Here is a 96,213-nt window from a genome sequence, read left to right on the forward strand (position 1 = left end):
GCGGTGTCGATCGGGTAGCTTTCATAGGGCTCGCCGTAGTTCCAGGGATCTTTCACCGAGGACAGGTTGACGATCCGGGGCGATCCGATCAGCTCCATCAGCATGTCCTTCTGGTCGCGGCCCGTCGCATGCGCGATCTCCGCGGCCATCGATTGCACCGCGAAGGCGCGCGGGATGTTGGACACCGAGCGGAACCAGCCGATCCGCGTGAACGCGGCCGCTTCCGGATTCTCGCACTGCAGGTTGGCGATCTCGAACGGGTTGTCGATCAGGCCCATGCCGAGCTCGAACGGTGCTTCGTGATTGGCACCGGCGGCGAAGGTCGAGGCGATGGTCGGCGCCACGCTGCGGTGCCGCCACGCGATCACCTTGCCGCTCTTGTCGAGGCCGGCCTCGATCCGCTCCACCGAGACGGTGTGCAGGAAGTCGTGATGGACGTCGTCCTCACGGGTCCATTGCACCTTGACCGGCGCGCCGAGTTCCTTCGACAGCAATGCCGCCTCCAGCGCGAAGTCGCATTTCGACTTGCGGCCGAAGCCGCCGCCGAGCAGCGTCACGTTGATGGTGACATTGTCCTCGGGGATCCCGAGCGTCTTGGCGACATCCTCGCGGGTGCCGCCGGGGCTCTGCACGGGGGCCCAGATCTCGGCCTTGTCGCCCGTCACATTGGCAACCGCGACCGGCGGCTCCATGCTGACATGGGCGAGATGCGGCAGGTAATATTCGCCGGTGATCACCTTGTCGGCGGTCTTCAACGCCGCATCGACATCGCCTTCCTTGCGCACCACGAGGCCGGGTTTGCGCGCGGCCTCTTCCAGGGACGCACGGTAGGTGACGGAGTCGTATTTGGCGTTGGCGCCGTCATCCCAGACGATCTTGAGCTGGTCGCGGCCCTTGATCGCAGCGCCCGTGTTGCGCGCGATCACGGCGACGCCGCCGAGCGGCTGGAACTTGGACGGCCAGGGCCAGCCCTTGACCTCCATCACCTTCTCGACGCCCGGCACCTTCATCGCAGCAGCGTCGTCGAACGACTTCACCTTGCCACCGGTGACCGGCGGACGCGCAATCACCGCGTATTTCAGGCCGGGCAGCCGGATATCGGCGCCGTAATGCGCCTTGCCGGTCGTGATGTCGTGCAGATCGACGATCGAGACCTGGCCCTTGCCGAGATAGCGGAAGTCCTTCGGATCCTTCAGCTTGAGGCCCTTGATGTCGGGCACGCTCTCCTTGGCGGCATCGGCGGCGAGATCGCCGAAGCCTATCTTGCGTCCGCTCGCGCTATGGACCACTTCGTGGTTCTGCGCCTTCACTTCAGTGACCGGCACGCCCCACTTCTTGGCGGCGGCGGCTTCCAGCATCGCGCGCGCCGAGGCGCCGATCTGGCGCATCGGGATCAGGTAGTGCCGCGTTGAGCGCGAGCCGTCGGTGTCCTGGTTGCCGAACTTGACCTCGTCGCCATGCGCCTGCTGGACATGGACGCGCGACCAGTCGGCCTCCATTTCCTCGGCGACGATCAGCGGCAGGCTGGTACGCACGCCGGTGCCCATCTCGGAACGATGTGCCAGGATGGTGACGACGCCGTCGGGCGCGATCGCGACGAACACGCGCGGATCGACCACGACGCCGTGCGGCATTTTGCCGGCACCGGTCTCATAGGCGAACGCCTGGCGCGTCATCACCGGCGCGGCGAGCACGAAGCTGCCTGCGATGCCGAGCCCCTTGAGGATGCTGCGGCGCGACAGGTTCTCGACCTTCACATGCTTCTCGAAGCCGCGAAGTTTGCTGGGATTGGTGCGGATATTCATGTCACACCCCCGTCGATGCGAGATGCACGGCATTCTCGATCCGCTGATAGCAGCCGCAGCGGCAGATATTGCCCGACATGGCTTCGCGGATCTGGTCGTGATTGGGCTTCGGGTTCTGGTCCAAAAGCGCCGCGGCCTGCATGATCTGGCCGGCCTGGCAATAGCCGCACTGCGGAACATTGACCTGGCGCCACGCCTTCTGCACCGGATGGTCGCCGGTCGGGTGCAGCCCCTCGATGGTGGTGACTTCGCGGCCGGCCACGTCGGAGACCGAGGTGATGCAGGCGCGCACCGCCTCCTTGTCGATGATCACGGTGCAGGCGCCGCACAGCGCCTGGCCGCAGCCGAACTTGGTGCCGGTGAGGCCGGCTTCGTCACGCAGATACCAGAGCAGCGAAAGATCCGGGTCGCCGTCCCAATTCTGTTCCTGGCCGTTGATTTTTAGTTTGATCATGGTCTGTCCTCGCTCTGCCTAAGCTATTGACCGGTTGCGGCGCGAGGTGCGGAACGTCTTCCATCGCCTGCGGCCGCGCTGATGTTTGTTTTTGCCAAGATGTTTGTGAAGATGTTGGTGAGCCAAATTGTCGTGCGCCAAGGTTCTGCGCTTTGTTCCAAGCACTCCTCTCGCTTCTCGAGCGCCTTGCCCGGCGCAGCATGGTGAAGGGCTGCGATGTTAGCAGAGCAAGGCGTCGCGTGACTTCACAGGCAGGTGTTCTAGAGGCAGCTGTTTTGCATTTGCGGTTTGTCAAAAGCAGGGCCGTGTGCGACGCAGACATGACATCCGGAGGTGGCCGTCATGCAATCGACGCGGCCGCATCGCTGTATCCGTGCGGATGCGACGCGCTGAGGCACCCGGGCTTGGCCCGTTTGGGACCCCGTCCACGCCGAAACCGCCGGCCCGGTCTGTAAAGCATGGATGACAAAATCCCCGCCGCAATGCACAAGCCATCTTGCGGCGGGGGGATTTCAAGGCTATTGCCTGTCCCTCAACGCTCCCTTCGTCTAGCGGTTAGGACGCGGCCCTCTCAAGGCTGAAACAGGGGTTCGATTCCCCTAGGGAGCGCCAAAGCCGCGCCATTCCATAGCCTTGAGCCTTGTCCGAAGCGGCTTCGTCGCGGGAGCGTGATTTCGCGCGGGCTGTTTTGCACTCCGTGGAATCCCGGTCCCAATCAGGCGGGCAGACGCCCCTGCTTTCCGCTATGATTGCAGCCATGACGATCGGGATTACCGGACCCGAACGGAAGGCACCACGACAAAGTGGCGTGGTCAGGCTGATCCTTGCGACCATTGCCATTGTGATCTGCTTGATCCTGCTCGCGCTCGCGAGCGATTTCCTGGTCGACTGGCTGTGGTTTTCGTCGGTCGGCTATTTGCAAATCTTCTGGACAACCATCGGCGCCAAGGTTGCCACCTTTGCTGCGGCCTGGACGGGAACGGCCCTCATCCTCGGGGTGAACGGGTGTCTCGCGCTGCGTTTGGCCGGCAAGCGGTCGACACAGGTTGCCGCGGCGCCCGTCTGGCAGGTCGCGGGCAGCGCGCCGCCGGATCCGTTTGCGCAGTTGTTGGATCGACTGCCGTGGTCCGCGATCGTCGCAGGCGGGGCGGCCTTGCTCGCGCTGCTCGTCGCGGCGGCCGAAGTCGGCTATTGGGGCATCTTCCTGAGGTATCTCTATCAGGCGCCCTATGGCGCAGACGATCCGCTCTTCAACAAGGACCTCGGCTTCTACCTGTTCTCGCTGCCCGCCTATGTCCTGATCAAGAACTGGATCCTGCTCACCCTGGTCCTGGGCGCGGTGTTCGCCGCAGCGATCTATTGGGCTCGCGGCGATATCGAATACGACGTTCGTCACCGGTCGATGTCGCCCATGGCGATCGCCCACGGTTCGGCATTGCTCGGCCTTCTCTTCGCGGTGAAGGCCTGGTCCTACGCTCTCGACCGCTATCTGCTGCTCTACGGCGACAACGGCGTTGTGGTCGGCGCAAGCTACACCGATGTGCATGTGGGGTTGCCGGCTTTGTGGCTCATGATCGCCCTCTCGATCACCGCGGCGCTCGTCGTGTGGGCAAACCTGCGGGCGCGCGGCTACCGGCTTCCGGCGGCGGCAGTCGCGCTCGTTGCCATCGGCACCCTGGCATTGTCCGGCGTCGTCCCCGCGCTGTTCCGGCAATTCTTCGTCAAGCCAAGCGAGCTGGAGCTGGAGAAGCCCTACATCGAACGCAATATCGCGCTCACCCGGCAGGCGTACGATCTCGACAAGATCGTAGCCAAGCCCTTTGCCGCCGAACAGAAGCTTACCCTCAAGACGCTCGACGCCAACAAGGCGACAATCGATAATATCAGGCTGTGGGACTGGCTGCCCTTGTCGGATACCTACGCGCAGTTGCAGGAGATCCGCACCTACTACAGATTCCACGATCTCGACGTTGACCGCTACTGGCTCGACGATTCCTACCAGAGTGTAATGCTCTCGGCGCGCGAGCTGCGCGCCTCGCTCCTGCCGCCAAATGCGCAGACATGGGTCAACCGCCACGTGCTGTTCACCCACGGCAATGGCGCGGTGATGAGCCCGGTCACCCGCAAGAGCACCGAGGGTCTGCCGCTGTTCTATTTGCGGGACATTCCGCCGGTTGCGGACGGAGGCCCCAGGATCGTCGAGCCGCGCATCTATTTCGGCGAGGAGAGCGACGACTACGTCATCGTCAAGGGAGGTGCGCCGGAGTTTGATTATCCGAAAGGCAAAGACAACGTCTATGCGGAGTATGAGGGTGCTGGCGGCATTCCGATCGGCTCAGTGGCGTGGCGAATGCTGTTCGCGTACTACTTCAACGATCCGAACCTTTTGCTCTCGAACTACATCACGCCGGAGAGCCGGATCATGATCTGGCGCAATATTCGGGAGCGGGTACCCGCGATCGCGCCGTTCCTCATGCTCGATCATGATCCCTATCTGGTTATCAGCGGCGGGCGGATGTTCTGGATACAGGACGCATATACGACGAGTTCCTATTTTCCGTCGGCGCCGCCCGTGCAGGATTTCGATCTCAACTACATCAGGAATTCGGTGAAGGTCATCATCGATGCCTATCACGGGACCGTCGATTTCTATTTGATGGATCCCAAGGACCCGATTGCGGCGACCTACGCGCGCATCTTTCCGCACTTGTTCAAGCCGTTCGCGGCGATGCCCGCGGACTTGCAGAAGCACATTCGATATCCGGAGGACCTGTTCCTGATTCAGGCGCGGCTGTTCCAGACCTACCACATGGAGGCCGCCGAAGTGTTCTACAATCGCGAGGATCTCTGGCAATTCCCGCGCCAGCCGGGCAGCGGCGGCGGCACCTCGGTGATGAGCCCATATTACATCATCATGCGGCTGCCCGGCGAGGCGCGGGCCGAGTTCTTCCTCATGGTTCCCATGGTGCCGAGCCGCCGCGACAACATGATCGCGTGGCTGGCGGCGCGTTGCGATGCGCCCGACTACGGCAAGCTGATCGTGTACGAATTCCCGAAGGACAAGCTCGTCTACGGGCCGTTCCAGATCGAGGCGCGGATCAATCAGAACACGGAGATATCGCAACAGCTGACTCTGTGGAATCAGATGGGCTCGCGGGTGATACGTGGGGCGAACCTGCTGGCTATACCGATCGAGAACTCGATCCTTTACGTATCGCCGCTCTATTTGCGCGCGGAGTACGGGCATTTGCCGGAGCTGAAACGGGTGATCGCGGCCTATGGCGAACATGTGGTGATGAAGGAGACGCTCGGCGAGGCCTTGTCGGCTCTGTTCGTCGAGCCCGGCGCGGCGCGGCCGGTCCCGGGTGCGAATGAGGACATGCCTCTCACAGGCCCGTCGACGAGCCAGGCGAGGGAGGCGCTCGATCGCTACAATCGGGCCGTTGAACGATTGCGGTCCGGCGACTGGAAGGGCTTTGGCACGCAGTTCGATGCAATGCGCGAGCTTTTGGAGGACATGAACCGACGTTCCTCCGGCCATTAGTGCTCCCGGCTCCTCAAGCCTGGTGCTGCCTCCGATTCGGAAAGGACGATCGCGGCGCCATCATCCTGGCGAGCCGCTGGTTCCGGGCCGAACTCCCGATTCAAGCAGGCGCCGCCAGCGGGTGGGAGCAGCCCCGCTCCAGCGCTCGAAGGCCCGGCTGAAGTGGGCGGGGTCGTCATAACCGAGCATTGACGCAATTTCGCCGATCGAGCGGTCCTTCTGGCCCAGCAACCTCATTGCGCGTCGCTGCAGCGCGTTTCGCAGCAGGTCACGGTAGCTCAGTCCGGCTTCGCCGAGCCTGCGCTGCAATGTTCGCGGTGTGAGGCCCGAGCGGCTTCCGATGCTCGACAGGGTCGGACGGCGGCCGAGCAGCTCCAATTCGATCAGCACGGAGAGACGGCCCGGCAGGTCTTCCGGATCCGGCAGGTCGAAGATGCGTCCGAGCTCACTGGCGCGCAGCCCATCGCCCTCGCCGAGATTTGGATTGACGGCCGCCAGCAGCCGCCGATCGAACACGATCGCGCTGGCGGCGTTGCCACTAACCGTGTCGGTACACGTCAACGCGCCGATCGGACATCGCAGCCGGTTCGGCAGGTCGGCGAAGATGATCCGGCTCGGCAGCCAGCAGGCGCCGGCAAAATGCCTGACGACAGCGATCATGTACCAGATGGCGAGCATCTCGTTCTGCAGGCGCCCGTCGCGCGCAGGCTCGCTCAATTCATACGACCAATGAATTTCGCTGCCATGGCGGCGGACGACCAGCCGGGTGGCGTTCTGCAGCATGTGCGGCAGGCTCGTTCCGGCGCGGTGGATCGCCTCGAGCAAGGTCGGGGCCTGGGCCACCCACCGGCCGAAAATTCCGAGCCCCGCCATCGACGTCTGGCGGCCGAGCCGGACTGCAAAGACTTCGTCGTGCAATTCCCGCGAAGTCACCATCAACAGCCGGAAATGATCGCGCAGCGGCAGCAGCGCATCAGGCGCGTCGAGCAAACCGAGCGGAAGATCGGCGCGGCGAAACACTCGCGCGATCGATCCACCGGCCGCGGTCACGACCTCCGCGATCGGACCAAGCGTGCTCGCACGTGTGTAACCAGTCTGGTGCATCTGCCCTCACGCGCCAAATTGGCCGCCACATCGGCACATCATGGCAGGCTGAATTCGCGGCGAAAGCATAGCATTCGAAATCCCAGCGATGAACACGGCCGAACGCCGGCGACGAGCGGGACCAGGGAGGAATGCATGTGCTTCGATTGTCTTGGTTTTGGCGTGTCGTCGCCGGCCGGCCGCATCGGGAAAATTTCCCGACGTGATGCGATGTTGCGCGCATCGGCGCTCGGTCTGGTGCTGCCTTTTGCCGGACCTGCGTTGCGCCCGGCGCAAGCGGCCGAGCAGGGCGGTCCGGCTGCAGCGGACCTGGTGAGCGGGATCAAGGATATCATCGCCAGGGCGAGTTCGCCGGAGGTTCTGGCCTCTAGGGTTTTCGAGATCAACGGCGCCGATCTGCCGTGGACCGATCTCGGTCTCGACGCGGCGCAGGGCCAACAGATGACGTTCCTCCTGGGCGGTCGCATGTGGCTGTCGCGCGAACACGATCTCTGGTTCGGTCCGGGCCTCGTCTTCCACGCGCGCACGCGCGGGCAGCTGCCGATCTACAATCCGATGCTCGATACAGGGACCATGACGGCCTCCCACGATGGACGGATCGAGGTCGCGCGCTCGGCCGCGGAATGGGCCAATGAAGACGGCGTGCTGGCAACGCCGCAAGATATCTACAGGAAGGCGGATGTCAGGATCACCGGGATCGCTCTGCTGTGGCGCGGCGATGCCGCTGCGGGCGTCAGGAGCCTGCTGGCGCATGGCGACGTCGGCGGTGTGCTCAAGTCCGAACTCGCGCGTCTTCAGCGTGGCGGCAAGCTGCCGGCAGGCTGGTCGAACCTGCTCGGGTTCGGAGGTGGACAGGAGGTCTTCAGCCAGGGCGCCGACGGCGAGATCATCTGCGACACCGCGGGCCATGTCAGCATCATAGAGCGGCCGCTGTCGCTTGCGTTGGCCTCCGGTCCGCGGCTCGCATGGCGCTGGAAAATCGACCAACTGCCAAGCGTCGTCGCGGAGGACCAGGCTGCGACCCACGACTATCTTTCGATCGGCGTGAAGTTCGAGGATGGCCAGGACCTGACTTACATCTGGAGCGAGCATTTGCCGGAAGGCAAGGTCTTCCGCTGCCCGTTGCCCGCCTGGAAAGCGATCGAGACCCACATGATCGTCCGTTCCGGGAAGGCGGACCTCGGAACCTGGCAAGCGCAGGAGCGCGACATCGCGGCAGACTACGCCGCCCATATCGGTGGCTCGGCGCAGGCGATCTCGAAGATCTGGCTGCTGGCCGTGGCGCCGTTTCAGCGCCGCCACGGCGCCTGTCGCTATGCCGATATCAAGGTCACCACCGGCGACAACGCCGTGCACAGGGTTTAGCGTGAGGAGGGAGCCTCACGCCGCGGCCAGCACCGGTTGCGCCGGCCGCCGCGTGATCAAGAGCGACAGCACGGCCGCGATGATGCCGGTCAGGCCCGCGATCATGAAGGCCTGCAGATAATCGCCCTGGCTTGAGCGCATGAAGCCGGCGAAGAACGCGGCGCAGGCGGCACCGAGCTGATGGCCGGCGACCACCCAGCCGAACACCAAGGGCGCGTTCTTGTCGCCGAAGGCTTCATTGGCGATGCGCACGGTCGGCGGCACGGTCGCGATCCAGTCGAGACCATAGAACACCGCGAACACCGACAGGCTGACCAGCGAGAAATCCGAATAGGGCAGGTAGATCAGCGACAGGCCGCGCAGCCCGTAATAGAAGAACAAGAGCTTGCGCGGATCGAACCGATCGGTGAGCCAGCCCGACAGCGTGGTGCCGAACAGGTCGAAGAACCCCATCAGCGCGAGCAGGCCCGCCGCCTGCACCTCGACGATCCCGTGATCGCCGCAGAACGCGATCAGATGGGTGCCGACCAGGCCGTTGGTGGTGAAGCCGCAGATGAAGAAGGTGGCGAACAGGAACCAGAACGCCCGTGTCTGCGCGGCGCGCACGAGGTTGCTGATCGCGGCGACGAACGGATTGCCTTGCGCCGGCGGCGCGACATGATCGTCATGTCGGCTTCCGAACGAGCGCAGGCCGATGGATGCGGGCCGCTCCGGCACCAGAAAATACACCAGCGGGATCAGCGCGGCGCAGCAGGCGGCGACCGTCAGCACCACCGGCTTCCAGCCGCCCCACGCCACCAGCGCCGCAAGACCCGGCATGAAGATCAGCGTGCCGGTCGCGGTCGACGCGGTCAGAAGCCCCATGACGAGGCCGCGATTGGTGGTGAACCAGCGATTGACGATGGTGGCGCCGAGCACGTTGGCGACCGCGCCCGAGCCGATGCCGGACAATAGCCCCCAGGTCAGGAACAGCTGCCATGGCGCGGTCATGAAATAGCTCGCGCCTGTCGATGCCGACATCAGCAGCAGCGCGCCCAGCACCGTGCGGCGGATGCCGAAGCGCTGCATCACCGCCGCGGCGAACGGCCCCGCGAGGCCGTAGAGGAAGATGCCGACCGCGGCGGACGAGGAGATTACGCCGACATCCCAGCCGAACGCGCCTTGCAGCGGCAGCATCAGGACGCCCGGCGTCGCGCGCAAGCCTGCGGAGGCGAGCAGCGCCAGGAAGATCACGGCGACGACGACGAATGCGTAATTCTGGCCGAACGGGCGCCGGCGGACCGGAGCTTCTTGAAGGGCAGCGCTGGACATGTTACTTACCGGTACGTGTTGCGATGCCGGTGTGTATACGTACCGGTCAGTAACATTGTCAAGAGGGTCGCGGGAAGGATCCGAAAGGAGCGTCATGAAGAAAGCCGTCGAACCGTCAGCGGAGCGCCCCTTGCGCGCCGCCGACCGGATCCGCGCCTCCGCCAGCGAGCTGTTCTATCGCGAGGGCATCCGCGCCGTCGGCGTCGACGAGGTGGTCGAGCGCGCCGGCGTCACCAAGCCGAGCCTCTATCGCAGCTTCGCCTCCAAGGACGATCTCGCCGCCGCCTATATGCGCGACTATGACCTCGATTTCTGGGAGAAGTTCGAGAATCCCGGCGGCAAATCCTACAGCGATCCGCGCGAGCACGTGCTGGCCTATATCCGCGTGCTCTCGACGCGCGCGGTGCGCGAGGGTTATCGCGGCTGCGGCCTCAGCAACGCAACGATCGAATATCCGGCGCGCGACAATCCAGCGCGGCAGGTCGCCGAAGCGCACAAGAAGCTGTTCCGCAAGCGCCTGCGCGAGCTCGCAAGCAACATGGGCGCGCGTCACCCCGCCGTGCTCGGCGACGCGCTGCTGCTGCTGATCGAAGGCATCTACAGCACCGGTCAGCAGTCCGAAGACGGGCCGGCGCAATCCGCGCTCACGGTGGCGAAGATGTTGATCGATGCGAGCGTTGCGAAGGGGTGATGCTCGTAGCGAGCGGCAAATGCTCGTAAGCGAGCCGCTTGAGGCAGTTTATTCCGAGTGGCGTTTGAGCTGCTGCTGTTTGTACTCGGCTTGTATCGCCGGGTCGTCGTTGCTTCCGCGAATGGCGTCCGTCTCGCCCCTGCCTCCATCGAGTCCCTTGGCTGCCACGATGTGTTCTTTGAGATCGCTCACCGCCGGGCGGGCGTAGGGTTCGAGGTAATTGTCGAGGATGCCTTGGCCGGGGTCGTCGAGCTCTTTTGTGAGCGCTTGAAGGTAGGCGGTCTTGTCTGTGGCGGCCCAGTCGATGCTGAAGCCGGCGCGTTGAGCGAGGGTGGAGTGAACGACCATGATCGTGCGGCCATTGCCATCCAGAAAGGGATGGCCGTAAGCCAGATAGCCCATGACCTCACCGGGCTTCTCGCGCATGGTCTTGGAATCGTTGCCGAGCTTCAGAGCGTATTCGATTGCGTTCTGGATGGAGTTGGGATGCGCGAACAAGACCCCGCCGCGACTGACGGCGATGTCCGGTGCCGTTTGAAGGCGGTCCTGCCCAGCCCACGGATACATGGCTTCGAAGAGCGTCTTATGCGTGGTCAGTACGTCAGCGTAGGTCAGGGCCTTCTTTTTCTGGAGCGCCGCGAATGCATCGTCTATCCCGGTCGTGAAGGAGGCATGTTCGAGCCTCCTTACAATCGCAGGATCTTTCTCTTGGGCAAGATTGCGTAGGTATCCGCGCGCGTCGAAGTCGCCGAACGGATCAAACGTCACGGCCTGGCTTCACGCAGATAGCGGGCCTGAAGAAGGATCATTTCCTGGCGTGTAATCCGCTCCGCGCGTACCAGGCCAATGAGTAGCCGCTCGATCTCGTCCAGCTCGACCGTATCCCCGGCCAGGCGCGAAATGTGATGGGCCAGGCGGTCGTTTGGACCCTCGGAATAAGACACATGGAATGTCCGGGCGAGGGTCCGGATGTGTTCTGCAGTCGAGGAGGCGGTTACCTTATCCATATCAATAATATAGCACTTTCTGACTGAGATTCCATTAACGAAAGGCGCCTGAAATCAGTGAGTTGAGGAATGCTTCTTGGACGATCGAGCCGCATTGCGATGAGAGATTAACGCCCCGCAAGCGTAGCCCGGATGAGCGTAGCGATATCCGGGGAATGGTCTGTCCCCGCATGTCGCTGCGCTCATGCGGGCTACTTGCGGAGCCGCGTCGGAGGTCCACCTCTCCCTTGGGAGAGGTCGGCGCGCAGCGCCGGGTGAGGGGTTACGCTCTCTCGTGAGACCTGCAGCCCTCACCCGATTTGCTTCGCAAATCGACCTCTCCCCGCCGGGGAGAGGTGAACCGCCCGCCGCGCCGCCGGCCGCTTCAAGCCCAGCGTCGAAACACGAGGCTGGCGTTGACGCCGCCGAATCCAAAGCCGTTCGAGATCGCGTGCTCGATCGGCATCCGCCGCGCAACGTTCGCTACGAGGTCGATACCCCCAGCGGCGGAATCGGCGTTCTCCAGGTTGAGCGTCGGCGGTGCCACCTGATCGCGCAGCGCCAGGATCGTGAAGATCGCCTCGATGCCGCCGGCAGCTCCCAGCAGATGGCCGGTCGCCGATTTGGTCGCGCTGACGGCAATTCCGCCGTCGCGCCCGAACACGCGCTTGATGGCTTCCAGTTCTGAGAGATCGCCGACCGGCGTCGACGTCGAATGCGCGTTGAGATGCTGGATCTCGCTCGCGCGCAAGCCGGCCTGCGCCAGCGCCATCTTCATGGCGCGGCGGGCGCCGTCGCCGTCTTCGGGACCTGCGGTGATGTGATAGGCATCCGCCGTCGTGCCGTAGCCGACGATCTCGGCGATCGGCTGCGCGCCGCGCCGCAGCGCATGTTCGAGCTCCTCGATCACGAGGACACCCGCGCCTTCGCCCATCACAAAACCGTCCCGGTCGCGGTCGAACGGCCGCGACGCACGGGCCGGCTCCTCATTGAACGACGTCGAAAGCGCCCGCGCGGCCGCAAAGCCGCCAAGGCTCACCGGATCGATGCAGGCCTCCGCGCCGCCGCAGATCGCAACATCGGCCTCATTGGACCTGATCAACCGCGCCGCATCGCCGATCGCCTGAACGCTCGCCGCGCACGCGGTCACCGGCGCGCCGATCGCACCCTTGTACCCATAGCGGATGCTGATGTGCCCGGCCGCGAGATTGGCCAGGAAGGCGGGCACGGTGAACGGCGACAGCCGGCGCGTGCCGTTCTTCTCCACCGTGCGCACCGCGTCCGCGATCGCGGGAAACCCGCCGATCCCGGTTGCGATCACCGTGGCGGTGCGCACCTCGGCCCGCGCCTCGGCCGGCATCCAGCCGGCCTGCGCCACCGCCTCCGCCGCCGCCAGCAGCGCGAACAGGATGAACCGGTCCATCTTCTTCTGGTCCTTGCGCGGCGCCGCCAGATCAGGATCGAACCCGCCTTCGGCATCCCCGGCCTTGTCAGGCACCTGGCCTGCGACGCGCGCCGGCAGCGTCATCGCCCAGTCCGGCAATGCCCGGAGCCCCGATTGCCCCGACAGCAACCGCGACCAGACCAGTTCGGTGCCACAGCCCAGCGGGGACACCGTCCCCAGGCCTGTTACGACAATTCGACGCATGGTGCTCCTGTCGTGGTCTTGCCGGCGTGGCTGGACTCGACCCTGCCCGGGGTTTCAATTTATATGATAGTCATCATCTATTATCTCGACCGGCCGCGCGTCAAGGCCAGCGTCAGGCCGTTCGCCGAGGCCGGAAGGCATCTACAGTACCGGCCAGCAGCCGGAAGACGGGCTGGCGCAGTCGGCGCTCAAGGTTGCGGAGCTCCTGTTCGATGCGAGCGTTGCAAAGGGGTGAGGGGGAGCAGAGACGAAGCGCGAGTGAGGTCGCTTGACTTTGCATTGTGATTTCAACGGAATAAGAGCTGGCGCGTGGTACGGCCGGCGCCTCCAGAAGCGAGACGTGATGCTTCGAGGCGAGAGGACGTGAAGTCCCAATCGTCCATATAGGATTTATACTAGGCCGAATTCGGAATCCTTGCGATTCCGTTTTGCATGGGTCCGCCGCCGTGGGGGATCAAAAGGACTTTCCCGCGCAAGCGTTCTCGCCGAGTTCAAGTGCCTACATCCGGAGACCCGTGGTGTCCCGGTGGTAACCCGCGGTTCCTTCGTCCATAATCCCACCGCGAACGGGATAGCGTGCCCATGGCTGAAGCGCATCCAGGCACTAGAGTTGGACGCAGGTTGGCGGCCATAGTCGCGGCTGACGTGGCAGGCTACTCGCGGCTCATGGGACTCGACGAGGTGGGCACCGCCCGCACACTCCGCGAACATCGCAAGGTTACCGACGCCGTCGTGGCGGAACACGGCGGTCGGCTCGTGAAGACCACGGGGGACGGCGTACTGCTTGAGTTTCCCTCTGTGGTCGATGCCGTCGAGTGTGCCGTGGCTGTACAGGCGGTGATGGTCCAACGGAACGACGGTATCCCGCAGGAGACGCGTATGCTGTTTCGGATCGGGATCAACCTCGGCGACATCCTGATCGAAGGCGATGACATTCTCGGCGATGGAGTCAACGTCGCGGCTCGGCTTGAAGGGATCGCTGAGCCAGGTGGAATCTGCATCTCGTCATCCGCTTACGAACAGGTTCGCGGCAAGGTCCCGGTCGATTTCACTGATTTAGGTGAGCAGACCCTCAAGAACATCGCCCGGCCAATCCGTGCCTATGCGGTTGGCCCGGGCGAAAATGCTCGTCTAACCGGCCCGCCGCCATCTTCTGCGCCGCATCTATCCATTGTGGTTCTACCGTTCGTAAACATCGGCGGCGATCCCGAACAAGAGTATTTCGTGGATGGGGTGACGGAGAGCCTGACCACGGACTTATCGCGCATCGGTGGCGCGTTTGTGATTGCGCGCAACACCGCGTTCACATTCAAAGGAAAAGCGATAGACGTGAAGAAGCTCGGACGTGAGCTAAACATCCGCTACGTGCTCGAGGGCTCGGTGCAACGGGGCGGCAATCGTATGCGGGTCAATGTGCAATTGATTGATGCCGAAAGCGGCAATCATGTTTGGGCAGAGCGGTTTGACGAGCAGATTGCTGATCTTTTTGAAATGCAGGACGAAATTGTATCAAGGCTCGCCAATACGTTGAACGCCGAGTTGATCGCCGCTGAGGCGAGACGAGGGGAGCGGGCACCCCGTCCAGACGCGACTGACTTGTGTTTCCAAGCGGCTGCTTGGGTCAACAGGGGCCGAACGCCCGAACACATGGCACGAGCGAGCGGCTTTATCGAGCGGGCATTAGTTCTCGATCCAGGAAACGTTGAGGCGCTGGTCGGTTCGGCAATGATTAATTTTGCGATTGGCGCGAGTTTTTTGACCGACGAGCGGATAGAACATCTCGCCGCAGCTGAGGCGGCCGTATCAGAGGCTCTATCCTTCGCGCCTAACCATCCTCTGGCCCATTTTGTACTGGGCCTTGTGCAAAGTTTTACGAACCGCGCGGCTCAAGGCATCGCCAATTATGAGCGCGCGTTGATACTGGATCGGAATATGGCACAAGCCCACGCTAACATTGGGATTGCCAAGTTTTTTCTCGGTCGCGGCGAGGAAATCGAAGCTGGTGTGGATCAGGCGCTCCGGCTCTCCCCCCGTGATACCCACATGTATATCTGGATAATGTTCGTGGGCGAGGCCAAACTTTGGCAAGGCAATGATACCGAAGCGATAGTTTGGTTGCGCCGGAGCGTTCAAGCGAACCCGAATTACCATCTTGCGCATCTCTATTTGGCGGCTGCGTTGGCGCAAGTCGGTGAACTGGATGAGGCGCGAGTTGCAGCGAAGGCAGGTCTTGCGCTCAATCCGAGTTTCAGTGTCCGCCGTTTTCGTACTAACTCTCCAAGCAACCATCCTGTGTATCTCTTCGGACGCGAGCGCGTCTGTGAGGGGCTGCGGGTGGCCGGGGTGCCGGAAGGATGAGGGCTTAGGAATTGGGACACACATAATCAGACCCAACGAAAGTCAGCCGGCGCCTCGTCGCAGTCTTCGCAGCAGTCGCCTCATGGGCTCACAAGGCTGGTTTCGTTTCGCTTGGACCCGAGAAGAATACGGTGCGCAGGAGCGTCGTGCGATCCACGAAACTTGGATATTGTCCAAGGCCTTTCAGGATCTCATGCGAGCGTGCAGGCCGTTACTGTAACGGATCACCTCATCCCCTCCAACATCTTCCGCGCCTCCCCCCAGCAACGCTCGTATCTCCCTCCGCTCGGCGATCTCATCCTTAGTGAACCGCCCGTGCTTGCGCGCATTCCGGTTGGCCCTCGGAGCGCCGGATCCCTTCGCGCCGCCGTGCATGCGGCAGCGCCTCTTGCCGCGCACCGCCGGCGCGCGGCACGCGCCACTGCTGCGAGTTTTGGCGCCGCAGCGCGGGCTCGCCGGCATCGGACCGGTCGTTCCGGTATGACGCTCATGCCTGCGCGTCCCGCCTTGGCATCGGCGGCATCATGCGCTCGCCTGCCGCGCGCGGCCTTCGGCGCCCGCGCCGCGGATGCCGGTGGCTTTGGTGGATCGGCTGTCGAGGCGAAGACGACGCGACTATTTGTGCTCGCCCAGAGCGAAGTCGTCACGCCGAATATCGTGGCGCGACGACTTCGCCATGGTGGATCCGGATGGAGGGCAATATCCGGTACGCTGATGTTTGATCGGTGACCGCGTCAAAGCAAACGAACTCGCGCGTTAAGCTTGATGCTGCGCAATCGGGTTAAATCGGGAACTCGGGCCGCCGACCTATCCATTTTAGTTCAGGCTAACTCCGCTGCGTGATTGATCCCGGTCGGAGTGCTTGATCCATTGCGTCAATTGTTGAGCGGCAATGACGAAATTTTGACGGGCGGTTAACCGACCTCGCCGACACTTCGAGAGCCAGACCGGAGACGTGGAAGTGTCCTTCCAACTGACCGTCTTGAAAGTGCTGGCCGGCCAGTCCGCCGGGCGTGCCTCTGTTGCCGAAATCCGGCACGCCGTCGAAATCCTGATGAACAGCGGCAAGGACTGGACCGATCGCATGAAGCGCTTGGCTCAGCATGCACCGGATCTGAATATCTTCTCGGCCAGATACGTTCTCTGCAATCATCAAGGCTGGGAAATCACCGATGAGGGACGGCAATTCCTCGCCGCGCTCGACGCGGCGGTCGCCAATCGGATAGAGCCACCGCATCGATCAGTCGCCGATCTGCAATCCAGCAAGCCCGCAGCAAAGCCAGTGGCGGAGGTCGCAAGATCGCTTGATCCTCCCCAACGACGTCGTGACAGGCCGCGACGCCGGCGGGGGAAGGATCGATCCAATCGGCGCAGGGCCTGAATTGGTTTGTCGGGCTTGGCGCGCGGCGCCGCATCAGGCCTTCGTTAGTGGAAACGCAATCTTTCTGACGGAGCATCGATCAGATTTGCATCATCTATTGATTGGCCACGGAATGGTTATCCTTCCCGACAGACGAAAGTCTGCGCGCAATCCGTCTTTGGATGATGCCCTGATCAGGTTTGACGACCTGTCGCTGTGCTGTACCGTGCGGGACATCACGGAGGATGGCGCCGCTGTGTGGGCAGACCAGCATTCCGAGTTGCCCGATCAGTTCACCCTCATCATTCCGCCGAGCAAGACCTGGTTGTGCCATGTGGTCTGGCGCAAAGGCGGATGGGTCGGCGTCAAGTTCCGCACTGAGTGAAACGCCTGCTCACGTCACGCTGAACGCGACGCCCACGGCCGTATGTCGTGGGCATGCGCAGGATCTGGCAATCGACGCGCGCTGACTGCACCGGGAAGGTACGGGACATGATCCCGCCGCGGCAACAGGCCCATGCTCGTCGTGGCCGTGCCGCGCCGGCGTCGTAGCCGGCTGTTCGATAGGGATTGCTCGCTCAGCCCTGAGGGAAGTGTGTCGCCCTCGCAACGTTGCAATTGTTCCGCTGGGGGCCGGGCGTGTTTGCTCTTCACCGGACCGCCGATTCATTCTCTAATGATAACGGACCTTCGGCGGCGATTGTATTTCGAAAATGTTCATTTGAGAACAGGTCCAGGAGGTCGCTGTCAGCGCCAGCGACCTCTTCGTTTTGCTTCATTTCGTTTTGCTTCACTTCGTTTTGCTTCATTGAATTTGCGGAGGGATCCTCCAATGCCGATACAGATGTGGGCCATTGCAGCTTCGATCGGCTGGACAGCCGTTGTGGGGACGATGCTGCTCTACATGATTTTTGGACCCAGCTAGGTCGATGTCGCGATAGTCACCACCAGGTGGACGACGCGGTCATGGTCTAAATCTCATTCCCTTCAGCAACTGCCGCGCTTCCCCCAACAACGCTCGAACCTGCTTCCGCTCGGCGATCGCATCCCCAGTGAACAGCCCGTGCTTGCGCGCGTTCCGGTTTGCTCTCGGCGCGCCGGATCCCTTTGCGCCGCCGTGCATGCGGCAGCGCCTCTTGCCGCGCACCGCCGGCGCACGGCACGCGCCGCCGGCGCGCGTCTTGGCGCCGCAGCGCGGGCTCGCCAGCATCGGGCCGGTCGTGCTGATTTGACCACTCATGCCGGTGCGCCCTGCCTGGCATCGGCGGCATCGTGCGCTCGCCTGGCGCACGCGGCCTTCGGCGCCCGCGTCGCGGAGGCCGCGGTCTTGTCGGAGACGATCACGCTCGCATGCTGGGTGACGTTGCCGACGATGGCGTTGCCGCCGTCCTCCACCTTCACGTTCTGCACGGTGACGGCGGGCTCGCCATGGCTGCGGTAGCGGTTCAGCGCCTCGATCTGGGCGGGAAAGGTGCGGGCGAGCCGGCCGAGGGCGCGCGCCGCGCTGTCGTGCTGGGCGAGGTCGTCGGCATGCGCGAGGTGCTGGGCACAGCGCATCGCCATCACATGAACCGAAACCATCTGCGCCACCAGCATGGCCTCGACGGCATCGCGCGGGCGAATGCTCTGCACCATCGAGATCATGAAAGCGAGGTTGACCTCGCTGGGCTTGCCGCCGCTGACGCTGGCCCTGACCAATTGCCTGACGATGCCGTCCATCGCGTCGCGATCAGCGACCCCGAGCGCGTTCGCCATCAGCTGCTCGCCGAGCCTCGGGTCAGGGTGGTCGATCGCATATCCGCGCCGCGAGAGTTTGATCCGGGGGAGCATGGCTGCTTGCGGCCCGCCGGGTGCGGTGGCCATCGTCGGCACGGTGAGGTCGGGGGCAGTGGTCATGTTGATGTTCCCTGGAATGCGCGGCGCGCGCAGGCGATCGCTCGCTGCGGGCGGCGGTAGCGATGTCGATGTGGGTTAAGGATGTTCGACCGCGATCGCAGCCGGTGAGCCCGCTGTTGCGGGAGAGGGGACGCCTGTAGGGGGCGTTTGCACGATTTCGGAATATTGGAAATATGCCCCTGATTTGCCCGACGTGTCAAGCCGCCGTATCAGGCGCCGGCAGTGCGCCTGCTGCTTTGCATGGGGTTGTTTTCGCGTTTTTGGCGGCGCGCATCTTTTGCGGCGAGTTCCGCCACCGTCGTCAGAGGCCGGCGAGACACGATGCGACATCTGCGGTCGCGGATGCCCTGCGCGTGGCCGCCTGCGCGTCCCGCAACCCTCAATCCGAAGACATCGGGACGCGGATCGCTATACTGGCGACATCTTTGCGACAGGGCTGAAGACCCGCATCTGAGGACGCTGCTGAATGAGCGAGACCATTGGCTACCCCGATCCGGGCCTCGACCTGTCCGATGGTTTCAAGCCGCACACCTCGCATTGGGGCGTGTTCTCGGCGCGGCTCGGCAAGGCCGGTCTCGAAGTGCGGCCCTATGGCGGCGATCCCGATCCGAACGGCATCATCAACAACTTTCCCGGCGCGCTGCGCCACCAGGCGCGCATCGGCCAGCCCGCGATCCGCCGCGGCTGGCTCGAGCGCGGCCCCGGGCCCGACGAGCGCCGCGGCCGCGACGAGTTCGTCTCGGTGAGCTGGGAGCAGGCGCTCGATCTGCTCGGCGGCGAGCTGTCGCGCATTCGCGACACGATCGGCCCCGGCGCGGTGTTCGGCGGCTCCTATGGCTGGTCGAGCGCGGGCCGCTTCCATCACGCGCAGAGCCAGGTGCATCGCTTCCTCAACATCGCACTCGGCGGCTATGTCCGCTCGGTGAACACCTATTCCTCCGGCGCGTCCTCGGTGCTGCTGCCGCAGATCCTCACCGGCTATGAGGACATCACCAAGCGCAACGTCACCTGGGAGCAGATATCAGCCGAAACCGACATCGTGCTGGCGTTCGGCGGCATGGCGCTGAAGAACTCGATGGTCGCCGGCGGCTCGATCAGCAAGCATGTCGAGCGCGGTGCGATGCAGGCGGCGCAGCGCCGCGGCTGCGAGTTCATCCTGGTCAGCCCGCTGCGCGACGATCTCCCCGTCGAGGCCGGCGCCGAGTGGCTGACGGCGACGCCCGGCACCGACACCGCGCTGATGCTCGGCATCGTCCACACCCTGGTCAGCGAAGGCCTGCACGATCAGGCCTTCCTCGATCGCTACACCGAGGGCTGGCCGGTGTTCTTGCGCTATCTCACCGGCGAGGCCGATGGCGTGCCGAAGAGCGCCGAATGGGCCGCCGCGATCTGCGGCATCGATGCCGGGACCATCAAGGCGCTGGCGCGGCGGCTCGCCGGGCGGCGTGCATTGATCACCGTGTCGCATTCGTTGCAGCGCGCCGAGCACGGCGAGCAGCCGGTGTGGATGGGCATGGTGCTGGCGGCGGCGCTCGGCCAGATCGGCCTGCCCGGCGGCGGCTACGCCTATTCGCTCGGCGCGATCGGTTATTACGGGCGGCGTGTCAACGCGGTGCCCGGACCGACGCTCGGCCAGGGCCGCAACGGCGTCGCCGACTTCATTCCGGTGGCGCGTATCGCCGACATGCTGCTCAATCCCGGCACCACCTATCGCTACAATGGCGAGACGCGGACCTATCCGGATATCCGCCTGGTCTATTGGGCGGGCGGCAATCCGTTCCACCATCACCAGGACCTCAACCGCCTGCGCAAGGCGTTTGCGCGGCTCGACACGCTGGTCGTGCACGAGCTCGCCTGGACCGCGACCGCGCGCCACGCCGACATCGTGCTGCCCGCGACCATGACGCTCGAGCGCGAGGACATCGGCTATTCCAGCAACGATCCCTTGATGGTCGCGATGCACCGGATCGCCGAGCCGTTCGGCCTCGCCCGCGACGACTACGAGATCTTCGCCGACCTCGCCGAGCGGCTAGGGGCCCGCGAGCCCTTCACCGAAGGCCGCACGTCGCGCGAGTGGCTGGAACATCTCTACGAGCCGACCCGCAAGGCGCTCGCCGCGCGCGGGCTCGAATCGCCCAGTTTCGACGAGTTCTGGGCGCGCGGCAGCCTGGTGGTGCCGCAGCATCTCGACGACGGCGGCTCGCTGCGCCGCTTCCGCGAGGACCCGGTCGCGCGGCCGCTGCCGACGCCGAGCGGCCGCATCGAGATATTCTCGCAGAAGATCGCGGATCACGGCGATGCCGATTGTCCGGGCCATCCGGTCTGGCTCGAGAAGACCGATACGCCGACGCCGGGCGCGCCGTGCTTCCTCGTCGCCAACCAGCCGGTGACGCGCCTGCACAGCCAGCTCGATTTCGGCGGCCATTCGGTTGAGGCCAAGCATCGCGGCCGCGAGGTCGCGCGCATGAACCCGCGCGATGCTGCGGCGCGCGGCATCGCCGACGGCGACATCATCCGCATCTTCAATGCGCGCGGCGCCTGCCTTGCCGCGGTGCGCGTCACCGACGGCATCGCGCCCGGCGTGGTTCAGCTGCCGACCGGCGCCTGGTACGACCCGATGGACCCGGAGGAGGAAGCTACGCTCTGTGTTCACGGCAATCCGAACGTGCTGACGCGCGACATCGGCACGTCATCCTTCGCGCAGGGCTGCACCGGCCAGCTGACGACCGTCGAGGTCGAGCGCTTCAACGGCAATCTGCCGCCGATCCGCGCGTTCGATCCGGCGTAATTTTACGAGCGATCACGAACAAATCATCTGATGGCGCTGGATGGCGCCCGGCCGTTCGGCTACGGCATCGCGAGATCGCCCCTGATTGTCGGATAGTCTGAGATGCACCTGAAAACCCTGTCTTATCTTGCCATCGCCGCGACCGTCGCGTTCGGTGCCTCGAATGCATTGGCGCAATCGGCCGCCGAGCCGGCCTATGGGCCGGAGTTGCAGGGTTTCGAATATCCCTATCCGGTGCAGCATTATCGCTTCAGCTCGCAGGGGCAGGAGCTCGACATGGCCTATCTCGACGTCAAGCCGGCGACGCCGAACGGCCAGACCGCGGTGCTGCTGCACGGCAAGAATTTCTGTGCTGCGACCTGGGACGGCACCATCAAGGCGCTCAGCGGCGCCGGCTATCGCGTGATCGCGCTGGACCAGATCGGCTTCTGCAAATCCAGTAAGCCGGACCGCTACCAGTTCACCTTCCAGCAGCTCGCCGGCAACAGCCGCGCGCTGCTCGCCTCGCTCGGGATCGAGCACTCGATCATGGTCGGCCATTCGACCGGCGGCATGCTGGCGATGCGCTATGCGCTGATGTACCCGGACGCCACCGACCGCCTGGTGCTGGTCGATCCGATCGGGCTCGAGGACTGGAAGGCCAAGGGCGTGCCGTGGCTCAGCCTCGACAACTGGATGCAGCGCGAGACCCGCGTCACCGCCGACAGCATCCGCGCCTATGAGCGCGCCACTTATTACGCCGACACCTGGGATCCGTCCTACGAGACCTGGGTGCAGATGCTGGCCGGCATGTATCGCGGCGAGGGCCGCGCCGCCGTGGCGTCGAGCTCGGCGCGGCTCTACGACATGATCGCGACCCAGCCGGTGTTCTACGAGTTCGAGCAGATCAAGCCGCCGACGCTGCTGTTCGTCGGCGACAAGGACACCACCGCGATCGCCAAGGACACCGCGCCGCCCGAAATTCGCAAGACGCTCGGCAATTATCCGGTGCTGGGCAAGGAGGCCGCCAGGCGGATCCCGCATATCCAGCTGATCGAATTCCCCGACCTCGGCCATTCGCCGCAGATCCAGGCGCCGGCGCGCTTCCACGAGGCGCTGCTCGGCTGGCTGCAGCATCCGGAGACCGGCGCGACGCTGGTCAAATAGAGACCTCGACCCGCCGCGCGAAGCACCGGCCCTGCAGAGAATGTCTAGGCCTGCTCAGCGTTCTTCTTGGTGCGCTCCCGCGCGCTGGCGTGCAGCGGTGACGATCGCCGGACGCCGGGGCCCGGATGCACATGGACGTGCTTGGCGCTCAGCGGCTCGCCGCATTCCGAGCAGACCATCACGGGATCGAACATCTTCCCGCAGCTCTTGTGCTCGTGCAGCAACGGCCGGCCGCGTGCGTCGACCATGTGGATGTTGCCCCAGTGCACGATCGACATGATGATCGGATAGAGATCGAGCCCCTTCTGCGTCAGGATGTATTCGTAGCGCTTCGGCGCCTCCTGATATGGAATCTTGCGCAGCACGCCGAAGCGCACCAGCTTCTTCAGCCGGTCGGCGAGCAGATGCCGGGTGATGCCAAGCGATGCCTGGAAGTCATCGAACCTGCGGATGCGCAGGAAACATTCGCGCAGGATCAACAGGCTCCAGCGATCGCCGATCACGGCCACGGTGCGGGCCAGCGAGCACGGCTCCTCCTCGAGGGCATCCCATTTCATCAGCGTCTCCTGCGGGCTGCGACGATATCGCAAATCAAATTCTAAAACAGAACTAACGTCATTTCAATAGGATGCCTCCGTTGCAGCCGTCATCCGTGCATTGGATGACAAATATCATATTGACAGTTCCAAAATAGAACTTATGGTCCGGACCACGATCAACCGGCAGCGACAGGCGATTGCTGCCACTCGAAGGGAAGGGCGTTCCATGGCTGCTCCGCTCAAGGTCGAATTCCACTTCGATTTCGGAAGCCCCAACGCCTATCTCGCAGAGCTCGCGCTGCCGGGGATCGAGAAGCGCACCGGCGTGAAGTTCGACTACGTCCCGGTTCTGCTCGGCGGCGTCTACAAGGCCACCGGCAACATGTCGCCCGGCGAGTCGCTGCGCGGCATCAAGAACAAGCCCGAATACAACGCGCTCGAGACCGAGCGCTTCCTGCGCCGCCACAACATCACGACCTTCAAGTCGAACCCGTTCTTTCCGGTCAACACGCTGATGCTGATGCGCGGCGTCGTCGCCGCCGATTTCGAGGGGCTGTTCGAGCCGTATTTCCGCGCCGCCTATCACCACATGTGGTCCGAGCCCAAGAAGATGGATGATCCGCAGGTGTTCCGCGAGGCGTTCCTGTCCTCCGGCCTCGATATCGATCGCATCATCGCCCGCGCCCAGCAGGACGAGGTGAAGAAGAAGCTGATCGACAATACCAGCAATGCCGTGGCGCGCGGCTCGTTCGGCTCGCCGACCTTCTTCGTCGGCGACGAGATCTTCTTCGGCAAGGACCGACTGCGCGAAGTCGAGGACGAGATTGTCGCACAGCTGGCTGCCGGGCAGCGCAAGACTGCCTGAGCCAAAGATTCCTCAAGCCAACACATCAAGCCCGAAGGGCTGCGACAGGGAGGTTTCAGTGCAGGCGTTGACCCAGTTTGCCGAAGGAAGTGTGGAAGGCTTGCCCAACCGTATCCACGAGGTGATCAATCACCACGTCGTGGCGACGCCAAATCATCCGGCGCTGATCGACGACACGATGCGGCTGACCTATCGCGAGCTCGATCAGGCGGTCGATCGCGTTGCAGGCGCGTTGCAGGCGCTCGGCATCCGCGCCGGCGACCGCATGATGATCGTGAGCGAGAATTCGATTCCGCTGGCCTGCCTGCTGCTGGCGGCAAGCCGCCTCGATGTCTGGTCAATCGTGGTCAATCCGCGGCTGTCGCCGCGCGAGCTGGATCAGATCAGAGATCACAGCGGCGCTCGCCGCGTGTTGTTGACGGCCGAGGTGTCGCAAGAGGCGGCCGCGCACGCAGCGCGTTACGAAGCCACCATTCAGGATGTCGGCCCGCTCCGCGGCGTCGCCGTCACCAGCTTGAATCTGGCGACCATGGCCGAGCCGGTCGAAGCCGACGGCGCCGACCAGGTCGCAGTCCTGATCTACACGTCCGGCACCACCGGCACGCCAAAGGGCGTGATGCTGACCCATCGCAATCTGTTGTTCAGCGCCCGAGCCACCGCAAGCTTCCGCAAGATGGCGGCCGACGATGTGCAGTATTGCGTGCTGCCGATCTCGCATATCGTCGGCATCTCGCTGCTGACGATGACCTTGATGGTCGGCGCCACCGTGCGCCTCGTCGCAAAATACGATCCGGCCGCGCTGGTCAAGGCGATGGCCGAGGAGGGCATCACGATCCTGAACGGCGTGCCCGCCACCTACCAGCGCTTGCTTGAATACCGCCGCAATGCCGGCTTGCCGAAGCTCGGTCGCGGCCGGTTGCGCGTGATCTCGGTGGCCGGCGCGCCGCTCGACCTCGATCTCAAGAACCGGGTCGAGCAGGAGCTTGGCCTGCCGTTGCTCAACGGCTACGGCATCACCGAATGCTCGCCGGGCATCTCGGGTGTCCGGCCCGACAATCCGCGGGCCGATCACGCGGTCGGCGCCGTCATGGCTGGCATCGAAGCCAGGCTGGTCGGCCGTGATCTCAAGCCGGTTGCCGCAGGCGAGGTCGGCGAGCTCCATGTCCGCGGCCCGAACGTGATGCGCGGTTACTACCGCGCGCCCGATCTGACCGCCAAGGCGATCGATCCCGACGGCTGGTTTAACACCGGCGATCTGGCCCGCTTCGAGAACGATGTCCTCTACATCGTCGGCCGCACCAAGGAGATGATCATCCGTTCCGGGTTCAACGTCTATCCGGCCGAGATCGAGGCGGTGCTGAGCACGCATGACGCAGTTGTGCAGTGCGCTGTGGTCGGCCGGCCGGTCGAGGGCAATGAGGAAGTCGTGGCCTTCGTGCAGCTGATCAAGGGCTCGACTGCCACCGTGCAGGACCTGATGGCCCATGTTGCTCCGCAACTCACCTCGTACAAGCGCCCGACGGAGATTATCCTGATGGACGCGCTGCCCGCCACATCGACGGGCAAGCTGTTGAAGCACAAGCTGGCGGAGTCGCTGCGCAGCTGAGGCTGAGCCGTCAGACAGTTCACTCAAACAAGACCGGAGTACACCATGCAGAAGAGAAACAGGACGGTCGCCGTCATTGGTGCCGGTGATTTCATCGGCGGCGAGATCGCCAAGAAGTTCGCCTCCGAGGGCTTCACGATCTTCGCCGGCCGCCGCAACGGCGACAAGCTCGCGCCGCTGGTCAAGGAGATCGAGGCCGCCGGCGGCGAGATCCACGCGCGCTCGCTCGACGCGCGCAAGGAGGAGGAGATCACCGCCTTCCTCAACGACGCCGACAAGCATGCGCCGCTCGAGGTCTGCATCTTCAACATCGGCGCCAACGTCAATTTCCCGATCCTCGAGACCACCGAGCGCGTATTCCGCAAAGTCTGGGAGATGGCCTGCTACTCGGGCTTCCTGGCCGGACGCGAGGCGGCACGACTGATGACGGCGCGCGGCCAAGGCAACATCTTCTTCACCGGCGCCACCGCGTCGCTGCGCGGCGGCAGCGGCTATGCCGCGTTTGCCAGCGCCAAATTCGGCCTGCGCGCCGTGGCGCAGGCGATGGCCCGCGAGCTCGGACCGAAGAACATCCACGTCGCGCATCTGATCATCGATTCCGGCGTCGACACCGAATGGGTGCGGCAGCGCCGCATCGAGGCGCTCGGCCCGAACGCGCTCGACAATCCCGATCTCTTGATGCCGCCGGCCTCGGTTGCCGCGTCCTACTGGCAGCTCTACCAGCAGCCGAAGAGCGCCTGGACCTTCGAGCTGGAAATCCGCCCCTTCGGCGAGAAGTGGTAGGGAGCACGGCAGATGGAGCTCGCGCTATCCCCTGAAGACACGGCCTTCCGCGACGAAGTCCGCGCCTTCATCAAAGACAATTATCCGGCGGAGATGCGCGTCGCCAATCCGGAGACCGATCTCTCCAAAGAGCAGATGCTGCTGTGGCATCGCATCCTGCACGACAAGGGCTGGATCGCGCCGCTCTGGCCCAAGGAATATGGCGGCCCGGGCTGGTCGATCACCCGTCGCTTCATCTTCGAGCAGGAGACGACGCGCGCCGGCACCATGCCGCCGCTGGCGTTCAGCGTCACCATGGTCGGTCCCGTCATCTATACCTTCGGCAACGGTGCTCAGAAGGCAAAATTCTTGCCGCGGATTCTCTCCGGTGAGGATTGGTGGTGCCAGGGCTATTCGGAGCCGGGCTCCGGCTCCGACCTCGCCACGGTTCGCACCAAGGCGGTGCGCGACGGCGACCACTATATCGTCAACGGCCACAAGACCTGGACCACGCTGGCGCAGCACGCCGACTGGATCTTCTGCCTGGTCCGCACTGATCCCACGGCGAAGCCGCAGTCCGGCATCTCGTTCCTCTTGATCGACATGAAATCGCCGGGCGTCACGGTCCGCCCGATCATCACCATCGACGGCTCGCACGAGGTCAATGACGTCTTCCTGGAGAACGTCCGCGTCCCCGCCGAGAATTTGATCGGCGAGGAGAACAAGGGCTGGACCTACGCCAAATTCCTGCTCGGCAATGAGCGCACCAGCATGGCCGGTATCGGCCGCTCGACGCGCTATCTCAGCCGGCTGAAGAAGATCGTGAAAGCCGAGATCCCGGAAGATGATCCGGCGCATCTCGAATTCATCCGGGACATCGCCCGCGTCGAGCTCGACGTGCTGGCACTGGAGGCGACCGAGCTTCGCGTCGTCGCCCAGATGGCGCGCGGCATCGATCCGGGACCGGCCGCATCGCTGTTCAAGATCCGCGGCACGGAGATATTTCAGGACATCACCGAGCTGACGCATCGGGCGATCGGCAATTACGGGCTTGCGATCCGCGAGCATCCGGTCAGCGCCAATCACTTCATGCCGGGCCCCGACTACGGCCATACCGCATCGGAGAAATACCTCAACTCGCGCAAGCTCTCGATCTACGGCGGGTCGAACGAGATCCAGCGCAACATCATCGCCAAGGCGGTGCTTGGTCTCTAGCTACAAAGCAACGAGGATCGAATGGATATCCAGTTCACGGAAGAGCAGGAATTGTTGCGGTCCAGCGTGCAGCGGCTGCTGCGCGACCAATATGATTTCGACGCCCGCCGCAAGATCGTCGCGAGCGAAGAGGGGCTTGGCCGCAGGCAATGGGATGAATTCGCCGAGCTTGGCCTGCTCGCCGCGCCGTTCTCGGAAGCCGTCGGCGGCTTCGGCGGCGGGCCGCTGTCGACCATGATCATCATGCACGAGTTCGGCCGTCATCTCGTGGTCGAGCCGTTCGTCGAGACAGTCGTGGTGGCCGGCGGCCTGATCGAGCAGGCGGGTTCCGAGGCGCAGAAGCAGGCCTACATCGCCGACATCATCGCGGGATCGAAGCTCTGGGCGCTGGCCTGGACCGAGCAGGGCTCGCGGTTCGATCTCGCCACCGTCACCACCACCGCGCGCCGCGACGGCGACGGCTATCTGCTCACCGGGGAGAAGACCGCGGTGCTCGCTGCGCCCTGGGCGGACTATCTCATCGTCTCGGCGCGCACCTCGGGCCATCGCCACGATCGCGGCGGCGTCAGCCTGTTCGTGGTCGATCGCCGCGCAGCGAACCTCGATCTGCAAAGCTTCAGGACGATCGACGGCCGCCGTGCGGCGGAGATCAGCCTGCGCGGCGTGCGCGGAGAGCTGTTGGGCCGGGAAGGCGAGGGCGTCGCCGCGCTGGAGGCCTGCCGCAACCGCGCCATTGGCGCGCTCTGTGCCGAGGCGGTCGGCGCGATCGGCGAGCTGAATGACGCGACACTGGACTATTCCAAGACGCGCAAGCAGTTCGGTGTGACGATCGGCAGCTTCCAGGTGCTGCAGCACCGGATGGTCGACATGTTCATCGCGCATCAGGAGGCGCTGTCCCTGATGCAGCATCTGTCGCTCAGCCTCAGCGAGGGGGAGGCCGGCCTCTCCCGGCTGGCGTCGGGTGCAAAATCCAAGATCGGCTATGCCGGCAAGTTCGTGGCCGACCAGGCGGTGCAGCTGCATGGCGGCATGGGCATGACCGACGAGCTCAATGTCGGCCACTACTTCAAGCGGATTTCCTCCATCAACATCCAGTTCGGCGATCCCGCCTATCACGTGCTGCGCTATGCGCAGCTCGATGCGGTCGCCTAAAGCAAGAGAGGCAAGCATGTCAAAGGATGCAGTCATCGTTTCCACCGCGCGCACCGGCGTCGGCAAGGCGTATCGCGGCGCGCTCAACAACACCGACGGCCCGACCCTGGCCGGCCATGTGATGGCGGAAGCGGTGAAGCGCGCCGGCATCGCGCCCGGCGAGGTCGAGGACGTGGTGATGGGCTGCGCGATGCAGCAGGGCACCATGGTGATGAATGTCGCGCGCAAGGGCGCGATCCGCGCCGGACTTCCTGTCACCGTTGCCGGCACCACCATCGACCGGCAATGCGCCTCCGGCTTGCAGGCGATCGCGGTCGCCGCGCGCTCGGTGATGCTTGACGGCGTCGAGATCGCGATCGGCGGCGGCATCGAGTCGATCAGCCTGGTGCAGAATGAGCACATGAACCGGTTCCATGCGGTCGACGACGATCTGATGGCGATGAAGCCCGAGATGTACATGTCGATGCTGGAGACGGCCGAGGTCGTCGCCGAGCGCTACGGGATCGGCCGTGACCAGCAGGACGAGTACAGCCTCGAGTGCCAGCGCCGCGTCGGTGCCGCATTGCAGGGCGGCCGCTTCAACGACGAGATCGTGCCGTTCACGACCAAGATGGCCGTGGTCAACAAGGACACCAAGGAAGTCAGCTTCCAGCAGGTGACCTTGGCCAAGGATGAAGGCCCGCGGCCGGACACCACGGCAGAGGGGCTCGCCAAGATCAAGCCGGTGTTCGAGGGCAAGACCATCAGCGCCGGCAATGCCAGCCAGCTCTCGGACGGCGCCTCGGCCTGCGTGATCATGAGCGACAAGGTCGCCGCGCAGAAAGGGCTGAAGCCGCTCGGCATCTTCCGCGGATTCGTCGCTGCCGGCGTCGAGCCGGACGAGATGGGCGTCGGTCCGGTCGCGGCGATCCCGCGGCTGTTGAAGCGGCATAATCTCAAGATCGACGACATCGATCTCTGGGAGCTCAACGAAGCCTACGCGGTGCAGGTGATCTATTGCCGCGACAAGCTCGGCATCGATCCCGACAAGCTCAACGTCAACGGCGGCTCGATCGCGATCGGCCATCCCTATGGCATGACCGGCGCGCGGCTCACCGGCCACCTCTTGATCGAGGGCCGGCGGCGCAAGGCGAAATATGGCGTGGTCACCATGTGCATCGGCGGCGGCATGGGCGCGGCCGGCCTGTTTGAAATCATCCACTGACCGGAAGCGCGGGAGAGACTTGTGAAGACAGCAATCACCGAATTGTTCGGCATCCAGCATCCGATCATCCAGGGCGGCATGCATTATGTCGGCTTCGCCGAGATGGCGGCCGCGGTGTCCAACGCCGGCGGCCTCGGCATCATCACCGGCCTGACCCAGCGGACGCCCGAGCTGCTGGCCAAGGAGATCGCGCGCTGCCGCGACATGACCGACAAGCCGATCGGCGTGAACCTGACCTTCCTGCCGAGCTTCACCGCGCCGCCTTATCCGGAATATATCGCCGCGATCCGCGAGGGCGGCGTCAAGGCGGTGGAGACCGCGGGCCGCAGCCCGGAGCAGTACATGCCGGCGCTGAAGGCCGCCGGCATCAAGGTGATCCACAAATGCACCTCGGTGCGGCATTCGCTGAAGGCCGAGAAGATCGGCTGCGATGCGGTCAGCGTCGACGGCTTCGAATGCGGCGGCCATCCCGGCGAGGACGACATCCCGAACATGATCCTGCTGCCGCGCGCGGCGGACGAATTGACGATTCCGTTCGTCGCCTCGGGCGGCATGGCGGATGCGCGCAGCCTGGTCGCCGCGCTGTCGATGGGCGCCGCCGGCATGAACATGGGCACGCGCTTCATTGCGACCAAGGAAGCGCCGGTTCATGCCAATGTGAAGCAGGCGCTGCTCGATGCCGACGAGCTCGATACGCGCCTCGTGATGCGCGCGCTGCGCAACACCGAGCGCGTGCTGAAGAACAAGGGCGTCGATGAGTTGCTCGAGATCGAACGCGAGAAGGGCGCCAGGCTGAAGATCGAGGACATCCACGAGCAGGTCGCCGGCGTCTACCCGAGGGTGATGATCGAAGGCGAGATGAATGCCGGCGCCTGGAGCTGCGGCATGGTGGTCGGCCTGATCCACGACATCCCGACCGTCAAGGAGCTGATCGACCGCATCATGGCCGAGGCCGAAGCGATCATCCGGCAACGGCTGACCGGCTTCCTCGACGGCAAGTTTGAAATCACCGCGGCCCGCGCGGTGGCCTGAACGGGAGAGTGCCATGACCGAGCATGTCAAAGTCGAAATCGCCGCCGGCGTCATGACGCTGACGTTGCAGCGGCCGGAGAAGAAGAACGCTCTCACCGGCGCCATGTATGACGCGATGTCGGGTGCCCTGAAGCAGGCCGAGGCGGATCCGTCCGTCCGCGTGATTCTGTTCCAGGGCGACGGCGACAGCTTCACTGCGGGAAACGACCTGGCCGATTTCGCGAGCCAGGCGCGCGGCGAAAGCGCGGTCGATAGCCCGGCGCATCGCTTCATCGAGACCATCAGCAAGGTCGGCAAGCCGCTGGTCGCGGCCGTGCAGGGCAATGCGGTCGGCGTCGGCACCACCATGCTGCTGCATTGTGACCTGGTCTATCTCGCCGAGACCGCACGGCTGATCACGCCGTTCGTCAATCTCGCTCTGGTGCCGGAGGCGGCGTCGAGCTGGCTGCTTCCCTTGCGGATCGGGCACGCGCGCGCCTATGCGATGTTCGCGCTCGGTGAGCCGATGGATGCGCAGGGCGCGCTGGCATCGGGCCTCGCCAATGCCGTGGTGCCGCAAGCTGATCTGCGCAAGAAGGCGCATGACGCGGCGATTGCGCTGACCAAGCGGCCGGCCGGCTCGCTCAGCATGACCAAGGCGCTGATGCGCGAGCAGCAGCGGATCGCGGCGCAGATCGCCGAGGAAGGCGTGCTGTTCAAGCAGCGGCTGACGACGCCCGAAGCCCGCGAGGCCTTTGCCGCCTTCGCCGAGCGGCGTCAGCCTGACTTCACCAAGCTGTCGGCCTGAACCGGCAGCGAAATCCACGGAACCATCGAGGGAGTGACAAGCATGCACGTCGTCGGCAGCCATCAATATCCCGCCATGGAAACCGTGATCTACGGCAAGCCGGCCGCCGAAGCCTTGCGCGAGGAGGCCGAGCGGCTCGGCGCAAAACGCGTCTACCTGATCGCCAGCCGGACGTTGAACACCACGACCGACGAGATCGAGAAGATCCGCAAGGCGCTCGGCGACCGCCATGCGGCGACCTTCGATGGCGTGCCGCAGCACACGACGCGGGACGTGGTAACGCAGATCGCGCGGCAGGCCAGCGAAGCCGGAGCCGACCTCGTGGTCGCGATCGGCGGCGGCTCGGTGGTCGATGCCGCGAAGATCGTGCTGATGTGCATCGAGCACGAGATCTTTGAGCCGGCGGGGCTCGATGGCTTCGAGACCACGCCGGATCGCCGGTTCGGGCCGTTCCGCAACCCTAAGGTCCGGATGATCGCGATCCCCAGCACGCTGTCGGGCGGCGAGTACAATTCCGGCGCGCTGGTCACCGACACCAGCCGCAAGCTGAAGCAGATCTTCAACCATCCGATGATGATGCCGCGCAGCATCATCCTCGACCCGGCGATGACGAGATACACGCCGGAGAAGCTCTGGCTCGGCTCCGGCACGCGCGCGATGGATCACGGCATCGAGGCGATCTGCTCCAGTCGCCCCAACGTGCTCGTGGATGCGGTGTGCCAGCAGGGGCTACGCTATCTGCACGACGGCCTGCTGCGCACCAAGGCCAATCCCGGCGACGAGGCGGCGCGGCTGAGCTGCCAACTGGGTTCCTGGCTGTCGGCATTCGGATTGCAGTCGCGGGTACCGATGGGCGCCAGCCACGCCATCGGCCATGTGCTCGGCGGCACTTGCGACGTCCCGCATTACTTCTGCACGGCGGTGATGATGCCGAGCGTGCTGCGCTACAACCGCCCGGCGACGGAGAAGGCCCAGCAATCGATCGCCGCCGCCCTCGGCGCGCCGGGGCGTGACGCCGGCGAGGCATTCGCAGGCTTCATCGCGGAGCTCGGCCTGCCGCGGCGCCTCGCCGATGTCGGTGTCGGTGAAGACCGCTTCGAGCTGATCGGCAGGAACGCAATGCTGTCGATCTTCACCCGGGCCAACCCGCAACCGATCCGTGAGCCCGCCGACGTCGTCAAGATCCTGAAGCTCGCCGCCTGAGGCAACAGCATTTGGAACAGCCGCCATGACCGCCTTGCGCATCTTCTCCTATCTACCGAACCCGCGGGTCTGGAAGGCGACCATCGCGGCCCGGTTCTGCGGCGTCGAGGTCGAGGTCCGAGGCGCCTCGGGCAAGGAGTTGCGGGATTGGCTGTGGGATTACGATGCCCATCCACTGTCGGAGCAGGAGCGCGGGGAGCTCGCCTCGCTGGCGCGGACCGGGAAGGTCGGCCTGACCGGTGCGCAGCTATACAAGACCGATGCGTTCATGGCAGCGCATCCGTTCGGCAATGTGCCCGCCGCGTTCGGCGCCGGCGGCAAGGTCGGGATCTTCGAATCCAACAGCATCATGCGCGCGGTGGCGCGGCTCGGCGAAGCGGCGTTCCCGCTCTACGGGCGCGACGTCTACGAGGCGTCAAGGATCGACAGCTTTCTCGATGTCAGCCTGGTCTTTGCGCGGGATTCGCAGATCTATCTGCTCGCGCTGTCGGGCGGCACGGTCGACGCGGCCATTCATGACCGCGCCAGGGATGCGTTCGCGATCTATGCGTCCGGAATCGAGCAGGCACTGTCGCGACGGCGCGAGACGCTGGTCGGGGATGGCATCTCGATTGCCGACATCTGCTTTGCCGCCGAGCTCGCGCTGTTCATGAACGAGTACGGGCGGAGCGAGCAATTGGACAAGCAGGGATTGACCAGGATCCTGCATCCCGGGGTGCAGGATGAGTATCCGCTGATGTTCGCTCATTTTGCCCGGCTGGTCGCGCACGCGCATTTTGCGCCGGACCTCAAGCCTTATGTCGAGAAGCTGCGATCGAAGGCAGCGGCCTGACCATGACACCTGTTGGCTCTAACGCGGAGGGTTGATCGCATGTCCGCACCCGTCTGTCTGATATCCGGCGTTGGGCCCGGCACCGGCTCGGCGCTTGCCAGAAGGTTCGCCGAGGGCGGCTACCGCGTCGCGCTGCTGGCCAGGAACGAGGAGCGGCTCGCCGCGCTCGAGAAGCAGCTGCCGGGCGCAAAGGCCTATCGATGCGACGTCTCCGATCCCGCGCAGGTCGAGACGGTGGCCTCGGCCGTGGAGCGAGATCTCGGCAGCCCCGGCGTCGTGATCCATAACGCCGTCGGTGGGGCGTTCGGCACCTTCCGCGAGATCGATCCGCAGATCCTCAATCGCAACTTCCAGGTCAACACGATGGGCTTGCTGTATCTGGCAAGGCGGTTTGCCCCGGCGATGATCAGCGCCGGCAAGGGCGCCATCGTTGCGAGCGGGAATACCTCGGCGTTGCGCGGCAAAGCCGGGTTCGCAGGGTTCGCGCCGACCAAGGCGGCGCAGCGGATCCTCGCCGAAGCGATGGCGCGCGATCTCGGGCCGCAAGGCGTTCACGTTGCCTATGTCGTGATCGATGCGGTGATCGATCTGGAGTGGACGCGGAAGCGCTGGCCTGAGCGGCCGGACGACTTCTTCATCAAGCCGAAAGCGATCGCGGACGAGATCTGGCACGTCACCCACCAGGATCGCAGCGCGTGGTCGTTCAATGTCGAGATCAGACCGTTCGGAGAAGTCTGGTAGGCGCTGCGCGGCGGTGGTGAGAGCCGATCAATTCATAAAGGCCAAGGGGAAATTCGATGTCGTTGAAAAAGCTTGCGGTATCCATTGCAATGCTCGCCGCGTTTGCTGCGGCTCCAGTCCGCGCCGAAACACCTGGTATCTCGGAATCGGAGATCAAGGTCGGTGCGACGTTCCCGTTCAGCGGCCCGGCATCCCCGCTCAGCAACACCGGCAAGGGCCTGATCGCCTATGTCCATTCCGTCAATGACCGCGGCGGCGTCAACGGCCGGAAGATCAACCTCATCACCTATGACGATGCCTATACTCCGCCCAAGGCGGTGGAGCAGACCCGGAAGCTGATCGAGAGCGACGAGGTGGCGTTCCTGTTCAGCCCGCTCGGGACGCCCGGGATCGGCGCAACCATCAAATACGTGACCGCGAAAAAGGTGCCGCATCTCTTCGTCGTCAGCGGCGTGACCAAGTTCACGAACTTCAACGAGTTTCCGCTGACCACCACGGGACTGCCGAGCTACAACACCGAAGGAAAGATCTACGCCAAATACATTACGCAGACGGCGCCCGATGCGAAGATCGCGATCCTCTACCAGAATGACGACCTCGGCCGGGACTTCGTGGCCGCCTTCAAGGAAACCTTGAAGTCCGACTTCGACAAGAAGGTCGTGACGTCTCCCTATGAGGTCACCGAGCCCACCATCGAATCGCATGTGGTGACGCTGAAGGCGTCGGGCGCCCAGGCATTCCTGGTCGCCGGCACGCCGAAATTCGCCGCGCAGGCGATCAAGAAGGCGAGCGAGATCGGCTGGACGCCGCTCACCGTCGTCAACTACGTGTCGAGCTCGGTCTCTGCCACCATCGTGCCCGCGGGAGCCGACAAGGCGGCGGGCGTGGTGGTCGCGACCATCACCAAGGATCCGAACGACAAGAAGTGGGCCGACGATCCCGGCATGAAGTGGTATCGCGCCCACTTCGAAAAATATCTTCCCGGCGCCGATATCGGCGACAACAACTATCTGTTCGGCACCCAGCAGGGCCAGATCCTGGAACAGGTGCTCAAGCAGTGCGGCGACGACCTGTCGCGCGAGAACATTGTGAAGCAGGCGCGCAACATCAAGGGACTGGTGCTGCCGACCCTGATGCCGGGGATTACGATCAACACCGGCCCCGGCAACAGCATGGCCTACACCCAGCTCCAGCTGCAGCGCTGGACCGGAAGCTCTTGGGAGCAGTTCGGCGGCGTGCTGAGTGCCGACACGAACTGAGCTGTCGTATCGATTGGCTGCGTACTAGTGAAGCCGTCGTGCGATCGGCTTCGCCAGCGCGCTATGCCAATCCCATTGCGATGATCGGCCGCTCGACCGCAGGCTCGTCAGAAACGCCGTGGTCTTCGGCTGCACCCGCGAGCCGTCGATCACCTCGAGCTGGCCACAGCGGTTGAGCGTGTGCAGCTTGCGCCCGGTCCATAGCGGCCCGGGCTGGAGCAGATGCCGAACCGCCTGCCTGTACGTCGTCGGCGACAGTTCGAGCACTTCCGCAAGCCCGAGCGCTGCGCCGTATCCGTTGGTGCAGTCCTGCACCGGCCGCCACAGCTTGCCATTGACGGTCACGAAGTTGCCGGCCGGCCGCGTGGTGGCGCGATCCATCAGGATCGGATTGGCCGCATGCGGTTGCCAGGGGCCGAGCAATTGCTCGGCGTAATAGATCGCCAGCGTGTCGGAATATCCGCCGGTGCCGTCGCGCCAGGCCCCGAACATGTAGTGGAGGCCGTTGTGCTGCGTGATCGTCACGTCGGCAAGCTCAAGCCCGGACAGCAGCGTCGAGTGCCGCTCCCACTTGTCCGGAAAGCGGATGCATTTGTAGATGGGAACGTCCCGATGCGCGGTGCTTTCCGGGATCATCCAGAGCTCGCCATTGTGCTCGATCATGAACGGGTAGGAGAGATGCCAGGGCTCTTCCAGCACCGGCATGACCGGGCCGATCGGCCCGTTGCCGTCGAATTCGATCGCGGAGATGATGCCCTTGTTGGTCCGGTGGTCGAGGTCTTCGAAGAACACGAAGGTCCGGCCCTGCCATTTCACCGGCACAGGATCGGCATAGAAGTGGTTGCCGGGATCGGCGAGCACGTTCCAGGCCGGTCCCGAGAGGTCGCCGGTGCGCCAGATATCCGTATCTCCTGCATAGCGCCAACCGATGTGCCAGTGCGGCGCGTAGCAGCACAGGCGATAGATTTCCTTTGCGATCGACGTCGCCAGGCCGCGCAGGACAAACGGCGCCGGGTTGGGCGCTGCGCTGCTGAGTGCCGGAACTGTCAATTGCGGCACCAGGCGCGGAGCCCCTGACAGGATCGGCGGCAGCATCGACAGCGTGCGCGCCATCACCGTGTCGAGCCCGCCGCTCAGGCCGGCTGCGATTTCCGCCGAGGGGTGGCCGCGGTCCATCACGGCGCCGTCGAGCTCATTGACGATTTCGATCACCGGCAGATCACCGGCGAGAATGGCCGCGAGTGCTGCGTCTTCGCCCGCGTGCCCGTTGAACCGTGGACGGAGATACAGTTTCGCGGAGCAGCTCGGATCCCGCTCGGCGGCGGTGAAGTCGACCACCACGTCGGGGCTGCCCGCGCGCGGCCGCTCCGGGATCGGTTTCACCCTGTCGGCGCCGCCGGCCTTGCCCTTGCGCAGGACGATGCGTTCGAGCTCGAACAGCATGTCGAGGCCGGCGGGTCGCGGTGCCGACGTCGTAATCCAGGCGATTTGAACGGGAATATCCTGATCGTTGACGCGCAGCGACTCACGGCACATCCAGAGCCGCGGCTGCTCGCGATCGCAGCGAAACTCGATAATCATGGCCAGCCCAACTTCCTAGTACGCGTCCGCCCCCACAGCGTCGCCGAGAATGCGGACGTATTCCTCTATCATGGCATCCAACGAATAGCGCGATTTCAGGCCCACGGCGCTTTGCCGCAGCTGATCACTCAACACACGATCGGTCAGGACCTGCGACACGGCGGCCGAGAATTCGGCTTCGTTCGCAGCGTCGACGAACACCGCTGCGGGCTGCCCCTGGTAGGACAGCACCTCGCGCAGCACGGGGAGATCGTTGACGACGCAGGGAATGCCGGCGCTCGCGGCCTCGACCGCGGCGAGGCCGAAGGTTTCGGCCTGCGAGGGGAAGACGAAGACATCGAGGCAGGCCAGAAAATCGGCCATCTGGCGCGGCGGAATCTCGCCGATGAAGTGCAGCCGGTCCGATACTTTCAGCTCGTCCGCCAGGGTGCGGAGCCGTCCCTCATCCGCGCCCTGGCCCGCGAGGGCAAGGTGCCAGGATGGGTCGGCCGCCAGCAGGCGAATTGCCGCATCGAGCCGCTTGTGCGGGTGCAGCCGCGCTGCGCAGCCGAGCAGAGTGCGGTCCGGCGGCAGCTTGAACTGCTGCCGCGCGAGGTCCTTCGGCAGGCTGTGTGACTTGTCGTCGAAGCCGTGCGGGACGTGCTTCATCCGCGACCGGTAGGGCGCAGGATAGCGTGCGTATTCGCGCTCCATGTCACGCGAGTTCAGCGTGATGCACTGGAAGAAGCCGGTCGAGCCCATGATGATGTCGGCGGCCCGCACCGGCATGCTCATCGACAGCGCAGAGGATACCTGGTTGGCGATCACCGGGGCGCGGCTGACGAGGCGCGACACGCCTGCGCCGATCACGTTCCCGAAATGCTGGAAGGTCAGTACGGCATCGGGATTGATGGTCCTGAGATGACCGCCGAGCGTCCACAGCATGCGCAGCAGCGCCAGTGGATTTCCGGGCCGGGTCTGCGCGCAATAGAACGTGCTGGGCGGTTCGTCGAAGGACTCCGATTTGCGGAAGAAGAACAGGTTGGCGACGTCATAGCCGCGCGCGGTGAGGCCGGCGCCGAGCAGCCGCGAGATCTCCTGCGCGCCAGCGTTCTCGGCCTGGGTCTGCACCAGGACGACACGCAGCTTTCGCTCGTTCGGTCGACCGCGCGATGCGCTCGATACCTCGCGCAATTCTATGCTTGGCGTGTATTGGAGCACGGATGCCTCACCCGTTGAAGGAGCGGATTCGGCCCCTTCATTTTTGCGCGCGTACGTATCACGCGAAGCGCGCTCGTGCATCGAGTAGCGCGTGTTGAGGTTACTGCTCATTTAGCAATCAGACATCTGCCGGCAATCGAAAGCTGTTATCTCACGGAAAGGGTACCGCCGGCTCGTTAACTAATTGGTTACGGCAGCGCAGAGAGGGGGTAACCGGCGATTAACCATAGATATTTACGGTGGGGCGGTACTGTCAGTTGAATTCGAGTCAGAATCCATGAAGTTCGGCAGCCGAATAGGCCCGAGACGTTCCGAAGTCACGGAACCCGCAGCGTCGTGGGAAACTGCCGGCGTTCCGACTGGCCAATCTTCCGCGGAAACCACTAAGGGCGTGCTTAGCATTCCAGGCGTGCTGGCCTTTTTCCGCGAGAAAGGTCAACACATCCTGATGCTCGCCGCGGTCATCTTCGCGGTCGGTGTCATTCTGTTGATGTTGATCCCGGCGCGTTACGCCGCGACGGCGCTCGTCGTCGTCGACCCGCGCGAGCAGCGCGTGACCACCGACCAGGACGTCCTGCCGGGGATCGGTCAAGATGCCGCAGCATTGCAGAGCTATGTCGAGATCGCCAAATCCGACGGATTTCTCGGGCCGCTGATCGACCAGCTCAAGGTCGCCGAGGACAGCGACATCTCCGGCGGCAAGACCGACACCACGCGCCTGCTCGACCGGTTTCGCAACCGGCTCGATATCTCAAGGCGCGGACTAACCTATGTTATCGCCATCAAGTTCACGTCCAACAACCCGCAGCGCGCGGCGTACTACGCCAATGCGATCGCCGAGGCGTTCGTCGCCAGTCAGCGCGGGACGCGCACCGTGGCGACCGACGAGGCCGCCGACTGGCTGAAGAGCCGGCTCAAGACGTTGAACGACCGGCTGCGGTCTTCGGAAGATGCCGTCGCCAAGTTCAAGCTCGAGCACCGCATCGTCAACGCCGGCAAGGAATCCACCACGCAGCAATTGCGCGTCACCGACCTGACGCAGCAGGTGGCCGCGGCGCGCGCCCGCACCGAGGAGGCCAAGGCGCGCTATGAGCAGTTGCAGCGCGACCTCAAGGCCAATGTCGATGGGCCGGTCAAGCAGGACCTGCTGAGCGCGTTGCGCGCCCAGCGCTCCGCGCTCAACGACCAGATCGCGCAGAAACGCGGGGTGCTCGGCGATCGTCATCCCGACCTCGTGATGGCGCTCAGCCAGCTCAGCGATCTCAACCGGCAGATCGACATCGAGCGCAAGAAGAACATCGACACCGCAAAGTCGGAATACGAGGCGCAGCGCGATCAGCAAAAGGCCGTCGAGGATCAGTTGAAGGCGGTTGAATCGCAGATTCTGGTTGACGGTCAGGCGTTCGTTAAGCTGCAGGATTTGCAGCGCGACGCCGACGCCAACAAGAACATCTACGAGCAGTTCCTCTCGCGCTACAAGACCACCGACGAGCAGCGGCTGCTGCAGAGCTCGCAGACCAAGGTCGCATCTCCGGCGACGCCGCCGATCCGGTCGACGCTTCCGCCGCTCCCGCTGTTGCTCGTCGTGCTCGCGATCGTCTCGCTGCTGACGTCGACCGCGATCGTCGCCGTTCCCGGCCTGAATCTGAAGCTCCCGGTCAAGGCCATTCCGCCGCTCCGCCGTGCCGAGGCGCCCGTATCGACGCCGGCCGCGGCGCCGGCCGCGCCGCAATCTGCGTTGCCGCCGGGATTGCCGGTGCTGGCCCGCATCCCCAACATGGTGTCGCCGGATGCCGTCAAGAGCGTCTGGCAGACTCCGATTTCGACGACGGCCGAGCCCGACCTCAGCCCGCATCTTCAGTTGCTGATCGAGAACATCGAGCAGCTTCCGGGTGACCACGGCAAGGTAGCGCTGCTGCTGTCGGTCGAGACCGGGGCGGGCGGCAGCACCGTCGCGCGGTCGCTCAACCGGTCCGCCGTCAAGAACGGGATGCTCAGCGTCCTGATCGAGATGGAATCGAAACGCGCCGAAGTCGTGCCGCCGCAAGGCTCGGGGATCATCAAGGCCGATCTGCCGTCCGTCGTCGAACTGCTGGGCGCCAGCAGCAAGGCGCCGCCCTATCCGCCGGACGATATTCGCGCCGATTTCGGCCTGATCATTGTCGATGCATCGTCGCTTGCCACGCAGCCGGCCGCGGTGGCGCTCGCCGACCATGCCGACCTCGTGATCCTCGTGGTTCGCGAGGGCGCCACCGACGCGGCCGTGATCGCCAAGGCGCGGGCCGACCTGTCGAGCTTCGGCTCGGTCCCGACCGCGCTGGTCGTCAATCGCGTGGCGGCCAACGCCACGGTCCGCAGTCCCCAGGGCGAAGCCCTGGGATTGGCGAGCTGAAGGTGATCTAGCTCAGTCTTAGTCGTTGCTATCCGCAACGCGGACGGTGTAGGCGCTGCCCTTCGACGACGATAGATGGGACAGCACCAGAACTGACGGGTCGACGCCGGTCCGGCGGCGGCACAGCACGTTGAGCGCGATGGTTGCGATGACCAGAGATGCGGTCGCCGAGATCGCGGCGCCGAGCACGCCGAGCCAGGGGATCAGCACGACGAACCCCAGCAGCCGCAACGCCACGTTGGCAGCGACCACCGGAACGTAATCGCGCTCATGCCCTGTCAGCTGCAGGACCGCAGCGGACGGCCCGCCGGCCGCCTGGAACGCCGTTCCGATCGCGAGCACGATCAACACCCACTGCTGGGCGGCGAAATGCGGTCCGAACAGGCCGAGAAGGTAGGGAGCGCCGACCCAGACGATGACGAGCCCGCTGAGCACGCAGAGCGCGGTCACCTCGGCCATCAGCTTCAGCGTATGTTCGAGCTCGCGGTGGTTCTTGCTGAAATACAGCGACGGCAGCCGGCGCGCGCCGAACGTATAGAGCGCAGCCGACAGCATGGCGAAGATGTTCGCCAGGCGCGACGCGGCGAAATAGACGCCCGCAGTGGCCGGATCCAGCATCCAGTAGACCAGGATGACGTCGAAATACTGGTTTGCCGCTTCGAGAATGGATGCCAGCCAGAAGCGGAATGCGCTGCGATTCCAGCGCGAGGTCTCGAAGCGCGCGGTGACGGAGCGCAGGTTCGGCAGCACGCGCACGATCGATACGATCTGCACGACCAGCCCGAGCGCCATCGCGACGCTCATCGCGGTGAACAGCTCGGCAGGCGTGAGCTGCCGGTGGCTGAACAGCACCGCGATCAGGATCAGGACAACGGCAACTCGCCAGAAGAACTCGCGATTGCCTTCGCCCATCAGGATGCTGACCAGCGATCGCGCGATCTGGCTGCCGAGCATGAGCCCGGCATTGACCGCGGTGAACGCCGAGACCGAGAGGATCAGCAGCCACCATTCGCCGCGCAGGGTTGCCACCGCGGCGATCGCGGCGATCGAGATCAGCATCCCGATCGCCGAGTTCCTCAGGCTCGACAGCAGCACACCCTTGGTGAACTCGGCCTGACCGCGCACCTCGTATTCATTGAGGAAGCGAACCAGCAGCAGCTCCTGGCCGGCAAGGCCCACGACCGAGGCGATCTGGGCGATGGAGAGCAAGGTTGCGAAGTCGCCGAACGCGTCGGGCGTCATCGCCCGCGCGGCCAGCGAGAACAAGGCGAACGCAAGCCCGCCGCTGCCGACCTTGAGGAGGATGGTCCCGGCAACGCCGCGCGTGACATCGCGCCGAAACATTTGGAGCACAGAGGCAATCACCAGAGACGTCTCAATATCCTGTCAGGCTGCTGTCCGTAGCAATCGGTGAGGTCAGGAGTGTTAATGTTCTCTTGCTAATATTCCGTTCCTTCCGACGGCTTGCACGCCAAACAGTTGTGAACCCGGCCAATATGTCGCGCTGCCCCATTCTGGAACGCCCGTCGTCCTCGCTGTCTCCAAACGGCGCAGGCCGTGTTGCATTTCACCGCATCGTCGGCATCGTGGGTTGCGCCGGTTGAGGCCGCGTGAGCGCGCGAACGGCGTCCGTCGAAGCTCCACGGCCGGGCAATGGTCCCGCCTGCCTGCTGCGGAGCTTCCAAGGGATCAGTTTCATGGCCGCTTTTGCTGCAAGCCATGTGCCGCGAAACGGCCGGTCGCCATCCATGCCGTTTCGTTAACCTCAATAACGGAACTCGTCCTGCTCGCTTGGCGTGGCGGCAGGGCAGGCAAGGAAATTGCAGTTCGATGGCCTATTAGCCGTCGGAGCGGACAAAGATGATTGCCGAGGAAAGCACGACCCAGCCGATCGCAGCTTGCGAGGCTGATATTATTGAAACAGACGTTGCCATCGTTGGTGCCGGTTTGGCAGGCTCGCTCGCGAGGGCCGTGCTTGTCCGGGCCGGGTATCGGGTCATCCTGATCGACAAGCGGTCGATCCCGCCGGATGAATTCCGCGTCGAAAAGGTTGCGGGACGGCAGATCGATATCTTCCGCCGCCTCGGCTTCCTCGAGGACGTCGAGGCCGTCTCCTCGTCCTATGACCGCGTGCTCAACATCAGGGGCGGCAGACTGGTCGATATCGGCGTCGGACGATCCTATGGGGTTTCCTATGCCGACCTCGTCAACATGGCGCGCGGCCTGATGCCTGAACCCTCGAGCCTCCTGCTCGACCAGGTGACCAATGTCAGCTGCAGCGAGGATCGCCAGCAACTGACGCTGGCCTCCGGGAAGCGTGTCGTCTCGCGCCTGGTCATTCTGGCGACCGGCATGGCGAGCGCGCTTGGCTACACGCTCGGAATGCGCCGGCAGATGATTGCCGCGCGGCACTCGGTCACGTTCGGCTTTACGATCGCGCGGCCGGATAACGCGCCCTTCGGCTTCGACGCGCTGACCTGCTACGGCAAGGAGGCGGCCGACGGCGTCGACTATCTCAGCCTGTTTCCGATGTCGGGCGGCATGCGGGCGAACCTGTTCATGTTCCGCGATCCGACCGATCCGATCATGCGCGAGCTGCGCCGCGACACCAGGCGGACGCTGCTTCGCCTGATGCCGGGACTTGAACCCTATCTCGGTGATTTCGGGATCGTCGGCCAAGTGCACAACTGGGTCATGGACCTGTCGGTGACCGAGGGCCATCTGCAGCCGGGTATCGTGCTGATCGGCGATGCATTCCAGACCAATTGTCCTGCGGCCGGCACCGGCGTGAGCCGCCTGCTGGTGGATGTCGAGCGGCTCTGCACCGAATATGTGCCGCGCTGGCTCGAGACCGACGGCATGGGCACGGAGAAGATCGAGCAGTTCTATTCCGATCCGGACAAGCTCGCCGCCGACCGCCACTCGCTGCAACTGGCGCGTTACCGCGAAGCCTTGACCTCGAACACCGATGTGCGCTGGACGCTGCAGCGGCAGCTGCACTTCCTGCGCCGCATGGTCACGCACCAGGTGGACCGGATTCATCCGGGATGGGTCATGCGCGTTCGCAGCGCGCTCCGGTAGGTGAAAGCCGCATCTCCGCGGCTCCATCGCATCATCCGAAATGTGCGAAGCGGGTTTCCCTCGCGGCAAACGCGCGGCGTCTGCCGCGAACTCCTGCGCAAACGATTGAAGCGCGATGATGGTTCAGCGCGAACCCATCGCGCTTCAGCGCGTGCCGGTCGAGGTGCGGATCGGTCTGAGGTCGGTCACGCGCTTGGCGGCCTGCTTGATCCAGGGCGCCTGCTTCAGGGCAAACAATGCCAGCGAGCCGGCGGCGCTGCCGGCCTGCGTCACGCTCGACATCGGCGTGGGCTGACCCCCGAACTGCATCTTGTAGGGCTCGTCGCCGATGGTGAAATCCAGCACCCGGCCGCCGCGCTCGATGCAATCCTTGGCGACGCTCTCGAACGTCAGCGCGCCGATCGACTGGCTCTTGTACCCCTCCACGTCGAACGCCGTCATGACGACGAGGAGGCTGTCGCGGTGGATCAGCCCAAGGGCGGTCGCGATCACGTTGCCGTCCATCTTCATGGCATAAAGCCGGGTAAAGGAGCCCATGCCGCGAAGCGCCACGCTCGAATAGAAATCGAAATACTCCGGGCGCTGCAACAGGTCGCCGTCACCCTGGGCATGGAAGCGCGGCCCGCGAAACTTCCGCATCGTCTCCATGGCCTCGCCGATGGAAGCGGCGTCGTTGCAGCATGAGAAAGTGAGCGTGCCCTTCTTGTGGATCTGGCGCCATTTCTTTGCCAGCTCCTTCATATAAGACTTGCCCAATGCGTTGAGCTGCCATTGCTCGAACGGCGCGGCCAGCACCGTCGCGTAGGCATTGGTATCCATCAGGCTGCGATGCGGTGCTCCGAACAGATTCTCGATCGGCATCTTTGCATCGAGCAGCTTGGGTATGCGCAGCAGGTCGAATGGCCGGAGCAGTTGCCGAAGCTTCTGGCAGGTGCGTCCGTCCTGCAGCAGCTCGGCAAATGTCTTGATGCTGCACACCGGCGCCAGGTAGTCGGACACGCGAAGGTCGGCGAATTCGATCGTCCGCATCGGTCCGCGCCGCACGCGCAGCATCGGAAGCACCGCCGCCAGCGCTCCGGTTGCGCGCGAGCGGACGACGACGACCAAGGGCTTCGCTGCCGCGGCGGGAGCGAGCTTGCGATAGAGGCTGTCCAGCCATAGCGGATGCTGGAAGGCGGTCGCGTCCGAGCCGTCGAACAACGTCGCGTATTCTTCAGACAGGAAGTCGAATGCGTCGTCGATGCAGACATCGAACGCGTCATCATTCTTGTTCATGTGAAACCAAAAGCAAACGAGTTTTCAAAACGCCGATCGAGCCGGCCTCTCATCCTTATAGCAAAGGCCGATGACGGCGCGCACTGGTAGAATACGATTTGTATTAATGTCGTGCATCGAACTTTGCATATTGTTGCTGGTGGAGCGTCGCTGCGGCTGAAACGACCGCCGCTTGCTGTCGGCGCAGCACTGCCGTGGCCGTGCGAAGCGAGCATGGTTAACGACCTCTTTGCGGCATCGACTGATCGAGGTGTGACGAGACATCGCGCGTTGTCTGGACCGGATATTGCAGTTAAGGGCATGTAAGCACTGGAGCCCTTGCTGAAATGTTGAGTCATAGCCAGAACGCCCGCATTTCCGATGCAATTTCGTCTGCGCGCTCCGATCGCGAGGGCACCCAGAGTCTCGATTCAGATGTCGCTGTTCCGCCTGTCCGAATTTGCGACACTTCGCGTGGTGAGCCGCCGGCGCACGCGACCAGTGTGCCGAACCGGTCGTCTCTGCCGAATGGCATGCGGGAGCGTCGGACCAATCCTGTTGGCAGGGCCGCGACTGCCGGCGTCCCGCGGGAAACCATCGGCGGGTTGCGGCTCGCCGTGCTCGATCGCGAGCAGACCGCCGACTTCATGGTCGAGGCCGTGTACCCGAACCGGCGCGCCAATCGTCCGCTCTATCTGACCTCGGCCAACGGAGAAGTATTGTCGCGTTGCTCGACCGAGCCGATGACCGATCGGCTGTTCCGGGCCGCCGATCTGATCAATGCCGACGGGCAGCCGCTGGTCATGGTGTCCAGGCTGCGGTCGTCGAAGCCGCTGCCCGAGCGCGTCGCGACCACGGATCTGTTCCATGACGTCGCGTGCAAGGCGGAGAAGCTCGGGCTGACCTTCTATCTGTTCGGCGCGAACGAAGCCGAAAGCCAGGCGGCGATCGCCAATGTCCGCCGGGCCTATCCGGCCCTCAAGATCGTCGGCCATTCGCACGGCTATCTGCGTGGCGACGCGCTGCGGGCCAAGGTGGACGAGATCAACGCGCTGGCGCCGGACTTCCTCTGGGTCGCGCTCGGCGTGCCCTATGAGCAGGCCTTCGTCGACGAATTCATGTCGCGGCTCGGCAATGTCGGCGTCATCAAGACCTCGGGCGGATTGTTCAATTTCCTGTCCGGATCGCGGCCGCGCGCGCCGCGATGGATGCAGATCGTCGGGCTCGAATGGGCCTGGCGTCTCTGGCTTGAGCCCCGCCGTCTGTTCTGGCGCTATCTGACGACCAATCCCCACGCTCTCTATCTGCTGTTCAACCGGACTCGGTCCTCGTCGACCAGGGACTAGATTTCTACCGAGTGCAATGTGCCGCTCCGATCCACCGGCGCGGCGAGCTCTTCAGTGAGCGGAGTACAATTGATATGGACGGACGAGCGCTCGATAGCTCGGTCTGGCAGGCGCCGGGCATCGAAGCCGAAAATTTCGCGCGAACCGTCGTCACCTGGTCGATCACCATCAACGTGATCATGTCGATGGGAACGTTCCACCCCGCGCTGCTTCCAGCCGGGGTGACATTGGTGCAGCAGGTCGTCGCCCTCATGATGTGGGGCGTGCTGATCTATGCGAGCCTGTTCATCCGTCCCCGCCTGCGGCTCGCGTTCAATCTCGACACGCTGGTGATCGTCGCATTCTATGCGTTCGCCACGATTTCGGTATTCTGGACCGATCTGGACGTCTCCGCCCTGATGAAGGCCGCCGCGCTCGCGATCACGACGCTCGGCGCGTTCTGCATGGTCACCCGCGTCGATCTCGACGACATCGTGAAGTCGACCACCCGCGGCCTCTTCGTCCTGACCGCCGGCTCGGCGTTTTGTGCGGTGATCCTCCCGGACATCGGCGTGGACCAGACCTGGATGCACAATGGGCAATGGCAGGGCGTCTTCGAATCGAAGCAGACGCTGGGCTTCGCCGGGGCCTATCTGATGTTCTTTTCCTGCTATCGGAAGGTGACCGGGCAGGGATGGCTGCCGTTCCTCGTGACCTTCGCGCTCGCTTCGACCTGCGTCATCTTTTCGGAGTCGCGCGGCGCCGGCGCCTTGTCGCTGGTCGCCTGCGCGCTGCTGCTGACCTCCCTGTGGTCGGTCAGGTGCATGCAGGTCTATGCGATGCTGCCATGTGCGATGTGCGTCGTGGCCGCATTGCTGATGCTGTACTTCTACACCACCGGCTACGATTCGATTCATGTCTTCGACACGACGATCGATTTCACCGAGCGGACCTTCATCTGGCAGTACGCGATCAGCCATTTCGATGATGCACCGCTGTTCGGCTTTGGCATCAACGGATTCTGGACCAGGCCGGAGATCTACGACTATTTCAACCAGAACCACGGCTGGGTGCTCGACAACTACCATAACGGCTATATCGCCATTCTGGTCGAGACCGGGTTCATCGGCTACTTCCTGTTCACGGCAAGCGTCTTTCTGTTCTCCTACAAGGTGCTCTGCCTGATCGCAGGGCGCGCGATCGAACGCCTGCATTGTGCGCTGATCATCGGGTTCGTCTTCCTCAACTGCCAGACCAATTTTACCGAGACGGTCTTCCTTCGCTCGACGATGTTCACATCGGTGCTGTTGATCGCCTTCTTCCTCGCCGTGTGCCGGTCGCTGCCGCCGTCGCGCGCAGAGCTGTACGAGTTGGAGCGGCCATGAGGGCGATTCGATTGCGTCTGCAAGGAGCCATCCACCTGCTGCTGGCGGCGGCGCTGTCCGCCGCGCCGATCTCGCCCGCGGGCGCGGCCGGGCAGGCGGCGCCTCCGGACGTCGCGGCACTGGGGCGCGGCATCAATATTCTCGGCTATGACGGCATCTGGGAGGGTTACCGGAATGCGCCGTTCCGTCCGGAAAACCTCGCCGCCATCCGTAAGGCCGGCTTCGCGCACGTCCGGATCAACTTCTTCGGCTTCAGGCACATGGATTCCGGCAACATGCTGGATGAAGCCGTGTTGCGGCGCCTCGATGCCATGATCGAGCAGGTCCTGGCGCACAGGCTGATCCCGATCCTCGACGAGCACGACACCGATCTCTGCCAGCGCGACGTGCCGGAATGCACCGGCAAGCTCAAGGCGTTCTGGCGTCAGGTCGCGTCGCGCTACGCGGGCAAATATCCCGCGCTGGTGTTCGAGATTCTGAACGAGCCCGGCGGCAACATGACATCGGCCGAGTGGAATGCGCTGCTTGGTGAATGCCTGGCCATCGTCAGAGGCACCAATCCGAAGCGCAATGTCGTGGCCGCCATCCTGAACACCGAGGAACTGCCGATCGACGAGCTGGCGCTGCCGGCGGGCGACCGGAACCTGATTGTCACATTTCACTATTACTTGCCGCTGCAATTCACCCATCAAGGCGCGCCGTGGTCGGCGACGTTCTCGAAGATTGGCCCGTTGAACTGGGGCTCTGCGGAGGACGAGGCGAAGGCCGCCGCCGATTTCGACAAGATCCGCGTCTGGGCGGAGAAGGAGAAGCGGCCGATCTATCTCGGCGAATTCGGCGTCTATGAGCGCGCGCCGGCGGAGAGCCGGGCGACGTACCTGTCGTTCATGACGAGGAGCGCGGAACGGAACGGCTGGGCGTGGGCCTATTGGCAATTCGATCACGATTTCGCGGCCTTCGACGGCGCGCGGCAGCGCTGGAAGGAAGATATCCTCCGCGCGATCATTGCTCCGGCCCGCTGAGGTTTGTCGCTCGCGCCGCATTCATCCGGCGTGCCAGCCCTGTCCAAGCGTTGCCTTGCCTAACAAGACCGGAGGAATCATACTCGCTTCGGCGAGACAGAATGGGAACTGACAGCGTTGCCGGACATTGCGAGCAGGGAATTCGATGTCAAGCGCGCAGCCTTTGCCGCGACCATCGGCAACATGCTGGAGTTCTACGACTTCATCACCTACAGCTTCTTTGCGACCGAGATCGGGCACACGTTCTTTCCCGCGCAAAGTGAGTATGGCAGCCTGATGCTGTCGCTTGCGACCTTCGGCGCCGGTTTCCTGACGCGCCCGATTGGCGGCATCGTACTCGGCATCTTCTCCGACCGGGTCGGCCGCCGGCCGGCGATGCTGCTGAGCTTCGCGCTGATGGGTGGCGCGATCCTGACCATCGCGCTGACGCCGTCCTATGCCGCCATCGGCATCGTGGCGCCTGTTGTCGTGATCCTGGCGCGGATGGTGCAGGGCTTCGCGCTCGGCGGCGAGGTCGGGCCGACCACGGCCTATCTCATCGAGATTGCCGCGCCCAGGAATCGCGGCCTCGTGGTGGCATGGCAGCCTGCGAGCCAGGAGATCGCGGCGACGGTCGGCGCCCTTGTCGGCGTCATCCTGAGCAGCACGATGGCGCCCGATATGCTGCAGGCCTATGGATGGCGGGTCGCTTTCCTGCTCGGAGCGGTCTGCCTGCCGTTCGGCATCTGGATGCGCCGCACGCTGCCGGAAACGGTCTCGCATGGCGAGCACGTTGCCGGGCAGGTCGAAAGCTCAAGCCATCTCGCGCTGGCGCGCCGGCACCTTCGCGTGATCGTGCTGGCGGTGATGATCCTGGCCAGCGGTACGATCTCGACCTATGTGACGCAATACATGACGACCTACGCCAAGAATACGCTGCATGTGTCGCCGTCGCTCGCCTTCACCGTATCGCTGGTGAGTAACGGGCTGCAGATCATCGGCGCGGTGCTGGGTGGCTGGCTCGCCGACCGGCTGGGTCGCAAGCCGATCATGATCTGGCCGCAGCTGGTCGTGCTGGTGCTGACCTATCCGGCCTTCCTGTGGATCGTCCGGGACCCCGGCGCCTGGTCGCTGCTGTTCGGCTTCGGCATCTTGTCGTTCATCGGATCGCTGCCGTTCACGGCATTCTATGCCGCCTTCACCGAAGCGCTGCCGCAGAACATTCGCGGCGGCGTGTTCGCCACGATCTACGCGGTCGCGATCGCGACGTTCGGCGGCACCGCGCAGCTCGTGGTCACGTGGCTGCTGCACGTGACCGGAGATCCGCTGGCGCCGTCCTGGTATCTCTTGCTCGCGGCCGCGGTCGGCATCGTGGCGATGAGCCTGATGCCCGAGACCGCCCCGGTGAAGACAGGCGAGAAGTAGAGCGTTTTCGAGCGAAGTGGCTACCGGTTCGCGTGAAGAAAACGCGTCAGAACAAAACGCCGGCCGCGCTCAATCCATGTCGCGGAAGGCGTGGCCGTTGGCCTCGATCTCCTTCACGAACTGCGCCGGCAGATTGGCCTGACCGAAGGTGCCGTCGAACACCCAGTCCTTGGCATCGGCGAGATCGGGAAGGCCGGCGCCCTTGCGAACATAGAGGCCAGCCGATGCCTTCTTCGGGTTGATGTAGAGATCGTAGTCCATTGCGCGCCTCCTCTCCGTTGAAGTTCAACGGAAGCTCCGGCAACGGCCGAAGCTTCCTGGAAGAGTAAACGCCGACAGGGCTAGGCCGGTTTCTTCGCCTCCGGCGCCAGCACCACCGACGCTTCGCTCGTCAGCATCAGGAACGTGATGGTCTCCTGGAAATAGAGCTGGACCGAGGTCGCGGAGTGGCTGAGATAGCCGATCGACAGGTCCTGGCCGATCGAGAGCTGGAAATCGCCGCCGCGGGTGGTGAGCAGGACGCCGCCCGCGATCGCGGGGGCCCAGATGATCTTGCCGTCGATCAGGCGCTGGATGTGCTGCAGCACCGGATAGCCGTCGTCGGTCGCGCCGCCGATCGCAGTATAGGGGTCGGTGCCGAGCAGCAGCGTGTAGGGGCCGTTGACGCCGGCGAGCCGCAACTGGCTGACCGCCTGCGCGACCACGGTGGGGTAATTCTTGAGGCTCGACGGCAGGTTCAGCACCGGGTTGCTGGTGCCTTGACGGATGCCTTGAATCCCTGCGGCCGCGTAGCCGTCGAACACCGCGCGATCCTCGGCGAAGGCGATCTTCCGCGCGGCTTGCTTGAGCGGATCCCAGTCGGAATCATTCGCGCCGCGCTCGACATCGTCGATCGCCTGGCGCGACAGCTCGAACGGCACGCGCAGTTCGACCAGCGCGCGAACCTCGCGCTGCGTCGCCTCGACCCCGTCGCCGGGTGTCGCAATCTTCTTGAGATGGCCGGTGCCGACCGCGGAGAAATCCGTTCCCTTCGGACCGTCGACGTCGACGACACGGCGCGCCGCCAGATGGCGCTTCAACGTGCGCGAGGCTTCCTCTTCGATCTGGGCCCATGCCGCGTCTGAGATGGGGGCTAAACCCCGATGAAGATTATTCATGTCCAGCGTCTCCTTTCAGTGAGCCGATCCCGAGCGAGCCGTCGGACGGCGGTATTCCCGGCGCAGATGTCTCGTCGGTCCCGGCGTCATCCAGTGACGGTTCAGCGGGCGCGGCTGCGGGCGGCACGCTGGTGACATCCTCCAGGAAGGTCGCCGACGGGACGAAGTACAGGGTGCCGGTCACGGCGCGGCTGAAGTCGAGCAGGCGGTCGTAGTTGCCCGGCGGCCTGCCGACGAACATGTTCTCCAGCATCTGCTCGATCCGGTGCGGGGACTTGGCATAGCCGATGAAATAGGTGCCGAATTCGCCCTTGCTGACGCTGCCGAACGGCATGTTGTCGCGGACGATATCGAGCTCCTCGCCGTTCTCGACGATCGTCGTCAGCGCGTTATGCGCGTAGCTCGGCTTCACCGCATCGTCGAGCTCGATGTCGGACAGCTTGGTGCGGCCGATGATCTTCTCCTGCATCTCGACCGGCAGCTCGTTCCACTTCTTCATGTCGTGCAGGTATTTCTGCACGATCACATAGCTGCCGCCGGCGAACGCCGCATCCTCGTCGCCGATGATCGTGGCATCGGTTGCCGCCTGGTCTTCCGGGTTCTCCGTGCCGTCGACAAAGCCGAGCAGGTCGCGCTCGTCGAAATATTTGAAGCCATGCACCTCGTCCGAGCTGGCAACGGCATCGCCGAGCCGTGACATGATCTGCGTCGCCAGCTCGAAGCACAAATCCATCGGCACGGCGCGGATGTGAAACAAGAGGTCGCCCGGTGTCGCGACCGCATGATGAACGCCGTTGATCTCGCGGAACGGGTGCAGGCCGTGCGGCTTGGGCGCGCCGAACAGCCGGTCCCATGCATCGGAGCCGATGCCCATGACGCAGGACAGCCTGCCTTCGAGATCGCGGAAGCCCACGGCGCGCACCAGCGCGGCCACATCGGCGCAGAGCGACCGCACCGCTGCATCATATTCCGGATCGGGCTTGATGGTGACCGCAAGAAAGATGGCCGCGCGCGTCAGCTTCGCAGCGACCGGTTGCGGGACGGCTGATGGCACGCAGGTCTCCTCGACTAAAACGGCACTTCGACGACGGCAAACAGGCTTGAACCGGACGCCCGATCGACGTCCAGGGAGGGGCAGAGGAGCATGCCATCGGACCCTTTACAAGGGTTCGAATGGCCCACTCTATTGCAGAGGCACCCGCGTCAATCGACGGGCTTGCCGGATTTCTCCTCCTCGAGAGTCACCGCAATCGCGGCGTTGGCGGATAGCCGCACCTTGGAGCCTTCGACGCCGGCGACGAAGCCGAGCTCGATATAATGGTGGTGACCCTTGTGGAAGCCGTCGCTCTCGCTCTTCTTCAGCTTGATGCGGTCGCCTTCGACGTGATCGACGGTGCCGACATGCACGCCGTCGGCGCCGATGACCTCCATGTTGGCCTTGATGTTCTGCTGCGTCATGGCGCTCTCCCTGGTTGCAGGTCAGCTTGCATATTCGGCTTGCATATGATGCTGGCAGACGACGCGGCGATGACAGCGCGCGTCGTTGGCCGTCCGCGCTTGTCTCACACCGGCTCGAATTCGTCGGCCGCGGCGTTCTCGGGCTTCTTGCCGTTGAAGGTGAGGCCGGCCTTGGTAGCGGAGAGCTTGACCTGCGAGCCGTCGCGCACGTCACCGGACAGGATCATCTCGGCGAGCGGATCCTGCACGCTGCGCTGGATCACCCGCTTCAGCGGGCGGGCGCCATAGGCCGGGTCCCAGCCTTTCTCCGCCAGCCAGTCGCGCGCCTTCGGGTCGAGCTCGAGATCGATCTTGCGATCCTCGAGCAGCCTGCGCAGCCGCGCGAACTGGATCTCGACGATGCGGCCCATGTCGCTCTTCTGCAGCCGGTGGAACAGGATGATCTCGTCGATGCGGTTGAGGAATTCCGGGCGGAAATGCGCCCGCACCATGTTCATCACCTGCTCGCGCACCGCGCTCGTGCTCTGCCCCTCCGGCTGGTTGACGAGGTATTCGGCGCCGATGTTCGAGGTCATGATGATCAGCGTGTTGCGGAAGTCGACGGTGCGGCCCTGACCATCGGTGAGACGGCCGTCGTCGAGCACCTGCAGCAGCACGTTGAAGACATCCGGGTGCGCCTTCTCGATCTCGTCGAACAGCACGACCTGGTAGGGCCGCCGCCGCACCGCTTCCGTCAATGCACCGCCTTCGTCGTAACCGACATAGCCGGGCGGCGCGCCGATCAGCCGCGACACCGAGTGCTTCTCCATGTATTCCGACATGTCGAGGCGGATCATCGCGGTCTCGTCGTCGAACAGATATTCGGCAAGCGCCTTTGCGAGTTCGGTTTTGCCGACGCCTGTTGGTCCCAAGAACATGAACGAACCGATCGGCCGGTTGGGATCCTGCAGGCCGGCGCGGGCGCGGCGCACCGCGGTCGACACCGCGCGGACGGCTTCGGCCTGGCCGACGACGCGCTTGCCGAGCATCTCTTCCATGCGCAGCAGCTTGTCCTTCTCGCCTTCCAGCATCTTGTCGACGGGGACGCCGGTCCAGCGCGACACCACCTGCGCGATATTATCGGCGGTCACGGTCTCGCTGGCGGACGAGGTCTCGCTGGCCTCGACCGAAGCGAGCTTCTTCTCGAGCTCGGGAATGCGGCCATAGGCGAGTTCGCCCGCCTTCTGGAATTCGCCCTTGCGCTGCGCATTGGCGAGCTCGGTGCGCAATTGCTCGAGCTCGCCCTTCATCTTCTGCGCGTCGGAGAGCTTGCTTTTCTCCGAGCGCCATCGCGACGTCATGTCCGCCGATTTCTTCTCGAGATCGACGAGATCCTTCTCGAGCGTCTGCAGCCGGCTCCTGGAGCCGAGATCGGTCTCTTTCTTAAGTGCCTCCTGCTCGATCTTGAGCCGGATGATCTCGCGATCGAGCGAGTCGAGTTCCTCAGGTTTGGAATCGACCTGCATCTTCAGCCGCGCCGCGGCCTCGTCCATCAGGTCGATGGCCTTGTCGGGCAGGAAACGGTCGGTGATGTAGCGGTTGGACAACGTGGCCGCGGCGACCAGCGCCGAGTCCGCGATACGCACGCCGTGATGCTGCTCGTATTTGTCCTTCAGGCCGCGCAGGATCGAGATCGTGTCCTCGACCGTCGGCTCCGAGACGAACACCGGCTGGAAGCGGCGAGCCAGCGCCGGGTCCTTCTCGACATGCTTGCGGTATTCGTCGAGCGTGGTGGCGCCGATGCAATGCAGCTCGCCGCGGGCAAGTGCAGGCTTCAGCAGGTTCGATGCATCCATCGCGCCGTCGCCCTTGCCGGCGCCGATCAGCGTGTGCATCTCGTCGATGAACAGGATGATGCCGCCCTCGGCTGATGTCACCTCCTGCAGCACGGCCTTGAGCCGTTCCTCGAACTCGCCGCGATATTTTGCGCCGGCAATCAGCGCGCCGAGGTCGAGCGCGAGCAGCGCCTTGTCCTGCAGGCTTTCCGGCACGTCGCCATTGACGATGCGCAGCGCAAGGCCTTCGACGATCGCGGTCTTGCCGACGCCGGGCTCGCCGATCAGAACGGGATTGTTCTTGGTGCGGCGTGACAGCACCTGGATGGTGCGGCGGATCTCCTCGTCGCGGCCGATGACGGGATCGAGCTTGCCGTCGCGCGCGGCCTGGGTGAGGTCGCGGGCGTATTTCTTCAGCGCGTCATAGGCATTCTCGGCCGATGCGCTGTCGGCGGTGCGGCCCTTGCGCAGCGCGTTGATCGCCGCATTCAGGCTCTGCGGATTGACGCCGCCCTTGGCGAGCAGCTTGCCGGCGTCGCTGTCCTTGTCGGCGGCGAGGGCCTGCAGCAGGCGTTCGACCGAAACGAAACTGTCGCCGGCCTTGTCGGCGGCCTGTTCCGCCGCGGCGAAGGCGCGCGCGGTCTCCGGCGCCAGATAGATTTGTCCGGAGCCGGCGCCGCTGACCTTCGGCACCCTCGCCAATGCCTCTTCGGTGGCCTTGAGGATCGCGCGCGAGTTGCCGCCGGCGCGGTCGATCAAGCCGGCCGCGAGGCCTTCGGGGTCGTCGAGCAGCACTTTCAGGATGTGGAGCGTCGAGAATTGCTGGTGTCCCTCGCGCATCGCGAGTGATTGTGCCGACTGAATGAAGCCGCGGACGCGATCGGTATATTTTTCAATATTCATCGTGGCACCTCAAGGCGGCACAGGCTCGTCGAGATCAGGTATGCCATGCATTGCCGCCGGTGACAGATGGCGGAACGATGACATCCATCATGTGGTAGCCCCAGTGCATTTGCGCCGGCCGAAAACCGCGGACCTGAAGCTGCCGCGGCTCGCATCGTGTGGTCGTTTCAGGGGTGTGTCAATCGCGGAGCGCGGCCGTTGGCACTCACCCGGAGGTACTGCTACGGGATGTGCCGCCGCGCATCGCGCCGATGGTGGCTGGGCCGACCGTCGCGGCGAACTCCGCAGCACGACGAGTCCGATTCATTGCAATCGTGCGAACGCCAAAATCATATTCGTGACACGTTTCGGAAAAGCGATGATCTCGCTCGCGGTGGAGTGCACGCGATGATGCCGGCGAGCGTCATGATGTTCCATTGAATCGCGCAACGATGAGTCACTGCGCACTCTGAACCCGCGATGAATGGCTGCGTGATGTGTTTCGAGCTGTTTCAGGCTGGTGTAAGGTCAAGGCGCTAGCGATGAAGTGTGTCGGTGCGTTGCCGATGCACGGAACTTTTGTTCCGGTTCTCACGTTGAACAGACGTGCTCATCGAAGAGGCTCCTAATGACCACTCGTCTTCTATCGACCGTGTCGTGTGCAGCGATTGCCACGGCGCTGTTCTATGTCTCCGCCATGCCAGCAATCGCGCAGGATGCGGCATGCGCGCCGGTCTCTGCTGTCGACTCTCCACCGCCGCCGCTGCCGACGTACGATCAGCCACCGGTGCCTGGGCCCGGTTACATGTGGTCGCCGGGCAATTGGTCGTGGGACGATGATCGCGGCGATTACTACTGGGTGCCGGGCACCTGGGTGCAGCCGCCACGCGTTGGGCTGCTGTGGACTCCCGGCTATTGGGGCGCGTTCGGCGGCGGCTTCATTTTCCATCAGGGCTATTGGGGTGATCGCGTCGGCTTCTACGGCGGCGTCAATTACGGCTTCGGCTACGGCGGTTCGGGCTATGAAGGCGGCCGCTGGGATCACGGCAACTTCTTCTACAATCGCACCGTGAACAATCTGCAGGGTGCGCAGATCAACAACGTGTACGAGAAGAACGTCACGATCAACCAGACCACCGTCAACAATGTCAGTTACAATGGCGGCACCGGCGGCATCGAAGCGCGCCCGACTGCTGCCGATCGCGCGGTCGCCAAGGAGCAGCATTTCGCGGCGACGCCGTTGCAGCGCAAGCAGGTCGAGACCGCAAGCCAGGATCCGAGCCTGTTCAAGCGCGCCAATAATGGCGTGCCCGCCGTCGGCGCCACCGCGCGTCCGGGCGAGTTGAAGGGACCGGGCGTGGTCCGCGCGCGTCCGGCCGGCGAGGCCGTGCCTGCCACCGCCGCAAAGCCGGCGGCCGGGGAGCCGGCGCGGCCGGGATCCCCAGCTGCACCCGCGCCTGCGACTGCGAATGCACCGGCTGCCTCCCATGCGCTGCCGGTCCCGGGGAAGGAAGTTCCCGCGGCGCATCCGACCGCTCAGGAGAACAAGCCCGCGATCGAGGAGAAGCACGCAGCCCCCACGCCCGAGACCAAGGTCGAGCCGCATCCTGCCGCGCCTGCGCCTGCCGGATCTCACGCGCTTCCGGTCCCCGAGAAGGGCGTTGCTGCGCATCCACCCGCCGAGGTGAACAAGCCTGCGGTCGAAGAGAAGCGCGCAGCACCTGCCGCCGCGCCCAAGGTCGAGCCGCGGCCTGCAACGGAAGCGGCGCGGCCTGCCGCGCCGGAAGTGCGCAAGGAGGAGCCGCGGCCCGAGCCAGCCGCGAAGCCGGTCGCGCGGCCCGAGCAGGCAGCAAGGCCCGAGGCGTTGCCGCACCCCGAGGCGCATGCTCCGCAGCCGCCGGCCGCGCATCCGCAGCCAGCCGAGGCGCATCCGCAGCAGGCGGCCCGGCCGGAGCCGCACGTGCAGGCCGCGCCGCACGTCCAGGCGCCGCCGCACGTTCAGGCGCCGCCGCATGCCGCACCCGCAGGTCATCCTGCGGAGGAGAAGCGGCAGGAGCAACATTGAGGTAAGATCGCGCTTCGCCGGCTCATTCCGGCGGAGCGCGCACTCTGCTTTGCCCGCGCGCGAGCGATCATCACTGGAGGTCGGTCATGGCACAGAGTCACGGTGGCGACGGACAGCTTGACGACGGCAAGCCTCGCCTCAGCGAGGACGATATGCAGCGAGCCCTGCTCGGGCCGAGGGGCGTGCCCGGCAAGGCGGACACCGCCAAGATGACGCCGCAACAGGAAAAGAACATGCCGAAATATCTGGATCCCGGACATACCTCGTAGCGCCCGTGATCTGAGCACATGCTGCGTTGCCTGTTCGCGGGCAACGCGCCTGCGCACTTGCAAATCGCCTGCTTTTGCGCCCTCATGATTGCAGGTGCACTCACGGTGTTGCGGAGCAGGTTGTGAGAAATCCGTACGAGGTCCTTGGCGTTGCCCCGACGGCGTCTGCGGCCGACATCCAGAAGGCCTATCGCAAGCTGGCAAAGAAGCTGCATCCGGATCTCAATCCGGGTGACAAGGCGGCCGAGGACAAGTTCAAGGAAGTCGCCGCGGCGAACGATCTGCTCAGCGATGCCGACAAACGCAAGCGCTTCGACGCCGGCGAGATCGACGCCAGCGGCGCCGAGCGGCCGCAGCATCGCTACTACCGGGATTTCGCCACCGCGGATGCGGGGCATCCCTACGCCGACAGCTCCGGCTATGCCGACTACATGGATCAGGACGATGCGTTCGCCGAGCTGCTGCGGCGCACTGAGCAGGCGCGCGCCAACCGGCGCGGCCGCGACCTGCATTACAGCCTTGCGATCGACTTTGCCGAATCGATCACCGGCGCGAGCAAGCGGCTGACGCTTCCTGATGGCGGCACGCTCGACGTGACGATCCCGCCGGGGCTCATCGACGGACAAATCATCCGTCTGCGCGGCAAGGGCACGCCGGGCAGCGGCAAGGGCGGTCCGGGCGACGCGCTGATCGAGGTCGAGGTGCGACCCGACCCGCGCTTCACCCGCGACGGTGACGACATCTCGCTGGAATTGCCGATCTCGCTGTCCGAGGCCGTGCTCGGCGGCAAGGTCAACGTTCCCACCCCGACCGGCGCCGTGACCATGACGGTGCCGAAGGGCTCCAACACCGGCACGACGATGCGCTTGCGCGGCAAGGGCGCGCCCAAGGTCGGCGGCGGCAATGGCGATGAGCTCGTCAAGCTCAAGGTGGTCCTGCCCAAGGGACCCGATCCCGCGCTCGAGGCGTTTGTCTCGAACTGGGATCGCAAGGGATTCAATCCGCGCGAGGATGGTGCGTCATGAACAAGCAGCAATTCCTCATCGATGCGGGTCTGGAGGTGCAGACCCTGGAGTTCTGGATCGAGCAGCAATGGCTCGTTCCGGACGAGACCGCTCACGAAGTCAGTTTCTCCGACACCGACCTGGCGCGCGCGCATCTGATCCGGGACCTGAAGGGCGACTTCGGCGTCAACGACGAGGGCATTGACGTGATCCTCCATCTGGTCGATCAGCTGCACGGCCTGCGCCGCGCGTTCGAAGAATTGCACAACGATATCGCGTCACCGCCGCGCTAGGGCATGATCCGGAAAGGTGCGAAGCGGCTTTCCGAAGAGATCATGCTCAAACAACAGACTCGCCTGAGTCGAACTTCAGCCCTCGGAGACGATCATGACGGACAAGCCGACGCCGCTGGCCCATGGCGAGATCGACGTTCTCATCCTGCAGGCGCTGGTGCGCAAGCTGATCGCCAAGGGCGTGCTGACGCCGGATGACGTCCGCTCGATGCTGTTCGAGGCCGCGAAGAATCTCGATCTGGTCGGCAGCGAGCTGACGACGGAAGCCGCCAACATCATCGTGCAGGAAGATCTGGCGCCGGCATTCCTTGGCGGCTAGAGCATGATCCGGAAAAGTGGAAGCCGGTTTTCCGAAAAGATCATGCTCAAACAAGGAGGCACTCAGGTCTGGCCGCTGCGGGTGGAGACCAGCCGGATCCGCGTGACCTGGCCGGCATTGCCGGCGAGATAGGCCCGCGCGTCGCGCACCAACCGCTCGATTGCGGCGGCGTCGTAGCTCGGATGACGGGTGTTCAGATGCAAATCGGTCTCGATCTGCATCACATTGATCGTGGCCTCGGCGCCGATCTCGATCGAGAACGACACCAGCGAAACGTGCGGGCTCTTGAACGCCATATCGTGTCTCCTTCCTACGCGTGATCGCAAGGCGCTGATATCACCGCCCCTGGCCGGCGCGCGCCGTCACCTCAGGCTGCGGAATCTTCCCTGGCCGCGGGCGGATGTTGCGTGGCCACGGTTGCGTGTCGCCGGTCGAGCTCCTCGATCATGCCGCGGGCGATCTCGCGCTCGCCCATGATCACGATGTCGGCCCCGAGCCCCTTCAGATGATCGACCTCGGCGTCGGAATGCGCGCGCGCGATGATCTGGATATCGGCGTTGGCGGCGCGGGCCTGCTCGACGATCTGTCCGGCCTCGAACGCTTCGGGAATGGCGATCACCAGCGATCGCGCGCCTGATGGATTGGTCGCGCGCAGCACGCTGGCGCGCGCGGCATTGCCCATCAGGGCCTCGATGCCGCGCTGCTTGAGCCTGGCGACCATGTCGTCGGATGCCTCGACCGCGAGGAAGGGCGCGTTGCGCTGATGCAGGGCGTCGCCGACGATGCTGCCGACCCGGCCATAGCCGACCAGGATGGTGTGATCCTGCAGGTCCGTGACCGGGATCGGCTCTGATGTCGCGGCAGTCGGCGAGGCGGCCTGCGGCTTGTCGAGCCGCGCCGTCAGCCAGTCGACCACCGCGAACACCAGCGGGTTGAGCATGATCGAGAAGATCGCGCCGGCCAGGATCAGGTCGCGGCCGGCCTTCGGCAGCAGATTGAGGGCTACACCGAGCTCGGCGAGGATGAAGGAGAATTCGCCGATCTGGGCGAGGCTCGCCGAGATCATCAGCGCGGTCGCCATCGGATGCCGGAACAGCACGACGATCAAGAGCGCGGCGAGCGACTTGCCGACCACGATGACGAACAGTGTCGCAGCGAACGGCCAAGGCTCGCGCACCACGCTGAGCGGATCGAACAGCATGCCGACGGAGACGAAGAACAGCACCGCGAACGCATCGCGCAGCGGCAACGTCTCCTGGGCCGCACGCTGGCTGAGCGGCGATTCCCGCAGCATCATTCCGGCGAAGAAGGCGCCGAGCGCCAGCGAGACCCCGAACAGCTTGGTGGCGCCGAACGCGATGCAGAGCGCGATCGCAAGCACGGTCAGCCGGAACAGCTCGCGCGAGCCGGTATGCGCGATGTAATGCAGCACCCATGGGATCAGCCGGCGTCCGACCATCAGCATCAGCGCGATGAACAATGCGATCTTGATCAGCGTCAGCGCCAGCACGCCGGTGAGCCCGAGGCCGAAGCGCGCGGCGAGCGGATCGGAGACGAGCGCTGCGCCGTCGCCGCCCTGGAAGCTCGCCACCGCTGGGAACAGCACCAGCGCCAGCACCATGGCGAGGTCTTCGACGATCAGCCAGCCGACCGCGATCTTGCCGCGCTCGGTGTCCATCAGGCGGCGCTCCTGCAGCGCGCGCAACAAGACGACGGTGCTTGCGACTGACAATGCGAGGCCGAACACCAGGCCGGCGCCGACGGTCCAGCCCATCAGCAATGCGAGGGCGAGACCCATCAGTGTCGCGACTGCGATCTGCGCGACGGCGCCGGGCACCGCGATCTTGCGCACCGACAACAGATCGTTCAGCGAGAAATGCAGGCCGACGCCGAACATCAGCAGGATGATACCGAGCTCGGCGAGTTCGGTGGCGAGCGCCTGATCGGCGACGAAGCCGGGCGTGAACGGACCGACGGCGACGCCCGCGAGCAGATAGCCCACCAGTGGTGGAATCCGAAAGCGCTGGGCGATGGTTCCGAAGACGAAGGCGAGGCCGAGGCCCGCGACGACGGTCGCGATCAGAGGTGTGTCATGCGGCATTTCGCCTTGTCGCACAGCATCCTTGGCGGTGCACCGCGACCATTTGAGGCGCGGCATCGCACCACGGAACTGTGATCTATTGCTCATGGCGTGAGCATATGATCTCATGCCGGGATGGATCCGCGGCTTCCCGAGACCGATCTGGTCATCTTCGACTGCGACGGCGTGCTCGTCGACAGCGAGGAATTGAGCTGCCGCTGTCTCGCCGAGGCGATGGTTCAGATCGGCATCGAGATGAGCACTGAGCAGGTGCTCGAACTTTTCCTCGGCCGCAGCACCGCGGCCCTGGTCGACTATTGCCGGGACGTGGGAAAGCCGCTGCCGGCGACTTTCCTGCCCGGCCTGGCGGTGCAGGTCCGCGAGACATTCCGGTCTCAACTCAAACCGATCGCCGGCATCGCGGCAGTGCTCGCGGAATTGCGCCTGCCGTATTGTGTCGCCTCGTCGAGCGATCTCGAGCGGGTGAAATTCTCGCTGGAGCTGACCGGTCTTGCCGCCTCCTTCGGACAGCGGCTCTACACCTCGCAGATGGTCAAGCACGGCAAGCCGGCGCCCGATCTGTTCCTGCACGCGGCCAGCGCGATGGCGGCCGAGCCGCACCGCACGCTTGTGGTCGAGGACAGTGTCAGCGGCGTAACCGCCGCGAAGGCCGCGGGCATGAAAGTGTGGGGATTTGTCGGCGGCGCCCACTATCGGCTGGCGGACGGCAGTGCTCTGCTGCAGCAGGCCGGGGCGGATCGAATCTTCGCCGCGATGAATGATTTCTGGAACGAAGGCTGACACAGGACGATGGCTGCGCCCGACAATGAAAGGTCCCGACTCGACGACGCGGCGCGCGCCGGCTGGCTGTATTTCATCGCCGGCCACACCCAGGATGAGATTGCGAAAATGCTGCAGGTGTCGCGCGCCTCGGCGCAGCGCCTGGTGTCGCTGTGCCTGGCCGAGCGTCTGATCACCTTCCGCCTCGAGCACCCCATTGCGGCCTGCATGGAGCTGGCCTCGCGGCTGAAGGCGCGGTTCGACCTGGTGCATTGCGACGTGGTGCCGTCGGATCCGGCGGCGCCGCTGTCGAATGCGGGAATCGCCGAGCGCAGCGCCAATCTGCTGGAAATGACGCTGCGTTCGGAGACGCCGGTCATCGTGGCGCTCGGCACCGGTCGTGCCGTGCGCGCCGCGGTCGAGCGGGTCTCGCCGATCGAGCGGCCCGATCACCAGATCGTCTCGCTGGTCGGCAACATCTCCGCCGACGGCTCGGCGAGCTTCTACGACACGGTGGGACGGCTCGCCGATCGCACCGGTGCGCGGCATTACCCGATGCCGCTGCCGTTCCTGATGTCGAGCGAGGACGAGCGCAACCGCATGGTCCGCATCGATCCGATCGCGCGGGTGAGGGCAGTCGCCGCCAAGGCAGACCTGCGGCTGATCGGCATCGGCCAAATGGACCAGAAGGCCCAGGTCCATGTCGATGGCTTCGTCACCCGCGAGGAGCTGCTGGAGATGATGCGGCTCGGGGCGGTCGGCGAGGTGACCGGCTGGGCCTATGACGCCAAGGGCCGCCTGATCAAGGGCGGCACCAACAAGCGTCTGACCAGCATTCCGCCGCAGATCCCCGCGGTCTCGACCACGATTGCGGCCGCCGTCGGCGTCGCCAAGGTGCCGTCGATCAAGGCCGCGCTGGCGGGCCGGGTGATCAACGGCCTGATCACCGATGAGGCGACCGCACGCGCGGTGCTGGATCGCTAAGAGTTAGATAATCGAATCGGGCCACGCGCTGCGCTTCACCTCGCCCCGCCTGCGGAGAGAGGCATAGGCCGCCTTCGGCGGCCGTTCGTAAGAACGCCGAAGCAGGGCTTCGGCTATGATGCATCGTTAGATGCGTTCCGGGTGAGGGGGAGTCTCCGCGCATTCCGCTGCCTTCGTCTGCGCGGAGAGAGCCCCTCACCCCAACCCTCTCCCCGTAAGAACGGGGCGAGGGAGTGCGGCCGCGTCGCGGTTGCAGTTCAACCTCTCAGCGCTGGCCGCTCTCTTCGCTTCCGCAAAACCTCCCTTCCAACGTGCGGTGGAACCCGCAATCGCGCCGGACGGCGCACCCGCGCGCTTGACAAAATTTGGCGACAGGATGAACATACGCTCAACACGTGGGCATATGCTCAACGTGACATAGGGAGGTCACCTTGAAAAACGTCCTTTGCGCCGTTGCGGGCGCGGCTGCTCTTTTGATCTCTGCCCCCTCGATCGCCCAGACCACGCTGACGGTGGCGACCGTCAACAACGGCGACATGATCCGCATGCAGGGGCTCACCAGCGAATTCACCGCGAAGAATCCCGACATATCAGTCAAATGGGTGACGCTTGAGGAGAACGTGCTGCGCCAGCGCGTCACCACCGACATCGCCACCAAGGGCGGCCAGTTCGACGTGCTCACCATCGGCACCTATGAGGTGCCGATCTGGGCCAAGAAAAGCTGGCTGGTGCCGCTCGACAAGCTCGGCGCCGATTACGACGTCAATGACCTGCTGCCGAAGATCCGGGATGCGGTCTCGGTCGACGGCAAGCTCTACGCCGCGCCGTTCTACGGCGAGAGCTCGATGGTGATGTATCGCACCGATCTGTTCGACAAGGCCGGCCTGAAGATGCCGGACAGCCCGACCTGGGACTTCGTGGTCGACGCGGCCAAGAAGCTGACCGACAAGTCGGCCGGCGTTTACGGCATCTGCCTGCGCGGCAAGGCCGGCTGGGGCGAGAACATGGCGTTCCTGACCGCGATGTCCAATTCCTTCGGCGCGCGCTGGTTCGACGAGAAGTGGGAGCCGCAGTTCAACTCGCCGGAATGGAAGAAGACGCTGACGACCTATGTCGACCTGATGAAGCAGGCCGGCCCTCCCGGCGCCTCCTCGAACGGCTTCAACGAGAACCTCGCTCTGTTCAACGCCGGCAAATGCGCGATGTGGATCGACGCCACGGTGGCGGCGTCGTTCGTGACCAACCCGGCGCAGTCCACGGTCGCCGGCAAGGTCGGCTTCGCGCTGGCGCCGAACACCGGCCTCGGCAAGAACGCCAACTGGCTGTGGGCGTGGTCCCTGGCGATCCCCGCCGGCTCGAAGAAGGTCGACGCGGCCGAGAAGTTCATCGCCTGGGCGACCAGCAAGGATTATTCCAAGCTCGTCGCGTCCAAGGAAGGCTGGTCCAACGTGCCGCCGGGAACACGGACCTCGCTGTACCAGAATCCCGAGTATCTGAAGGCGGCGCCGTTCGCCAAGATGACCCTGGCCTCGATCGATGCGGCTGATCCGAGCCACCCGACCGTGAAGCCAGTGCCGTATGTCGGCGTGCAATACGCGGCGATCCCTGAGTTCCAGGGCATCGGCACCGCGGTGGGCCAGCAGTTCTCGGCCGCGCTGTCCGGCTCGACCACGGTCGATGCTGCACTCTCGGCTGCGCAGTCCGCGACCGAGCGCGAGATGAAGCGCGCGGGCTACATTAAATAATCCACGCGATCCGATCGCCAGGGCGTGTCAAGCGCCCTGGCCGCCGACCAGCTTAGACCTCCCGAGCTGGATCACTCGCGACCATCCTGTCCCGCAGCGGGATGGTCGCTCCTTTCCTTGAAGAAGGAGGCGGGGATGGCGACCCAGCAGACCCAACTGCTTGCACGCACACTGCTCACGCCGGCGGTGGCGCTGCTGTTCATCTGGATGATCGTGCCGCTGGCGCTCACGCTCTACTTCGCGACCCTGCACTACAACCTGCTCGATCCCGGCTCCGAATCCTTCGTCGGCCTGGAAAACTTCCGCTACTTCCTCACCGACCCGGCCTTCCTCGCCTCGCTGCAGAACACGCTGGTGCTGGTCGGCTCGGTGCTCGCGATCACGATCATCCTCGGCGTGCCGCTGGCGCTGCTGCTCGACCAGCAGGTGGTCGGGCTCTCGATCGTCCGGCTGATGGTGATCGCGCCGTTCTTCGTGATGCCGACGGTGAGCGCGCTGGTCTGGAAAAACCTGTTGATGCATCCGGTGTCGGGCCTGTTCGCCTGGATCGCGCATCTGTTCGGGCTGCCGGCGATCGATTGGTTCAACGACGCGCCGCTGTTCGCGGTGATCCTGATCATCTCCTGGCAATGGCTGCCGTTCGCGACCCTGATCCTGTTGACCGCGCTGCAATCGCTCGACGAGGAGCAGAAGGAGGCGGCCGAGATGGACGGCGCGAGCGCGATCTCGACCTTCATCTACATCACGCTGCCGCACCTGGCGCGCCCGATCACGGTGGTGATCCTGATCGAGACCATCTTCCTGCTCACGGTGTTCGCGGAGATCTTCGTCACCACGGGCGGCGGCCCCGGCCTGCAGACCACCAACATCGCCTTCCTGATCTATTCGCAGGCGCTGATCCAGTACGACGTCGGCAGCGCCTCGGCGGGCGGCTTGGTTGCGGTGGTGCTCGCCAACATCGTCGCGTTCTTCCTCGTTCGTATCGTCGGCCGGAATCTGGAGGCGTAACGTCATGGCGCGGATGGTCACGACACGGCGCAAGGTGATCTCGACGGCAGCCGCCTGGCTGGTCGGCTTCCTGATCTTCTTCCCGATCCTCTGGATGGTGCTGGCGAGCTTCAAGACCGAACTTGAGGCCTTCGCGATTCCGCCATCGTTCCTGTTCTTCCACTGGACCACGGAGAACTACGTCACGGTGCAGGAGCGCAGCGATTATTTCCACCATGCGCTCAACTAGATCATCATCGCCGGCGGCTCGACCTTGATCGCGATGCTGATCGCGATCCCGGCGGCGTGGTCGATGGCGTTCTCGCCGACCAAGCGCACCAAGGACGTGCTGCTCTGGATGCTCTCGACCAAGATGATGCCGCCGGTCGGCGTGCTGGTGCCGATCTACCTGATCTTCCGGACGGTCGGCCTGCTCGACACCAGAAGTGGCCTGATCTTCATCCTGTGCCTCGGCAATCTGCCGATCGTGATCTGGATGCTGTTCACCTATTTCAAGGAGATCCCGAAGGACATCCTCGAGGCGGCGCGAATGGACGGCGCCACGATCGGGCGCGAGCTGATCTACGTGCTGACGCCGATGGCGGTGCCGGGGCTTGCCTCGACCTTGCTGCTCAATTTGATCCTGGCGTGGAACGAGGCGTTCTGGACCCTCAATCTGTCGACGCTCGAGGCCGCGCCGCTCACCGTGTTCATCGCATCCTATTCAAGCCCGGAAGGCTTGTTCTGGGCGAAATTGTCGGCGGCGTCGACGCTCGCGATCGCGCCCATTCTCGTGCTCGGCTGGTTCAGTCAGCGGCAGCTCGTCCGCGGCCTGACCTTCGGCGCGGTCAAGTAGCAGAAAGGCTTTTCCATGGGTCAGATTACGCTGCAGGGTGTGCAAAAATCGTTCGGGCCGGTCCACATCATCAAGGGCGCCGACCTCGACATCGCCGACGGCTCCTTCGTGGTCTTCGTCGGTCCGTCGGGCTGCGGCAAGACCACGCTGCTGCGGCTGATCGCAGGACTGGAGGACGTCACCGGCGGCGCCATCCTGATCGACGGGCGCAACGTGGTCGACGTACCGCCGGCCAAGCGCGGCCTGTCGATGGTGTTCCAGTCCTACGCGCTCTATCCGCATATGAGCGTGCGCGGCAACATCGCGTTCGGCCTGAAGATGGCCGGCATCGCCAAGGACGAGATCAACCGCAAAGTCGAGGCGGCTGCGGCGACGCTCAACCTCACGCCCTATCTCGATCGCAAGCCGCGCGAGCTCTCCGGCGGCCAGCGCCAGCGGGTTGCGATCGGGCGCGCCATCGTGCGCGAGCCGAAGGCGTTCCTGTTCGACGAGCCGCTGTCGAACCTCGATGCTGCATTGCGCGTGCAGATGCGGCTCGAGGTGACGCGGTTGCAGAAGCAACTCGGCACCACGGCGATCTACGTCACCCATGACCAGGTCGAGGCCATGACCATGGCCGACAAGATCGTGGTGCTGAACGGCGGCAAGATCGAGCAATACGGCTCGCCGCTCGAACTCTACGAGAAGCCGGCAAACCTGTTCGTCGCCGGCTTCATCGGCTCGCCGAAGATGAACTTCGTCACCGGCGAACTGGCAAAACAGCAGGGCGCGACGACCATCGGCGTGCGGCCGGAGCATCTCAAGGTCGAGCGCGACGGGCAGGGCGGCTGGCACGGCACGGTCTCGGTCGCCGAGCATCTCGGCAGCGACACCTTCCTCTATGTCGATGCCGGTCCGCAGGGAATGCTGACCGCGCGCTACATCGGCGAACTCGACCTGCATCCCGGCGACAAGGTGTCGCTGATCCCGGATCCGGCGCGCATCCATCGTTTCGACGACAGCGGCAAATCGATCCACGCGTAGAGCGTGGAGGGTCTCCGCCGTCGATCTCGCTCTGGCCGGGGCGGCACGCCCGCGACACGCGGGCTCTAGGCAAAGGAAGAAGAAAATGTATCTCGAGAAATTCAAGCTCGGCGGCAAGACCGCCATCATCACTGGTGCGGGGCAGGGCATCGGGCTCGCCTGTGCCGAGGCGCTGGCCGAAGCCGGCGCCAAGGTCATCATCGGCGACCGCGACGCCAAGGTCGCCAATGACGCGCAGGCCACGCTGAAGGCCAAGGGTTTTGACACCGATATCGCGCTGATGGACGTGACCGATTCCGGCCGTGTCTCGGCGGTCGCCGACGAGCTGGTGCGCAAGTACGGCAAGGTCGACATCCTCGTCAACAATGCCGGCATCGCGCGCAGCGAGACGCCGGCCGAGACCGTGACCGACGAGCACTGGCTCAACGTCATCGACGTCAATCTGAACGGCACCTTCTGGTGCTGCCGCGCCTTCGGCAATCACATGCTGAAGGCGAAGTCCGGCACCATCGTCAATGTCGGCTCGATGTCCGGCTTCATCGTCAACAAGCCGCAGGAACAATGCTTCTACAACGCCTCCAAGGCCGCGGTGCATCATTTGACCAAATCGCTCGCGGCCGAATGGGGCGCGCGCGGGGTCCGTGTCAACGCCGTGGCGCCGACCTATATCGAGACCCCGCTGAACGCCTTCGTGAAGAACAGTCCCAAAATGTACGATGCCTGGATCGGTGGAACCCCGATGGCGCGGATGGGGCAGGTCGACGAGATCGCCTCGGTGGTCCTGTTCCTTGCCTCCGAGGCGGCAAGCCTGATGACCGGAAGCATCGTTCTGGTCGATGGTGGTTACACTTGCTGGTAGGCTCGCGTCGAAGCATGATCCGGATGAATGGGGACCGGTTTTCCGGACGATGCTGACACCAGAAGTGCGAGCGCGATGACGTTTCGAAGACACGTCGTCGCGCTCTGACGGAGCGAAAATGCGGCAAGCCTATATCGGTGTGGACGTCGGGAGCACCAGCGCCCGCGCCGGCGTATTCGACGAGGTCGGGAAGCTGCTGGGTTCGGCCCGGCATCCGATCCGGGTCTGGCATGAGCCCGGCGATATCGTCGAGCAATCGTCCGACGACATCTGGGCGGCCTGCGTCGCCTCCGTGCGCAACGCGATGCGGGAGGCGGCGGTCGCCGCCGAGCACGTCAAGGGCATCGGCTTTGACGCGACCTGCTCGCTGGTCGTGCTCGATAGAGCTGGCCGGCCGCTCACCGTCAGCCCGTCCGGCGATCCTGCGCGCAATGTCGTGGTCTGGATGGACCATCGCGCGATAGACGAAACCGAATTCGTCAACGCGACCGGCGACCGCGTGCTGCGTTATGTCGGCGGCGCGATCTCGCCGGAGATGGAGATCCCGAAGATCCTCTGGCTGAAGCGACATCTGCCGGCGACCTTCGAGGCCGCCGGGCATTTCTTCGATCTTGCCGACTATCTCTCGTTCCGCGCCACCGGCTCGCTGGCGCGCTCGACCTGCACGGTCACCTGCAAATGGACCTATGTGGCCGGTGAGGGCGGCTGGAGTGAACCCTTCCTGAAACGCGTCGGCTTAGAGGCGCTCGCAGCCGATCGCTTTGGGCGGATCGGCACTGAGATCGTGCCGCCCGGCTCGCCGCTCGGCCGCGGGCTGTCGGAGGATGCCGCGCGCGATCTCGGTCTGCTGCCGGGCACCGCGGTCGGCGCATCGCTGATCGACGCCCATGCCGGTGGCGTCGGCGCGATCGGGGGCCGCGACGGCTCCGGCGCCGAGGTCGATGTCTGCCAGCGATTGGCCTACATCATGGGAACGTCGGCCTGCATCATGGCGACGACCGTCGATCCCTGCTTCGTGCCCGGGGTCTGGGGTCCGTATTTCGAGGGCATGGTGCCGGGCTTCTGGCTCAACGAAGGCGGGCAGTCGGCGGCGGGGGCCGCGATCGACCACCTGCTCAAATCGCATCCGGCGCATGCCGAGGTGTTGGCCGCCGCGAAGAACGACGGCGTCGACGTCATCGAATACCTCGAAAGGCGCATCCTGGCACGCAGCGGCAATGCCGGCGCGGCCGCGCTGCTCGCGCGCAACGTTCACGTCCTGCCGGAATTCCTCGGCAACCGGTCGCCCTATGCCGATCCCGGCTCGCGCGCCGTGATTGCCGGGCTCGATCTCGACACAGATGTGTCGACGCTGGAGCGGCTGTTCGTCGCCGGCCTGTGCGGACTGGCCTACGGCCTTGCCGATGTTATCGAGGCCCTGCAGGCCCGTGGTGTCGATGGCAAGACCATCGTGATCGGCGGCGGTGCAAGCCGCAGCCCCTTGGTGCGCCAGATCATGGCTGACACGACCGGCTACACGGTGGCGCTGCCGCAGACGCAAGAACCCGTATTGCTCGGCGCCGCGATGCTGGGCGCGGTCGCCAGCGGCGCGCATCTTTCAATTAACTCCGCAATGGCTGGCATGTCGGCGCTCGGGCGGTTGAGCGAGCCGACTAGGCCGGAGCTTGCCGATTTCCACCGCCAGAAGCGCGTCGTGCACGATATGCTGCGGGAGCTCGATCGCAGCACGCGCGAGGCGATGAAGCGGGCGCCCGGCGAGGCGCCAAGTTAAGGTGTTCGCTCCATGCTGCTGAGTTGCGGAGATGCGCTGATCGATTTCCTGCCGTCGCGGACGGCCGAGGGGCGCGAGGCCATGACTCCGGCGGTCGGCGGCTCCTGCCTCAACATCGCGATCGGCAGCGCGCGGCTCGATGTGCCTACCGGGTTTGTCGGCGGCATCGCGACCGACACGTTCGGCCGGATGATCGCCGATCATGCCGCGGCTTCGGGCGTCGATCTCAGCCGCGCGACGCGCAGCGACGATCAGGCTACGCTGGCCTTTGCGCGCGTCACCGGCACCGAGACGCAATACGCCTTCTATGACGCCGGCACCGCAGCGCGGAACTGGACCTACCGGCGCGATGCGATCGTGCTCGACGGCGTCACCTGCCTTCACACCGGCTCGACCACGCTGGTCCATGACAAGGGCGCGGCCGAAACACTGGCCTTCATCGAGGATATCAGGGCCAGCGTGACGATCTCGCTCGATCCGAACTGCCGGCCGAATTTGGTCAAGGACAAGGACGCCTATCGCGCCCGCATGTTGGCGTTCTGCGGCAAGGCCGACATCGTGAAAATGTCCGACGTCGACTTCGCCTATCTGTTCGGCGATGAGGCCTACGCTGACAGGGCCGGGGCGCTGCTGTCGGGCGGCGCATCGCTCGTCGTCATCACGCGCGGCAACGAGGGGGCCGCTGCCTGGCATCGCAAGGCCGGATCGATCGAGGTCAAGGCGCCGGTCGTGAATGTCGTGGATACGATCGGCGCCGGCGACTCTTGTCAGGCGGCGCTGCTCGCCGCGCTGCACCGGCTGGATCGGACCGCGCGGCAGCGGCTGCGCGACCTCTCCGCCGCCGAGCTCACCCGCGCATTGTCCTTTGCCTGCAAATGCGCCGCCTTCACCTGCACCCGCGCCGGCGCCGATCCACCGCGGAGCCGGGAGCTGCCTGCCGATTATTGGTAAGCCATGCACCTGAGGCGATGGACTTGCCGCACCGGGCGCGGCACGATGCCGTCATCGAAGACCGATGCGAGCGCGTGCCCGAATGAGCGACGATCTGTGCCTGCTGTCAGCCATTGACCTTCGCGCGCGCATCGCCGCCAAGGACATCTCTCCCGTCGAGATCACGGCCGCGGTGCTCGCCCGCGCCGAGCGGCTGCAGCCCGAACTGAACTGCTTCATCACGCTGTGCGGCGAGGCAGCGATGGCGCAGGCGGAAGCTGCAGAGCGCCAGCTCATGGCCGGCGAGCCGCTCGGCCTGCTGCACGGCATCCCCTTCACCGTGAAGGACATCGTCAGCACCAAGGGCGTGCGGACGACCTTCGGCGCGGTGCCTTACAAGAACAACGTGCCCGACCACGATGCCGTGGCCGTGGCCCGGCTCCGTGCGCAGGGCGGAATATTGCTCGGCAAGACCACGACGCCGGAGTTCGGCAGCAAGTGCCTGACCGACTCGCCGCTGTTCGGCCGCACCCGCAATGCGTGGAGTGCCGAGCGTTCCAGCGGCGGCTCCAGCGGCGGCGCGGCGGTGGCGGTCGCGAGCGGCATCGCGCCACTGGCGGTTGCGACCGACGGCGGCGGCTCGACGCGGATTCCCGCCGCCTGCAACGGCGTGGTCGGGATCAAGCAGAGCAACGGCGTGATCCCGCACAGCCAGGTGCAGGACGCCTTCGGCAACCAGACCTATGTCACGCCGACCACGCGCACCGTGGCGGATACGGCGCTGATGATGCAGGCGATGGCGGGCGAGGATCCGTCCGATCCCTGGTCGATCGGCGTGCCGGTGCCCGATTATCTCGACCTTGCCGCGCCGCGCGGCGATCTCAGGGGCAGGCGGGTGCTGTTCTGCCTGTCGCCGCCTGGCCGCCCGGTGACCGCTGATGTCGCCGCGGCGTTCAAGGCGAGCCTCGACCGGCTGGCCGGCTTGGGTGCGGAACTCGAGGAGTTCTCCGGCGATGGCTTCGACGTCGAGCCGATCTGGCGCGCCATCAACCACACGGTCTGGCGCACCCGTTTCGAGAAGCTCGCGGCCGATCATCCCGATGAGCTCAGCCCGACCTTCCTGAAGCAGCTCGCGCTTGCCGCTGATGTGAGCGGCGTCGACTACCAGCAGGCGATGTTCGACCGCACCGCGCTGTTCCGCCGCGTGCAGGCGCTGCTCGCGCGCGGCGACTTGCTGGCGATGCCGACCCTGACCCGCACGGCGCTGCCGATCGACCAGGATTTGTTCGGTACCATCGAGATCGACGGCCAGAGCTTCGACAGCGTGCGGCCGCACTGGTTTCCCTGGACCATGCTGTTCAACATGACCGGGCATCCCGCGGTCAACATCCCCGCAGGCTTCGGCCGCGATGGCCTGCCGATCGGCCTGCATTTGGTCGGCCGCTTCCGGGCCGACGCGGAACTCTTGCGCGTCGCGGCGCTGTTCGAACAGGCGAGCGACCTGCTCGGGCGCTGGCCGGCCGTCGCGTCGTGAACGGTGCGGCGCAGGGCTTGCATTCGAAGGGCTTGCATTCGATCGCGAACATGTTGAAACCTGCAGGCTGTTCCTCACTGTTCGGGCGGGCATGAGCGTATTCTTCCTGCGGCGGATCCTGACCCTGGTGGCGACGCTGGTCGCGGCCTCGCTGATCATTTTCCTGGTGCTCGACGCGCTGCCCGGCAATGCCGCCCAGATGCTGATGGGCGCCGACGCCTCGCCCGATGCGGTGCACGCGCTCACCGTCAAGCTCGGGCTCGATCAACCGCTCACGGTGCGCTACCTGCTCTGGATCAGGGGCATGGCGGTCGGCGATCTCGGCAACAGCTATGTCTATGGCACGCCGGTGGCCGGCCTGATCGCCGAGCGGCTGGTGCTGACCATCCCGCTCGCGATCATGTCGATGCTGATCACCGTGGTGCTGGCGCTGGCCGCCGGCATCTACACTGCGGCCAACCATAACAAGCTTGGCGATGTCGGCGTGATGTCGCTGACCCAAATCGGCATCGCGCTGCCGAATTTCTGGTTTGCGATCCTGTTGATCCTGCTGTTCTCGGTGAAGCTGCAACTCTTGTCCGCCGGGGGCTTCGCCGGCTGGGATGACGGCATCTGGCCCGGAATTCGCTCGCTGCTGCTGCCGGCGATCTCGCTTGCGGTGGTGCAGGCCGCGATCCTCGCCCGCGTCACCCGCTCGGCGGTGCTGGAGGTGCTGCGCGAGGATTTTGTGCGGACCGCGCGCGCAAAAGGGCTCGGCAAGCGCGAGGTGCTGTGGCGCCACGTGCTGCGCAACGCCATGATCCCGGTGATGACCGTGATGGGCCTGCAATTCGCCAATCTCCTGGCCGGCACCATCGTGATCGAGAACGTGTTCTATCTGCCGGGCCTCGGCCGGTTGATCTTCCAGTCGATCGCCAACCGCGACCTGATCGTGGTGCGCAACTGCGTGATGCTGCTCGCCGCGATGGTCGTGATCGTCAATTTCGTGGTCGACGTGCTCTATGCCTTCATCGATCCGCGCATCAAGGTCGCCAACCTGTGAGCGCGCCGCTGACCGCATCCGCCGGTACGGCGGCGATCGCACGGCCCGTGACCGGCTTCTGGCGCCGCGCGCTGCGCCATCGCAGCTTCGTGCTCGGCTCGGTGCTTAGCCTGTTCGTGCTCGGCGCGGCGCTGCTGTCGCTGGTCTGGACGCCGTGGTCGGCCTACGACATCGATGTCGCGTCAAAACTGCACCCGCCCTCGGCGTCGCATTGGCTCGGCACCGATGTGCTCGGCCGCGACATCGTCTCGCTGCTGCTGGTCGGCGCGCGCTCCACCATCATGGTCGGCGTCATTGCGGTAGGGATCGGCCTGAGCTTCGGCGTTGGCCTCGGCCTGGTCGCGGCGGCCCGCAAGGGCTGGACCGAGGAGCTCATCATGCGGATGAGCGACTTCACCTTCGCCTTTCCCGCGGTGCTGTCGGCCATCATGCTCGCCGCGGTCGCAGGGCCGGGCATGGTGACCTCGATCACCGCGATCGGCATCTTCCAGATCCCGACCTTCGTCCGCGTCACCCGCGGCTCGGCCAATGCGATCTGGGCCCGCGAATTCGTGCTGGCCGCGCGCGCCGCCGGCAAGGGCTCATTCCGCATCACGATCGAGCATGTGCTGCCGAACATCCTGTCGATCCTGATCGTGCAGGCGACGATCCAGTTCGCGCTTGCGATCCTCGCCGAGGCCGCGCTGTCCTATCTCGGGCTCGGCACCCAGCCGCCGCAACCGTCCTGGGGCCGCATGCTCAATGATGCGCAGACCCTGCTGTTCCAGTCGCCGATGCTCGCGGTCTATCCGGGCGCTGCGATCGCGATCGCGGTGCTCGGGCTCAATTTGCTCGGCGACGGCTTGCGCGATCTGCTCGATCCCCGTCTGGCGCGGGAGCGTTGAGCATGAGCGAGGCCCCGCTGATCGAAGTGAAGGATCTGGGCGTTACGCTCAACACCAGCCGCGGCCCGGCGCAGGCCGTGCGCGGCGTCAGCTTTGCGCTTCGCCGCGGCGAGACGCTCGGGCTGGTTGGCGAATCCGGCTGCGGCAAGTCGGTCACGGCGCTGGCCCTGATGGGGCTGTTGCATGAGAGCGCGGTGATCAGCGGCAGCATCCGGCTCGATGGCGCGGAGCTCGTCGGGCTGCCCGATGCGGCCTATTGCAAGCTGCGCGGCAACCGCATCAGCATGATCTTCCAGGAGCCGATGACTGCGCTCAATCCGATGCACACGATCGGGCACCAGGTCGCCGAGCCCCTGCTGCGCCACACCGGCGTCTCGGCTACGCAAGCGCGGCAGGAGGCCATCGCCTTGCTCGATCGCGTCGGGCTGCCTGATGCGGCGAAGCGGGTCGATGCCTATCCGCACCAATTCTCCGGCGGCCAGCGCCAGCGCATCACGATCGCGATGGCGCTGGCCTGCCAGCCCGATGTCCTGATCGCCGACGAGCCGACCACTGCCCTCGACGTCACGATCCAGGGCCAGATCCTCGATCTGATCGCCGGCCTCGTCGCGGAGCGCGGCATGTCGATGATCCTGATCTCGCATGATCTCGGCGTGATCGCCGAGAATGTCGAGCGCATGATGGTGATGTATGGCGGCACCGTCGTCGAAAGCGGCGAAACCGACGCCGTATTCACGCGGATGGGCCATCCCTATACGCAGGGCCTGTTCCGCGCCCGGCCACGGCTCGGCGCCCGCAAGGGGACGCGGCTCAAGACCATCGCCGGCACCGTGCCGGAGCTTGCCGATCTTCCCGCGGGCTGCACCTTCGCCGATCGCTGCACGATCGCCGAGGCGCGCTGCCGCGCGGCGCTGCCGGCTGTGGTCGATGTCGGCGCCGCGCATGGCGTGCGCTGCATCAGGACCGACGTCTCGATGGCCGCCGGGGGCGTTGGCGCATGACAATGCTGGACCAGCCTTCACCCGCAACGCCGCTGCTCGCGGTAACGGATCTCGCGCAACGCTACACGCTGCCGCGCGAGAGCCTGTTCAAGCCGGCGGCGCAGGTGCACGCGCTCAACGGCGTCACGGCGCAGGTCATGCCGGGCAGGAGCCTCGGCGTCGTCGGCGAATCCGGTTCGGGCAAATCGACCTTTGCGCGGCTGGTGATGGCGCTGGAGCGGCCGTCGTCGGGACAGGTCTCGCTGCTCGGCCGCGACCTCAACCGGATGCCGCCCGACGAGCTGCGCCGCGCCCGCCGCGATTTCCAGATGGTGTTCCAGGATCCCTATGGCTCACTCGATCCGCGGCAGACCATCGCGCGCATCGTCGCCGAGCCGCTGACCGCGCTCGGCCGCATCGATCGGGCTGGCTTACGCGAACGCGTCGCCAAGGTGCTGCGGCAGGTCGGGCTGCGCGATGCCGACATGGACAAGTTTCCGCACGAATTCTCCGGCGGCCAGCGCCAGCGCATCGCGATTGCGCGCGCGCTGATCACCCAGCCGAAGCTGATCGTCGCCGACGAGCCGGTCTCGGCGCTCGACGTCTCGGTGCAGGCGCAGGTGCTCAATTTGATGCAGGATCTGCAGGACGAGTTCGGCCTGAGCTACATCCTCATCAGCCATGACCTCGCGGTGGTCGATCTCATCTGCGACGAGATCGCGGTGATGTATCTCGGGCGGATCGTCGAGCAGGGGCGGCCCGCCGATCTGTTTGCGCACAGCGCCCATCCCTATACGCGCGCGCTGCTCGATGCTGTTCCGCGGGCGCGAGCCGGGGGCGTCCGGCGCCGCCGCGGCGCGCAGGCGATCGGCTCGCAGGCGTCGGCCGCGACCGGATGCCCTTACGCGCCGCGCTGTCCTCTGGCCGACCAGCATTGTCGCGCGACCGCGCCTGCGCTACGCAATGTCGGAGACGCCCATCTGGCGGCCTGCCATCACGCCGAAGCCGTGATGGCGCTGCCGCCTGTGGTCGCCGAGGCCGGTTAGTCTTTCAAGTGAGGTTGACCAAGGCCGATCAAAGAGCACGTCCGGGGAGCAGACCAATGTTGAGGAAATTGTGCGTCATCGCGGCCGCTGCCGCACTCGTTGCAGCGCCGCTGCCGAGCCTCGCGCAAGGCAAGAAGGACAGCGTCGTGATGGGCATGACGCTGGAGCCACCAGGGTTAGATCCCACCAACGCGGCGGCCGCGGCGATCGCCGAAGTCACGCTCTACAACGTCTATGAGACCCTGACCAAGATCAACGAGGACGGCTCGGTGTCGCCGCTGCTGGCGGAGAGCTGGCAGGCGTCGCCGGATCTCAAGACCTATACGTTCAAGCTCCGCAAGGGCGTCAAATTCCACAATGGCGAGCCGTTCGATTCCGCCGCGGTGAAGTTCTCGTTCGACCGCGCCGCGGCGCCGACCTCGACCAACAAGGACAAGAGCCTGTACCAGGCCTTCGCGTCGGTGACGGCGCCGGATGCGGAGACCGTCGTCGTCGCGTTGAAATATTCCGAGCCGAACCTGCCGTTCCTGCTCGGCCAGGCATCAGGCTCGATCGTCGAGCCGAAGAGCGCGCCGACCGACGTGACGCAGCCGGTCGGCACCGGGCCCTATACGCTCGGCAGCTGGGCCAAGGGCTCGTCGATCACGCTGGTGAAATGGCCTGACTACCGCAACGCCGCCGCGATCAAGCTCGCCAAGGTGACGATCCGCTTCATCGGCGATCCCGCCGCCCAGGTCGCGGCGCTGCTGTCGGGCGACGTCGACGCCTTTCCGCGGGTCGGCGCGGCGCGCAGCCTCGCCCAGTTCAAGGCCGATCCGCGCTTCAGCGTCTTGATCGGCGGCTCCAAGGCCAAGACCATCGTCGGCATCAACGAGCGCAAGAAGCCGCTCGACGATGTCAGGGTTCGCCGCGCCATCCTGGCCGCGATCGACCGCAAGGCGATGATCGACGGTGCGGCCGACGGATTCGGCACGCCGATCGGCAGCTTCTACACCCCGGGCTCGCCCGGCTATGTCGATACCACCGGCATCAACCCCTACGATCCGGAATTGGCCAAGAAGCTGCTCGCAGAAGCCGGCGTCAAGACGCCGCTCGAGCTCAGCCTCAGGCTGCCGCCGCCGGCCTATGCGCGGCAGGGCGGCGAGATCCTCGCGGCGCAGCTCGCCAAGGTCGGCTTCACTGCCAAGATCGAGAACGTGGAATGGGCGCAGTGGCTGTCGCAGGTCTTCACCGGCCCGCACAATTACGACCTCACCATCGTCTCGCATGTCGAGCCGTTCGACCTCGTGAAGCTGACCGAGCCGGATTACTATCTCGGCTACAAGTCCGAGGCGTTCAATGCGCTCTATCAGCAGATCATGGCAACGCCGGACGAGGCCGGCCGCGCCAAACTGCTCGGCGACGCGCAGCGGATGCTGGCGACCGACGCCGTGGCCGGGTTCCTGTTTCAGCCGCAATGGATCACGATCGCCAGCAAGAAGCTGAAGGGCGTGTGGAAGGAAGTCCCGCAGTTCGAGAATGATTTCTCGGCCTGGTCCTGGGAGTAGGCGATCGCGCCAACGGAGAGCGATGGCCTCGGCCGGCGCGGCTTCTCGCGCGATGCCGTCGCTTGACGCGTAGTCTCATTTTGCGTGCTGCGCTTGCGAAGGTGAATGCGTGGGACGATGCGCGCATGCGCCGCAAGTGACCGATATCGCTTGGGTTGATGGCTGCCCGGCATCGCTTCGTTTCGCCCGCGCGAACGCATGTGCTCCGGCTTCGCATTGAGCGCATCGATTGTCTTTGTGAAGGACAGCGCTAACATGGAACCCATCCATCGATACCTGTCGTTGTCTTTTTGATTATCTATTGCAGCGCAACCGGATCACGCAACGATGTGCGCTCGCTATGGCGACCAGGCCTCGGAGGCGAAGTAGCGAACACCGTCCCTAATATTCCAACCAAGAAATAACGGGGGAAATCATGCATGTGAAAGGGCTTGCGGCATTTGCCGCAGCTGTCGGCGTTGGCCTGTTGTCCGGCGCCGCCATCGCACAGGAAGTCAAGCAGGAGAAGCAGTCGGTCCTCGGCAACGCCAATGTCCCGCCGGTGACCCAGGAGCAGCTCAACGCCGCCGACAAGAACGCGAAGGACTTCCTGCTCACCAACGGCAATTACGCCCAGACGCGGTTTTATCCGGGCAAGCAGATCAGCCGCGACAATGTGAGGAACCTGCACGTCGCCTGGATCTTCCAGACCGACGTCAAGGAGTCGCTCGAGACATCGCCGATCGTCGTCGACGGCGTGATGTATGTCACGACGTCGTTCAGCCACGTCTATGCGCTCGACGCCAAGACCGGCCAGCAGCTCTGGCACTATGCCCACAAGATGGGCCCGATCACGGTCTATTGCTGCGGTCCCAACAATCGCGGCGTCCAGGTGCTCGGCGACCGGGTCTATCTGGCGACGCTGGATTCCAAGCTGATGGCGCTGAATGCCAAGACCGGCGAGGCGGTCTGGACCACCAACATCGCCGATCCCGAGCTCGGCTACAGCGAGACGATGGCGCCGACCGTGGTCAAGGACAAGGTCTTGATCGGAACCAATGGCGGCGAATACGGCATCCGCGGCTTCGTCCGCGCCTATGACGCCAAGACCGGCAAGCAGCTCTGGAATTTCAACACCATTCCGGAGAACTCGGTCGGCGTCTGGGCGACCAAGGACGCCACCGGCCGCGACATGCATCGCAACATCCAGGCCGAGAAGGACATGCTCGCCAAGATCGGCGACCCCTATGCCAAGCTCGGCGGCGGCGTGTGGCAGAACCCGTCGGTCGATCTCGCGACCAACCGGATCTACTTAGTCGTCGGCAACCCGTCGCCCGACCTCGACGGCTCGAACCGGCCCGGCGACAATCTCTACACCAACTCGATGGTGTCGCTCGATCTCGACACCGGCAAGTATGTCTGCCACTTCCAGTACATCGCCCATGACGTGTGGGACCTCGACGCGGTCAGCCCGACGGTGCTGGTCGACGTCAAGGACAAGGGCGGCAAGACCATTCCCGGCGTCATTCATGCCGGCAAGACCGGGCACATCTATGTGCACGATCGCAAGGACTGCAGCCTGATCCGCTTCTCCGAGGCGATGGTGCCGCAGGAGAACATGTGGGTGCTGCCGACCAAGGAAGGCGCGCGCATGCTGCCCGGCGCCAATGGCGGCGTCGAATGGTCGCCGATCGCGACCGACCCGGGACAGGCGCTGGCCTATGCCATCAACCTGCACCAGCCGATGACCTATCACGTCGAGACCTCGGCCTATCCGAACGGCAAGCTGTGGCTGGGCGGCGCCTTCAAGGTGATCCCGGGCGAGAAGCAGTCGGGCAACATCACCGCGGTGAACTACAACACCGGCAAGATCGCGTGGCAGGTCAATACGCCCGAGCCGATGATCGGCGGCATCCTTGCGACGGCCGGCGGATTGGTGTTCACCGGCGAAGGCAACGGCAAGTTCGCGGCCTATAATTCTTCGAACGGCAAGGAGCTGTGGAGCTTCCGGGCCGGCGCCGGCGTTAACGCGCCGCCGTCGAGCTACATGGTCGGCGGCAAGCAGTATGTCGTGGTCGGCGCGGGCGGCAACACCCAGCTCGACTACAAGCGCGGCAACAACATCATCGCCTTCACGCTCGACTGAGCGAGAGGCAACGATGGCGGCGAAGCGGGACCCGTTCGGTCCCGCTTCTGTTTCTTAGGATGAGAGATCAGCCCGCGTCATTGCGAGCGAAGCGAAGCAATCCATCGTGCCGCGCAAGCGGAGGCATGGATTGCTTCGTCGCTAGCGCTCCTCGCAATGACGGGAGACATAGCGCTTCGGAATCAACTCATGTTCGGTAAACTGATGATTGGCGCCACCGCGCTGCTGTTGCTCGCGGCGCAGGTCTGCGCGGAGACCATCGAGGACAAGGTCGCTGTCTGCGCCGGGTGCCACGGCGCTGACGGCAAGCCCGTCGACAAGACCATTCCGACGATCTGGGGCCAGCAGGCCGGCTATCTCTACATCCAGCTTCGCGATTTCAAGCGCGGCGATCGCAAGAGCGAGATCATGCAGCCGATCGCGACCCAGTTCGAGCGCGACGACATGCTGGCGATCGCGGAATACTTCTCGCAGAAGCCATGGCCTGATCTCGGCCAGCCGCGCGCGCCCAAGGACGTCGCGGCGAAGGCGATCACGGCCAGCGCTTCGGTCGGCTGTCCGGCCTGCCATCTCGATCGCTTCCAGGGCGACGGCACGGTGCCGCGGCTCGCCGGGATGGGACGGGACTACCTCGCGAAAACCATCGCCGATTTCCGCACCCGCGCGCGCGGCAACAATCCCGGCATGTCCGACCTGATGCTGGCGACCTCGCCCGACGACCTCGCCGCGCTGGTGGAATATCTGGCGGGGCTGTGAGGCGCGAAGTCTTGTCCTGCGGGCAGGAGCAGTGCAGCCAGGGCGCGGACTCATTTGGGCGCAGCCATAGCCATTACGGCTGTCTGGCCGAACGCAGCGCTACTGGCCCGGTCCTAGGTTCGGTGCTTTTGGACGGAAGCGGACATCAATCAACCGACAACCTCAGTCGAAACCGTCGAGAATGACCCTGAGCGGACGAGAGGTATGACTGAGGCCATCGCATTTGACCTACAGCGCAGCGAAACTATCCGCGAGCCCATACTGCCGCGCGAATATGACGTATTCATCCCGTTCGAACGCGTAGAAGAAATTGGTTCCCCATATTGCTTGCTGCTCGTTGATCTCCTCTCCATTGACCCGGTTCGCATACCGAATGTTCTGAAATGGCGTGCGCCAGATCGTAACGGCCGTCCCCTCGCAGAAGGCAAAGCCACGCAGCTCCGGCTTTATTTCGATATCCGACCAACTCGGCTTTCTCTTCGCAGTCATTTCAGTCGGAAGATCGGGATCGTCTCCCAGTTTGTTGATCGAGTGATCGGTTCGTGCAGGATAAACTTCGCCAGAGACGGAGTTGCGGAAGAAGATAACGGCGCCTGGCGCACGTCGGGATAGACCGTTCCTCCATCCATTATCGAGGTAATCCTTGAAGCGGTTTCCCTCGAATAATGGGGGCTTCTTCGGGTGATAGGCGGTTCTCCAGAGTTCTCGCCCAGCGTCGCCGCCCGGATACCAATAGGTCGGGCGATCGGCGGGCCAAAAGCCATTGATCATGTCGCGCAGCGAGTCGGGAATCTTGACCCGGGAGCCGGCAAGACAATCGGTCGCCATGACGCGATAGCCGGGCTTCCAATAGGGGGCGTCCCAGTGGTTTTTAGCGTTGATGCCGAGAAGCGCGTAGGTGACGAAGTTCTTTGGTGCTTCATTTTGGCGCCATTCCTGCCATTCCTCGCGCGTCGCTTTGCTGATGGTCGCACCGAAGAATTTCAATTCGGAGAGCGGGCTGTCGTAGGCGTCGTCCGAAGCATAAGCCACCCCAGACCATGGCTGGTCAGCGCTTTCGAAGGTCGCGATGAGAGGCAACAGAGTTTTAGGCACCTTGCCGTTCTCTGTGGTCTCGCCGTTACACGCCTGAGGTGGCCGCACTACGATGCCATGGCCATCCTTCATCTTGAGTCCGTAAATCGTCGGTATGAGCCCGATCTCGACGGTTCGGTCGTTGTCCTTGTAGGTCGTGATCCTGACATTGCAGCCGACCACGATATCGAAATCGAGCGGCTCGCCTTTATAAGCGAGGCTGGCCTTGAACCGGTAATAGTAGCCGCGATCCTGGCCGGGAGTGGTGACCTCGACCGACTTCGTAAAGCTCAAGCTACCGAGAGCCCGGAATTCCCGTATCACCAGTACGAGCCCCGCGCCGAACACGAGGATGATGATGGCGCTGAGCCATGCAGCGATTGTTTTCATGCCAAACCAACCCAGCAATCGCGGTTTTGACCGCATAGCATCCCGGTCTCGTAGCAAACAGAGGTTGCGTGAGTAATGAGCGTCTACTGACACTTTCTCACTTCGCTTTCACACATCATTAGCCAATTTGAAGCCTGCGCGGCTCTTTTGGCGCAAGTCTGGAATTGGCCTATTGCGGCATTTGCCGCGGTCGCACAAAGGCGGTCGGCATCTGAGCAAAGCGGACATCGCGAACGATTCGTGAGTACGTGTCCTGGTCCGTAAGCGGTCTCAGCGCGGCGTCAGCTCATCGCGTAGCGCCGACAGGATAGTGAGATCGGCGGCGTGCTTGCCGGCCTTGTCGGCCAGTGCAGCATCGGCGCCGTGCGCGAGCAGCGCTTTCGCGATGGCAGGATGGTTGCCTTCGGCGGCGATCATCAGCGCCGTGCGGCCGCGCGCGTCGCGCTCGTCGACCCTGGCGCCGGCGTCCAGCAGATACGAGACGGTCTCGAGCGCCTGCGCCTCCGGCACGGTCTCGTCCGGTCCGGCCGCCCACATCAGGAGCGTGAGGTCGTTGGCGTAGTGCGCGTTGATGTCGATCTCGCGCGCGAGCAGCTGCTTGACGATGCCGAGCTGGCCGCCGGCCGCCGCATACACGACCGGCGGCTTGCCGGTATCGTCGGCCTTGCCGCCGTCGGCGCCGTGCGCGAGCAGCATCCGCACCACCATGTCCCGGCCCGCATAGGCCGCCGCCGCGACCGGCGAGGCGCCGCTGCGCCCGGTGAGATTGACGTCGGCGCCGCGATCGATCAGGCGCTGCACGATCGCGACATGGCCGCGCTCGGCGGCAAAGTACAGCGCGGTCGATCCCGCAAGGTTGCGTGCGTCGACCGGCGCGCTGCGTGCCAGCAGCAGGTCGACCATGTCGAGATGGCCGGAGCGGGCGGCGTGGCTCAGCGGCCGTGCGCCGAGCCGGTCCCGGGCGTCGACCGAGGCGCCGCCGTCGAGCAGCTCGGTGGCGAGGTTGATGCAATCGGCATCGGCAGCGGCGAACAGCACCAGCGAGATCTCAACCGCGCTGAGCTGGGCCTTATCGGTCTCGTATTTGCGGATCTGCTCGCGGCACCGAGCCGGGTCGGCCGCAGCAAAGCCGGCATGGACATGACCGACCGGCAACAAACAGCGCGGCGAGGGCGATGCGGCGATACAAGACCTGTCCTCCGGATGGCCTGCTAAGCGCACAGCCATCCGAAGCGAGCGTCGCATGATCCTTGGTTGCTGCCAAGCCGCGCAGCGACGCCAAGCCGCGCAGCGCAGTCAGGCCGCGCGGCGTTGCTCTGCCGCGCTAGCCGCTCTGCCCGACGCTCGCATTGGCAACGGCGCGCGCGACATTGGCGATCACCTCGTTGCACTTCTCCATCGGCGCACTCGCGCCGGTCAGGTAGACCGCCACCACGATCGGCTTGCGGCCGGGCGGCCAGAACACGCCGATATCGTTATAGGTGCCGCGCTCGCCGGTGCCGGTCTTGTCGCCGACCCGCCAGTCGCGCGGCACGCCGGCGCGCAGCCTTGCGTCGCCGGTCTTGTTGGCGACCATCCAGTCCACGAGCCTCTGGCGCGAATTGGCCTGCAGGGCATCGCCGAGCACCACGCGCTGCAGGTCCTTCAGCATTGCGACAGGGCTCGTGGTGTCGCGCGGATCGCCGGGCATAGCTTCGTTCAGTTCCACCTCCCAGCGGTCGAGCCGACTGACATTGTCGCCAACGCTGCGGAAGAAGCTGGTCAAGCCGGCAGGCCCGCCGATCTCACGCAGCAGCAGGTTGGCCGCGGTATTGTCGCTGAGCGTGATCGCGGCCTCGCAGAGTTCGGCCAACGTCATGCCCGATCCGACGTGTTGCTTGGCGACGGGCGCGTAGGCCAAGATATCCTTGGCCTCGACTTGCATCCGTTGATCCAGGCTGGATTCGCCGCGATCGACCCGGTGCAGCACCGCAGCTGACAGCATCGCCTTGAAGGTGCTGCACATCGGGAACCGCTCGTCGCCGCGTTGGCTCGCGCGCAATCCCGTTTCCATGTCGAGCGCGGCGACGCCGAGCCGGCCGGTGGTCGCAAGCTCGATGCGCGCAAATTCCTGCTGCAGCCGCTGCGCCGGCTCGCCTGGTGCCGCCGCTGCACTCTGTCCTGCCGCGGCGCTTGGCCGCGGCAGGGTGCAGGAGGCCGCAAGGCCCAGTGCGCGCAATCCAAATGTCCGTCTCGTCAGCATGTCCCGTCTCCGTTGGCGGCGCGAACCTGCCGAACAGCGTGACGGCGCACAAACGATCATTTATACAACGAGGCATGAGAAAAACTTGGTCATGACGCCATGCGCCGGCATCTGCCGCTGAACGCGTTGCGCGCCTTCGAGGCTTCCGCGCGGCTCTTGAGCTTCACGCGCGCGGGGATGGAGCTGCGCGTGACGCAGACCGCGATCAGCCATCAGGTCAAGCAGCTCGAGGACCTCTTGGGCGCGAGTCTGTTCCGCCGCCTGCCGCGCGGGCTCGTGCTCACCGACGAGGGGCTGGCGCTGTTGCCGGTGCTGTCGGACACGTTCGACCGGATCGGCGCTGCGATCGACCGCATCGAGGCCAAGGGCACGCGCGAGGTCGTCACCGTCGGCTGCGTCACGACGTTCGCGACCGGATGGCTGCTGCAACGGATCGACCGCTTCAAGCGCGCGCATCCCTATATCGACCTGCGCCTGCTCACCAACAACAACCGCGTCGACATCGCGGGCGACGGGCTCGATCTCGCGCTGCGCTTCGGCGACGGCTCGTGGCACGGCACCGAGGCGATCCACCTGTTGTCGGCGCCGCTCTCGCCGGTGTGCTGCCCCGATGCTGCGGCCCGGCTGCGCAAGCCGTCCGATCTCGCGCAGGAATTTTTGCTGCGCTCCTACCGCGCCGAGGAATGGCCGTTGTGGTTTGCGGTGGCCGGCGCGCCGTGTCCGAAAATCCAGGGGCCGATCTTCGACAGCTCGGTTGGCATGGCCGAGGCGGCGGCGCGCGGCGTCGGCGTCGGGCTGGTGCCGATCGCGATGTTCGCAAATGAGCTTACCTCCGGCCGGCTGGTGCGGCCGTTCGCGGCCGAGGTGCCGGCGGGGTCGTACTGGCTGACCTGGCTGAAGTCGCGCGAGGTCACGCCGGGCATGCGCGCGTTCCGCGACTGGTTGCTCGATACGCTGCGGGCGGAAGTGAATGAGAGCGAGAAGAGCGCATCGGCTCCGCGGCCAAGGGCCAAGGCCAAGCGCAAGCTGGTAAAGTCCGCGCCGAACAAGCGCCGTCGCTAGCGGATCTGGCGCAAGCCGCTGCGGGCGCTGATACGATTTCGGAATATTAGAAATATATCCCTGATTTGCCCGACGTGTCAAGCCGCGGTCGGACGCCGGCAGCCGTCAGCTCCTTTGCATGGGGTTGTTTTCGATATTTTGGCTCCGCGCATCTGCGGCGGACAGCTCCATCGATGCTTATGCCAGATGGCACGCCACGAAATGCCCGTTACTGCCTTCCCGCAATTCCGGCGCCTCCTGCCGGCAGCGTTCTTCGGCGATCGGACAGCGCGTGTGGAAGTGGCAGCCCTTCGGAGGATTCATCGGACTCGGCACGTCGCCCTTCAGGCGGATACGGTCGCGCTTCGCCTTGGGGTCGGCCACCGGCACCGCCGAGAGCAGCGCCTTGGTGTAGGGATGCTGCGGGTTGCGATAGAGGTCGCTGGCCTTGGCGAGTTCGACGATGCGGCCGAGATACATCACGGCGACGCGGTCGGAGATGTGCTCGACCACGGAGAGATCGTGGGCTACGAACAGATAGGTCAGGTTCAGCTCGGCCTGCAAATCCTCGAGCAGGTTGATGACCTGGGCCTGGATCGAGACGTCGAGCGCTGACACCGGCTCGTCGCACACGATCAGCTTCGGCTCCAGGGTGAGCGCGCGGGCGATCGCGATGCGCTGGCGCTGGCCGCCGGAGAATTCATGCGGGTAGCGCCGCATGTGCTCGGCCTTCAGCCCGACCTTCACCAGCAGGCTCGCGACGCGGTCCTCGCGCTCGCTCGCCGAGGTCGCGAGGTTATGGATGATGAAGGGCTCGCCGAGGATCGCGCCGACCGTCATGCGCGGGTTGAGCGAGGCGAACGGGTCCTGGAACACCAGCTGCATGTTGCGCCGCATGGCGCGCAGATCGCCGCTGCCCAAACCCGTCACGCTCTGGCCGTCGAACACGATTTCGCCCGAGGTCGGCTCGATCAGCCGCAGCACGCAGCGGCCGGTGGTCGACTTGCCGCAGCCGGATTCGCCGACCAGTCCCAGCGTCTCGCCGCGGTTGACCGCAAACGACACGCCGTCGACCGCATAGACCTGGCCGACCTCGCGCGACAACAGGCCGCCGAGCACCGGAAAGTGCTTCTTCAAGTTGCTGACGCGCAGCAGCGGCTCGCTCATGACGCGTCTCCGAGGTGGCAGGCCATGCGATGGCCGGGTGCGATCTCGCGCAGGCGCGGCTCCCGTTCGGTACAGATGCTCATTGCGTATTTGCAGCGGGGCGCAAAACGGCAGCCCGGCGGCGGGTTGATCAGGATCGGCACCGAGCCGCCGATCGCCTCCAGCCGCGTCTTGTGCTCGGCGTCGAGGTCGATGCGCGGGATCGAGCGAATCAGGCCCTGGGTGTAGGGATGGCGCGGGTTGCCGAACAATTCGTCGACCGGCGCCTCTTCCACCACCTTGCCGGCATACATCACGACGACGCGCTGCGCGGTCTCGGCGACCACGCCCATGGCATGGGTGATCAGCATCACCGCCATGCCGAACCGCTCCTTCATGTCCTGCAAGAGGTCAAGGATCTGCGCCTGGATGGTGACGTCGAGCGCGGTGGTCGGCTCGTCGGCAATGACAAGCTTGGGGCGGCAGGCCAGCGCCATCGCGATCATCACGCGCTGGCGCATGCCGCCGGAGAACTGATGCGGATAGTGGTGCACGCGGCCCGCGGCATTGGGTATCTGCACCAGCTTCAGCATCTCGATGGTGCGCTCGAGTGCCTGCTTCTTGGTCACCGCCTCGTGGCGGCGCAGGCTCTCGGCGATCTGCTCGCCGATCGTCAGCACCGGGTTGAGCGAGGTCATCGGCTCCTGGAAGATGAAGCCGATCTCCTTGGCCCTGATGTCGTCGAGCTGATGGCTGGTCAGCGGCACCAGATCGCGGCCCTCGAACATGATCTCGCCTGCGACGATCCTGCCCGGCGGCATCGCGATCAGCTTCAGGATCGACATCGCGGTGACGGTCTTGCCGCAGCCGGATTCGCCGACCACGCACAGCGTCTCGCCCCGGTTGATCGAGATGTCGACGCCGTCGACCGCCTGCAGCACGCCGGCGTCGGTGGTGAAATGGGTTTTCAGGCCCTTGATCTCGAGCAGCGCCATCAGATCACCTTGCGCGCGTCGAGCGCATCGCGCAGCCCGTCGCCGATGAAGTTGATGGCAACCACGGCGATGAAGATCGCGCCGCCCGGGAACAGCGCCCAGTGCGGGCCGATGTCGAGAAAGTCCTTGGCGTCATAGAGGATGCGGCCCCAGGTCGGGGTGTCAGGCGGGAAGCCGAGGCCGAGGAACGACAGCGTCGATTCGGCGATGATCGCGGCGGCGACGTCGATCGTGCCGGCGATGATCACGGGTCCCAGCGCATTGGGCAGGATGTGGCGCACCACCTGCCGCACCGGGCTCGCGCCGAGCGCGCGCGCCGCCTCGACGAATTCCTTCTCGCGCAGCGAGAGGAACTGGGCGCGCACCAGGCGGGCGACCGGCATCCAGCGCAGGCCGCCGATCACGAGCACGATCAGGATGAAGATGCCGCCCTCCGGGCCGAACACCGCCTTGAGCCCGTCGCGGAACAGATAGATCAGCATCAGGAGCAGCGGCAGTTGCGGCAGCGACAGGAACAGGTCGGTCAGCCACATCAGCGCATAGCCGAGCGCGCCGCGCGACATGCCGGCCAGCGCGCCGATCAGCGTGCCGACGAACACCGAGACCAGCATCGCGGCGAGGCCGACCGCGAGCGAGATGCGCCCGCCATAGATCATGCGGGCGAGCAGGTCCTGGCCGAGATCGTCGGTGCCGAACGGATGCGCCAGCGAGGGACCCTGCAGGCCCGCCACCACGTCGATGTCGCTGATCGAGACGCGCCAGATGAACGGGCCGATCACGACGGCCGCGATCAGCAGCAGCAGCAGCACGGCGCTGATCACCGCCGGCCTGTGCCGGCGGTAGCGCCGCCAGGTTTCGCGCCAGGGCGAATATCCGCGCCGCTCAGCGGAAGGAGATGCGAGGGTCAAGCCAGCCATAGAGGACATCTGCGATCAGGTTGAACAGCACCACGAGACACGCGAAGACGAAGGTCACGGCCATCACGACCGGCGTATCATTGGCGAGGATGGAGGAAATCAGCAGCGAGCCGATGCCGGGAATGCGGAAGATCTGCTCGGTGACGATGGCGCCGCCGAACACGGCGGGCATCTGCAGCGCGATCAGCGTGACCACCGGGATCATCGCATTGCGCATCACATGCTTGACGATCACCTTGGCCTGTCCAAGGCCTTTGGCGCGCGCGGTGGTGACATAGTCGAGCCGAATCACGTCGAGCATCGCCGAGCGCACGAAGCGGGTCATCGATGCTGCCTGGAACAGGCCGAGCACCATCACCGGCATGATGGCTTGCCGGATCATCTCCAGCAGCCAGGGGATGCCGCTGCCGGGCACGTCGGTGTAGACGAAAGGCAGCCAGTCCAGCTTCACCGAAAACACCAGGATGAACAGGATGCCGGTGAAGAAGGTCGGCAGCGAGAAGCCGATGAAGGCGAAGGTGTTGGCAAGCTGGTCGAACAGCGAATAGGGCCGGGTGGCGGCAAAGACGCCGACCGGGATCGCGATCAGGAGCGCCAGCAGCTGCGACGAGCCGACCACGTAAAGCGTGGTCGGCAGCCGCTGCAGGATCAACGTGTCGACATTGATCCGGCTGACAAAGGAGAAGCCCCAGTCGCCCTGCACCATCGCCGCGAGCCAGTGCAGGTAACGGAGATAGATCGGGTCGTCGAGGCCGAACTTGGTGCGCAGCGCGGCCTGCACCTCGGGCGGCACGTTCGGATTGGTCGCGAGCTCGCTGAACGGGTCGCCCGGCGCGAGCGCCAGCACGACGAACAGGACGACCGAAATCCCGAGCAGACTCGGGATCGCGATCATCAGACGGCGCAGGATATATTGACTCATGAACAGATCATCTGACTAACGCTTGCACTTGAGCACGTTGATTTCGCTTCCAATCGAAAGGCGAGCTTCACCTTGCCTCGCGTGCGGGGAGAGGTCGGAATTCAAGCGCCGCTTGAATTCCGGGTGAGGGGGACTCTCCACGAACTCATCTGTCACGGTATTTGCGGATGGAGCCCCTCGCACCAGCCCTCTTCCCGTAGGAACGGGAAGAGGGAGGAGCACATCTCGAGCCCCTCACGGCTCAGGTTTCACGATACCAGTCTTGCAGATTGTCGGTTTGGTTGGCCCAGCCGGACAGCGCGGGCCGCACCGTGTTGGAGCAGGCTTCCACCGCGAGGCGATGCATCACGGGGATCATGACGTTGTCCTGCCAAATCAGATCGTTGCACTTGATGTAGAGGTCCGCCCGCTTGATCGGATCGGTCTCGGTTTCGGCCGCATCGACCGCGGCGTCATAATCCTTGTTGGTCCAGCGCGGGAAGTTCGGCCCCTGCCACTTGTTCTCCTTGGTCGCGACGTTGCGCGAATGATAGCGGCGCATGTGCAGGGCGGGATCGGGCTGCGTCATCGGGATCTGGAACATCTCGATATCGGCATAGAAATGCGCATAGGTGTCGGGGTTGGCGACGTCGGAGGAGAAGAACACCGAGGCCACCACCGACTTCAGCTCGACGTCGATGCCGGCCTTCTGGCAGGCCTGCTTGACGATCGCCTGGGTCTTCTGCCGCGGTCCGTTGATCGAGGTCTGGTACAGCAGCTTCAGCTTCTTGCCGTCCTTTTCGCGGATGCCGTCGGAGCCCGCCTTCCAGCCGGCCTGCTCGAGCAGCGCGCTCGCCTTCTCGACCGAGAACTCCCATTTGGTGTTCTTGGAGACGAACTCCTCGGGGCCGTTGAGATAGTTGGCGGTGGCACGGCCAGCGCGGCCGTAGATCACCTTCTTGATGGATTCGCGGTCGACCAGCAGCGCCAGTGCCTGGCGCACGCGCGGATCGGACAGGATCGGATGCTTGGTCTTCATCGACGAGCGTTCGCCGTCGACTTCGGTGTTGGGGTCGGTGAAGTTGATGGCGATGAACTCGATGTCGCCGCCGACGGCATAGAGCGTCTTGCCCTTGCCGCCCTTCTCCAGCCGCAGCAGCACCTCGTCCTCGACCTGGATGTTCCAGGCGAAATCATATTCGCCGGTCTGGATCACCGCGCGCGCCGCCGACACCGCGTCACCGCCGCCCTTCATCTCGATCGTGTCGAAATAGGGCCGGTTCGCCATGTGGTAGTCGGGGTTGATCTCGCCGCGGATCAGGTCGCCCGGCTTGAATTCGATGAACTTGTAAGGTCCGGTGCCGACCGGCTTCAGGTTGGTCGGCGCCTCGCGCGACTTGCCGCCCTTGAATTCCGCGAACAGATGTTTCGGAATGACGCAGCCATAGGCGCCGACGAATGCGTTGGCCCAGAACGGCGTCGGCTTCTCGAACTTGATGCGGATCGTGAGGTTGTCGACCTTCTCGACGGTCATGCCGGCGTAGGTCGCGCTCGAGACCGCTGCCGTCGCAGGGTCGCTGGCATATTCCCAGGTGAAGACGACGTCGTCGGCGCTGAACGGTTTTCCGTCGTGCCATTTGACGCCGGGCTTGAGTTTCCAGGTCACCGATTTGGCGTCGGCGGAAAGTCCGCCATTCTGGATCGAGGGGATCTCGGCGGCGAGGATCGGGTTGAGATGACCGTCGACGTCCCAGCTTGCCAGCGGTTCGTAGAAGATCCGCGAGCCGTCCTGATCCTTGGTGCCGGTGGCGAAATGCGGATTGAGCAACGTCGGGCCCTGCCACCACAGCAGCTTGAGCGGTCCGCCGCCGCCGCGCTTGGTCGGCTTGTAGGGGTTGGGGCTCTGCGCCATCGCGACGCCACCGAGGCTGAGAATCTGGTTGGCCATCGGCGCGGTGAGGCCGACGGCAATCATTCGCTTGACGAAGGCGCGGCGGTCCATCCGTCCGTCCTTCACGTCGTCGATCATGCCTCGCAGATTATTGTCGAACATAGTCCCCTCGGTCCGGCTCACGTGTGTTTGCGGCGGGCCTTGGAACCGGCCGCCGTTCTGGCGGCAGATGGCACACCGAATGAACGCGAAGGTCAACGCCTCCCGCCCTTCAGCGTCTAGGTCTTTTGGCTATCGCTTGTGCAGAACCTCCCCTAGGCGCACATCGGTTCAGCATATCGGCGCCAAAGCGCTGACAATGCGCGCCTCGCACTGCGGAAAATTTGTTCGTTATCCTTTGTTCCGAGATGCTTTTTTGCCACGCAACCGCAATTTCGCGCGGAAGCGGCTGCCGGCCTGCGCATCGAAGCGCAGGTCCGGCCCGCAGGATGCGGCGCTCAGGCGACCGACATGTCCAACGGCGGTGCAACATTCGCCGGCAGCGGACTGACATAGGGCGTTCGCGTGGTCCGCTTCTTGAGGTCGGCCTTGGCGGCCGCGATCAGCTCCGGCTCCATCAGCGCCTTGACGCCGAGGCCGGCCATCGCCTTGGCGGCCTGCACCATCGCCTTGTGCGCGGCCGGTGTCTTGCCCTGCGCCACAACCTGCCAGGTGTGGAACGGCGTGCCGATTGCAACCGTCGGTGCATGGACCTGCACCGTCGGCACCACCCAGCTGACGTCGCCGACATCGGTCGAGCCGATCAGCGGATTGCGCTTGGCGTCGATCGGCACCAGGAAATCGGCCAGCGGCCGGTCGGTCGGCTCCATGCCGATCGCGTAATAGACCGAGGCGATGTCCTTGTCGGTCAAGGTCGCGCGGATCTTGCCGGCAAATTCCTTGTCGGCATCGTCGAAATGCGGCGGGCCGAGGTCTTCCATGATCCGGTGCAGCGTCTCTTCCAGCGGGGTGTTGGGCAGGATGTTGGAGACCGCGGAGATGATCTTCATCTCGACCTTGGTCTCGGTCATCAGCGCTGCCCCCTGCGCGATCTTGTGCACGCGCTCGACCAGCTCGTTCATGCCGGGCAGGTCGCGGGCGCGGATCGAATAGCGCACCCGGGCATGGGCCTGCACCACGTTCGGCGCGATGCCGCCGGTGTCGAGCAGCGCGTAATGCACGCGGGCATCGCTCGGCATGTGCTCGCGCATGTAATTGACGCCGACATTCATCAGTTCCACCGCATCGAGCGCGCTACGGCCGAGATGCGGCGAGGCGGCCGCGTGCGAGGTCCGCCCGGTAAAGACGAAATCGGCCCGGGTGTTGGCGAGTGACGGCGTCACCGCCACCTCCCAGAAACTGTGCGGATGCCAGGTGATGGCGATGTCGGCGTCCTCGAACGCGCCACAGCGCACCATGAAGGCCTTGGCGGCGCCGCCTTCCTCGGCGGGACAGCCGTAATAGCGCACCCGGCCCGGCACCTTGTTGGCGGCGAGCCAGTCCTTCACCGCGGTGGCGGCGAGCAGCGCGGAGGAGCCGAGCAGATTGTGGCCGCAGCCATGACCGTGGCCGCCGGCCTCGACCGGACGATGCTCGGCGATGCCGGCTTCCTGGCTGAGGCCGGGCAGGGCGTCATATTCGCCGAGGAAGGCGATGACAGGGCCGCCTTCACCCCATTCGCCCATCACCGCGGTCGGAATGTCGGCGAGGTTCTCGGTGATGCGGAAACCCTGATGGCGCAGTTCGGCCAGATGTTCGGCGGAGGAGCGCGCCTCGGTGTAGCAGACCTCGGGCATTGCCCAGACCCGGTCGCTCAATTCGATGAAACGCGGCTTGATCGTGTCGACGCCGCGCCAAACATCACTACGGTTGTCCATTTGCTCCGATCCTCGAGTAAGGCAATCTGAAGCGCAAAACGCTAGCAGCTTGCCGCGCCGCCGCCTAGCGGCTGTCGGCAGGGCAGCTTTTCCGAAAGTCACGTCCTGGTGTGCAGAAATGTGTCCGGCTCGCCAAACCCCGTCGTCGGACTGAACGACCTCGAGCGCTCCGACTGTAACCTTGAGCGATCAGTCTGCCTTCCCTTATGATGTGGCTCGCGAGGACGTGGTCCGACCATGAATGATGCAATTCCGTCTCTGTTGCCGAGAAATGCGGGCCACCAGTTCGTGATCTATGCCGACGCCTGCTCGGGCGTTGCCGGCGCGCTGCATGAGCGCACTTTCGCGTCGGTCAACAATGTGGTCCGCCGGCTGCAGCCGCCGCCCGAGTTCATTCTCTTCCCCGGTGACGAGATCATCGGCCTCACCGCCGATGCCGATGCGCTGCGTGCGCAATGGCGGCATTGGCTTGAGGTCGAGATGGCCTGGCTCGACCGCCGTGCGGTGCCGCTGTGGCACACGACCGGCAACCACACCACCTATGACGAGATGAGCGAGGCGGTGTTTCGCGAGGTGCTGAAGCTGCCGCGCAACGGGCCGCCCGGACAGGAAGGCCTGTCCTACTGGGTCCGCCGCGACGATCTCGTGATGGTGTTCGTGCACACGTTGTGGAGCGGGCTCGGCGGTGAGGGACACGTCGAGACCGACTGGCTGCAAGGGATCCTCGAACAGCACAAGGACGCGAGATACAAACTGGTGCTGGGCCATCATCCGGTCTACCCGATCAATGGTTACAGCGGCAGCTATCAGCGCGAGATCGGCCACGAATACAGCGCGCGCTTCTGGGATATCCTGGTCCGCGCCGGCGTGACCGCCTATCTGTGCAGCCACATCCTCGCATTCGATGTTCAGGTCCATCGCGGCGTGCTGCAGATCTGCACGGCTGGCGCAGGCACCGTGCACCGGATGCCCGAAGGCGTCGAGTATCTGCATTGCGTGCAGGCGGCGCTCGATCAGGACGGACTCCGCTATCAGGTGCTCGACACCGACGGCGTCGTGCGCGAGCGGCTCGCATGGCCGCTGCCCTCTCTCGATCACGCCGCGTGGTCGCCATTGCCGCGCGGGATCAGCCCTGCGCCACTGTCCGGGACACCGGCGCCCGCGACGCTGGTCGCCCTGAGATTGTCGGGCCGCACCGCGGCGGCAAGCGCCGCGCCTCAAACACTGCTCTGCACGCCCGTGCCTGACATGATCGCGCCGCTCTGGCTCGGCCTGCGCGGGCCGAACCAGACGCTCACCCTGATCCTCGGACGCGAGCAAGGGCGCAGTCCGCACTACTGGGTCGGTCCGGATTTCGGCGATGAGCGCGATTTCGACCTCGACATCGCCTTCTATCCGGATATGGGACCCGGCGGCGTGCTGTGGCGACGCCGCGGTGACGTCAGTTGGACGTCGTTCGCGGCAATCTCGGCGACGGGGCTCGAGCGGTTGTCGTGGCCCGCGCTCTGGAGCGTCGGGTGCGGACAGCATGGACCGGACGACAGGCGATATGCCGGGCCGCGGCTCGACGTCGCCGCGACCGTAATCGCATTGTCATGAGCTAAGGTCTTGAACCAGGTCGGCGGCGCCAGAGCCGACAATGCCCTAGTCATTTCCTTTCGGCGTCTTCCGTTCCGCGTCCTTCAGTTCGCGGTCGATCAGCGTGCAGACCCGGCGCTGCGCCAGCAGGTCGAGCCGCGCACGCGTGGTGCCACGCTTGATCTTGCCGTTGATCTCGAATGACCAGCTCCAGAGGTCGGGCTCGATATTGGTGAGCGTGTATTGAATGTCCCGGTGACGATCGATCAGCTTCTTCATGCCGTTTCTTTTTGTTGGCTGAAGCTTGCATAGCGAGATCGTGAGGGCGTCTGTATCCGGACGACTACTTACATATTTGGTCTAGACGCCCGTGCGGCGGAATTTTCGCAAATCACTGAGTTGGGGTCGCTGTCCAGGGGGCTATGACTCACAAACCGTGCCGCACACTCACTGTCGTCCCGGCGAAGGCCGGGACCCATTGCCACGCATGCGAATTGTTGCGCGACGCCGGGGCCGCGATCCCGCTCATCACCAAGTGCGGTGGTTATGGGTCCCTGTGTCTGGATTGTCTGTCATGATGGGGTGGGCGGGAAGCCGTTGGGTCCTTGGCGCTTGACGCCGTGAGCCGGCTCGGT

General features: G+C 64.7%; 82 protein-coding genes, 1 tRNA gene and 1 pseudogene (1 of these 84 only partly in view). 51 read left to right on the top strand and 33 right to left on the bottom strand.

The features are described 5' to 3' along the window. A protein-coding gene (locus tag FBZ93_RS16565; RefSeq protein ID WP_146986960.1) for a xanthine dehydrogenase family protein molybdopterin-binding subunit crosses the window boundary here: on the bottom strand, positions 1-1,805 show its 5' portion. It extends 511 nt beyond the left edge of the window; the window shows 1,805 of its 2,316 coding nt (coding positions 1-1,805); it begins with the start codon at positions 1,803-1,805; its stop codon lies off the left edge, out of view. 1 nt (position 1,806) lies between these two features. Next, a complete protein-coding gene (locus tag FBZ93_RS16570) occupies positions 1,807-2,259 on the bottom strand; it encodes a (2Fe-2S)-binding protein (protein ID WP_092124185.1) in 453 nt (150 codons plus the stop codon). 537 nt (positions 2,260-2,796) lie between these two features. On the opposite strand from FBZ93_RS16570, the gene FBZ93_RS16575 reads away from it, so the two are divergent. Then, positions 2,797-2,871, top strand: a tRNA-Glu gene (locus tag FBZ93_RS16575). Positions 2,872-3,016: 145 nt separating this feature from the next. After that, positions 3,017-5,803, top strand: a complete 2,787-nt coding sequence (locus FBZ93_RS16580) for a UPF0182 family membrane protein (protein ID WP_146986961.1) — start codon at positions 3,017-3,019, stop codon at positions 5,801-5,803. 60 nt (positions 5,804-5,863) lie between these two features. On the opposite strand, the gene FBZ93_RS16585 is transcribed toward FBZ93_RS16580, so the two are convergent. Beyond that, entirely contained in the window at positions 5,864-6,907 is a 1,044-nt protein-coding gene (locus FBZ93_RS16585) for a helix-turn-helix domain-containing protein (RefSeq protein WP_146986962.1), read from the bottom strand. A 573-nt stretch (positions 6,908-7,480) separates the two neighbouring features. Here FBZ93_RS16585 and FBZ93_RS41950 point away from each other — a divergent pair. Then, positions 7,481-8,272, top strand: coding sequence for a DUF3047 domain-containing protein (locus tag FBZ93_RS41950; RefSeq protein ID WP_433995417.1), 792 nt, complete (start codon positions 7,481-7,483; stop codon positions 8,270-8,272). Positions 8,273-8,287: 15 nt separating this feature from the next. Here the strand turns inward: FBZ93_RS41950 and FBZ93_RS16595 are convergent, their stop codons facing one another. After that, positions 8,288-9,583, bottom strand: a complete 1,296-nt coding sequence (locus tag FBZ93_RS16595; RefSeq protein ID WP_146986964.1) for an MFS transporter — start codon at positions 9,581-9,583, stop codon at positions 8,288-8,290. Positions 9,584-9,677: 94 nt separating this feature from the next. Here FBZ93_RS16595 and FBZ93_RS16600 point away from each other — a divergent pair, with 94 nt between their 5' ends. Further along, on the top strand, positions 9,678-10,274 hold the full coding sequence (locus FBZ93_RS16600; RefSeq protein WP_146986965.1) for a TetR/AcrR family transcriptional regulator: 597 nt from the start codon (positions 9,678-9,680) through the stop codon (positions 10,272-10,274). 48 nt (positions 10,275-10,322) lie between these two features. Here FBZ93_RS16600 and FBZ93_RS16605 read toward each other — a convergent pair whose 3' ends face one another. The 3 genes from FBZ93_RS16605 to fabF all read right to left on the bottom strand — a co-directional run bounded on the left by FBZ93_RS16605 (position 10,323) and on the right by fabF (position 12,908). Next, entirely contained in the window at positions 10,323-11,042 is a 720-nt protein-coding gene (locus FBZ93_RS16605; RefSeq protein ID WP_146986966.1) for a Fic/DOC family protein, read from the bottom strand. After that, positions 11,039-11,218: a hypothetical protein gene (locus tag FBZ93_RS16610; RefSeq protein WP_146986967.1), complete on the bottom strand. Its 180-nt coding sequence runs from the start codon at positions 11,216-11,218 to the stop codon at positions 11,039-11,041. Before FBZ93_RS16610 ends, FBZ93_RS16605 begins: the two co-directional genes overlap by 4 nt. A 427-nt stretch (positions 11,219-11,645) precedes the next feature. Next, positions 11,646-12,908 carry a beta-ketoacyl-ACP synthase II gene (gene fabF / locus FBZ93_RS16615; protein ID WP_146986968.1) on the bottom strand — a complete coding sequence of 421 codons (1,263 nt, stop codon included), beginning with the start codon at positions 12,906-12,908 and terminating at the stop codon, positions 11,646-11,648. Between the two features lie 582 nt (positions 12,909-13,490). Between fabF and FBZ93_RS16620 the strand changes: the two genes are divergently transcribed. After that, on the top strand, positions 13,491-15,266 hold the full coding sequence (locus FBZ93_RS16620; RefSeq protein WP_146986969.1) for an adenylate/guanylate cyclase domain-containing protein: 1,776 nt from the start codon (positions 13,491-13,493) through the stop codon (positions 15,264-15,266). A gap of 183 nt (positions 15,267-15,449) precedes the next feature. On the opposite strand, the gene FBZ93_RS41750 is transcribed toward FBZ93_RS16620, so the two are convergent. Further along, entirely contained in the window at positions 15,450-15,728 is a 279-nt protein-coding gene (locus FBZ93_RS41750; RefSeq protein WP_283810822.1) for an HGGxSTG domain-containing protein, read from the bottom strand. A 499-nt stretch (positions 15,729-16,227) separates the two neighbouring features. On the opposite strand from FBZ93_RS41750, the gene FBZ93_RS16630 reads away from it, so the two are divergent. Together FBZ93_RS16630 and FBZ93_RS16635 are read left to right on the top strand one after the other, a co-directional pair. After that, positions 16,228-16,647 carry a hypothetical protein gene (locus FBZ93_RS16630; protein ID WP_146986970.1) on the top strand — a complete coding sequence of 140 codons (420 nt, stop codon included), beginning with the start codon at positions 16,228-16,230 and terminating at the stop codon, positions 16,645-16,647. 112 nt (positions 16,648-16,759) lie between these two features. Continuing rightward, entirely contained in the window at positions 16,760-17,011 is a 252-nt protein-coding gene (locus FBZ93_RS16635) for a PilZ domain-containing protein (RefSeq protein WP_146986971.1), read from the top strand. 265 nt (positions 17,012-17,276) lie between these two features. Here FBZ93_RS16635 and FBZ93_RS40630 read toward each other — a convergent pair whose 3' ends face one another. The 3 genes from FBZ93_RS40630 to FBZ93_RS16645 all read right to left on the bottom strand — a co-directional run bounded on the left by FBZ93_RS40630 (position 17,277) and on the right by FBZ93_RS16645 (position 18,522). After that, on the bottom strand, positions 17,277-17,435 hold the full coding sequence (locus FBZ93_RS40630) for a hypothetical protein (protein WP_167529064.1): 159 nt from the start codon (positions 17,433-17,435) through the stop codon (positions 17,277-17,279). 155 nt (positions 17,436-17,590) lie between these two features. Continuing rightward, positions 17,591-17,866, bottom strand: a complete 276-nt coding sequence (locus FBZ93_RS41755; RefSeq protein ID WP_146986972.1) for an HGGxSTG domain-containing protein — start codon at positions 17,864-17,866, stop codon at positions 17,591-17,593. Further along, a complete protein-coding gene (locus FBZ93_RS16645; RefSeq protein WP_146986973.1) occupies positions 17,863-18,522 on the bottom strand; it encodes a hypothetical protein in 660 nt (219 codons plus the stop codon). Before FBZ93_RS16645 ends, FBZ93_RS41755 begins: the two co-directional genes overlap by 4 nt. Positions 18,523-18,988: 466 nt before the next feature. Between FBZ93_RS16645 and FBZ93_RS16650 the strand changes: the two genes are divergently transcribed. Together FBZ93_RS16650 and FBZ93_RS16655 are read left to right on the top strand one after the other, a co-directional pair. Continuing rightward, a complete protein-coding gene (locus FBZ93_RS16650) occupies positions 18,989-21,310 on the top strand; it encodes a molybdopterin guanine dinucleotide-containing S/N-oxide reductase (RefSeq protein WP_146986974.1) in 2,322 nt (773 codons plus the stop codon). Between the two features lie 102 nt (positions 21,311-21,412). Further along, positions 21,413-22,456 carry an alpha/beta fold hydrolase gene (locus tag FBZ93_RS16655; RefSeq protein ID WP_146986975.1) on the top strand — a complete coding sequence of 348 codons (1,044 nt, stop codon included), beginning with the start codon at positions 21,413-21,415 and terminating at the stop codon, positions 22,454-22,456. A 44-nt stretch (positions 22,457-22,500) separates the two neighbouring features. On the opposite strand, the gene FBZ93_RS16660 is transcribed toward FBZ93_RS16655, so the two are convergent. Then, positions 22,501-23,013 (bottom strand): winged helix-turn-helix transcriptional regulator, encoded by a 513-nt coding sequence (locus FBZ93_RS16660; RefSeq protein WP_146986976.1) that lies wholly within the window; start codon positions 23,011-23,013, stop codon positions 22,501-22,503. A 208-nt stretch (positions 23,014-23,221) separates the two neighbouring features. Between FBZ93_RS16660 and FBZ93_RS16665 the strand changes: the two genes are divergently transcribed. The 12 genes from FBZ93_RS16665 to FBZ93_RS16720 are packed head-to-tail and all read left to right on the top strand — an operon-like array spanning position 23,222 to position 35,653. After that, positions 23,222-23,860 carry a 2-hydroxychromene-2-carboxylate isomerase gene (locus FBZ93_RS16665; protein ID WP_024583888.1) on the top strand — a complete coding sequence of 213 codons (639 nt, stop codon included), beginning with the start codon at positions 23,222-23,224 and terminating at the stop codon, positions 23,858-23,860. Between the two features lie 58 nt (positions 23,861-23,918). Then, positions 23,919-25,466, top strand: coding sequence for a class I adenylate-forming enzyme family protein (locus tag FBZ93_RS16670; RefSeq protein ID WP_246667510.1), 1,548 nt, complete (start codon positions 23,919-23,921; stop codon positions 25,464-25,466). Positions 25,467-25,511: 45 nt separating this feature from the next. After that, positions 25,512-26,249 carry an SDR family oxidoreductase gene (locus FBZ93_RS16675; RefSeq protein ID WP_146986977.1) on the top strand — a complete coding sequence of 246 codons (738 nt, stop codon included), beginning with the start codon at positions 25,512-25,514 and terminating at the stop codon, positions 26,247-26,249. A gap of 12 nt (positions 26,250-26,261) precedes the next feature. Further along, positions 26,262-27,443 (top strand): acyl-CoA dehydrogenase family protein, encoded by a 1,182-nt coding sequence (locus tag FBZ93_RS16680; RefSeq protein WP_146986978.1) that lies wholly within the window; start codon positions 26,262-26,264, stop codon positions 27,441-27,443. Between the two features lie 21 nt (positions 27,444-27,464). Beyond that, positions 27,465-28,595, top strand: coding sequence for an acyl-CoA dehydrogenase family protein (locus FBZ93_RS16685; RefSeq protein WP_146986979.1), 1,131 nt, complete (start codon positions 27,465-27,467; stop codon positions 28,593-28,595). Positions 28,596-28,611: 16 nt separating this feature from the next. Beyond that, entirely contained in the window at positions 28,612-29,799 is a 1,188-nt protein-coding gene (locus FBZ93_RS16690) for an acetyl-CoA C-acyltransferase (protein ID WP_146986980.1), read from the top strand. 21 nt (positions 29,800-29,820) lie between these two features. After that, complete coding sequence (locus tag FBZ93_RS16695; protein ID WP_146986981.1) at positions 29,821-30,831, top strand: NAD(P)H-dependent flavin oxidoreductase; 1,011 nt, start codon at positions 29,821-29,823, stop codon at positions 30,829-30,831. Positions 30,832-30,844: 13 nt separating this feature from the next. Beyond that, positions 30,845-31,618 carry an enoyl-CoA hydratase-related protein gene (locus tag FBZ93_RS16700; protein ID WP_050423534.1) on the top strand — a complete coding sequence of 258 codons (774 nt, stop codon included), beginning with the start codon at positions 30,845-30,847 and terminating at the stop codon, positions 31,616-31,618. 42 nt (positions 31,619-31,660) lie between these two features. Next, the gene (locus FBZ93_RS16705) at positions 31,661-32,821 is read left to right on the top strand and encodes an iron-containing alcohol dehydrogenase (protein ID WP_146986982.1); all 1,161 of its coding nucleotides are present in this window, start codon (positions 31,661-31,663) and stop codon (positions 32,819-32,821) included. 25 nt (positions 32,822-32,846) lie between these two features. After that, a complete protein-coding gene (locus FBZ93_RS16710; RefSeq protein ID WP_146986983.1) occupies positions 32,847-33,653 on the top strand; it encodes a glutathione S-transferase family protein in 807 nt (268 codons plus the stop codon). Between the two features lie 39 nt (positions 33,654-33,692). After that, complete coding sequence (locus tag FBZ93_RS16715; protein ID WP_146986984.1) at positions 33,693-34,394, top strand: SDR family NAD(P)-dependent oxidoreductase; 702 nt, start codon at positions 33,693-33,695, stop codon at positions 34,392-34,394. Positions 34,395-34,450: 56 nt separating this feature from the next. Next, complete coding sequence (locus tag FBZ93_RS16720) at positions 34,451-35,653, top strand: ABC transporter substrate-binding protein (RefSeq protein ID WP_146986985.1); 1,203 nt, start codon at positions 34,451-34,453, stop codon at positions 35,651-35,653. Between the two features lie 24 nt (positions 35,654-35,677). On the opposite strand, the gene FBZ93_RS16725 is transcribed toward FBZ93_RS16720, so the two are convergent. Both FBZ93_RS16725 and FBZ93_RS16730 read right to left on the bottom strand, forming a co-directional pair. Further along, positions 35,678-37,234: a glucosamine inositolphosphorylceramide transferase family protein gene (locus FBZ93_RS16725; protein WP_146986986.1), complete on the bottom strand. Its 1,557-nt coding sequence runs from the start codon at positions 37,232-37,234 to the stop codon at positions 35,678-35,680. Between the two features lie 15 nt (positions 37,235-37,249). Next, positions 37,250-38,434, bottom strand: a complete 1,185-nt coding sequence (locus FBZ93_RS16730; protein WP_246667511.1) for a glycosyltransferase family 4 protein — start codon at positions 38,432-38,434, stop codon at positions 37,250-37,252. A 277-nt stretch (positions 38,435-38,711) separates the two neighbouring features. On the opposite strand from FBZ93_RS16730, the gene FBZ93_RS16735 reads away from it, so the two are divergent. Next, on the top strand, positions 38,712-40,826 hold the full coding sequence (locus tag FBZ93_RS16735) for an exopolysaccharide transport family protein (protein ID WP_167529065.1): 2,115 nt from the start codon (positions 38,712-38,714) through the stop codon (positions 40,824-40,826). 18 nt (positions 40,827-40,844) lie between these two features. On the opposite strand, the gene FBZ93_RS16740 is transcribed toward FBZ93_RS16735, so the two are convergent. Then, complete coding sequence (locus FBZ93_RS16740) at positions 40,845-42,170, bottom strand: lipopolysaccharide biosynthesis protein (RefSeq protein ID WP_433995414.1); 1,326 nt, start codon at positions 42,168-42,170, stop codon at positions 40,845-40,847. A gap of 516 nt (positions 42,171-42,686) precedes the next feature. Between FBZ93_RS16740 and FBZ93_RS16745 the strand changes: the two genes are divergently transcribed. Beyond that, a complete protein-coding gene (locus tag FBZ93_RS16745) occupies positions 42,687-43,907 on the top strand; it encodes an FAD-dependent oxidoreductase (protein ID WP_146986989.1) in 1,221 nt (406 codons plus the stop codon). Positions 43,908-44,051: 144 nt separating this feature from the next. Here the strand turns inward: FBZ93_RS16745 and FBZ93_RS16750 are convergent, their stop codons facing one another. After that, positions 44,052-45,182 (bottom strand): GNAT family N-acetyltransferase, encoded by a 1,131-nt coding sequence (locus tag FBZ93_RS16750; protein ID WP_146986990.1) that lies wholly within the window; start codon positions 45,180-45,182, stop codon positions 44,052-44,054. A gap of 512 nt (positions 45,183-45,694) precedes the next feature. Between FBZ93_RS16750 and FBZ93_RS16755 the strand changes: the two genes are divergently transcribed. The 4 genes from FBZ93_RS16755 to FBZ93_RS16770 all read left to right on the top strand — a co-directional run bounded on the left by FBZ93_RS16755 (position 45,695) and on the right by FBZ93_RS16770 (position 50,297). Next, positions 45,695-46,507, top strand: coding sequence for a WecB/TagA/CpsF family glycosyltransferase (locus tag FBZ93_RS16755; RefSeq protein WP_146986991.1), 813 nt, complete (start codon positions 45,695-45,697; stop codon positions 46,505-46,507). A 74-nt stretch (positions 46,508-46,581) separates the two neighbouring features. Continuing rightward, positions 46,582-47,871 carry an O-antigen ligase family protein gene (locus tag FBZ93_RS16760; RefSeq protein WP_146986992.1) on the top strand — a complete coding sequence of 430 codons (1,290 nt, stop codon included), beginning with the start codon at positions 46,582-46,584 and terminating at the stop codon, positions 47,869-47,871. After that, positions 47,868-48,893, top strand: coding sequence for a glycoside hydrolase family 5 protein (locus FBZ93_RS16765; RefSeq protein ID WP_146986993.1), 1,026 nt, complete (start codon positions 47,868-47,870; stop codon positions 48,891-48,893). The genes FBZ93_RS16760 and FBZ93_RS16765 overlap by 4 nt, the downstream gene beginning before the upstream one ends. Positions 48,894-49,010: 117 nt before the next feature. Then, complete coding sequence (locus FBZ93_RS16770; RefSeq protein WP_146986994.1) at positions 49,011-50,297, top strand: MFS transporter; 1,287 nt, start codon at positions 49,011-49,013, stop codon at positions 50,295-50,297. Positions 50,298-50,366: 69 nt separating this feature from the next. Here FBZ93_RS16770 and FBZ93_RS16775 read toward each other — a convergent pair whose 3' ends face one another. From FBZ93_RS16775 to clpB, 5 genes are all read right to left on the bottom strand, one after another. Then, positions 50,367-50,558 (bottom strand): hypothetical protein, encoded by a 192-nt coding sequence (locus tag FBZ93_RS16775; RefSeq protein WP_146986995.1) that lies wholly within the window; start codon positions 50,556-50,558, stop codon positions 50,367-50,369. An 80-nt stretch (positions 50,559-50,638) separates the two neighbouring features. Next, the gene (locus FBZ93_RS16780; protein ID WP_146986996.1) at positions 50,639-51,454 is read right to left on the bottom strand and encodes a family 1 encapsulin nanocompartment shell protein; all 816 of its coding nucleotides are present in this window, start codon (positions 51,452-51,454) and stop codon (positions 50,639-50,641) included. Continuing rightward, the gene (locus FBZ93_RS16785; protein WP_146986997.1) at positions 51,447-52,508 is read right to left on the bottom strand and encodes a Dyp-type peroxidase; all 1,062 of its coding nucleotides are present in this window, start codon (positions 52,506-52,508) and stop codon (positions 51,447-51,449) included. Before FBZ93_RS16785 ends, FBZ93_RS16780 begins: the two co-directional genes overlap by 8 nt. Before the next feature lie 149 nt (positions 52,509-52,657). Further along, positions 52,658-52,912: a DUF2171 domain-containing protein gene (locus tag FBZ93_RS16790; RefSeq protein WP_146986998.1), complete on the bottom strand. Its 255-nt coding sequence runs from the start codon at positions 52,910-52,912 to the stop codon at positions 52,658-52,660. Between the two features lie 104 nt (positions 52,913-53,016). Continuing rightward, positions 53,017-55,629, bottom strand: a complete 2,613-nt coding sequence (clpB, locus tag FBZ93_RS16795) for an ATP-dependent chaperone ClpB (RefSeq protein WP_146986999.1) — start codon at positions 55,627-55,629, stop codon at positions 53,017-53,019. 607 nt (positions 55,630-56,236) lie between these two features. On the opposite strand from clpB, the gene FBZ93_RS16800 reads away from it, so the two are divergent. The 5 genes from FBZ93_RS16800 to FBZ93_RS16820 all read left to right on the top strand — a co-directional run bounded on the left by FBZ93_RS16800 (position 56,237) and on the right by FBZ93_RS16820 (position 59,558). Next, positions 56,237-57,673 carry a YXWGXW repeat-containing protein gene (locus tag FBZ93_RS16800; protein WP_146987000.1) on the top strand — a complete coding sequence of 479 codons (1,437 nt, stop codon included), beginning with the start codon at positions 56,237-56,239 and terminating at the stop codon, positions 57,671-57,673. 86 nt (positions 57,674-57,759) lie between these two features. After that, positions 57,760-57,942 carry a hypothetical protein gene (locus tag FBZ93_RS16805; protein ID WP_074132502.1) on the top strand — a complete coding sequence of 61 codons (183 nt, stop codon included), beginning with the start codon at positions 57,760-57,762 and terminating at the stop codon, positions 57,940-57,942. Positions 57,943-58,064: 122 nt separating this feature from the next. Beyond that, on the top strand, positions 58,065-58,967 hold the full coding sequence (locus FBZ93_RS16810; protein WP_146987001.1) for a DnaJ C-terminal domain-containing protein: 903 nt from the start codon (positions 58,065-58,067) through the stop codon (positions 58,965-58,967). Then, entirely contained in the window at positions 58,964-59,239 is a 276-nt protein-coding gene (locus FBZ93_RS16815; protein WP_146987002.1) for a chaperone modulator CbpM, read from the top strand. Before FBZ93_RS16810 ends, FBZ93_RS16815 begins: the two co-directional genes overlap by 4 nt. A gap of 94 nt (positions 59,240-59,333) precedes the next feature. Further along, positions 59,334-59,558, top strand: a complete 225-nt coding sequence (locus tag FBZ93_RS16820) for a hypothetical protein (RefSeq protein ID WP_016843345.1) — start codon at positions 59,334-59,336, stop codon at positions 59,556-59,558. Between the two features lie 62 nt (positions 59,559-59,620). On the opposite strand, the gene FBZ93_RS16825 is transcribed toward FBZ93_RS16820, so the two are convergent. Continuing rightward, positions 59,621-59,854: a hypothetical protein gene (locus FBZ93_RS16825; protein WP_146987003.1), complete on the bottom strand. Its 234-nt coding sequence runs from the start codon at positions 59,852-59,854 to the stop codon at positions 59,621-59,623. A gap of 71 nt (positions 59,855-59,925) precedes the next feature. Next, on the bottom strand, positions 59,926-61,659 hold the full coding sequence (ybaL, locus tag FBZ93_RS16830; RefSeq protein ID WP_146987004.1) for a YbaL family putative K(+) efflux transporter: 1,734 nt from the start codon (positions 61,657-61,659) through the stop codon (positions 59,926-59,928). 114 nt (positions 61,660-61,773) lie between these two features. On the opposite strand from ybaL, the gene FBZ93_RS16835 reads away from it, so the two are divergent. The 17 genes and pseudogenes from FBZ93_RS16835 to FBZ93_RS16915 all read left to right on the top strand — a co-directional run bounded on the left by FBZ93_RS16835 (position 61,774) and on the right by FBZ93_RS16915 (position 81,487). Further along, positions 61,774-62,439 (top strand): HAD family hydrolase, encoded by a 666-nt coding sequence (locus FBZ93_RS16835; RefSeq protein ID WP_146987005.1) that lies wholly within the window; start codon positions 61,774-61,776, stop codon positions 62,437-62,439. Positions 62,440-62,448: 9 nt separating this feature from the next. Further along, on the top strand, positions 62,449-63,402 hold the full coding sequence (locus FBZ93_RS16840) for a sugar-binding transcriptional regulator (protein ID WP_146987006.1): 954 nt from the start codon (positions 62,449-62,451) through the stop codon (positions 63,400-63,402). 431 nt (positions 63,403-63,833) lie between these two features. Continuing rightward, positions 63,834-65,147 (top strand): ABC transporter substrate-binding protein, encoded by a 1,314-nt coding sequence (locus tag FBZ93_RS16845; protein WP_146987007.1) that lies wholly within the window; start codon positions 63,834-63,836, stop codon positions 65,145-65,147. Between the two features lie 135 nt (positions 65,148-65,282). Next, positions 65,283-66,155 (top strand): carbohydrate ABC transporter permease, encoded by an 873-nt coding sequence (locus FBZ93_RS16850; protein ID WP_050423560.1) that lies wholly within the window; start codon positions 65,283-65,285, stop codon positions 66,153-66,155. Between the two features lie 4 nt (positions 66,156-66,159). Then, positions 66,160-66,990 (top strand): annotated as a pseudogene (locus FBZ93_RS16855) (carbohydrate ABC transporter permease). Positions 66,991-67,005: 15 nt separating this feature from the next. Continuing rightward, entirely contained in the window at positions 67,006-68,013 is a 1,008-nt protein-coding gene (locus tag FBZ93_RS16860) for an ABC transporter ATP-binding protein (RefSeq protein WP_146987008.1), read from the top strand. An 85-nt stretch (positions 68,014-68,098) separates the two neighbouring features. Further along, on the top strand, positions 68,099-68,872 hold the full coding sequence (locus tag FBZ93_RS16865; protein ID WP_146987009.1) for an SDR family NAD(P)-dependent oxidoreductase: 774 nt from the start codon (positions 68,099-68,101) through the stop codon (positions 68,870-68,872). A gap of 118 nt (positions 68,873-68,990) precedes the next feature. Next, positions 68,991-70,643 (top strand): FGGY-family carbohydrate kinase, encoded by a 1,653-nt coding sequence (locus FBZ93_RS16870; protein ID WP_146987010.1) that lies wholly within the window; start codon positions 68,991-68,993, stop codon positions 70,641-70,643. Positions 70,644-70,655: 12 nt separating this feature from the next. Continuing rightward, positions 70,656-71,594, top strand: coding sequence for a carbohydrate kinase family protein (locus FBZ93_RS16875; RefSeq protein ID WP_146987011.1), 939 nt, complete (start codon positions 70,656-70,658; stop codon positions 71,592-71,594). Between the two features lie 82 nt (positions 71,595-71,676). After that, the gene (locus FBZ93_RS16880; protein WP_146987012.1) at positions 71,677-73,107 is read left to right on the top strand and encodes an amidase; all 1,431 of its coding nucleotides are present in this window, start codon (positions 71,677-71,679) and stop codon (positions 73,105-73,107) included. 91 nt (positions 73,108-73,198) lie between these two features. After that, positions 73,199-74,149, top strand: a complete 951-nt coding sequence (locus FBZ93_RS16885) for an ABC transporter permease (RefSeq protein ID WP_146987013.1) — start codon at positions 73,199-73,201, stop codon at positions 74,147-74,149. Further along, positions 74,146-75,033, top strand: coding sequence for an ABC transporter permease (locus FBZ93_RS16890; RefSeq protein WP_146987014.1), 888 nt, complete (start codon positions 74,146-74,148; stop codon positions 75,031-75,033). The genes FBZ93_RS16885 and FBZ93_RS16890 overlap by 4 nt, the downstream gene beginning before the upstream one ends. Before the next feature lie 2 nt (positions 75,034-75,035). Then, the gene (locus tag FBZ93_RS16895) at positions 75,036-76,034 is read left to right on the top strand and encodes an ABC transporter ATP-binding protein (protein WP_146987015.1); all 999 of its coding nucleotides are present in this window, start codon (positions 75,036-75,038) and stop codon (positions 76,032-76,034) included. Beyond that, on the top strand, positions 76,031-77,059 hold the full coding sequence (locus FBZ93_RS16900; RefSeq protein ID WP_146987016.1) for an ABC transporter ATP-binding protein: 1,029 nt from the start codon (positions 76,031-76,033) through the stop codon (positions 77,057-77,059). Before FBZ93_RS16895 ends, FBZ93_RS16900 begins: the two co-directional genes overlap by 4 nt. A gap of 56 nt (positions 77,060-77,115) precedes the next feature. Next, a complete protein-coding gene (locus FBZ93_RS16905) occupies positions 77,116-78,606 on the top strand; it encodes an ABC transporter substrate-binding protein (RefSeq protein WP_146987017.1) in 1,491 nt (496 codons plus the stop codon). A gap of 415 nt (positions 78,607-79,021) precedes the next feature. Next, the gene (locus FBZ93_RS16910) at positions 79,022-80,731 is read left to right on the top strand and encodes a pyrroloquinoline quinone-dependent dehydrogenase (RefSeq protein ID WP_146987018.1); all 1,710 of its coding nucleotides are present in this window, start codon (positions 79,022-79,024) and stop codon (positions 80,729-80,731) included. 189 nt (positions 80,732-80,920) lie between these two features. Continuing rightward, on the top strand, positions 80,921-81,487 hold the full coding sequence (locus tag FBZ93_RS16915) for a c-type cytochrome (protein ID WP_246667512.1): 567 nt from the start codon (positions 80,921-80,923) through the stop codon (positions 81,485-81,487). Between the two features lie 228 nt (positions 81,488-81,715). Here the strand turns inward: FBZ93_RS16915 and FBZ93_RS16920 are convergent, their stop codons facing one another. The 3 genes from FBZ93_RS16920 to bla form a co-directional block, all read right to left on the bottom strand. Continuing rightward, positions 81,716-82,951 (bottom strand): hypothetical protein, encoded by a 1,236-nt coding sequence (locus FBZ93_RS16920; protein WP_146987019.1) that lies wholly within the window; start codon positions 82,949-82,951, stop codon positions 81,716-81,718. Positions 82,952-83,221: 270 nt separating this feature from the next. Further along, positions 83,222-84,178, bottom strand: a complete 957-nt coding sequence (locus FBZ93_RS16925; RefSeq protein ID WP_167529066.1) for an ankyrin repeat domain-containing protein — start codon at positions 84,176-84,178, stop codon at positions 83,222-83,224. A 97-nt stretch (positions 84,179-84,275) separates the two neighbouring features. Further along, positions 84,276-85,193, bottom strand: a complete 918-nt coding sequence (gene bla, locus FBZ93_RS16930) for a class A beta-lactamase (RefSeq protein WP_167529067.1) — start codon at positions 85,191-85,193, stop codon at positions 84,276-84,278. A 99-nt stretch (positions 85,194-85,292) separates the two neighbouring features. On the opposite strand from bla, the gene FBZ93_RS16935 reads away from it, so the two are divergent. After that, complete coding sequence (locus FBZ93_RS16935) at positions 85,293-86,255, top strand: LysR family transcriptional regulator (RefSeq protein ID WP_246667513.1); 963 nt, start codon at positions 85,293-85,295, stop codon at positions 86,253-86,255. Between the two features lie 177 nt (positions 86,256-86,432). On the opposite strand, the gene FBZ93_RS16940 is transcribed toward FBZ93_RS16935, so the two are convergent. The 6 genes from FBZ93_RS16940 to FBZ93_RS16965 all read right to left on the bottom strand — a co-directional run bounded on the left by FBZ93_RS16940 (position 86,433) and on the right by FBZ93_RS16965 (position 94,000). After that, complete coding sequence (locus FBZ93_RS16940) at positions 86,433-87,401, bottom strand: ABC transporter ATP-binding protein (protein WP_146987021.1); 969 nt, start codon at positions 87,399-87,401, stop codon at positions 86,433-86,435. Next, positions 87,398-88,378, bottom strand: coding sequence for an ABC transporter ATP-binding protein (locus FBZ93_RS16945; protein ID WP_146987022.1), 981 nt, complete (start codon positions 88,376-88,378; stop codon positions 87,398-87,400). The genes FBZ93_RS16940 and FBZ93_RS16945 overlap by 4 nt, the downstream gene beginning before the upstream one ends. Further along, on the bottom strand, positions 88,375-89,292 hold the full coding sequence (locus tag FBZ93_RS16950; RefSeq protein WP_146987023.1) for an ABC transporter permease: 918 nt from the start codon (positions 89,290-89,292) through the stop codon (positions 88,375-88,377). Before FBZ93_RS16950 ends, FBZ93_RS16945 begins: the two co-directional genes overlap by 4 nt. Further along, complete coding sequence (locus FBZ93_RS16955; protein ID WP_146987024.1) at positions 89,258-90,214, bottom strand: ABC transporter permease; 957 nt, start codon at positions 90,212-90,214, stop codon at positions 89,258-89,260. Before FBZ93_RS16955 ends, FBZ93_RS16950 begins: the two co-directional genes overlap by 35 nt. Positions 90,215-90,455: 241 nt before the next feature. Beyond that, on the bottom strand, positions 90,456-92,246 hold the full coding sequence (locus tag FBZ93_RS16960) for a peptide ABC transporter substrate-binding protein (RefSeq protein ID WP_146987025.1): 1,791 nt from the start codon (positions 92,244-92,246) through the stop codon (positions 90,456-90,458). Between the two features lie 335 nt (positions 92,247-92,581). Beyond that, a complete protein-coding gene (locus FBZ93_RS16965; protein WP_146987026.1) occupies positions 92,582-94,000 on the bottom strand; it encodes a M20 family metallopeptidase in 1,419 nt (472 codons plus the stop codon). A gap of 237 nt (positions 94,001-94,237) precedes the next feature. On the opposite strand from FBZ93_RS16965, the gene FBZ93_RS16970 reads away from it, so the two are divergent. After that, positions 94,238-95,599 carry a metallophosphoesterase family protein gene (locus tag FBZ93_RS16970; protein WP_146987027.1) on the top strand — a complete coding sequence of 454 codons (1,362 nt, stop codon included), beginning with the start codon at positions 94,238-94,240 and terminating at the stop codon, positions 95,597-95,599. 45 nt (positions 95,600-95,644) lie between these two features. Here the strand turns inward: FBZ93_RS16970 and FBZ93_RS16975 are convergent, their stop codons facing one another. Beyond that, positions 95,645-95,857, bottom strand: coding sequence for a hypothetical protein (locus tag FBZ93_RS16975; protein ID WP_146987028.1), 213 nt, complete (start codon positions 95,855-95,857; stop codon positions 95,645-95,647). Between the last annotated feature and the right edge of the window lie 356 nt (positions 95,858-96,213).

The sequence above is a fragment of the Bradyrhizobium macuxiense genome (genome assembly GCF_007993935.1).
Taxonomy (GTDB): domain Bacteria; phylum Pseudomonadota; class Alphaproteobacteria; order Rhizobiales; family Xanthobacteraceae; genus Bradyrhizobium; species Bradyrhizobium macuxiense_A.

What these genes read in the sequence shown, in the direction of transcription:
- FBZ93_RS16570 (WP_092124185.1), bottom strand. Translation starts at nt 2,259, where the DNA reads ATGATCAAACTAAAAATCAACGGCCAGGAACAGAATTGGGACGGCGAC.
- FBZ93_RS16580 (WP_146986961.1), top strand. Translation starts at nt 3,017, where the DNA reads ATGACGATCGGGATTACCGGACCCGAACGGAAGGCACCACGACAAAGT.
- FBZ93_RS16585 (WP_146986962.1), bottom strand. Translation starts at nt 6,907, where the DNA reads ATGCACCAGACTGGTTACACACGTGCGAGCACGCTTGGTCCGATCGCG.
- FBZ93_RS41950 (WP_433995417.1), top strand. Translation starts at nt 7,481, where the DNA reads ATGACGGCCTCCCACGATGGACGGATCGAGGTCGCGCGCTCGGCCGCG.
- FBZ93_RS16595 (WP_146986964.1), bottom strand. Translation starts at nt 9,583, where the DNA reads ATGTCCAGCGCTGCCCTTCAAGAAGCTCCGGTCCGCCGGCGCCCGTTC.
- FBZ93_RS16600 (WP_146986965.1), top strand. Translation starts at nt 9,678, where the DNA reads ATGAAGAAAGCCGTCGAACCGTCAGCGGAGCGCCCCTTGCGCGCCGCC.
- fabF (WP_146986968.1), bottom strand. Translation starts at nt 12,908, where the DNA reads ATGCGTCGAATTGTCGTAACAGGCCTGGGGACGGTGTCCCCGCTGGGC.
- FBZ93_RS16620 (WP_146986969.1), top strand. Translation starts at nt 13,491, where the DNA reads ATGGCTGAAGCGCATCCAGGCACTAGAGTTGGACGCAGGTTGGCGGCC.
- FBZ93_RS41750 (WP_283810822.1), bottom strand. Translation starts at nt 15,728, where the DNA reads ATGCCGGCGAGCCCGCGCTGCGGCGCCAAAACTCGCAGCAGTGGCGCG.
- FBZ93_RS16635 (WP_146986971.1), top strand. Translation starts at nt 16,760, where the DNA reads ATGGTTATCCTTCCCGACAGACGAAAGTCTGCGCGCAATCCGTCTTTG.
- FBZ93_RS40630 (WP_167529064.1), bottom strand. Translation starts at nt 17,435, where the DNA reads ATGAAGCAAAACGAAGTGAAGCAAAACGAAATGAAGCAAAACGAAGAG.
- FBZ93_RS41755 (WP_146986972.1), bottom strand. Translation starts at nt 17,866, where the DNA reads ATGAGTGGTCAAATCAGCACGACCGGCCCGATGCTGGCGAGCCCGCGC.
- FBZ93_RS16645 (WP_146986973.1), bottom strand. Translation starts at nt 18,522, where the DNA reads ATGACCACTGCCCCCGACCTCACCGTGCCGACGATGGCCACCGCACCC.
- FBZ93_RS16650 (WP_146986974.1), top strand. Translation starts at nt 18,989, where the DNA reads ATGAGCGAGACCATTGGCTACCCCGATCCGGGCCTCGACCTGTCCGAT.
- FBZ93_RS16655 (WP_146986975.1), top strand. Translation starts at nt 21,413, where the DNA reads ATGCACCTGAAAACCCTGTCTTATCTTGCCATCGCCGCGACCGTCGCG.
- FBZ93_RS16660 (WP_146986976.1), bottom strand. Translation starts at nt 23,013, where the DNA reads ATGAAATGGGATGCCCTCGAGGAGGAGCCGTGCTCGCTGGCCCGCACC.
- FBZ93_RS16665 (WP_024583888.1), top strand. Translation starts at nt 23,222, where the DNA reads ATGGCTGCTCCGCTCAAGGTCGAATTCCACTTCGATTTCGGAAGCCCC.
- FBZ93_RS16675 (WP_146986977.1), top strand. Translation starts at nt 25,512, where the DNA reads ATGCAGAAGAGAAACAGGACGGTCGCCGTCATTGGTGCCGGTGATTTC.
- FBZ93_RS16680 (WP_146986978.1), top strand. Translation starts at nt 26,262, where the DNA reads ATGGAGCTCGCGCTATCCCCTGAAGACACGGCCTTCCGCGACGAAGTC.
- FBZ93_RS16685 (WP_146986979.1), top strand. Translation starts at nt 27,465, where the DNA reads ATGGATATCCAGTTCACGGAAGAGCAGGAATTGTTGCGGTCCAGCGTG.
- FBZ93_RS16690 (WP_146986980.1), top strand. Translation starts at nt 28,612, where the DNA reads ATGTCAAAGGATGCAGTCATCGTTTCCACCGCGCGCACCGGCGTCGGC.
- FBZ93_RS16700 (WP_050423534.1), top strand. Translation starts at nt 30,845, where the DNA reads ATGACCGAGCATGTCAAAGTCGAAATCGCCGCCGGCGTCATGACGCTG.
- FBZ93_RS16705 (WP_146986982.1), top strand. Translation starts at nt 31,661, where the DNA reads ATGCACGTCGTCGGCAGCCATCAATATCCCGCCATGGAAACCGTGATC.
- FBZ93_RS16710 (WP_146986983.1), top strand. Translation starts at nt 32,847, where the DNA reads ATGACCGCCTTGCGCATCTTCTCCTATCTACCGAACCCGCGGGTCTGG.
- FBZ93_RS16715 (WP_146986984.1), top strand. Translation starts at nt 33,693, where the DNA reads ATGTCCGCACCCGTCTGTCTGATATCCGGCGTTGGGCCCGGCACCGGC.
- FBZ93_RS16720 (WP_146986985.1), top strand. Translation starts at nt 34,451, where the DNA reads ATGTCGTTGAAAAAGCTTGCGGTATCCATTGCAATGCTCGCCGCGTTT.
- FBZ93_RS16725 (WP_146986986.1), bottom strand. Translation starts at nt 37,234, where the DNA reads ATGATTATCGAGTTTCGCTGCGATCGCGAGCAGCCGCGGCTCTGGATG.
- FBZ93_RS16735 (WP_167529065.1), top strand. Translation starts at nt 38,712, where the DNA reads ATGAAGTTCGGCAGCCGAATAGGCCCGAGACGTTCCGAAGTCACGGAA.
- FBZ93_RS16740 (WP_433995414.1), bottom strand. Translation starts at nt 42,170, where the DNA reads ATGTTTCGGCGCGATGTCACGCGCGGCGTTGCCGGGACCATCCTCCTC.
- FBZ93_RS16745 (WP_146986989.1), top strand. Translation starts at nt 42,687, where the DNA reads ATGATTGCCGAGGAAAGCACGACCCAGCCGATCGCAGCTTGCGAGGCT.
- FBZ93_RS16750 (WP_146986990.1), bottom strand. Translation starts at nt 45,182, where the DNA reads ATGAACAAGAATGATGACGCGTTCGATGTCTGCATCGACGACGCATTC.
- FBZ93_RS16755 (WP_146986991.1), top strand. Translation starts at nt 45,695, where the DNA reads ATGCGGGAGCGTCGGACCAATCCTGTTGGCAGGGCCGCGACTGCCGGC.
- FBZ93_RS16760 (WP_146986992.1), top strand. Translation starts at nt 46,582, where the DNA reads ATGGACGGACGAGCGCTCGATAGCTCGGTCTGGCAGGCGCCGGGCATC.
- FBZ93_RS16765 (WP_146986993.1), top strand. Translation starts at nt 47,868, where the DNA reads ATGAGGGCGATTCGATTGCGTCTGCAAGGAGCCATCCACCTGCTGCTG.
- FBZ93_RS16775 (WP_146986995.1), bottom strand. Translation starts at nt 50,558, where the DNA reads ATGGACTACGATCTCTACATCAACCCGAAGAAGGCATCGGCTGGCCTC.
- FBZ93_RS16780 (WP_146986996.1), bottom strand. Translation starts at nt 51,454, where the DNA reads ATGAATAATCTTCATCGGGGTTTAGCCCCCATCTCAGACGCGGCATGG.
- FBZ93_RS16790 (WP_146986998.1), bottom strand. Translation starts at nt 52,912, where the DNA reads ATGACGCAGCAGAACATCAAGGCCAACATGGAGGTCATCGGCGCCGAC.
- clpB (WP_146986999.1), bottom strand. Translation starts at nt 55,629, where the DNA reads ATGAATATTGAAAAATATACCGATCGCGTCCGCGGCTTCATTCAGTCG.
- FBZ93_RS16800 (WP_146987000.1), top strand. Translation starts at nt 56,237, where the DNA reads ATGACCACTCGTCTTCTATCGACCGTGTCGTGTGCAGCGATTGCCACG.
- FBZ93_RS16805 (WP_074132502.1), top strand. Translation starts at nt 57,760, where the DNA reads ATGGCACAGAGTCACGGTGGCGACGGACAGCTTGACGACGGCAAGCCT.
- FBZ93_RS16815 (WP_146987002.1), top strand. Translation starts at nt 58,964, where the DNA reads ATGAACAAGCAGCAATTCCTCATCGATGCGGGTCTGGAGGTGCAGACC.
- FBZ93_RS16820 (WP_016843345.1), top strand. Translation starts at nt 59,334, where the DNA reads ATGACGGACAAGCCGACGCCGCTGGCCCATGGCGAGATCGACGTTCTC.
- FBZ93_RS16825 (WP_146987003.1), bottom strand. Translation starts at nt 59,854, where the DNA reads ATGGCGTTCAAGAGCCCGCACGTTTCGCTGGTGTCGTTCTCGATCGAG.
- ybaL (WP_146987004.1), bottom strand. Translation starts at nt 61,659, where the DNA reads ATGCCGCATGACACACCTCTGATCGCGACCGTCGTCGCGGGCCTCGGC.
- FBZ93_RS16835 (WP_146987005.1), top strand. Translation starts at nt 61,774, where the DNA reads ATGGATCCGCGGCTTCCCGAGACCGATCTGGTCATCTTCGACTGCGAC.
- FBZ93_RS16840 (WP_146987006.1), top strand. Translation starts at nt 62,449, where the DNA reads ATGGCTGCGCCCGACAATGAAAGGTCCCGACTCGACGACGCGGCGCGC.
- FBZ93_RS16850 (WP_050423560.1), top strand. Translation starts at nt 65,283, where the DNA reads ATGGCGACCCAGCAGACCCAACTGCTTGCACGCACACTGCTCACGCCG.
- FBZ93_RS16860 (WP_146987008.1), top strand. Translation starts at nt 67,006, where the DNA reads ATGGGTCAGATTACGCTGCAGGGTGTGCAAAAATCGTTCGGGCCGGTC.
- FBZ93_RS16865 (WP_146987009.1), top strand. Translation starts at nt 68,099, where the DNA reads ATGTATCTCGAGAAATTCAAGCTCGGCGGCAAGACCGCCATCATCACT.
- FBZ93_RS16870 (WP_146987010.1), top strand. Translation starts at nt 68,991, where the DNA reads ATGCGGCAAGCCTATATCGGTGTGGACGTCGGGAGCACCAGCGCCCGC.
- FBZ93_RS16875 (WP_146987011.1), top strand. Translation starts at nt 70,656, where the DNA reads ATGCTGCTGAGTTGCGGAGATGCGCTGATCGATTTCCTGCCGTCGCGG.
- FBZ93_RS16880 (WP_146987012.1), top strand. Translation starts at nt 71,677, where the DNA reads ATGAGCGACGATCTGTGCCTGCTGTCAGCCATTGACCTTCGCGCGCGC.
- FBZ93_RS16885 (WP_146987013.1), top strand. Translation starts at nt 73,199, where the DNA reads ATGAGCGTATTCTTCCTGCGGCGGATCCTGACCCTGGTGGCGACGCTG.
- FBZ93_RS16895 (WP_146987015.1), top strand. Translation starts at nt 75,036, where the DNA reads ATGAGCGAGGCCCCGCTGATCGAAGTGAAGGATCTGGGCGTTACGCTC.
- FBZ93_RS16900 (WP_146987016.1), top strand. Translation starts at nt 76,031, where the DNA reads ATGACAATGCTGGACCAGCCTTCACCCGCAACGCCGCTGCTCGCGGTA.
- FBZ93_RS16905 (WP_146987017.1), top strand. Translation starts at nt 77,116, where the DNA reads ATGTTGAGGAAATTGTGCGTCATCGCGGCCGCTGCCGCACTCGTTGCA.
- FBZ93_RS16910 (WP_146987018.1), top strand. Translation starts at nt 79,022, where the DNA reads ATGCATGTGAAAGGGCTTGCGGCATTTGCCGCAGCTGTCGGCGTTGGC.
- FBZ93_RS16915 (WP_246667512.1), top strand. Translation starts at nt 80,921, where the DNA reads ATGTTCGGTAAACTGATGATTGGCGCCACCGCGCTGCTGTTGCTCGCG.
- FBZ93_RS16920 (WP_146987019.1), bottom strand. Translation starts at nt 82,951, where the DNA reads ATGAAAACAATCGCTGCATGGCTCAGCGCCATCATCATCCTCGTGTTC.
- FBZ93_RS16925 (WP_167529066.1), bottom strand. Translation starts at nt 84,178, where the DNA reads ATGGCTGTGCGCTTAGCAGGCCATCCGGAGGACAGGTCTTGTATCGCC.
- bla (WP_167529067.1), bottom strand. Translation starts at nt 85,193, where the DNA reads ATGCTGACGAGACGGACATTTGGATTGCGCGCACTGGGCCTTGCGGCC.
- FBZ93_RS16935 (WP_246667513.1), top strand. Translation starts at nt 85,293, where the DNA reads ATGCGCCGGCATCTGCCGCTGAACGCGTTGCGCGCCTTCGAGGCTTCC.
- FBZ93_RS16940 (WP_146987021.1), bottom strand. Translation starts at nt 87,401, where the DNA reads ATGAGCGAGCCGCTGCTGCGCGTCAGCAACTTGAAGAAGCACTTTCCG.
- FBZ93_RS16950 (WP_146987023.1), bottom strand. Translation starts at nt 89,292, where the DNA reads ATGGCTGGCTTGACCCTCGCATCTCCTTCCGCTGAGCGGCGCGGATAT.
- FBZ93_RS16955 (WP_146987024.1), bottom strand. Translation starts at nt 90,214, where the DNA reads ATGAGTCAATATATCCTGCGCCGTCTGATGATCGCGATCCCGAGTCTG.
- FBZ93_RS16960 (WP_146987025.1), bottom strand. Translation starts at nt 92,246, where the DNA reads ATGTTCGACAATAATCTGCGAGGCATGATCGACGACGTGAAGGACGGA.
- FBZ93_RS16965 (WP_146987026.1), bottom strand. Translation starts at nt 94,000, where the DNA reads ATGGACAACCGTAGTGATGTTTGGCGCGGCGTCGACACGATCAAGCCG.
- FBZ93_RS16970 (WP_146987027.1), top strand. Translation starts at nt 94,238, where the DNA reads ATGAATGATGCAATTCCGTCTCTGTTGCCGAGAAATGCGGGCCACCAG.
- FBZ93_RS16975 (WP_146987028.1), bottom strand. Translation starts at nt 95,857, where the DNA reads ATGAAGAAGCTGATCGATCGTCACCGGGACATTCAATACACGCTCACC.